93 protein-coding genes and 1 tRNA gene (1 of these 94 running past the window's edge) are annotated in these 115,343 nt (G+C 66.4%); 56 read left to right on the top strand and 38 right to left on the bottom strand.

What is annotated here, in order from left to right; all coding sequences use genetic code 11:
- The 4 genes from RTQ83_RS08595 to RTQ83_RS08580 all read right to left on the bottom strand — a co-directional run.
- Positions 1-1,126: the 5' portion of a DNA topoisomerase IB gene (locus RTQ83_RS08595; protein WP_312513313.1), read on the bottom strand. 89 nt of this gene lie to the left of the window's left edge; the window shows 1,126 of its 1,215 coding nt (coding positions 1-1,126); it begins with the start codon at positions 1,124-1,126; the stop codon falls past the left edge of the window.
- A gap of 128 nt (positions 1,127-1,254) precedes the next feature.
- Positions 1,255-2,913, bottom strand: coding sequence for a Na+/H+ antiporter (locus RTQ83_RS08590; RefSeq protein WP_312513310.1), 1,659 nt, complete (start codon positions 2,911-2,913; stop codon positions 1,255-1,257).
- A gap of 168 nt (positions 2,914-3,081) precedes the next feature.
- Positions 3,082-3,435: a tetratricopeptide repeat protein gene (locus RTQ83_RS08585; protein ID WP_312513308.1), complete on the bottom strand. Its 354-nt coding sequence runs from the start codon at positions 3,433-3,435 to the stop codon at positions 3,082-3,084.
- Between the two features lie 63 nt (positions 3,436-3,498).
- Positions 3,499-3,927, bottom strand: a complete 429-nt coding sequence (locus tag RTQ83_RS08580; RefSeq protein ID WP_312513306.1) for a Rid family hydrolase — start codon at positions 3,925-3,927, stop codon at positions 3,499-3,501.
- A gap of 75 nt (positions 3,928-4,002) precedes the next feature.
- Between RTQ83_RS08580 and soxR the strand changes: the two genes are divergently transcribed.
- Both soxR and RTQ83_RS08570 read left to right on the top strand, forming a co-directional pair.
- The gene (gene soxR, locus RTQ83_RS08575; RefSeq protein ID WP_312513304.1) at positions 4,003-4,494 is read left to right on the top strand and encodes a redox-sensitive transcriptional activator SoxR; all 492 of its coding nucleotides are present in this window, start codon (positions 4,003-4,005) and stop codon (positions 4,492-4,494) included.
- Between the two features lie 94 nt (positions 4,495-4,588).
- A complete protein-coding gene (locus tag RTQ83_RS08570; RefSeq protein WP_312513302.1) occupies positions 4,589-5,011 on the top strand; it encodes a hypothetical protein in 423 nt (140 codons plus the stop codon).
- Between the two features lie 77 nt (positions 5,012-5,088).
- On the opposite strand, the gene RTQ83_RS08565 is transcribed toward RTQ83_RS08570, so the two are convergent.
- The 3 genes from RTQ83_RS08565 to RTQ83_RS08555 all read right to left on the bottom strand — a co-directional run bounded on the left by RTQ83_RS08565 (position 5,089) and on the right by RTQ83_RS08555 (position 11,126).
- The gene (locus tag RTQ83_RS08565; protein WP_312513300.1) at positions 5,089-7,473 is read right to left on the bottom strand and encodes an EAL domain-containing protein; all 2,385 of its coding nucleotides are present in this window, start codon (positions 7,471-7,473) and stop codon (positions 5,089-5,091) included.
- A 174-nt stretch (positions 7,474-7,647) separates the two neighbouring features.
- Complete coding sequence (locus tag RTQ83_RS08560; protein WP_312513298.1) at positions 7,648-9,960, bottom strand: ATP-binding protein; 2,313 nt, start codon at positions 9,958-9,960, stop codon at positions 7,648-7,650.
- Positions 9,957-11,126, bottom strand: a complete 1,170-nt coding sequence (locus RTQ83_RS08555) for a pyridoxal phosphate-dependent aminotransferase (RefSeq protein ID WP_312513295.1) — start codon at positions 11,124-11,126, stop codon at positions 9,957-9,959. Before RTQ83_RS08555 ends, RTQ83_RS08560 begins: the two co-directional genes overlap by 4 nt.
- 255 nt (positions 11,127-11,381) lie before the next feature.
- On the opposite strand from RTQ83_RS08555, the gene RTQ83_RS08550 reads away from it, so the two are divergent.
- Positions 11,382-12,614: an acyl-CoA dehydrogenase family protein gene (locus RTQ83_RS08550; RefSeq protein ID WP_312513293.1), complete on the top strand. Its 1,233-nt coding sequence runs from the start codon at positions 11,382-11,384 to the stop codon at positions 12,612-12,614.
- Positions 12,615-12,742: 128 nt separating this feature from the next.
- On the top strand, positions 12,743-13,081 hold the full coding sequence (locus RTQ83_RS08545; protein WP_312513291.1) for a hypothetical protein: 339 nt from the start codon (positions 12,743-12,745) through the stop codon (positions 13,079-13,081).
- A 56-nt stretch (positions 13,082-13,137) separates the two neighbouring features.
- Here RTQ83_RS08545 and RTQ83_RS08540 read toward each other — a convergent pair whose 3' ends face one another.
- Together RTQ83_RS08540 and RTQ83_RS08535 are read right to left on the bottom strand one after the other, a co-directional pair.
- Positions 13,138-15,369 (bottom strand): xanthine dehydrogenase family protein molybdopterin-binding subunit, encoded by a 2,232-nt coding sequence (locus tag RTQ83_RS08540; protein ID WP_312513289.1) that lies wholly within the window; start codon positions 15,367-15,369, stop codon positions 13,138-13,140.
- Positions 15,366-15,857, bottom strand: coding sequence for a 2Fe-2S iron-sulfur cluster-binding protein (locus tag RTQ83_RS08535; RefSeq protein ID WP_312513287.1), 492 nt, complete (start codon positions 15,855-15,857; stop codon positions 15,366-15,368). Before RTQ83_RS08535 ends, RTQ83_RS08540 begins: the two co-directional genes overlap by 4 nt.
- A 216-nt stretch (positions 15,858-16,073) precedes the next feature.
- Between RTQ83_RS08535 and RTQ83_RS08530 the strand changes: the two genes are divergently transcribed.
- A complete protein-coding gene (locus RTQ83_RS08530) occupies positions 16,074-18,062 on the top strand; it encodes a diguanylate cyclase domain-containing protein (protein WP_312513284.1) in 1,989 nt (662 codons plus the stop codon).
- A 45-nt stretch (positions 18,063-18,107) separates the two neighbouring features.
- On the opposite strand, the gene RTQ83_RS08525 is transcribed toward RTQ83_RS08530, so the two are convergent.
- The 5 genes from RTQ83_RS08525 to RTQ83_RS08505 all read right to left on the bottom strand — a co-directional run bounded on the left by RTQ83_RS08525 (position 18,108) and on the right by RTQ83_RS08505 (position 23,047).
- Complete coding sequence (locus RTQ83_RS08525) at positions 18,108-19,502, bottom strand: erythromycin esterase family protein (protein WP_312513282.1); 1,395 nt, start codon at positions 19,500-19,502, stop codon at positions 18,108-18,110.
- Positions 19,503-19,506: 4 nt separating this feature from the next.
- A complete protein-coding gene (locus RTQ83_RS08520; protein WP_312513278.1) occupies positions 19,507-20,934 on the bottom strand; it encodes an SRPBCC family protein in 1,428 nt (475 codons plus the stop codon).
- Between the two features lie 53 nt (positions 20,935-20,987).
- Entirely contained in the window at positions 20,988-21,671 is a 684-nt protein-coding gene (locus RTQ83_RS08515) for a phosphoribosyltransferase family protein (RefSeq protein ID WP_312513276.1), read from the bottom strand.
- 248 nt (positions 21,672-21,919) lie between these two features.
- The gene (gene fghA, locus RTQ83_RS08510; RefSeq protein WP_312513417.1) at positions 21,920-22,777 is read right to left on the bottom strand and encodes an S-formylglutathione hydrolase; all 858 of its coding nucleotides are present in this window, start codon (positions 22,775-22,777) and stop codon (positions 21,920-21,922) included.
- A gap of 93 nt (positions 22,778-22,870) precedes the next feature.
- Positions 22,871-23,047: a hypothetical protein gene (locus RTQ83_RS08505; protein WP_312513273.1), complete on the bottom strand. Its 177-nt coding sequence runs from the start codon at positions 23,045-23,047 to the stop codon at positions 22,871-22,873.
- Between the two features lie 850 nt (positions 23,048-23,897).
- Between RTQ83_RS08505 and RTQ83_RS08500 the strand changes: the two genes are divergently transcribed.
- A complete protein-coding gene (locus tag RTQ83_RS08500) occupies positions 23,898-25,982 on the top strand; it encodes an ATP-dependent helicase (RefSeq protein ID WP_312513271.1) in 2,085 nt (694 codons plus the stop codon).
- A gap of 577 nt (positions 25,983-26,559) precedes the next feature.
- On the top strand, positions 26,560-28,011 hold the full coding sequence (locus tag RTQ83_RS08495) for a sugar porter family MFS transporter (protein ID WP_312513269.1): 1,452 nt from the start codon (positions 26,560-26,562) through the stop codon (positions 28,009-28,011).
- Between the two features lie 22 nt (positions 28,012-28,033).
- Here RTQ83_RS08495 and RTQ83_RS08490 read toward each other — a convergent pair whose 3' ends face one another.
- Positions 28,034-28,630: a phosphohydrolase gene (locus tag RTQ83_RS08490; RefSeq protein WP_312513414.1), complete on the bottom strand. Its 597-nt coding sequence runs from the start codon at positions 28,628-28,630 to the stop codon at positions 28,034-28,036.
- 197 nt (positions 28,631-28,827) lie between these two features.
- On the opposite strand from RTQ83_RS08490, the gene glpD reads away from it, so the two are divergent.
- A complete protein-coding gene (glpD, locus tag RTQ83_RS08485) occupies positions 28,828-30,435 on the top strand; it encodes a glycerol-3-phosphate dehydrogenase (protein ID WP_312513267.1) in 1,608 nt (535 codons plus the stop codon).
- Positions 30,436-30,545: 110 nt separating this feature from the next.
- On the opposite strand, the gene RTQ83_RS08480 is transcribed toward glpD, so the two are convergent.
- On the bottom strand, positions 30,546-31,418 hold the full coding sequence (locus tag RTQ83_RS08480; RefSeq protein ID WP_312513265.1) for a chemotaxis protein: 873 nt from the start codon (positions 31,416-31,418) through the stop codon (positions 30,546-30,548).
- 19 nt (positions 31,419-31,437) lie between these two features.
- Positions 31,438-36,339: a response regulator gene (locus RTQ83_RS08475; protein ID WP_312513263.1), complete on the bottom strand. Its 4,902-nt coding sequence runs from the start codon at positions 36,337-36,339 to the stop codon at positions 31,438-31,440.
- 262 nt (positions 36,340-36,601) lie between these two features.
- Between RTQ83_RS08475 and RTQ83_RS08470 the strand changes: the two genes are divergently transcribed.
- A complete protein-coding gene (locus RTQ83_RS08470; RefSeq protein ID WP_312513262.1) occupies positions 36,602-37,468 on the top strand; it encodes a LuxR family transcriptional regulator in 867 nt (288 codons plus the stop codon).
- On the opposite strand, the gene RTQ83_RS08465 is transcribed toward RTQ83_RS08470, so the two are convergent.
- Positions 37,443-37,715, bottom strand: a complete 273-nt coding sequence (locus tag RTQ83_RS08465; RefSeq protein WP_312513260.1) for a transcriptional regulator — start codon at positions 37,713-37,715, stop codon at positions 37,443-37,445. The two genes, RTQ83_RS08470 and RTQ83_RS08465, sit on opposite strands and share 26 nt — an antisense overlap.
- Before the next feature lie 204 nt (positions 37,716-37,919).
- Between RTQ83_RS08465 and RTQ83_RS08460 the strand changes: the two genes are divergently transcribed.
- Complete coding sequence (locus RTQ83_RS08460) at positions 37,920-38,504, top strand: acyl-homoserine-lactone synthase (protein WP_312513258.1); 585 nt, start codon at positions 37,920-37,922, stop codon at positions 38,502-38,504.
- Here RTQ83_RS08460 and RTQ83_RS08455 read toward each other — a convergent pair.
- Positions 38,501-40,600: a prolyl oligopeptidase family serine peptidase gene (locus RTQ83_RS08455; RefSeq protein ID WP_312513256.1), complete on the bottom strand. Its 2,100-nt coding sequence runs from the start codon at positions 40,598-40,600 to the stop codon at positions 38,501-38,503. The two genes, RTQ83_RS08460 and RTQ83_RS08455, sit on opposite strands and share 4 nt — an antisense overlap.
- A gap of 95 nt (positions 40,601-40,695) precedes the next feature.
- Here RTQ83_RS08455 and RTQ83_RS08450 point away from each other — a divergent pair, with 95 nt between their 5' ends.
- The 7 genes from RTQ83_RS08450 to RTQ83_RS08420 all read left to right on the top strand — a co-directional run bounded on the left by RTQ83_RS08450 (position 40,696) and on the right by RTQ83_RS08420 (position 55,144).
- On the top strand, positions 40,696-43,764 hold the full coding sequence (locus tag RTQ83_RS08450) for a CHASE domain-containing protein (RefSeq protein ID WP_312513254.1): 3,069 nt from the start codon (positions 40,696-40,698) through the stop codon (positions 43,762-43,764).
- 315 nt (positions 43,765-44,079) lie between these two features.
- Positions 44,080-44,721: a uridine kinase gene (udk, locus tag RTQ83_RS08445; protein ID WP_312513251.1), complete on the top strand. Its 642-nt coding sequence runs from the start codon at positions 44,080-44,082 to the stop codon at positions 44,719-44,721.
- A gap of 56 nt (positions 44,722-44,777) precedes the next feature.
- Positions 44,778-45,392 (top strand): flavin reductase family protein, encoded by a 615-nt coding sequence (locus RTQ83_RS08440; protein WP_312513249.1) that lies wholly within the window; start codon positions 44,778-44,780, stop codon positions 45,390-45,392.
- A 182-nt stretch (positions 45,393-45,574) separates the two neighbouring features.
- On the top strand, positions 45,575-48,961 hold the full coding sequence (recC, locus tag RTQ83_RS08435; protein ID WP_312513247.1) for an exodeoxyribonuclease V subunit gamma: 3,387 nt from the start codon (positions 45,575-45,577) through the stop codon (positions 48,959-48,961).
- Between the two features lie 2 nt (positions 48,962-48,963).
- The gene (recB, locus tag RTQ83_RS08430; protein WP_312513245.1) at positions 48,964-52,626 is read left to right on the top strand and encodes an exodeoxyribonuclease V subunit beta; all 3,663 of its coding nucleotides are present in this window, start codon (positions 48,964-48,966) and stop codon (positions 52,624-52,626) included.
- The gene (gene recD, locus RTQ83_RS08425; protein ID WP_312513243.1) at positions 52,613-54,547 is read left to right on the top strand and encodes an exodeoxyribonuclease V subunit alpha; all 1,935 of its coding nucleotides are present in this window, start codon (positions 52,613-52,615) and stop codon (positions 54,545-54,547) included. The genes recB and recD overlap by 14 nt, the downstream gene beginning before the upstream one ends.
- 9 nt (positions 54,548-54,556) lie before the next feature.
- A complete protein-coding gene (locus RTQ83_RS08420; protein ID WP_312513241.1) occupies positions 54,557-55,144 on the top strand; it encodes a hypothetical protein in 588 nt (195 codons plus the stop codon).
- Between the two features lie 13 nt (positions 55,145-55,157).
- On the opposite strand, the gene RTQ83_RS08415 is transcribed toward RTQ83_RS08420, so the two are convergent.
- Both RTQ83_RS08415 and RTQ83_RS08410 read right to left on the bottom strand, forming a co-directional pair.
- Positions 55,158-56,114, bottom strand: coding sequence for a serine hydrolase (locus RTQ83_RS08415; RefSeq protein WP_312513239.1), 957 nt, complete (start codon positions 56,112-56,114; stop codon positions 55,158-55,160).
- A 338-nt stretch (positions 56,115-56,452) separates the two neighbouring features.
- Positions 56,453-57,469 (bottom strand): sulfate ABC transporter substrate-binding protein, encoded by a 1,017-nt coding sequence (locus RTQ83_RS08410; protein WP_312513237.1) that lies wholly within the window; start codon positions 57,467-57,469, stop codon positions 56,453-56,455.
- A 217-nt stretch (positions 57,470-57,686) separates the two neighbouring features.
- On the opposite strand from RTQ83_RS08410, the gene RTQ83_RS08405 reads away from it, so the two are divergent.
- From RTQ83_RS08405 to RTQ83_RS08390, 4 genes are all read left to right on the top strand, one after another.
- Positions 57,687-58,211 (top strand): GNAT family N-acetyltransferase, encoded by a 525-nt coding sequence (locus tag RTQ83_RS08405; RefSeq protein ID WP_312513235.1) that lies wholly within the window; start codon positions 57,687-57,689, stop codon positions 58,209-58,211.
- Between the two features lie 103 nt (positions 58,212-58,314).
- Positions 58,315-58,932 (top strand): YcbK family protein, encoded by a 618-nt coding sequence (locus RTQ83_RS08400; RefSeq protein ID WP_312513233.1) that lies wholly within the window; start codon positions 58,315-58,317, stop codon positions 58,930-58,932.
- A 116-nt stretch (positions 58,933-59,048) separates the two neighbouring features.
- Entirely contained in the window at positions 59,049-59,339 is a 291-nt protein-coding gene (locus RTQ83_RS08395; RefSeq protein WP_312513229.1) for a DUF378 domain-containing protein, read from the top strand.
- A gap of 16 nt (positions 59,340-59,355) precedes the next feature.
- Complete coding sequence (locus tag RTQ83_RS08390; RefSeq protein WP_312513227.1) at positions 59,356-59,817, top strand: metallophosphoesterase family protein; 462 nt, start codon at positions 59,356-59,358, stop codon at positions 59,815-59,817.
- Position 59,818: 1 nt separating this feature from the next.
- Here the strand turns inward: RTQ83_RS08390 and RTQ83_RS08385 are convergent, their stop codons facing one another.
- The gene (locus RTQ83_RS08385; RefSeq protein ID WP_312513225.1) at positions 59,819-60,727 is read right to left on the bottom strand and encodes an alpha/beta hydrolase-fold protein; all 909 of its coding nucleotides are present in this window, start codon (positions 60,725-60,727) and stop codon (positions 59,819-59,821) included.
- Positions 60,728-60,846: 119 nt separating this feature from the next.
- Here RTQ83_RS08385 and RTQ83_RS08380 point away from each other — a divergent pair, with 119 nt between their 5' ends.
- On the top strand, positions 60,847-61,251 hold the full coding sequence (locus RTQ83_RS08380) for a hypothetical protein (RefSeq protein WP_312513223.1): 405 nt from the start codon (positions 60,847-60,849) through the stop codon (positions 61,249-61,251).
- Between the two features lie 10 nt (positions 61,252-61,261).
- Here the strand turns inward: RTQ83_RS08380 and RTQ83_RS08375 are convergent, their stop codons facing one another.
- Positions 61,262-62,218, bottom strand: a complete 957-nt coding sequence (locus tag RTQ83_RS08375) for an SMP-30/gluconolactonase/LRE family protein (protein WP_312513221.1) — start codon at positions 62,216-62,218, stop codon at positions 61,262-61,264.
- Positions 62,219-62,406: 188 nt separating this feature from the next.
- Here RTQ83_RS08375 and RTQ83_RS08370 point away from each other — a divergent pair, with 188 nt between their 5' ends.
- Both RTQ83_RS08370 and RTQ83_RS08365 read left to right on the top strand, forming a co-directional pair.
- Complete coding sequence (locus tag RTQ83_RS08370; protein WP_312513219.1) at positions 62,407-63,522, top strand: Gfo/Idh/MocA family oxidoreductase; 1,116 nt, start codon at positions 62,407-62,409, stop codon at positions 63,520-63,522.
- Positions 63,523-63,666: 144 nt separating this feature from the next.
- Positions 63,667-65,259: a hybrid sensor histidine kinase/response regulator gene (locus RTQ83_RS08365; RefSeq protein ID WP_312513217.1), complete on the top strand. Its 1,593-nt coding sequence runs from the start codon at positions 63,667-63,669 to the stop codon at positions 65,257-65,259.
- A gap of 93 nt (positions 65,260-65,352) precedes the next feature.
- Here the strand turns inward: RTQ83_RS08365 and RTQ83_RS08360 are convergent, their stop codons facing one another.
- Both RTQ83_RS08360 and RTQ83_RS08355 read right to left on the bottom strand, forming a co-directional pair.
- Positions 65,353-65,802, bottom strand: coding sequence for a hypothetical protein (locus tag RTQ83_RS08360; protein ID WP_312513215.1), 450 nt, complete (start codon positions 65,800-65,802; stop codon positions 65,353-65,355).
- Positions 65,803-65,946: 144 nt separating this feature from the next.
- Positions 65,947-67,623, bottom strand: a complete 1,677-nt coding sequence (locus tag RTQ83_RS08355; RefSeq protein ID WP_312513213.1) for an electron transfer flavoprotein-ubiquinone oxidoreductase — start codon at positions 67,621-67,623, stop codon at positions 65,947-65,949.
- 185 nt (positions 67,624-67,808) lie between these two features.
- On the opposite strand from RTQ83_RS08355, the gene RTQ83_RS08350 reads away from it, so the two are divergent.
- From RTQ83_RS08350 to RTQ83_RS08340, 3 genes are all read left to right on the top strand, one after another.
- The gene (locus RTQ83_RS08350) at positions 67,809-68,585 is read left to right on the top strand and encodes an SDR family oxidoreductase (protein WP_312513211.1); all 777 of its coding nucleotides are present in this window, start codon (positions 67,809-67,811) and stop codon (positions 68,583-68,585) included.
- A gap of 84 nt (positions 68,586-68,669) precedes the next feature.
- A complete protein-coding gene (locus tag RTQ83_RS08345; protein WP_312513208.1) occupies positions 68,670-69,071 on the top strand; it encodes a thioesterase family protein in 402 nt (133 codons plus the stop codon).
- Positions 69,068-70,627, top strand: a complete 1,560-nt coding sequence (locus RTQ83_RS08340; RefSeq protein WP_312513205.1) for an aromatic amino acid ammonia-lyase — start codon at positions 69,068-69,070, stop codon at positions 70,625-70,627. The genes RTQ83_RS08345 and RTQ83_RS08340 overlap by 4 nt, the downstream gene beginning before the upstream one ends.
- A 20-nt stretch (positions 70,628-70,647) precedes the next feature.
- Here the strand turns inward: RTQ83_RS08340 and RTQ83_RS08335 are convergent, their stop codons facing one another.
- On the bottom strand, positions 70,648-70,968 hold the full coding sequence (locus tag RTQ83_RS08335) for a hypothetical protein (protein WP_312513203.1): 321 nt from the start codon (positions 70,966-70,968) through the stop codon (positions 70,648-70,650).
- A 157-nt stretch (positions 70,969-71,125) separates the two neighbouring features.
- Positions 71,126-71,701, bottom strand: coding sequence for a LuxR C-terminal-related transcriptional regulator (locus tag RTQ83_RS08330; protein WP_312513201.1), 576 nt, complete (start codon positions 71,699-71,701; stop codon positions 71,126-71,128).
- A 152-nt stretch (positions 71,702-71,853) separates the two neighbouring features.
- Here RTQ83_RS08330 and RTQ83_RS08325 point away from each other — a divergent pair, with 152 nt between their 5' ends.
- Both RTQ83_RS08325 and RTQ83_RS08320 read left to right on the top strand, forming a co-directional pair.
- Entirely contained in the window at positions 71,854-72,555 is a 702-nt protein-coding gene (locus RTQ83_RS08325) for a CoA transferase subunit A (protein ID WP_312513199.1), read from the top strand.
- Between the two features lie 21 nt (positions 72,556-72,576).
- The gene (locus RTQ83_RS08320; protein ID WP_312513197.1) at positions 72,577-73,227 is read left to right on the top strand and encodes a 3-oxoacid CoA-transferase subunit B; all 651 of its coding nucleotides are present in this window, start codon (positions 72,577-72,579) and stop codon (positions 73,225-73,227) included.
- A gap of 74 nt (positions 73,228-73,301) precedes the next feature.
- Here RTQ83_RS08320 and RTQ83_RS08315 read toward each other — a convergent pair whose 3' ends face one another.
- From RTQ83_RS08315 to RTQ83_RS08295, 5 genes are all read right to left on the bottom strand, one after another.
- Complete coding sequence (locus tag RTQ83_RS08315) at positions 73,302-73,709, bottom strand: energy transducer TonB (protein WP_312513195.1); 408 nt, start codon at positions 73,707-73,709, stop codon at positions 73,302-73,304.
- A 158-nt stretch (positions 73,710-73,867) separates the two neighbouring features.
- A complete protein-coding gene (locus RTQ83_RS08310; RefSeq protein WP_312513193.1) occupies positions 73,868-75,172 on the bottom strand; it encodes a M56 family metallopeptidase in 1,305 nt (434 codons plus the stop codon).
- Positions 75,169-75,552 (bottom strand): BlaI/MecI/CopY family transcriptional regulator, encoded by a 384-nt coding sequence (locus RTQ83_RS08305; RefSeq protein ID WP_312513190.1) that lies wholly within the window; start codon positions 75,550-75,552, stop codon positions 75,169-75,171. The genes RTQ83_RS08310 and RTQ83_RS08305 overlap by 4 nt, the downstream gene beginning before the upstream one ends.
- Before the next feature lie 157 nt (positions 75,553-75,709).
- A complete protein-coding gene (locus RTQ83_RS08300; protein ID WP_312513188.1) occupies positions 75,710-77,011 on the bottom strand; it encodes a dicarboxylate/amino acid:cation symporter in 1,302 nt (433 codons plus the stop codon).
- 168 nt (positions 77,012-77,179) lie between these two features.
- On the bottom strand, positions 77,180-77,983 hold the full coding sequence (locus RTQ83_RS08295) for a 3-hydroxybutyrate dehydrogenase (protein ID WP_312513186.1): 804 nt from the start codon (positions 77,981-77,983) through the stop codon (positions 77,180-77,182).
- A gap of 145 nt (positions 77,984-78,128) precedes the next feature.
- Here RTQ83_RS08295 and RTQ83_RS08290 point away from each other — a divergent pair, with 145 nt between their 5' ends.
- The 6 genes from RTQ83_RS08290 (at position 78,129) to RTQ83_RS08265 (ending at position 84,315) form a co-directional block, all read left to right on the top strand.
- Positions 78,129-79,007 carry an alpha/beta hydrolase gene (locus RTQ83_RS08290; RefSeq protein WP_312513412.1) on the top strand — a complete coding sequence of 293 codons (879 nt, stop codon included), beginning with the start codon at positions 78,129-78,131 and terminating at the stop codon, positions 79,005-79,007.
- A gap of 29 nt (positions 79,008-79,036) precedes the next feature.
- On the top strand, positions 79,037-79,387 hold the full coding sequence (locus RTQ83_RS08285; protein ID WP_312513183.1) for a RidA family protein: 351 nt from the start codon (positions 79,037-79,039) through the stop codon (positions 79,385-79,387).
- Positions 79,388-79,390: 3 nt separating this feature from the next.
- A complete protein-coding gene (locus tag RTQ83_RS08280) occupies positions 79,391-81,631 on the top strand; it encodes a bifunctional (p)ppGpp synthetase/guanosine-3',5'-bis(diphosphate) 3'-pyrophosphohydrolase (protein ID WP_312513181.1) in 2,241 nt (746 codons plus the stop codon).
- Positions 81,632-81,918: 287 nt separating this feature from the next.
- The gene (locus RTQ83_RS08275; protein ID WP_312513179.1) at positions 81,919-82,725 is read left to right on the top strand and encodes an ABC transporter permease; all 807 of its coding nucleotides are present in this window, start codon (positions 81,919-81,921) and stop codon (positions 82,723-82,725) included.
- Between the two features lie 28 nt (positions 82,726-82,753).
- The gene (locus RTQ83_RS08270) at positions 82,754-83,686 is read left to right on the top strand and encodes an MlaD family protein (RefSeq protein ID WP_312513177.1); all 933 of its coding nucleotides are present in this window, start codon (positions 82,754-82,756) and stop codon (positions 83,684-83,686) included.
- Complete coding sequence (locus tag RTQ83_RS08265; RefSeq protein ID WP_312513175.1) at positions 83,683-84,315, top strand: hypothetical protein; 633 nt, start codon at positions 83,683-83,685, stop codon at positions 84,313-84,315. The genes RTQ83_RS08270 and RTQ83_RS08265 overlap by 4 nt, the downstream gene beginning before the upstream one ends.
- Positions 84,316-84,317: 2 nt before the next feature.
- On the opposite strand, the gene RTQ83_RS08260 is transcribed toward RTQ83_RS08265, so the two are convergent.
- The 4 genes from RTQ83_RS08260 to RTQ83_RS08245 all read right to left on the bottom strand — a co-directional run bounded on the left by RTQ83_RS08260 (position 84,318) and on the right by RTQ83_RS08245 (position 88,438).
- The gene (locus tag RTQ83_RS08260; RefSeq protein WP_312513173.1) at positions 84,318-85,187 is read right to left on the bottom strand and encodes a phytanoyl-CoA dioxygenase family protein; all 870 of its coding nucleotides are present in this window, start codon (positions 85,185-85,187) and stop codon (positions 84,318-84,320) included.
- Positions 85,157-86,377 (bottom strand): glycosyltransferase family 4 protein, encoded by a 1,221-nt coding sequence (locus RTQ83_RS08255; protein WP_312513171.1) that lies wholly within the window; start codon positions 86,375-86,377, stop codon positions 85,157-85,159. Before RTQ83_RS08255 ends, RTQ83_RS08260 begins: the two co-directional genes overlap by 31 nt.
- A 105-nt stretch (positions 86,378-86,482) precedes the next feature.
- On the bottom strand, positions 86,483-87,433 hold the full coding sequence (locus RTQ83_RS08250; protein WP_312513168.1) for an NAD(P)/FAD-dependent oxidoreductase: 951 nt from the start codon (positions 87,431-87,433) through the stop codon (positions 86,483-86,485).
- A gap of 81 nt (positions 87,434-87,514) precedes the next feature.
- A complete protein-coding gene (locus RTQ83_RS08245) occupies positions 87,515-88,438 on the bottom strand; it encodes a cation diffusion facilitator family transporter (RefSeq protein WP_312513165.1) in 924 nt (307 codons plus the stop codon).
- A gap of 144 nt (positions 88,439-88,582) precedes the next feature.
- Here RTQ83_RS08245 and RTQ83_RS08240 point away from each other — a divergent pair.
- The 11 genes from RTQ83_RS08240 (at position 88,583) to RTQ83_RS08190 (ending at position 99,361) form a co-directional block, all read left to right on the top strand.
- Positions 88,583-88,659: transfer RNA gene (locus RTQ83_RS08240), tRNA-Val, on the top strand.
- A gap of 209 nt (positions 88,660-88,868) precedes the next feature.
- A complete protein-coding gene (gene thrS / locus RTQ83_RS08235) occupies positions 88,869-90,779 on the top strand; it encodes a threonine--tRNA ligase (protein WP_312513163.1) in 1,911 nt (636 codons plus the stop codon).
- A gap of 29 nt (positions 90,780-90,808) precedes the next feature.
- Complete coding sequence (gene infC / locus RTQ83_RS08230; RefSeq protein WP_409456094.1) at positions 90,809-91,336, top strand: translation initiation factor IF-3; 528 nt, start codon at positions 90,809-90,811, stop codon at positions 91,334-91,336.
- A 289-nt stretch (positions 91,337-91,625) separates the two neighbouring features.
- The gene (gene rpmI, locus RTQ83_RS08225) at positions 91,626-91,823 is read left to right on the top strand and encodes a 50S ribosomal protein L35 (protein ID WP_057262756.1); all 198 of its coding nucleotides are present in this window, start codon (positions 91,626-91,628) and stop codon (positions 91,821-91,823) included.
- Between the two features lie 20 nt (positions 91,824-91,843).
- Positions 91,844-92,203: a 50S ribosomal protein L20 gene (gene rplT, locus RTQ83_RS08220; protein ID WP_123070124.1), complete on the top strand. Its 360-nt coding sequence runs from the start codon at positions 91,844-91,846 to the stop codon at positions 92,201-92,203.
- A 128-nt stretch (positions 92,204-92,331) separates the two neighbouring features.
- On the top strand, positions 92,332-93,348 hold the full coding sequence (pheS, locus tag RTQ83_RS08215) for a phenylalanine--tRNA ligase subunit alpha (RefSeq protein ID WP_312513134.1): 1,017 nt from the start codon (positions 92,332-92,334) through the stop codon (positions 93,346-93,348).
- A gap of 25 nt (positions 93,349-93,373) precedes the next feature.
- Entirely contained in the window at positions 93,374-95,800 is a 2,427-nt protein-coding gene (gene pheT, locus RTQ83_RS08210; RefSeq protein ID WP_312513131.1) for a phenylalanine--tRNA ligase subunit beta, read from the top strand.
- A gap of 144 nt (positions 95,801-95,944) precedes the next feature.
- Positions 95,945-96,313, top strand: coding sequence for an integration host factor subunit alpha (locus tag RTQ83_RS08205; RefSeq protein ID WP_290419819.1), 369 nt, complete (start codon positions 95,945-95,947; stop codon positions 96,311-96,313).
- A gap of 7 nt (positions 96,314-96,320) precedes the next feature.
- Positions 96,321-96,722: a MerR family transcriptional regulator gene (locus RTQ83_RS08200; RefSeq protein WP_312513129.1), complete on the top strand. Its 402-nt coding sequence runs from the start codon at positions 96,321-96,323 to the stop codon at positions 96,720-96,722.
- Between the two features lie 239 nt (positions 96,723-96,961).
- On the top strand, positions 96,962-97,594 hold the full coding sequence (locus tag RTQ83_RS08195) for a response regulator transcription factor (protein ID WP_091873377.1): 633 nt from the start codon (positions 96,962-96,964) through the stop codon (positions 97,592-97,594).
- A 201-nt stretch (positions 97,595-97,795) separates the two neighbouring features.
- Positions 97,796-99,361 carry a CHASE3 domain-containing protein gene (locus RTQ83_RS08190; RefSeq protein WP_312513104.1) on the top strand — a complete coding sequence of 522 codons (1,566 nt, stop codon included), beginning with the start codon at positions 97,796-97,798 and terminating at the stop codon, positions 99,359-99,361.
- Here the strand turns inward: RTQ83_RS08190 and RTQ83_RS08185 are convergent.
- Positions 99,342-100,076, bottom strand: a complete 735-nt coding sequence (locus RTQ83_RS08185) for a Crp/Fnr family transcriptional regulator (protein ID WP_290419816.1) — start codon at positions 100,074-100,076, stop codon at positions 99,342-99,344. The two genes, RTQ83_RS08190 and RTQ83_RS08185, sit on opposite strands and share 20 nt — an antisense overlap.
- A 351-nt stretch (positions 100,077-100,427) precedes the next feature.
- On the opposite strand from RTQ83_RS08185, the gene RTQ83_RS08180 reads away from it, so the two are divergent.
- From RTQ83_RS08180 to RTQ83_RS08140, 9 genes are all read left to right on the top strand, one after another.
- Positions 100,428-101,114 (top strand): response regulator transcription factor, encoded by a 687-nt coding sequence (locus tag RTQ83_RS08180; RefSeq protein ID WP_312513100.1) that lies wholly within the window; start codon positions 100,428-100,430, stop codon positions 101,112-101,114.
- A 7-nt stretch (positions 101,115-101,121) separates the two neighbouring features.
- Entirely contained in the window at positions 101,122-102,441 is a 1,320-nt protein-coding gene (locus RTQ83_RS08175; protein WP_312513098.1) for an ATP-binding protein, read from the top strand.
- Positions 102,442-102,600: 159 nt separating this feature from the next.
- Positions 102,601-103,026 (top strand): type IV pilin protein, encoded by a 426-nt coding sequence (locus RTQ83_RS08170; protein WP_312513095.1) that lies wholly within the window; start codon positions 102,601-102,603, stop codon positions 103,024-103,026.
- A gap of 20 nt (positions 103,027-103,046) precedes the next feature.
- Entirely contained in the window at positions 103,047-103,646 is a 600-nt protein-coding gene (locus RTQ83_RS08165; RefSeq protein WP_312513092.1) for a type II secretion system protein, read from the top strand.
- Positions 103,643-104,086, top strand: a complete 444-nt coding sequence (locus RTQ83_RS08160; protein WP_312513089.1) for a hypothetical protein — start codon at positions 103,643-103,645, stop codon at positions 104,084-104,086. Before RTQ83_RS08165 ends, RTQ83_RS08160 begins: the two co-directional genes overlap by 4 nt.
- Entirely contained in the window at positions 104,083-105,270 is a 1,188-nt protein-coding gene (locus RTQ83_RS08155; RefSeq protein ID WP_312513086.1) for a PilW family protein, read from the top strand. Before RTQ83_RS08160 ends, RTQ83_RS08155 begins: the two co-directional genes overlap by 4 nt.
- A complete protein-coding gene (locus RTQ83_RS08150) occupies positions 105,267-105,860 on the top strand; it encodes a hypothetical protein (protein ID WP_312513084.1) in 594 nt (197 codons plus the stop codon). The genes RTQ83_RS08155 and RTQ83_RS08150 overlap by 4 nt, the downstream gene beginning before the upstream one ends.
- 46 nt (positions 105,861-105,906) lie before the next feature.
- Positions 105,907-110,526, top strand: a complete 4,620-nt coding sequence (locus tag RTQ83_RS08145) for a PilC/PilY family type IV pilus protein (protein WP_312513081.1) — start codon at positions 105,907-105,909, stop codon at positions 110,524-110,526.
- 165 nt (positions 110,527-110,691) lie between these two features.
- On the top strand, positions 110,692-112,326 hold the full coding sequence (locus RTQ83_RS08140; protein ID WP_409456093.1) for a peptide chain release factor 3: 1,635 nt from the start codon (positions 110,692-110,694) through the stop codon (positions 112,324-112,326).
- Between the two features lie 6 nt (positions 112,327-112,332).
- On the opposite strand, the gene RTQ83_RS08135 is transcribed toward RTQ83_RS08140, so the two are convergent.
- Positions 112,333-113,313 (bottom strand): DUF3108 domain-containing protein, encoded by a 981-nt coding sequence (locus RTQ83_RS08135; protein ID WP_312513076.1) that lies wholly within the window; start codon positions 113,311-113,313, stop codon positions 112,333-112,335.
- Between the two features lie 229 nt (positions 113,314-113,542).
- Between RTQ83_RS08135 and RTQ83_RS08130 the strand changes: the two genes are divergently transcribed.
- A complete protein-coding gene (locus tag RTQ83_RS08130; RefSeq protein ID WP_312513073.1) occupies positions 113,543-115,240 on the top strand; it encodes a methyl-accepting chemotaxis protein in 1,698 nt (565 codons plus the stop codon).
- Positions 115,241-115,343: the final 103 nt, after the last annotated feature.

Here is a 115,343-nt window from a genome sequence, read left to right as displayed (position 1 = left end):
CCGCTTTGGCGGGCGCTTTCGGAGGTTTAGCGGCATCGGCTTCCTGCTCCAGCCGCAGGCGCTGCTGCAGCATCGCCAGCACCGCCGCTTCCTCGGGCTGCAGCGCGTGCAGGTCTTCCGACAGCTTCTCTTCGGTGCGCTCGCGCAGCACTTCCAGTGCCGCGCCCTCCAGATAAGCGTCGAGCACCGCCGGGTGCACATAGCACTTGCGGCAGATCGACGGCGTATTGCCGAGCTTCTCGGCCACCGATTCGATGGCGCGCACGATGTTCTTCTTGGCCTGGGCTTCGGAATCGAACTTCTCGAATTCCTGCAGCGCCAGCGCGGCCAGCACGGTGCCCGACCAGGTGCGGAAATCCTTGGCCGTGTAGTCTTCGCCGGTGATGGCGCGCAGGTAGTCGTTGACGTCGCTCGAATCGATGCTGTGGGTGGCACCATCTTCGTCGACGTACTGGAACAGTTCCTGGCCCGGCAGGTCGCGCGAGCGCGCCACGATGCGTGCCAGGCGGCGGTCGTGCACCTTCACCTTGTGATACACGCCACTCTTGCCGCGGAAACTGAACTCGACGTCGCTGCCGTCGACCTTGGCATGGCGGTTGCGCAGCGTGGTCAGCCCGAACGATTTATTGGTGCGCGCGTATTCCTCGTTGCCGACCCGCATCATGGTGGCTTCGAGCAGGTAGACGATGGTGGCCAGCACTTTTTCGCGCGGCAGGCCGGGCAGCTTCAGGGCGCGGTCGACTTCCGTGCGGATGGCGGGCAGGGCCTGGCCGAACTTGAGCATGCGCTCGTACTTGACCTCGTCGCGCGCCTCGCGCCACTTGGCGTGGTAGCGGTACTGCTTGCGCCCGCGCGCGTCGCGTCCGGTGGCTTGCAGGTGGCCGTTGGCCTGGGGGCAGATCCAGACTTCGGTCCAGGCCGGCGGGATGACCAGCGCCTTGATGCGCTTGAGGGTGGTTTCGTCGGCGACCGGGTCGCCGGCGGCGTCGAGAAAACGGAAGCCGTCCTTCAAGGCTTCGCGCCGGATGCCGGGCCGGTCGTCGTGGACATAGCGCAGGCCGGCAGCGCGGGCGGCGGTGGCGGGATCGACGTTGACGCCGTCGGCGTCGGTGGATTCGTTGCTCATGAGGCGGGCACTCGGTGGTGGCTGTTGTCACCGATGCTACCCGCCGTGGTTGGCGCGCACTGTACGCGAAGTAACGCAGGCGCTGCACCCGGGGGAGCAGCGCCCGCGCTTGAGGCCCGGGCAGGAATTTACCGGTAGCGCGCCTCGACCAGGTCGATTTCGCGCAGCAGCTTGCGCGCGATCTCATCCGACAGCTGGTTGTGGCGCGCCATGCGCAGCAGCACCGCGCGTTCGTGCTCGAGCGCGGCCAAACGGTAGTGGCGTTCGGCCGCCTCGGCCGCGCGCACCCGCGCCGGTGCCACGCCCAGGCCGATGCCGCCGGCCACGCCGCTGTCCAGGCGATACTGGTACAGGCTGCGCACCTGGTCCAGTGCGCTGGCTTGCAGCTCGGCATCCTCGCCCGGCTCGGCGCCGCCGGTGGCCGGTGGCGGTGGCGCCTTGGCGATCGCTTCCAAGGCTGCCATTGCGGCCACGTGGCGTGCATTGTCCTCTTCGCTTTCATGGTGGCCCTCGGCCGGCAGTTCCAGCCCGCGCAGCACGCGCGGCAGGCCGACGCTGGCCAGGATCAGGGACACCACGATCACCGCGCTGGCCAGGAAGATCACCAGGTCGCGCCCCGGGAACGGTTCGCCGCCCGGCAGCACCAGCGGCAGCGTCAGGACACCGGCCAGGGTGATCGCGCCGCGCACGCCGGCCAGCGAGGTGGCCAGGATCAGGCGCGGATTCGGCTTGTACACGGCCTGGCCCTGGCGCCGTGCGTTCAGCAGCGTCAGGCGCAGCGAGACCCAGACCCAGACGAAACGCAGCAGCACCAGGCCGAAGCTGATCGCCAGTGCGTTACCGGCCAGCCACCAGACGTCGTGCGCGGCCGGCAGTTCCGGCGCGGCCAGGGCGGCGCGCACGATGTCGGGCAATTGCTCGCCCAGCAGCACGAACATCACGCCGTTCAGGGCGAACTGCACCGTGTCCCACACCGCCGCGCGCCGCACGCGGGTGGTGGCCAGCGCGCGTCCGCTCAATTCGACGTAGCTCATGGTGATGCCGGCCGCCACCGCGGCCAGGATGCCGGACGCTTCCATATGCTCGGCCGCCAGGTAGGCGCCGAACGGCAGCAGCAGGTTGACCAGGATCGGCGAACCGGTTTCCTCGCCGATGCGCGCCGCCAGGATGCGCTGGGCGCCGCTGACGATCACGGTCAGGCCGGCGCCGATGGCGATCCCGGCCAGCGCCACCCACAGGAAGGTGAGGGTGGCGTCACCCAGCGAGAAGGTGCCGGTCAGGGCGGCGGCCACCGCGAAGCGGAAGCACACCAGGCCGCTGGCATCGTTGAGCAGCGATTCGCCCTCCAGGATGTGCATCAGGCGCGGCGGAATCGGCACGCGCGCCGCGATCGCCGATACCGCCACCGGGTCGGTCGGCGCCAGGATCGCGGCCAGCGCGAACGACACCGCCAGCGGCAGCGACGGGATCAGCCAGTGGATCAGGTAGCCGGCACCGATCACGGTGAACAGCACCAGGCCCAGCGACAGCTCGAGGATGGTGGAGCGGTCGCGGAACAGGCCGACCTTGGGGATGCGCCAGCCGTCCAGGAACAAGAGCGGCGGCAGGAACAGCAGGAAGAAGATGTGCGGTTCGAGCCGTACGCCGTGGCCGGTGGTGGACGAGATGATGGCGCCGAGCGCGATCTGTACCAGCGGCAGCGGCACCGCGAACGGCAGTATCCGCACCAGGTATCCGCTTGCCACCACCGCCAGCAGCATGGCCAGTACGATGCCTACCTCACCCATTCGATCACTCCCTTATTGCGAAAGTCGCATCATAAAGGAAATGACAACGTGGCGTTGACAGCGGCTTGCGCGCGGCCGGTATCGCGCGCCGGAGCGATCTGCTCGGAACGGGCAAGCCGGCGGCGCCAGCCCACGGGCAGCGGCCGGCAGCGGGAACTCCGGCGACCCTCATGTCGCACTTGGGGCGGCGCCATGGACAGGGAGAGCCCCGCTTCTTGCCCTGCGCAAGAACACCTTGGCCATATTGACTGTCTGGCGGTCCTTATTGCGTGAGGCGACCAGCATTGCGCGGTCCAGCGTAGTTTCTGCCTCATCGAACCTGCCAAGCGCGTATTGGGCGCGTCCGAGCCAGAACCATGCGCCGGAATGCATCGCATCGTGTAACACGGCGCGTTCAAGGTGAGCGATGGCTCGATCGTACTGCTGCACGTCCGCATAGGCCTTGCCCAGGCCGAAGCGCAGCAGTAAATTGTCGCTGCCTGCCTCCAGCATCGTTTCCAGGCGTAGGATAAGTGGATTCATGCTTTGGGATCCGTTTTCAATAAATTCATGCGGGAACCGGATGTCGGAGCGTCGACCATTGCTCTAGGCGTACGCCGTTCCTTCCAGCTCGAACAGCATGCCGTCCAGCGCCAGCCGCGGTACCGGGATCAAGGTGCATGCCGGCATTGCGCCCGGCTGGAAGACCAGTGCCATCTCTTCGCCGAACACCGTCAGCTTGTCCTCGTCGTGGTCGACCACCAGCGCGGTCAATCGCGCGACGTTCCTGCATGTCATGTCGGCTGCCGTCAAGGCGATCATCAGATTGCGCAGGGCGCGGCGCACTTGAGAACGAAAATCGGGCGCCAGTTCACCATGCGCGTTTTCCCCTCCCTGGCCGGATATCAGCAATACCCGCGTCGAGCCGGTCACCGTCGCCATATGCGAGTAACCGTTCGGAACGGGATCGTACAGGCCGGCAGGGTTATGGTATTCGACCGGGCTGGCCGGGTGGGCTGTCACAGGCTGTGTCATTGAAATTCTCCTCTGGTCGGGATCATGTGGAACTGCCCGCTTATAATAAAATCTCAACTTAACTTAAGGTCAAGCATGGTGAAGAAAGAGATGGAGGATGAGGATCCGGCCCGGTCTGCAGGGTTGAGCGTCGGGGACATGGCCAAGCGTAGCGGCGTCGCCGTCTCGACATTGCATTTCTACGAGGTCAAAGGATTGATCCGCAGTAGCCGCACGCACGGGAATCAACGCCGTTATTCACGCGACATGCTGCGCCGGGTCAGCGTCATCAAGGCGGCGCAGCGCGTCGGCCTGCCTTTGTCCGAGATCGCCAAAGCCCTGGATGCGTTACCGGATGGCCGGACGCCGACACCGCGCGACTGGGACAAGATGGCAAGCAGCTGGCAGGGCGAACTGGACGAGCGTATCGCACGCCTCGGGTTGCTGCGCGATCGCCTGAGCGGGTGCATTGGCTGCGGATGTCTTTCGATGAAGCTTTGCCCGTTGGTCAATCCGCTGGACACCTTATCGGAATGCGGCGACGGCCCGCTCTACCTCGCGCCAGGCTCCCGCTACCCGGAAGAGTGAGGCGGTTACCAAAAGTTGTTTCGTCCCGAGCGGTCGCGTTCTTTTGGTATTACAATTTGTTCAGTTATTTTTTTGTAACTCACCGGAGACTTGCATGAAAATCGCTGGATCGATCCTGGCCGCCTCCATGGCGTTGTCTTCCCCGTCGTTCGCATATATCCAGCAGCAAGCGCCGGCGAGCGTCGCCGCCGAGGCGCCGGATTCCGTGCAGAGCGTGGTCGTCACCACGCGCCGCTTTCATGTCGAGCCGCGCGAGTTCGCCGACTACGAGTATGCCTATACGCTCGACAATGGCGAAACGGTGCGCTTCAGCCGCCGGGTGGGCCGGTTCTATGTTGCGATCAAGGGTTACGAGCCGGTGGAAATCCTCGCTTCCAGTCCGGCCCAGTTCGTGAGCCGGGGCGGTGCCACGCTGGTGTTCACGGAAGGCGGCGATGCGCTGACCATCGACAACTACCAGTTGCTGCAGGGAGAATCCGGCAGCCCGATCGTGTACGCGTTCGGCGGGCCGAAGTAGGCTGATTGTCACGGCCGGCTGCGCTCTGGCGCGTTTCCGGCCTGCCCGGCTGCGCGGTCGTGCGCTTCGGACCGGCCTCAGGCCGGTGCGGGTTCCTGTGGCAGCAGCGCCGGCGTGGCCGCCTGCGCATCCGGCGCCACCGCCGGCAAATGCGCGAACAACGCCAGCACCGATTCCAGCGCCATCGGCCGATGGAACAGGTAGCCCTGCATGCAGGCATTGCTGTGCGCCGCCAGGTACTGGGCCTGGTCCGGCGTCTCGACGCCTTCGGCCACCACGCGCAGGCCGAGGTGGCCGGCCATCGCCAGGATCGACTGCACGATGGCGGTGGCGTCGCGGTCGTGCGGGGTGTTGCGGATGAAGCTCTTGTCGATCTTGAGTTCGTAGAGCGGCATCCGGGTCAGGTAGGCCAGGCTCGAGTAACCGGTACCGAAATCGTCGACCGAGATGCGCAGGCCCAGCGCCGCCAGTTCGCCCATGCGCGCGATGGTCTCTTCCATGCGCTCGACCATCACGCCTTCGGTTACTTCCAGGATCAGCTGGTCGGCCGGGGCCTTGGTGTCTTCCAGGATGGCGGCCACGCGCGCCACAAAATCGGGCTGGCGGAACTGCACCGGGCTGACGTTGACCGACAGCGGCAGCGCATGGCCGGCGGCGGACAAGGTGTGCCAGGCCAGGCAGGCCTGGCGCAGCACCCATTCGCCCAGCGCCACGATCAGGCCGCTCGATTCGGCGACCGGGATGAAGACGTCGGGCGGCACCATGCTCCCGTCCTTGCGGCGCCAGCGCAGCAGCAGCTCGGCGCCGCGCGGGGCGCCGGCGTGATCGAGCTGCAGCTGCAGGTGCAGTGCCAGCTCGCCGTGTTCCAGCGCGTTGGCCAGGTCGCGCTCGAGGGTCAGTTTACGCTCGGCCTCGACCAGCATGCCCGGCTCGAACAGCGCCACGCCGTTGCGGCCCAGCGCTTTGGCGTGGTACATCGCGGTATCGGCTTCGCGCAGCAGGTCGTGCACGGTCTGGGCGCCGCCGGTGGACAGCGCCACGCCGACGCTGGCCGAAGCGTAGTAGCGCTGGCCCTCGATGTCCATGCGTTCGGCCAGCGCGGCGCGGATCCGTTCGGCGGTCGCCAGCGCCTGCGCCGGTGCGTCGTCGCGCGCCGGCTCGTCTGCCCGATTGTCCGCCGCAGCGTCCGCACCCAGGTCGTCCAGCAGTACCACGAATTCGTCGCCGCCCAGGCGCGCCACCACGCCGTCGTTCCCGACCACGGCCGCCAGGCGGCCGGCCGCTTCGCGCAGCAGCACGTCGCCGATGGCGTGGCCACGGGCGTCGTTGATGGTCTTGAAGTCGTCGAGGTCGACGTACAGTACCGCGCCGCGCGCCGCGCCGTCCTGGGCCGCCGTCACCAGGCTGGCCAGGCGGTCCATCAGCAGGCGCCGGTTGGGCAGGCCGGTGAGCACGTCGTAGAAGGCCAGGCGGTGGATCGCCTCGGCCGAGTTGCGGCGCTCGGTGACGTCGCGCCCGACCATCACCCAGTGCGTGATTGAGCCGGTCTCGCCGGCGAACGGCACCATCTCGAGCTGCATCCAGAACGGGGTGCCGGCGCGCGTGTAGTTGATCAGTTCGGCGCTCACCGCTTCCTTGCGCCGCACCGCCTGTACGATGCGGCCGATGGTGGCGCGGTCGGTCTCGGAGCCGGCCAGCATGCGCACGCTGCTGCCCACCACCTCGTCGCGGCGGTAGCCGGTATGGCGCAGGAAGGCGTCGTTGGCGAAGATGATCGGCTGTTCGGCATCCGGGGTATCGACCATGCGCGCGATCAGCACCATGTCATTCAGGCGCGCCACGGCCTCCGAAGTCAGGCGCAGCTCGGCATTCACGCTGCGCAGGCGTTCCTGGCCGTCCTCGAGCGAGGCGGCGGCGGTGCGCGCTTCGCGCAGCGAGTGCGACAGGCCCTTGAGCATGGTGCCGGCGGTGAGCGTGACCAGAGCGCCGACGCAGCTGAAGTTGATGGCGATGACCACCGAGGTAACGAACGGCGTGCCGTCCAGTCCGTGGATATACAGGGCGCCGGAGCCGCTGGCGCCGACCGCCACGATGAACAGCGCGCTCAGCGCCAGGCAAGCCAGGCCCGGACCGGTGCCGAGCAGGATCACCGCCATCAGGGGCGGCGCCATCAGGTAGTTCAGGCCGACCGGCCCCACCGCCAGCATCAGGCCGATGGCGATCAGGAAAAGCACGGCAATGAAATTCAGCACGCGCGGGGTGTAGCGCACGCGCTCCATGCGCCAGATGGCGAAGATCCAGGCCAGGGCGATCACGTCCATCACGGCGACCTGCCATTTGCCGCGATACAGCATCAGGCCGATGCTGGGAATGGCCGCGATCGTGCCGAGGCCGAGCACGATCGGAAGCAGGGTAGAGAACACCCGCACGCGCCATTGCGCGATTTCGTCAACCGGGTCCATAAGTGGGGTCCTGTTCTGCATGTCCACAGAAAGTTTCTCCACGGCGCATAATTTTTCTTAGTAGCAAAATTCTAGGCAGGCGCGCTACCCTTTGTCACGCACTATTTACCGGAATGTTGTGCTGCTGAAACTGGGGATGGTGGCGGCGCCCATCGGCACCGCCACAAACCCGGTTCACGCGGCGGCCTGAGCCAGCAAGTCGTTGAGTTGGACCGTATTGACGGGCTTGACCATGTAATGGTCGAATCCGGCCTGGCTGGCGGCATCGCGGTCCTGCGTGCGGCCGTAGCCGGTGGCGGCGATCAGCAAGGCGTTGCTGGTCTGGGGCAGGCGGCGCAGGCGCCGCGCCAGCTCGTTGCCGTCGATATCGGGCAAGCCGATGTCGAGCAGGCAGACCTGGGGCGCGAAGACCTTGGCGATCTCGATCGCATCGGCCGCGCAGTAGGCGATCTCGACTTCATGGCCGGCCGCGCTCAGGAACAGGTTGAGCGTATGCGCGGCGTCCAGGTTGTCGTCCACCACCAGGATGCGCAGGGCGCTGGCGGCGGGGACAGCGCCGGCCACCAGGCCCGACTGGCCGGCCACGGCGGCGGCGAACGCCTGGGCGCTGCCCGGCGCCGCGCTGTCCGGCGTGTGGCGCGGCAGACGTACGGTGAAGGTGCTGCCGCGTCCCAGGCCGGCGCTGGCGGCCGAGACGCTGCCGCCGTGCAGCTCGACCAGGCTCTTGGCCAGCGCCAGACCCAGGCCGAGGCCGCCCTGCGAGCGGTCGGGCGTGCGTTCGGCCTGGGTGAACAGGTCGAACACGCGCGTCACCAGGCCCGGCTCCATGCCGATGCCGTCGTCGCTCACTTCCAGCAGCCAGTCGCGCCCGTCTTCCTTCAGGCGCAGCGTGATGTGGCCGCCTTCGGGCGTGTACTTGGTGGCGTTGCCGAGCAGGTTGGCGACCACCTGCACCAGGCGCTTGTGATCGCCCCGCACCGGCACCGCTCCGTTCGGCAGATCTAGCACCACCTTGTGGCGGCGCGCCGTGATCAGGGGCCGGATCTGCTCGGCCGCGTCGCCCACCACGTTGCGCAGGTCGAGCACCTGGGTCGACAGCGACACCAGGCCGCGCGTCACGCGCGAGACGTCCAGCAGGTCGTCCACCAGGCTGGTCATGTGCTCGACCTGGCGCGCGATGATGGCGCAGGTCTGGGTGATCTGGGCGTTATCCGAATGCAGCAGCTTGAGCAGGTGGGCGCCGGTGCTGATCGGCGCCAGCGGGTTGCGCAGCTCGTGCGCCAGCATCGCCAGGAATTCGTCCTTGCGCTGGTCGGCCGCGCGCAGTTCGCGCTCGGCCAGGCTGCGCGCGGTTTCCTTGGTCTGCAGGTTTTCCGCCATCTCGTCCAGCGCCACGGCCAGCTGGCCGATTTCCTCGCGCGCGCCGCCGTTCCCGGTCCGGCTGCCGACGTGGTTGCCAGTACGCGCCTGCAGGTCGCCGGCGGCGATGCGGCGCGCCACCGAGGTCAGGTTGCGCACCCGGCGCACGATCAGCTTGTCGCCGGCGAGCCAGGCCGCCAGCAGCGCCAGCAGCGTGGTCGCGCCCAGGCCCAGCAGCGACATCAGCTGGGCGTCGCGCGCGACCTGGGTGATGGTGGCGGTCGGCACGCCGATCGTCACCGTGTACTCGGTCAGCGTCGGCGCGCCGACGCGGGCAAAGGCGTGCAGGCGTTCGACGCCGTCTTCGCCCATCACCACCACCGCGCGCCCGTGCTGGGCATTTTGCGCACCCGGCGCGCCGCTCTGGCTGCGCAGCGCCGCCAGCAGCGCCGGCGAGATGCGCTTGCCGAACCAGCGCTCCGGGTCGGGCCGGCGGGAGATCAGGTTGCCCGAGGCGTCGGCCGTCTCCAGGATCGAGCCGGGCGGCATGCTGATGTCGTTCACGAAGGTGTCGAGGCTGGCCAGGTCCATCGCCGCGAACACCACCGCCGCCACCTGGCCGTTGCGGTCGATCACGGGATAGGTGAGGTTGATGGTGTGCTTGCGGATCACGCGCCCGAACACATAGTCGCTGGCGATGAAGCGGCGCTCGGCGACCGCGCGCTTGAAGTGGCTGCGGTCGCCCAGGTTGACCGGGTGCAGCATCGGCACCGCGCTGCAACTGACTTCGCCGTCGGGCTGGATCAGGCCGAAGTTGACGAAGCCTTCGTTGCGGTCCAAGAAGTCGGCCAGCAGCGCGTTGCAGCCGGCGGTGTCGCCCATCAGGTCGGGCACGCCGACCAGGTCGACCAGGATCTGGCGCGCGCGGTCGATCGATTGCGCCTCGTTGGCCGCGGCCAGCGCGGTCAGGCGTTTCAGGTTGTCTTCCGAGGCGCGGATCGCGGCCTCGCGTTCGCGCAGGCCGCCCAGCACGGTGACCACCGCGATCGGCGTGATCGCCAGCAGCACCAGCAGCATCAGGCGGCTGCGCAGGCTGTTCAGGCGCAGGCGGGACAGGAGCTTGCTCATGGCGTGGCCGCGCGCAGGCGTTCGCCGAAGCCGACGATGCGGCGCACGCCTTCGAGCAGCGTGGCTTGGTCGTCGGCGATGTAGCCGATGCGGATGAAGCCCGGCACCCCCAGCGCATCGCCCGGCATCAGGGCCACCCGTTCCTGTTCGATCAGGCGCTCGGCGAAGCCGACCGTGTCCAGCGTCAGCGCGCGCACGTCGCCCCACAGGTAGGGGCCGGAGGCGGGCGCGCGCAGCGCGATCCACGGCACCTCGGCCAGGTGGCGCAGCACCAGGTCGCGCCGCAGCCGGTAGTCGGCCATCATCGCGTGCGGCGCGCCGCTGGCGAACGCCGCCGCGGCCGCCACCTGCGACAGGTGCGGCGCCGCCGCCGTGATCGGCCCTTGCAGGGTCTGCATCGCGCCGACGATGTTGCGTGGGGCGAGCGCGAAGCCGATGCGCCAGCCCATCATGGCGTAGCTTTGCGACGCCGAGAACAGGGTGACGATGCCGATGTCGCGCCAATCGCGTTGGCCCTGGCACAGCGCGGCCAGGCTGATGTGTTCGCCCTCGAACACCAGGTGCTCGTAGCTTTCGTCGACGATCAGGTGAGTGCCGCCGGCGGCCGCCCAGTCGAGGATATGTTCCAGTTCCTGGCGCGTGAACACCTTGCCGCTCGGGTTGTGCGGATTGTTCAGCACCAGCGCCTTGACCTTGCCGAAAGCCGCCAGCGTGGCCGGGGTCAGGGTCTCGGGCAGGTCGGCCAGCGCCACCTTCAGGCCGAGCAGGCCGGCGGTGGCCAGGTAGGCCGGCCAGTAGGGGCGGAACACGGCAACCGTGTCGCCCGGATCGGTCAGCGCGTACAGCGCTTCGTAATAGGCTTGCTTGCAGCCGTTGGTGACGATGATTTCGTCGCTGGATGCCTCGATGCCGTTCTCCAGGCGCAGCTTGGCGCACAGCGCTTCGCGCACCCGCACGGCGCCGCCGACCTCGGTGTACGGCATGGTCCGTCCGTGCGCCAGCGCCGTACCCACCGCGTCCAGCACCACGCCCGGCGCCGGGAAGTGCGAGATCGCGATCGACAGGTCTATCACGCGCTCGCCGGCATTCCTCAGCGCTTCGGCACGGCCGTGCATGGCGGTGGTGGCAAGGGGACGTGAACTTGCGATCCGGTCGGAAATGTTCATCTGGTCGGTTCCATGACGGTTACGGGCCGGGCTCGACAGCCATCCTGCATCGGTGAGCGCGGGTCAATACGGCAAATACGGCAAAGTTTCTGGATTGTACTAAAAATTTATACATTTACTCGGGTTGAGTACATGTCGTGCGCGCCCCTCACGTTCACCCGATTTTGTGCATGATTACTTGACACTGCGACTGGTTGCGTAGGTAAGATAATTGTGCACGACGACCGCGACCGGGGCGACGGAAGAATCGGGGGAATGATGGAACACGACTATCTGGACTGGCCGTTCTTCGACCCGCACCACGCGGAACTGGCGCGCGCCCTCGATTGCTGGGCTGCTGCCAATCTGGGCGACGCCCACGCCGGCGACCACGGCGACGATGTCGACGCCATTTGCCGCGCACTGGTCAAGCGCCTGGGGCGCGACGACTGGCTGCGCCATGCGGTGGCCGGCGTCACCTACGGCGGCGCCGGCCAGGCGATCGACACCCGCGCCCTGTGCCTGGTGCGCGAGACGCTGGCGCGCCACGCCGCGCTGGCCGACTTCGCGTTCGCGATGCAGGGCCTGGGCAGCGGCGCCATCTCGCTGTTCGGCAGCGAAGCGCAAAAGCGCGCCTGGCTGCCGCAGGTGGCATGCGGCCAGGCGATCGCCGCCTTCGCGCTGTCCGAGCCGCACGCCGGATCCGACGTGGCGGCGCTGCGCTGCGGCGCGCGGCGCGACGGCGACGACTGGGTGCTGGACGGCGACAAGACCTGGGTCTCGAACGGCGGCATCGCCGACTTTTATATCCTGTTCGCGCATAGCGGGGCAGGGGCAGGGGCAGGGGCAGGGGCAGGCGCAGGCACGGGACGCGCGCGGCGCGGCGGCCAAAGGCCGTCCGACGGCATCTCGGCCTTCATCCTCGACGCCGCCACGCCGGGCCTCGAGATCGCCGAGCGCATCCACACCATGGCGCCGCACCCGATGGCGCGCCTGCGCCTCAAGGATTGCCGCGTGCCGGCCGGCTGCCTGCTGGGCGAGGAGGGGCAGGGCTTCAAGGTGGCGATGGCCACGCTCGACGTGTTCCACACCTCGGTTGCCGCCGCCGCGCTGGGCCTCGCACGGCGCGCACTGGCCGAAGCGCTGGCGCATGCGACAGCGCGGCCGATGTTCGGCCGCAAGCTGGCCGACTTCCAGCTGACCCAGGCGAAACTGGCGCAGATGGCGCTCGACATCGACGCCGCCGCGCTGCTCACCTACCGCGCGGCCTGGCTGCGCGACGCCGGCGGCAGGGTGACGCAGGCCGCGGCGATGGCCAAGCTGGCCGCCACCGAAAGCGCACAGCGCGTGATCGACGCCGCGCTGCAGCTGTTCGGCGCGCGCGGGGTGCAGCGCGGATCTACGGTGGAACGGCTGTACCGCGACGTGCGCGCCCTGCGCATCCACGAAGGCGCGAGCGAAGTGCAGCTGATGATCATCGCGCGCGAACTGCTCGCCGCGCCTGTTTGAGGAGGAGGCAGGCAGGGCTTGCGGCCGCCGGACCGGCCGCGTCCGGAGCCAGGCTCGTGTCCGTGCGAGCGCCGCGGGTGTGGCGATTCTGCTACCTTGGCCTCAATGTGAACCAGGGAGAACTCATCATGAATGAACCAATCGTACGCGTGATCCACGACTTCGCCATGGCCGAGCGCCTGCGCACCGAGCTGCTGGCCGCCGGCCTTGGCGCCGACAGTGTCCAGCTGTCGCCGATCGGGGACGAGGCAGGGCCGGGCCAATCCAATTTCACCGTCGGCGACAATCCGAATGCCAAGGGCGGTACCGACTACAACGACGTGTATCGTCCCGAGGGCGACCATCATGGCGCGCTGATCCTCAAGGTGCTGGCGCTCGATGCGAATCAGGCGCAGCAGGCGCTGGCGATCTTGGAGCGCCACGGCGCCAACGACAAGAACATCGTCGGCGGCGTCGGCGCGCATTGACGGGTAACCATGCCAGTTAGTCGTTTGAGGTAGCCACAGCCATAACAGGTTGCGGCTCAGCTCCAGCTCAGATCGGTCTTACTCAGCGGCAGCTCGCGCACGCGCTTGCCCGTCGCCGCGAAGATCGCATTGCACACCGCCGGCGCCAGCGGCGGCAGCGCCGGTTCGCCCAGGCCGGTCACCGGATGATCCGACTTCACGAAGTGCATCTCGATCCGGCCCGGTGCGTCGCCGATGCGCAGCAGCGGGTAATCGTGGAAGTTGCTCTGCACGATGCGCCCGTTCTCGATATTCAGCGCCGGGAACATCAAGGTCGACATGCCGTCGATCACCGAGCCCTCGACCTGGTTCTCGGCGCCGGACAGGTTGACGATCTGCGGTCCGATGTCCGTCGCCACCACCACCCGGTCGACCTTGACCTTGCCGTCCTTCGACACCGTCACCTCGGCCACCTGCGCCACGTAGCCGCGATGGCTGAAGTGGAAGGCGATGCCCTGGCCCTGGCCGCGTGGGAAGGTCTTCTTGCCCCAGCCCGCTTTCTCGGCCGCCGTCTGCAGCACCGCGCGCATGCGCGCCACCGCGTACGGCTGGCCGCGTTCGCCGGTGCCGGGCATCACGTCCTTGTCGCCCAGCAGTTCCAGGCGGAACGCGAGCGGGTCGCGCCCGGCGGCGTGCGCCAGTTCGTCGATGAAGCTGTGGAACACCCAGGAGAACACGCAGCTGCCCGGCGCGCGCCACGGGCCCATCGGCACCCGGCATTCGAGCGCGGTCTGTTCCAGCTTGCAGTTGGCCAGCCAGCGGCCCGGGAATTCGTCACCCGACAGGTTGCCGCCGCTGCCCGGCTGCAGTACCGACTGGCCGTCGCGCTCGACGCGGTTGGCGAAGGTGACGAAGTGGTTGTGCCAGGCCACGGCCTTGCCCTGCGCATCGACGCCGGCGCGCAGGAAGTGGAAGCCGCCGGGGCGGAAGTGGTCGTGCTGCAGGTCGTCCTCGCGGGTCCAGGTCAGCTTCACCGGCGCCTTCACGCGCTGGGCGATGGCGACCGCTTCGACGATGAAGTCCGAGCTCAGGCGCCGGCCGAAGCCGCCGCCGCTGCGGATGATGTGCAGCGTGATGCGCTCCTTCGGGATGCCGAAGGTGCTCGTCACCAGCGCCTGGCCGGCGCCCGGGTTCTGGGTCGGCGCCCACAGTTCCAGCGCACCGTCCGGCTTGAACCAGGCGGTGCAGTTCTGCGGCTCCATGCTGGCGTGCGAGATGAACGGGTAGCTGTAGGCCGCCTCCACCGTCTTGGCGGCGCCTGCCAGCGCCCGGCCGACGTCGCCGTCCTCGCGCATCACGCTGGCGCCGGCTTGCTTCGCCGCGGCTTGCGCCTGCGCCGTGAATCCGGCCCAGCTGTGGCTGGCGCCAATCCCTTCGTCCCATTCCACTTCCAGCGCGCGGCGGGCGCGGATCGCGGCCCAGGTCGAGGTGGCGACGATCGCCACGCCCGGCCGCAGGCCGTTCAGGTTGGCGCTGCCTTCGATGATGAAGGCGTCCTTGACGCCGGGCAGGGCGCGCACCGCGTCCAGATTGGCCTTCAGCGGTTTGCCGCCGAATACCGGGCACTTGGCATACGCGGCATGCAGCATGCCCGGCACCTGCACGTCGATGCCGAACAGCGGCTTGCCGACCACGATAGCGCCGTTGTCGACGCCGCCGATGCGGGTGCCCAGCAGCTTGAAGTCGGCCGGGTCTTTCAGTTTGACGCCGGCGGCGTCCGGCACCGGCAGCCTGGCGGCGCGTTCCACCAACGCACCGTAGCCGATGCGGCGCTTGCTGGCCGCGTGCAGCACGGCGCCGCCTGCGGTCGTGCATTCGCCCGGCGCCACGTTCCAGCCTTGCGCTGCCGCCTGCACCAGCATGGCGCGCGCGGCGGCGCCGAGGCGGCGGAAGTTCTCGTAGTTGTTCGGGGTCGAGGTCGAGCCGCCGGCGCCTTGTCCATCATAGGCGGTCGGATTCAGGTCGCCCTGGACGATGCGTACGCTCTTCCAGTCGACGTCGAGTTCTTCGGCAATCACCATCGGCAGCGAGGTCTTGATGCCCTGGCCGATCTCGGGCTGCTTCGAGGTCAGGGTCACCGAGCCGTCGCGCGCGATGCGGATGAAGGCGTTGGGCGTGAAGTCACCTTGAGCGGCGGTACCGACCGCAGCCAGCGCGCCACCGGCCGACATGCCGATCAGGAGCGCGCCGCCGGTGGCGCTGTTGCGCAGGAAGCGCCGGCGGGCAGGGGAGACGGGTGCGTGCATCATGCCTTGCCTTTCGCGCTGCCGGTGCCGGTGGACGCGATCTCCGCCGCGCGGTGGATGCCCTTGCGGATCCGCATATAGGTCGCACAGCGGCACAGGTTGCCGGCCATGGCTTCGTCGATCTGGGCATCGCTCGGCTTCGGATGCTGCTTGAGCAGGGCGCAGGCACTCATGATCTGGCCCGACTGGCAGTAGCCGCATTGCGGCACGTCGAGTTCCTGCCAGGCTTGCTGCAGCGGATGGCGGCCTTTCGGGTCGAGACCTTCGATGGTGGTGATCTTCTGCTTGCCGATGCTAGAGACCGGCAGCACGCAGGAGCGGGTGGCGACGCCGTCGAGGTGGACGGTGCAGGCGCCGCACTGGCCCAGGCCGCAGCCGTACTTGGTGCCGACCAGGCCCAGCGTATCGCGCAGGGCCCACAGCAGCGGCGTGTCCGGTTCGACGTCGACGGCCTGCGCCTTGCCGTTGACGTTCAGTGTGATTGTGCTCATGGCGGTCCTTGGGCAAACAGAATAAAGGTCCAATCCTAGCGGAAATTTTGCCTTATAGACAGCATGCCGTTGCCTGGTCCAGCTCGGCTTGTTGCGGTGTTGACACTCTCACGTTGGGCGCCGGTGGCGGCCGGTTCGCCCAGCGAACCGTGCGTGCGAGTCGGAACCGTCGAGTATGTAATACTTTGTCGCTTCATGACAGACACCCCGACCCTTATGTCCATCGATGGCCTGCGCCTGCTACCGGCGAATCTGAAAGTGCGCCTGGCGGCGGTGGCGTCGGTGCTGGTGTTCGTGGCCACGCTGCTGGTCACGCTGTCGACGCTGAGCGTGGCCGAGCGCGGCATGGAGCGCGTGATCGGCGACCAGCAATACACGCTGCTGTCGAGCGCCGCGTCGTTCATGGACGACCGCATCGAGGCGCGCCTGCGCGAGCTGGAAGGCCTGGCCGCCGGCCTGCCGCGCGACGCGATGAATGATCCGGAGCAGCTGCGGCGCCATCTCGACCGGCAGGCGCCGCTGTGGCGGCCCGAGTTCCTGAACCTGCTGGTGCTCGACGCGCAGGGGCGCCAGCTGATGTCGATGCGCTCGTTCGGCCAGGAGCGTCCGCTCGACGCGCGCGGCAGCGACTACTTCGAAGAAGTGGTGGCGACCCGGCGCAGCATGATGTCGCAGCCGGTGGTCAGCCGCGTCTCGGGACGCCAGGTGGTGATCGTCAGCACCCCGATCGTGGATGCCGACGCGCGCCTGCTGGGCGTGCTCACGGCCAGCCTCGACCTGCGCGAGACCGGCTTCCTGCGCCAGCTCGGCGCCCTGAAACCTGGCGGCACCGGCTACCTGTTCCTGATGACCGCCGACGGCATCATGATCGACCATCCCGACAAGCGCCGCGTGCTGCGGCCGGCGGGCAGTGCGGGCGGCCAGAACGCCGGCACCGAGCGTGCCCTGAAAGGGTTCGAGGGCTGGGTCGAGACCCGTGCGCGCGACGGCCGCAATGCGATCTTCGCCTACCGCCGGCTGGCCTCGACCGGCTGGATACTGGGCGCGCGCTATCCGTCCGAGGAAGCGTTCGCGCCGCTGGCGCACATGCGCCACAACGCGATCTACAGCGCACTCGGGCTGGCGCTGGCGGCCGGGGTGCTGGCCTGGGTGCTGATGGTGCGCCTGCTGGCGCCGCTGCAGGCGCTGCGCGAGCGGGTGGCGGCGGTGCGCCACGACGGCGCCGGCATCGCGGTGCTGCACGACGACCGCCAGGACGAGATCGGCGAACTGGGACGCGCCTTCCACGCCCTGATGGCCGAACGCGAAAGCGCCGAGGAGTCGCGCGCGGCCAGCGAAAAACGCCTGCGCATGATCACCGATAACCTGCCGGTGCTGATCGCCTATCTCGACGGGGAGCGGCGCTTCCGCTTCGGTAACGCCACCTTCGAGCGCTGGTTCGGCATCTCGCCGCAGCGGCTGGACGGGATGTCGATCGCCGGCCTGCTCGGCGTCGAAGCGGCCGGCCAGACGCGCGACTGCCTGGACCGCGCCTATGCGGGGCACGACGCCACCTGCGAACTGCAGATCCGCATCGACGGCCGCCGCATCCACCTGCAGGGCGTGTTCATTCCCGACCTGCGCGCCGACGGCAGCGTGGCCGGGGTGTACGCGCTCAAGCACGACACCACCCACGTCAAGGAAGTCGAGGAGCAGCTCACGCGCCTGGCGCGGGTGGACACGCTCACCGGACTGGCCAACCGGCGCAGCTTCAACGAGACGCTGGACGAGGCCCTGGGCCGCGCGCACCGCAGTGGCAAGCCGCTGGCGCTGGCCTACCTCGACGTCGACCACTTCAAGCGCATCAACGACAGCCATGGCCACGGCGTGGGCGACGAAGTGCTGCGCGAATTCGCCACGCGCCTGGCCGCCGGCGTGCGCGCCACCGACACCCCGGCGCGGCTGTCGGGTGACGAGTTCGTGGTGATCCTGGAAGAGATCGGCGGGCGCGACGAGGCCGAGCGGGTCGGCGCCAAGATCGTCGACGCGATGCGCGCGCCGTTCGTGACCGGCGCCGGCAAGCTGCAGGTGTCGGCCAGCGTCGGTATCGCGCTGTCGCGCCCGGGGCAGGATCAGGAAGGATTATTGGCGGCGGCCGACAGCGCGCTGTATGCGGCCAAAGGGCGCGGCCGCGACGGTTATGCGGTGTACGAAGAAGCGGCGTGACCGGACGGTGAGCCGGTCATGGCGCGTGTCGTTGACCGAGTAGCGTTACAGCCCTTCCGGATAGGTCTCCGGCGGTTCGCCGGAATGCCATCCGCTGGTCGGATCGAGCGGCTCCACCGCCCGTGTGCGGTCGATGTGGATCACCGCGTCGAACTGGCGCGGCAGCTGAGCGTGGAAGTAGTGGCTCTGGCGCTCGCTGCGCGGCAGGTACAACACGCCGATGGCGCGCTCCAGGCGCTCTTCCATCAGCGCGTCGCGCACCGGGCCCGGTTCGCGCAGCGGCAGGAAGAAGCGTTCGATGCCGGTGTCGTGCAGCAGCCGTTCGTAGCTGCCGGCCAGCGCCGGGCGCACGTGCTTGTGCTCGGCATCGCCGTCCCATGCGGAAGCGGCGGTGACCCGGCCATCGTAGGTGGTGAAGCCGATCAGGCAGGCATCCGCACCGTAGGCCTTGCGTGCCAGCTCGCCTACCGTCCATTCGCCCTGGCGTCCGATCTCGGTGGCGCGCGCGTCGCCGATGTGCGAGTTGTGCTCCCACACCACGATGCGCGCCGGCTTGCCGTCCTGCGACAGGTGGCGCGCCACCGCGTCCAGCGTTTCGGCCATGTGGCTGTCGCGCAGGTTCCAGGACGAGATGCGGCCCTTGAACATGGTGCGGTAATACTGCTCGGCGTTCTTCACCAGGCGCGCGTTCTGCTGGGCGTAGAAGAAGGCATCCGGCGAATTCTCGCCGGACTCGGAAGCACTGAGCTGCATGTAGTCGAGGGCGCGCCCCTGCAGCTCGCGCAGCATGTCGAGCACGCCCTGTTCGCAGGAGGGCGACATGCCGAAGCTGGTGGCGTAGCCGTACTGCTGGCTGTCGCGGTCATAGTGGTCGAAACACGAGTACACCTTGCGTGCCTCTTGCGCGGCGTTGGGATCGACCTCTTCCAGGTAGCGCACCACTTCGTGGATCGAGGTGAACATGCTGTACAGATCGAGGCCATAGAAGCCGGCCCGGTTGGCGCCGGTGCCGGCCGCCGTGGCATTACGTTCGCGTAGCCACTCGACGAACTCCAGCACCGCCGTGTTGCGCCACATCCAGGATGGGAAGCGTTCGAAGCCGCTCAGTGCGGCGCGGCCGTCGGCATCCTGGCTTTCGCCGCGCACGTAGCGGTTCACGCGCCAGGCGTCGGGCCAGTCGGCTTCGACCGCCACCGCGGTGAAGCCTTTCTCTTCGATCAGGCGCTTGGTGATGCGCGCGCGCTCCTCGTAGAACTCGTGGGTGCCGTGGGTGGCTTCGCCCAGCAGCACGAAGCGCGCGTTGCCGACCAGGTCGAGCAGGGCGTCGTAGTCGCCCGGCCCGCCGTCAAGCGGACGCGCCGCCAGGCGCACCGCCTCGAGGGCGGTGTCGCCCTCATTGGCGGCACCCCTGACGGCGTCCCGGTTGCCGAAGATGGCCATGGCGTCAGTGCAGGTAGCTGTGGTCGGGCGCTGGTTGCTGCGCCGCGTACTGCGAGCCGCCGCGCTCGATGAAGGACTTCATGCGCGCCAGGTCGTCGTCCATCTGGCGCTGCGGATCGGCGCCCAGCATGCGCGCGATGCCGTGACCAAGCACACCGGCCGGCGGCGCGTAGCGCATGCGCACGGTCACCAGCGTGCCGCCGCGGGATGGCTCGAAACTGACCGTGCCTTCCTGCTCGATCTCGGAACCCGGCTCGCTGCGCCACGACAGGCGGTCCGGGCGCGATTGCTCGGTCATCACCGCGTTCCACGCGTATTCCAGGCCGCCCGGGCCACGCACGGCCCAGTGCGAACGGCGGTGGCCGAGGTCGCGCACTTCGGTCACGTGCGACATGAAGCGCGGGAAGTTCTCGACGTCGGCCCAGGCGTCGTACACCTCTTTCGGCGAAGCGTCGATGTGGATCGTGTTCTCGACCTCGACCTGGCTGGCGCTGCCGGCGCCGCGCGCGCGCAACGAGTCGACCAGGTGGCGGCCACGATCGCTGCGCAGCAGCACCGCCAGCGCGCCCAGGCCGAGCAGGGCGGCGACCGGCGAGCGGCGCACCAGGCCGACCACGCTCAGTGCGCCAGTGCCCAGCAGGGCCGAATTGGTCAGGGTCGGGCTGCGCGAACCGAACAGGTGCGACAGGTGGCCGCCCCATTCGCGCAACTGGTCGCCGACGGCGTGGGCCTGGCTGCGCGCGGCGCTGTCGGCGCGGTGATAGAGGTCGTTGGCGCTGTCGGCTGCACGGTCGTAGGCATTACCGACGCGCTCGCGTGCGGTCTCGGTAACATTCGCCGCCAGTTCGCTCGCGCGTTCCTGTGCTTCGTGGGCGCGGTAATGGGCCTTGTGCGATGCGCGCGCCGAATGCTCGCGCGCCTTGTCGGCCGCATAGCCGGCGGCGTGGGCGGCGCGCTCGCGCGCTTCGTACGAGGCGTCGGCGACACGGTCACGGGCATGATGGGAAGCGTCGGCCACGCGATCGCGCGCATGATGGGAAGCGTCGGCGAAGCGGTCGCGCGCCTTGTAGGACGCATCGGCGACGCGGTCGCGTGCGTGCTCCAGGCGGTCGCGCGTCTGCGACGAGGCGCTCGAGAGGCGGTCGCCCGCCTTGTGGGCGGCATCGGCCAGGCGTTCGCCGGCGCGCGCATAGGCGTGCGAGGCGCGCACGCGCGCCGTGTCGAAGCGCGCTTCGGCGCCGTGCCAGGCGTGTTCCAGCTGTTCGCCGGTGCGCTGGCCGGCATCGCGCAGCGCGCCGCGTGCGCGGGCACGGCGGGCGGCGCCGCGCGACGGGTCGAACGCGTACATCAGCAGGGCGCCTGCCACTGCCGCGCAGACCCACCCGCCGGCTTGTTTACCCACATTCTTTGCTTGATCGTTCGATTGGTCCATGTCCGCTCCTTATCGTTTGATTGCTGTGATTGGCCGGCATGCACCGGCCGCGATTAGTCTGGGTGCCTGTGGCCGGCCGTTGCGGCGCCGGCCCAGGCCTGTTGCAGCAGATCCTGCACTTGCCCGTCGTCCGTCTGGTCGAACCTGCGGTACCACTGGCCGACGGCGCGAAAGCGCGCCGGCGTGGCCAGGCTGACCACTTCATCCACGTCGTCCCGCAGCGCACGTACCGTGCCCGGTGCCGCCACCGGCGCCGCCACCACCAGCCGCACCGGGCGGCCGGCACGCGCCACCGCGATCGCGACCCGCATGCTGGCGCCGGTCGCGATGCCGTCGTCGACCAGGATCACGCTGCGCCCCTGCAGCTGCAACGGTGCGCGTTCGCCGCGGTAGCGCCGTTCGCGCCGCGCCAGTTCGGCTTCCTCGGCCGCAGTAACGGTGTCGACTTCCTGCTGCGTGACGCCCATCAAACCCGGCACGCCGGGCTGCAGCACGCGCACGCCGCCGCTGCCGATCGCGCCCATCGCGAACTCGGGCTGGTGCGGCAGGCCGAGCTTGCGCACCAGCATCAGGTCGAGTTCGGCATGCAGCGCCTGCGCCACCGGAAACGCCACCGGCACCCCGCCGCGCGGCAGTGCCAGCACCAGCAGGCCCGGTTCACCTGCGTAATGCCGCAGCGCCTGTGCCAGCAGCCTGCCGGCGTGGGGCCGGTCGTCGAACGGTTCGGTCGCTCCCATGTGTTGCCAATGCCCGTTAAAAAATCGACGCGCAGGCCATGGCGCAGCCTCGCGGCAGGCCGTGGCCGTCAAGATCAGCATACACAGGCTGGCGTCGTTCCGGCGTCCGTTTGCCGCGCGGAAATCGCACGCGCGTCGTAGCAATACAGAGGGAGAAACCGGGGAGAGGGATGGGAGAGGTGCGGCGCATCGGCCGCGCAAGGGCCGATGCGTTGAAGAGGGCGGGCGCGCGGCGGGCCGCCGTCGCGTCAGCCGAGCTGGCGGTGGTGGAAGCGCAGGTGGTCTTCGACGAAGGTCGAGATGAAGTAATAACCGTGGTCGTAACCGTCGTGGCGGCGCAGCTCGAGCGGCTGGCCGGCCGACGCGCAGGCGGCTTCGAACGCTTCCGGCAGCAGCTGCTCGGCCAGGAACTTGTCGCCCAGGCCCTGGTCGATCAGGATGCCGCCGGGGAAGGGCGCGCGGTCGTGGCGTGCCATCAGGGCGCTGGCATCATAGGCCTGCCAGGTCGATTCATCCGCGCCGAGGTAACCGCCGAAGGCTTTCTTGCCCCACGGGCACTGGCTGGGTGCGGCGATCGGCGCGAACGCCGACACCGAGCGGAACAGGTCCGGATGGCGCAGCGCCATCACCAGCGCGCCATGGCCGCCCATCGAGTGGCCGAAGATGCCGACCCGCTGCGGATCGGCCGGCAGCGTGGCCAGTACCAGTTCGCGCAGTTCCAGCAGGTAGCTGTGCATGCGGTAGTGGCGCGCCCACGGTTCCTGGGTGGCGTCGAGGTAGAAGCCGGCGCCGACGCCGAAGTCCCAGCTCTCGGCTTCGCCCGGGACGTTGGCGCCGCGCGGGCTGGTGTCGGGTGCAACCAGGATCACGCCCAGTTCGGCGGCCACGCGCTGGGCGCCGGCCTTGATCATGAAGGTCTCTTCGGTGCAGGTCAGGCCGGCCAGGTAGAACAGCACCGGCAGGCGCTGTTCACCCGATTGCTGCTGCTTCGCCTGGGGCGGCAGGTAGACCGAGAAACGCATCGGCAGGCCGATGGCGTTCGAGTCGTGCTGGTAGAAGCGCTGGACGCCGCCGAAGCAGGCGTGCTCGTTCAGGATGTCGGGCATGGTGGTCAGGTCTTGTTGTGAATGACGCAAGTATGACGCCTCGCGGCGCATCCTGCCAGCCGCGGGCGCCGCGCACAGCGGCCCGGTCGCAGATCAGCCGCCGCCGATGCCGCGCATCACGCGGCCGCTGCCGCCGCACATCGGGCAGGATTTGCCGTCGGCCAGCGTGCCGCTGCCGGCGCAGGCGTCGCAGACATCTTCGCCGGCGCCGGGCGTACCGGGTTCGGCTTCGTCGCCGGGATTCAGATCGTGTTCGGGTTGGATGCTCATTGCGCAGTCTCCTCGGTTGGTCTGGAACCGATTGTAGGCAGGTCGGCAGCGGCGTGGCGCAACGCTGGGCCGTGCAGGTGCGGAAACGGTCGAGATGCACAAAATCGTGATCCACGTATTGATATGGGTTTGATATTGACATCGTCGGGCGATCGTCAATACTCCTGGTGCGGCAACGATCAACCCACTGGAGCAGCCAATGAGCCCGTATCGTCCCGAGCAAATCAGCCAGCCGGTTGCCGCGTCGTCGCAGGGAGGCACGGTCGAGCTGCGCTGCGACGCGCATCAGCGCGACATCGTCACCAGCAGCCTGAGTTGCTGGGGGAGAGCGGCATCATGACCGCGCTCGAATACCTGAAGTCGAACGCGATCCGGCCGCAGGTCATCGAGCGCGTGCTGCTGGAGCCGCAGCGGCGGCGCACGATGGGCTGACACCAGCTTCAATTCTTGCCATACGTAAGTAGCCCGCGCTTCCCCTTATGCACAAAGATTGCTCCAAAGTTATTTGCGGTGCATACTAGGCCCAACATCGCGCAGTCAACGTAAACCCTTGATTTTCGAGGCTGCCGAGATTGCCTTCCCATTAGGCATATTGTTGAAACCCGCACGGATGGCCGCATCCAGCGTGTCAAGCCCCCGCTTTTCCACATACTTATTCACAGACTTTGTGGATATCCGGAAAACTTTTTATTTATCCGGGAGTTAGGCTCGAGTGTTCAAGTCATGGCTGATGTCACCGCACACGCGTCCATGACATCCGGCGTCAGTCTCTCCACTTTTTGCTTGCTCGTCCGTACTGGATAAATGTACAGTATGGCATTTCCAGCTCAGTTTCAAGCTTTCTTGCATCATGTCCGCTGTCGCCACCCCGCCCGCCACTGAAGACCCGTTCGCTTCTCTTAATGCCGAGCAGCGTGCGGCGGTCGAGCACGACATCGGCGTCGCCGCGCCGCGTCCGCTGCTGGTGGTGGCCGGTGCCGGTTCCGGCAAGACCAACACGCTGGCGCACCGGGTGGCACGCCTGATCCAGTCCGGCGCCGATCCGCAGCGCATCCTGCTGTTGACCTTTTCGCGCCGCGCCGCCAATGAGATGGGGCACCGCGCCAGCGCCGTGCTGCAGCGCCTGCTGGGGCGCGGAGGCTCGACGGCACCGGTGTCGCTGCCCTGGGCCGGCACCTTCCACAGCATCGGAGCGCGCCTGCTGCGCGAATTCGCCGGCCGTATCGGCCTGGACGAGGCGTTCACCATCCACGACCGTGGCGACTCCGAAGACCTGATGGGCCTGGTGCGACACGAGATCGGGCTGACCGGTACCGAGAAGCGCTTTCCGCTGAAAGGCACCTGCCTGGCGATCTACTCGCGCGTGGTCAACAGCCGCGACCCGCTCGACGCCGTGCTGCAATCGACCTTCCCCTGGTGCAGCGAATGGGAGGCGCAGCTGAAGACCCTGTTCGGCGCCTACGTCGACGCCAAGCAGGAGCAGAACGTGCTCGACTACGACGACCTGCTGCTGTTCTGGGCCGAGATGGCGGCCGACCCGGTGCTCGGGCGCGAGCTGGGCGCGCTGTTCGACCACGTGCTGGTGGACGAATACCAGGACACTAATCGCCTGCAGGCATCGATCCTGACCGGCATGAAGCCCGACGGCCAGGGCGTGATGGTGGTCGGCGACGATGCCCAGTCGATCTACGGTTTTCGCGGCGCCACGGTGCGCAACATCCTCGACTTCCCGAAGCAGTTCTCGCAGCCGGCGCGCCTGGTCACGCTGGAGCGCAACTACCGCTCGACCCAGCCGATCCTGGATGCGTCCAACGCCGTGATCGCGGGGGCGCTGGAGCGCCACGCCAAGACGCTGTGGACCGACAAGGCGTCCAGCATTAAACCGCAGCTGGTGTTGATTCCCGACGAAGCCGAACAGGCGCGCTGGGTCTGCAACCGCATCCTCGAGCAGCGCGAAGCCGGCATGGCGCTCACCAGCCAAGCGGTGCTGTTTCGCGCCGCCAGCCACAGTGCGGCACTGGAGCTGGAGCTCATGCGCCGCAACATCCCGTTCGTGAAATTCGGCGGATTGAAATTCCTGGAGGCCTCGCACATCAAGGACGTGCTGGCGCTGCTGCGTTTCGCCCAGAATCCGAGCGGGCGCATCGCGGGCTTCCGGGTGCTGCAGCTGCTGCCGGGGATCGGCCCGGCCAGCGCCACCCGCCTGCTCGACGCGGTAGGGGAGAGCGTTGATGCGGCAAGCGCACTGGAAGCGGCCGGAGCGAAGCTGCGCGGCGGCGAGGACTGGTCGGCGTTCTGCGCGCTGTACCGGCGCCTGCGCACGCCCGGTCTGCGCTGGCCGATGGACCTGGAGCTGGCGATCGACTGGTATCGGCCGCACCTGGAGCGCAAGCACGATGATGCACAAGTGCGCGCGGCCGACCTGGCGCAATTGCTGGCGCTGTCCGCCGGCCATGGCAGCCGCGAAAGCTTCCTGGCCGAGATCACGCTCGACCCGCCGGAAGCGACGGGCGACCGCGCCGGCGCGCCGCTGCTGGACGAAGATTACGTGATCCTGTCCACCATCCACTCGGCCAAGGGCCAGGAGTGGAAGTCGGTGCATGTGCTGAATGTGGTCGACGGCTGCATCCCGTCAGATATGTCCACCGGCAACCAGGACGACATCGAGGAAGAGCGGCGTCTGCTGTACGTGGCGATGACCCGCGCACGCGACAACCTGCACCTGGTGGTGCCGAACCGCTTCTTCGTGAAGCAGCAGGCGCAGATGGGCGACCGTCACATGTATGCGGCGCGCACGCGCTTCATCACGCCCGCCATGCTCAAGCATTTCGAGGAATGTGCCTGGCTCGATGCCGACCGGCGCGAGAACCGCACCCCGATGCCGGACAGCGTACGCATGCTGGTGCGCGAGCGTGCCAGGAACGCGTGGAAATGACGACAGTTGGCGCCAAGTTGACGACTTATCCCCCGTGCCCCGCTTTTGTAGGAATTTACCGCACATATTCCTGCTGCACTTTTGAAGTGCATGTGCAAGCCATTGATTTATAAGGGAAGATTTTTTGCCCGTCGAACGGGCATTTTGTTGAAACCCGCATCCCTACTGCGCTTGCGGCTTGTCAAGAGCCGCTTGTCCACACAGTTATCCACATTTCTTGTGGATAGACCAAAAGGCTGAACAAAATCAGCCACTTAGTGCCGGGCAATTGATCCAAATCAAGCTTTTTGCATGCCGGTTTCTGGCACCCCAGCACGCTTGTTCGCGCCCATTGAAACGCAATCTTTGGCAACGCTCCGGAGCATGTCACTTTCCGACTGATGAGACGAAACTTACTAATATGTAAGCTATCGAACATTCATCTTTGACCATTTTCGTTATCCTTCGTTAAGTATTTCGAACCGGCTTCGTCGCCGGCGGCAGAACGTATGCCGTCGTGTTTGCAATGGCACGGGGGTGGAGGCGCTTGCCGCGCTGCCATGTCCGCGTCGTCCATTTCAAAGAAAGAGTGGTATCCATGTCTTCAGCAGTCCCCGATCTATCAGACTCATCTACTGTCTCCACGCCACCCGCAGCACCACCCGACACCAAGGAAAGCCGCTTCGTCTTCAAGGTCGCGATTGCCGCCACCATGGGCGCGCTGGCTTTTGGCTACGATACCGGCGTGATCTCCGGCGCACTGCCGTTCATGAGCCTTCCGCAAGCCAGTGGCGGCCTTGGCCTGAACCCGGTCACCGAAGGCATCGTTACCTCGTCGCTGGTATTCGGCGCCGCGCTCGGTTCGCTGATGGCCGGCACCCTGTCCGACCGCTATGGCCGGCGCACCACCTTGCTCGGCCTGTCGCTGGTGTTCCTGGTCGGTGTGCTCGGTTCGGTGTTGGCGCCTTCGGTGGCGGTGATGGTGGCGATGCGCTTCATCCTGGGCATGGCGGTCGGCGGCGCCTCGTCCACGGTGCCGGTGTTCATCGCCGAGATGGCGGGGCCGAGCCGGCGTGCACGCCTGGTCAGCCAGAACGAGCTGATGATCGTCAGCGGACAACTGGCCGCCTACGTGCTTAATGCGCTGCTGGCGTACTTCTCCGATTCGCCCTCGGTGTGGCGCTACATGCTCGCCATTTCGGCGGTGCCGGCGATCCTTCTCGGCATCGGCATGCTGATGGTACCGGCGTCACCGCGCTGGCTGGCCAGCAAGAACCGCATGAAGGAAGCGCGCGCCGTGCTGGAGCAGATCCGATCGAGCGACAAGCAGATCGAGCTCGAGATGGCCGAGATGAACAAGCTCAATGCCATCGAGCACGAGCAGGCCGGCTGGTCGGCCGTGTTCGGTACGCCATGGATCCGCAAGCTGCTGTGGATCGGGATCGGCCTCGGTTTCATGGCCCAGTTCACCGGCATCAACGCCTTCATGTACTTCACGCCAATCATCCTGACTTCGACCGGCCTCGGCACCAACGCGGCGCTGACCGCCACCATCGGCAACGGCGTGGTGTCGGTGATCGCGACCATGATCGGCATCTGGCTGATCGGCCGTCACGGCCGCCGGCCGATGCTGATGACCGGCCTGTCGGGCGTGATCGCCACCCAGGCCGCGCTCGGCGCCGTCCTGCTGTGGATGCCGGAAGGCTTGCTGCGCAGCTACGCCGCGCTGGGCTGCATCCTGTGCTTCCTGCTGTGCATGCAGATGTTGATCGCGCCCGTGTACTGGCTCCTGATGTCGGAACTGTTCCCGATGCACGTGCGCGGCGTCCTGACCGGCACCGCGGTGGCGTGCCAGTGGGTGTTCAATGCGCTGGTGGCGCTGCTGTTCCCGATCGCGCTGTCGCAGCTGGGCAGTGCGACCTTCTTCGTGTTCGCGGCGATCAATATCGCATCGCTGCTGTTCGTGGCGACACTGGTGCCAGAGACCCATGGCAAGTCGCTCGAAGGGCTGGAGCGCCACCTGCAGAAGGAACTGAGCGCACCGGCCTGAATGAGCGGGCGGCGTCTTCGCTTCAGGACGCCGCCACCGCCTGTTTTAGGCGGGTCAGCTCCGCCAGGAACCGTTCGCACGCCACCCCCGGCGGCCACGGTTCCCACGGCGTGCAGCCGTAATGGCGCGCCAGCGGATCCTCGCCCAGCACCTCGGCCCGGATCTTGAGCGTGCGCCGCACTTCCTCGCGCGACCAGCCGGCCACGTGCACGGCTTCGCTGGCGGCTGCCAAGCGGTCGGCGCGCTTGTGCGCCGCGTGCGACTTGGCGTTCCAGGCCGGCAGGCCATAGCGCAGAAAGACCATGTGTTCCAGCCGCTTGGTCAGCGCGCGAAACGCTTCGCCCAGGAAGGGTTTGATCACCGAGATCGCGTCGAAGCCGAGCAGGCCTTCCTCGGCATCGTGCAGCAGTTCGCGCAAATCCTCCAGCGGCGAGATGTGGGGCGCCGCGGCGCGCCGCAGCAGCATCACGCTGATCGAATGCTGGGCCACCGACAGCGGCAGCGGCCACGCCGAGTGGCCGCCCCAGCGGTAAGTGCGGGCCAGGCCGAGCGCCAGGTCGGCGTCGTCCCAGTCGAACGGTGTAGGATCGAGCAGGTCGAGACGGCGCCCGGACGGCATGCGCACCCAGGCGCGGGTACGTGGATCGGGCGCCCCCAATGCAGGAACGGGCGCCGGGTTGGACGGATTGTGCATGTGGCGATTTTACACACCGGGCCGCGCATTCTCCGCATAATTGATGCAGGCAAACCTGGCGCGCGAGACGCCTGCCTACACTGGTCCGGATGGCGGCAAGCCGTGCGCGAGGGGAGGCGATCATGGGCAAGATGGAACCGGGCGACGATGCAGACTGGATCGGCGATGGGCAGGTCGACTGCGACCTGCTGGTGGTCGGCGGCGGCATCAACGGCGCCGGCATCGCGCGCGACGCCGCCGGGCGCGGCCTGCGCGTGGTGTTGTGCGACAAGGACGATCTGGGCAGCCATACCTCGTCCGCCTCCAGCAAGCTGATCCACGGCGGCCTGCGCTATCTGGAGCAGCGCGAATTCGGCCTGGTGCGCAAGGCGCTGGGCGAGCGCGAAATTTTGCTCAAGAGCGCGCCGCACATCATGCGGCCGCTGCGTTTCGTGATGCCGCATGATGCCGGCCAGCGCTCCGCCTGGCTGATCCGCGCCGGTCTGTTCCTGTATGACCGGCTGGCGCCGCGCGCCTTCCTGCCGGCGTCCGAAGCGTTCGATCTGGCCGGGCACCGCGCCGGCCTGCCGCTGCAGCCCGAGTTCACGCGCGCGTTTGCCTATTCCGACGGCTGGGTCGACGACGCCCGGCTGGTGGTGCTCAATGCCGTCGATGCGCGCGAGCGCGGGGCGCTGGTGTTGCCGCGCACGCGTTGCGAGAGCGTGGCGCGGCGTGCGGATCACTGGGAGGCGCACTTGCCCCGTGGCGATGTTACGTCGGCGCAGCTGCAGGTACGGGCGCGGGCACTGGTGAATGCCACCGGACCTTGGGCGGCGCGCTTCGCCCGGCAGGCGAGTGGTGCGGTCAATCCTCCACGCCACACGCTGCGCCTGGTCAAAGGCAGCCACATCGTCGTGCCGCGCCTGTTCGATCATTCGTGCGCCTATCTGTTCCAGCATCCCGACGGGCGCGTGGTATTCGCGATGCCATATGAAGGTTCGTTCACGCTGATCGGCACTACCGATGTCGAGTTCGAGGGTGACCCGGATGCGCCCACCATCGCGGATGGCGAGACCGATTACCTGTGCGCGCTGGCGAACCGCTACTTCCGGCGCCAGATCACATCGCGCGACGTGGTGTGGAGTTATTCCGGCGTGCGGCCGCTGCTGGAAGATGCCGTGGCCAAGGGGACGCGGGGCAGGGCGGCGGATGCGTCGCGCGATTATTTTCTTGAACGAGATACCGCAGGGCCGCCACTGCTGTCGGTGTTCGGGGGCAAGATCACGACCTACCGCAAGCTGGCCGAGGAAGCCGTGAACTGGCTGGCGCCTTTATTAGGGCGATCGTCGCCTGCCTGGACCGCGAACGCCGTGCTGCCCGGTGGCGACTTGTTCGGCCCCACGCCAGATGCGCGTGGGGTGCTGCAGTTCGATCGCTGGGTGACGGCGCTGCGGCGGCGGCATGAGTGGCTGCCGGCGCCGTTGGCGTTGCGTTATGCGCGGGCGTACGGCACCCGGGTCGAACGGGTATTGGAAGGGTGTTCATCGCTCGACGATCTGGGCGCGGAGGTGACGCCGGGCTTGTACGAGGCCGAGCTGCGCTATCTGGTGGAGCAGGAGTGGGCGGTCAGCAGCGCCGATGTGTTGTGGCGCCGGACCAAATTAGGGCTGCATCTGCGGCCGGGCGTGGCGCGCGAGATCGATGACTGGATGGCGCGGCAACTGACAGCATCAAGCAGCGTCGCTTCGTAGGGTTGGCGGCTCCGCCGCCGACGCGTTCAACCTACGTTGGCAGGCCGCGCGGCAAATCGAAAGCCGGTTGAACGCGTCGGCGGCAAAGCGCGGGGCCGCCCAGGCCAACCCTACCGGATGCGCTTGTACCAGGCGCCGTCGTCGAACAGCGGCTGATAATCACTCGCAGCCGCATCGGTACCGTCCAGCTCACGATCCAGCCCGATCACGCCAAACAAGGCCAGGCTGTCACGGAACAGCCGCAGCACCCGCTGGCGCAGCACCGGCCCGAAATCCGGTAGCGCGCGGCAGCACAGGATCGCATGGAACTCGTTGAACGACCCATCCGTCACCAGGCAATACTGCAGCCAGGTGATCCGCTCGCGCAAGCGCGGCAGCAAACGGGCACGCCCATCGCTGACCTCGAAGTAATCGGCCAGCCGTCCGCCGCCGCCGCTGGCCTCGTAATCCTGCTGCGCTTCCTGCAACTGCGCCGCCGGCAGCGTGGCCTCGCGCACCTCGGCCAGCAGTTCATCGCTGGCCAGTGTCGCGAACACCTCGGTGCGCCCATACAGCTTTTCCTCGGCCAGCAGGATCGCCAGCGTCCACGCCTCGCCCACGCCGGCCGCCTCGGGCAGCCAGACCTTGGGCAGTGCGGTCGGCCGCAGCGAATCACTCAATGCCGTGCGCTGACGGCGCGCCCATTCGGGGCGGTCGAACAGCCTGGCCGCCGGCACCGCCAGCGCGCGCGTCACGTCGAGCGCGGCGCCGGGCTGGTGCAGCACCTGCTCCTGCAAGCGCGACAGGGTGGCCAGCTCGCGCCGTGCCACCACCTCCTGCAGCCGGCGGCGCAGCAGGGCGCGGTCGTGGCTGCGGTAATCCAGCCCGTAGCGCCCGTACAGGGCTTCGAGCAGCAGATCGATCTCGAGCTCTTCCAGCGCCGGGTCGGGGCGAAATCCGGCGGCCGGAGCTCCGGCCGGCAGCGCTCCAGTGAATGCGTTCATCGGACCGTCACCGCTTCCCTCAGTGCAGCCAGACGCGCATCATCGACAGCAGCTGCGCCACGTCGACCGGCTTGGTGATGTAGTCCGAGGCGCCGGCGGCGATGCACTTGTCGCGGTCGCCCTTCATCGCTTTCGCGGTCAGGGTGATGATCGGCAGCGAGCGGAATTTCGGGATGCGGCGGATCGCGCGCATGGTGTCGTAGCCATCCATCTCCGGCATCATGATGTCCATCAGGACGATCTCGATGGTCGGATCCTTTTCCAGCACCTCGATGCCGTCGCGGCCGTTCTCGGCGAACAGCACCTGCATCTGCTGGCGTTCCAGCAGCGTGGACAAGGCGAAGATGTTGCGCAGGTCGTCGTCGACGATGAGCACTTTACGCCCGGCCAGGCCGCCGTCGAGCGCGTGAATCTCCTCCAGCATCCTGCGCTGGGTTTCCGGCAGGCTGGCCTGCGAGCGGTGCAGGAACAGCGCCGTTTCGTCCAGCAGGCGCTCGGGCGAGCGCGCATCCTTGATCACGATGGTCTTGGCGTAGCGCTTGAGCTTCGTGACTTCCTTGCGATTGAGTTCCTGCGCCGTGTAGATCACGATCGGCAGGTCGCGCAGGCGCTCGTTGGCGCCGATCTGGTCCAGGAGGTCGAAGCCCGAGATGTCCGGCAGCGTCAGGTCCAGCACCATGCAGTCGAAGTGCGACGAGTTCAGTGCTTCGAGCGCGCTGTTGCCGTCTTCGACGGTGACGATATGGATGTCGTTATTGCCGATCAGGGACACGATCGACTCGCGCTGAGCCAGGTCGTCGTCGACCACCAGCAGGCTGCGCTTGCCGCCCATCAGGAACTTCTGGATGCGCTTGAACTCTTCCTGCAGCTGTTCGCGCGCCACCGGCTTGTTAATGTACGAGATCGCGCCCTGGCGCAGCGCGCGTTCGCGCTCGCGCAGTGACGACATCACGTGCACCGGGATGTGCCGGGTGCTCGGGTCGCGCTTGAGGCGATCGAGCACCGTGAAGCCGTCGATGTCCGGCAGGTCGATGTCGAGCAGGATCGCCGACGGCAGGTAATCGCGCGCCAGCGACAAGGTCGAGTCGCCGCGCTGGGTCACGATCGCCTTGAAGTTTTTCTCGCGCGCGAAGTCGAGCAGCACCTTGGCGAAGCGCTCGTCGTCCTCGACGATCAGCACCGACGGGTCGCCCGGCGTCACCAGGCCGCGGTCGTCCAGCACGCTGGCATATTCGACCACCGCGCCGCTGGCGTCGGTGAGTTCGAAGGTAGCCACTTCGCGCTGCTCCTGCAGCACCGGCACCAGCGGGGCAGGGGCGTTCTGCGGCGGCGCCAGGCGCGCCGGTTGCGGCTGGCGTGCCTGCTCGTAGTTGATGAAACCGGCGCGGTTATACGGCAGGTACAGGGTGAAGATGGAACCGACATTCACGGTCGATTCGACGCGGATCTCTCCACCCAGCAGGCGCGCCAGTTCGCGCGAGATCGACAGGCCCAGGCCCGTGCCGCCATATTTGCGCGCGGTCGAGCCGTCGGCCTGCTGGAAGGCCTCGAAGATCAGCTGCAGCTTGTCGGCCGGGATGCCGACGCCGGTGTCGTGCACCGAGAACGCCAGCACCGCGTCCGCATGCACCAGGTTCGGGTGGTCGGCGGTCCAGCCGCTGTTCACCAGGCTGATGGAGAGCGACACCTGGCCGTGACTGGTGAACTTGAAGGCGTTCGACAGCAGGTTTTTCAGCACTTGCTGCAAGCGCGTGGTGTCGGTCATCACAGCAGTAGGAAGGTTCTCGGCCAGGTCAACCTGGAAGCCCAGATGCTTGGCTTCGGCCATGTGGCGGAAGGTGCGGTCGACGTAGTTGCGCAGGTTCGAGAAGCGGTATTCCGACACGTCCAGCGTGACGGTGCCCGACTCGATCTTCGACAGGTCGAGAATGTCGTTAATGAGCGTGAGCAGGTCGGAACCGGAGCCGTGGATGGTCTTGGCGAATTCGACCTGCTTGCCCGACAGGTTGCCCTCGGGGTTATCCGACAGCTGCTGCGCCAGGATCAGCAGCGAATTCAATGGCGTCCTCAGTTCGTGCGACATATTCGCCAGGAACTCGGACTTGTACTTGGACGACAGCGCCAGCTGGGTCGCCTTTTCTTCCAGCGCCAGCTTGGCCTGCTCCACCTCGCGGTTCTTGCGCTCCACCTCGATGTTTTGTTCGGACAGCAGGCGCGCCTTCTCGCCCAGCTCCTGGTTGGTCTGCTGCAGTTCCTGCGCCAGCGATTGCGACTGGGTCAGCAGCGACTCGGTACGGCTGTTCGCTTCAATCGTGTTCAGCACCACGCCGATCGATTCCATCAGCTGGTCAAGGAAGGAGAGGTGGGTTTCGGTGAAGCGGTCGAGCGAGGCGATCTCGATGACGGCCTTGACCTGCTGCTCGAACAGGATCGGCAGCACCACGATATTGTTCGGCGGCGCCGAGCCCAGGCCCGACGACACCACGATGTAGTCGCGCGGTACGTCGGTCAGCCAGATGCGGGTCTTCTCCAGCGCGCACTGTCCCACCAGGCCTTCACCCGGCAGGAACGAGGTCGGCAGCTTGCGGCTGGAGCGGTAGCCGTACGAAGCGATCATGCGCAGGCGCGCGTCGGACTCCTGCGAATCCATCATGTAGAACACGCCGTGGTGGGCCGACACCAGCGGCGCCAGCTCGGACAGAATCAGTTTGGTCACCGCCTGCAGGTCGCGCTGGCCCTGCAGCAGTCGCGTGAAGCGGGCAAGGTTGGTCTTGAGCCAGTCCTGCTGCGCGTTCTTCTGCGTGGTTTCCTTCAGGTTGCGGATCATCTCGTTGATGTTGTCCTTCAGGTAGGACACCTCGCCGCGCGCTTCCACCTGGATCGAACGCGAGAGGTCACCACGCGTCACCGCGGTCGCCACTTCACCGATCGCGCGCATCTGGTTGGTCAGGTTCGCCGCCAGCTGGTTCACGTTCTCGGTCAAGTCCTTCCAGGTGCCGGCCACGCCGGACACGTTGGCCTGGCCACCCAGCTTGCCCTCGGTGCCCACTTCGCGCGCCACGCGCGTGACTTCGGATGCGAACGAGGACAGCTGGTCCACCATCACGTTGATGGTGTCCTTCAGTTCCAGGATCTCGCCCTTCACGTCCACGGTGATCTTCTTCGACAGGTCGCCGCGCGCCACGGCGGTGGTCACCGCCGCGATGTTACGCACCTGGCCGGTCAGGTTGGATGCCATGAAGTTGACGTTGTCGGTCAAGTCCTTCCAGGTGCCGCCGACGCCCGGCACGTAAGCCTGGCCGCCGAGTTTACCTTCGGTACCGACCTCGCGTGCCACGCGCGTGACTTCCGACGCGAACGAGGACAGCTGGTCGACCATCACGTTGATCGTGTTCTTCAGTTCCTGGATCTCGCCCTTGACGTCCACCGTGATTTTCTTCGACAGGTCGCCGTTCGCAACTGCGGTGGTCACTTCCGCGATGTTACGCACCTGCGCAGTCAGGTTGCCCGCCATCGAGTTCACGCCGTCGGTCAGGTCTTTCCAGGTGCCGGCCACGCCCGGCACGTTGGCCTGGCCACCGAGTTTACCTTCGGTACCGACTTCGCGCGCCACGCGCGTGACTTCCGACGCGAAGGAGTTCAGCTGGTCGACCATCACGTTGATGGTGTTTTTCAGTTCCAGGATCTCGCCCTTCACGTCGACCGTGATCTTCTTGGAGAGGTCGCCGTTCGCCACCGCGGTGGTCACGTCCGCGATGTTTCGCACCTGGCCCGTGAGGTTACCCGCCATCGAGTTCACCGAGTCGGTCAAGTCCTTCCAGGTGCCGGCCACGCCTTTCACCATCGCCTGGCCACCGAGCTTGCCCTCGGTCCCCACCTCGCGCGCCACACGGGTCACTTCGGATGCGAACGAGGACAGCTGGTCCACCATCACGTTGATGGTGTTCTTCAGTTCCAGGATCTCGCCCTTCACGTCCACCGTGATCTTCTTGGACAGGTCGCCGTTCGCCACCGCGGTGGTCACCGCCGCGATGTTACGCACCTGACCCGTCAGATTGGATGCCATGAAGTTGACGTTGTCGGTCAAGTCCTTCCAGGTGCCGGCAACACCCGGCACGTAGGCCTGGCCGCCGAGCTTACCTTCGGTACCCACCTCGCGCGCCACGCGCGTCACTTCCGATGCGAAGGAGCGCAGCTGGTCCACCATCACGTTGATGGTGTCCTTCAGTTGCAGGATCTCGCCGCGCACGTCGACCGTGATCTTCTTCGACAAGTCGCCGTTCGCCACCGCCGTGGTCACTTCCGCGATGTTACGCACCTGCGAGGTCAGGTTGCCCGCCATCGAGTTCACCGAGTCGGTCAAGTCCTTCCAGGTGCCGGCAACGCCCTTCACCTGCGCCTGGCCACCGAGTTTACCCTCGGTGCCGACCTCGCGCGCCACGCGCGTGACTTCGGACGAGAACGAAGACAGCTGCTCCACCATCGTGTTCGCGGTCATCGCCGCGCGCAAGTATTGACCTTTGAGCGGATGGCCGTCGACTTCGAGCGCCATGGTCTGCGACAGGTCGCCTTTCGCCACCGCGCCGATCACGCGCGCCATCTCGGTGGTCGGGCGCACCAGGTCGTCGATCAGGGTGTTGACGGAACTGATCATGGTGCTCCAGCCGCCCACCACGCCCGGCAGGTCGGCGCGCTGGGTCAGGTGGCCTTCGCGGCCCACCACGCGCGACACTTCGGTCACCGTCTCCACCATCTTCTGCTTGGTCTCGATGATGTCGTTCAGGGTGTCGGCGATCTTGCCCGACACGCCGGTCCAGTCGGATGGCATGCGCACCGAGAAATCGCCTTTTTTCAATGCCATCAATGTGGTGAGCAGCAATTTGACGTCCAACTGTTCGCCCATGTCGGTCATGGTGTTCATCGACTGTGATCCTTGTTTCGGTGGGGTGGTGAAGTGAAGAGCGAGGCTACTCTCGGTTACAAATAATTGCAAATATGAAATTTATTCGTGCGCAGGGTAGTAGAAATTACCTGGTCACGGCGCACGATTGCGATTTGGCTTGTTGTTTATGCACGACAACATGCAAAACGGGTGCAATTTTCGTGGCCGATTGTTAATTTCCGTGAATTTTGGAGGGGGTCGAAGCAACTAGCATACAGGTGTTGACCAAAATTCCGCCCCCATGATTGATACCGCTCTATTACTCGAGCTGATGCAGGCCAAGGACACTTCCGAATGGAGTGACTCCTTGTACACGCTCGCGCGCGGTCTGGGTTTCGATCGGGTGCTGTACGGGGTGGTGGCGTCGCGCAATGCGCCGTTCGAATCGGCTTTCTTGCGCAGCAATTATTCGGAAAGCTGGCGCAACCGCTACGACCGCAACGGCTTCGCCTATGTCGACCCGACCGTGTCGCACGCGCTGTCGAGCAGCCTGCCGCTGGTATGGGAGCCGGGCACTTTCGCCTCCGAAGACCAGCAGGCGCTGTACGAAGAAGCGCGCATGCATGGCCTGCGCAGCGGAGTGACGCTGCCGGTGCACGGCCCGCAGGGCGAGTTCGGGGTGCTCAGTTTCGCCTCGGATGCCCGTCCCGATGCCGAGGCGCGCCGCGCCGCCGCCGCCGCGCTGCCTACTCTGACGCTGGTGCGCGATTATGCGCTGGCGTCCTCGGCCCGTTTCCGCGAAGAGCTGTTGCGCCACGAAACGCCGCAACCGCTCCAGAAACACCAGCAACATCAACAGTACCAGCAGACACAGCACGCCCAGCACACTCAGCACCAGGAACACCATCGGCCCCACGTGCCGCAACACCAGATCGACGCTCAGCGCGCCGGCCTGCCGCGCCTGACCAAGCGCGAGCTCGAAGTGCTGCAATGGGTCATGGCCGGCAAGTCGTCATGGGAGATCGCCCGGATTACCAGCTGTTCCGAGGCCACCGTCAATTTTCACCTGGCGAATGTCCGTCAAAAATTTGACGTGAACACCCGCCAGCAGGCGGTGGTCAAGGCGATCGCCCTGGGGATGCTTATCCCTGAAGATCACCATCGTTGAGCTTGCCGTTCATGTACATGCGCAACAGGATCGACACGGGAGCAGGGATGGCAAGGCCGGTTTCGAAGCGGCTGCCGCTCGATTGGGTGACGCCGAAGCGGCCCCAGAATTTTTCCTGGCTTTCGCGTTTGCCGATGCGCAGGCGGCGCAGCTCGTGCGGGGCCAGGCGGATCGGACCGGCGCCCGGGATGCCCTGGTGGGCTTGCAGTTCGGCAGCCAGTGCGTCGCACATCAGATCGTTTGCCATGGTAGTTCCTTTCGTGGTGAACAAGCGGGGCGGAAAGTTAAATCGGGTTGATGGACAAAAGTATTGCACCGCCGACATGACTCAACACCTATCAGACCTGATAGTTACCGTTCTACCCAACTTGCATAAAAAATTGATGCGCACTGCATTTTCTCTTCACCTGACGGTTCATCACATTGCGATAGCACACGAGGGGGCTGACAAATGAGCATGCAAATCCGGATCGCGCCGCGTGGCGCCTTCAAATCGAACGAACTGTGCGAAATGCATACCCTGCGCGCCAAGGTGTTCCGTGGGCGCCTGGGGTGGGAAGTGCCGGTGCTGTCCGGCATGGAGATCGACGGCTACGACGCGCTCGAGCCGCGCTACATGCAGATGCGCGAGGGCGAGACCCTGCGCGGCTGCTGGAGATTGCTGCCGACCGAAGGGCCGTACATGCTGAAGGATTCGTTCCCGCAGCTGCTCGACGGCCAGGAAGCGCCAAGCGATCCGCAGATATGGGAACTGTCGCGCTTTGCGCTGGAAACCGAAGGCGCGGCCGGCTTCGGCTTTTCGGACATGACGATGGAATCGATCGAGGCGGTGATCCGCCACGCTCATGAGCAGGGGCTGCAGCGCTACGTCACCGTGACCACGGTGGCGATCGAGCGCATGCTGCGCCGTGCCGGGGTGGTGATCACCCGTATCGGCGCGCCGCAGCAGGTCGGCATCGAGCGCGCGGTGGCGCTGTATGTCGAGATTGAACCGACCTGGGACGCGTTGTATGCGCCGCGATTACTGGCCTCTTAGTTGACCTTTTGAACCGGAGAACGATCCGTTTGCGCGCCCAGTTGCTCGATCAGGAAGGTATAGGTCAGCGCCCACATGCGCGCGGTCTGCTCGTTGTCGGCCGCGCCGGCGTGGCCGCCTTCGGTGTTTTCCCAGTACAGCACGTCGTGGCCCTGGTCCAGCATGCGCGCCGCCATCTTGCGCGCGTGGCCCGGATGCACTCGGTCGTCGCGGGTCGAGGTGGTGAACAACACGAGCGGATACCGTTCGCCCGGGCGCACGTTGTGGTACGGCGAATAGCGCGCCAGGTATTCCCAGTCGGCCGGATCATCCGGGTCGCCGTACTCTCCCATCCAGGACGCGCCGGCCAGCAGCTCGTGGTAGCGCCGCATGTCGAGCAGCGGTACCTGGCACACCACGGCGCCGAACAGGTCGGGACGCTGGGTCAGCGCCGCGCCCACCAGCAGGCCGCCATTGCTGCCGCCCATGATGCCGAGCTTGTCCGGCGTGGTGACGCCGCGCCTGACCAGGTCTTCGCCCACCGCGATGAAGTCATCGAACGCGCGCTGGCGATGCTGGCGCAGCGCGGCCTGGTGCCAGCGCGGGCCGAACTCGCCGCCGCCGCGGATGTTGGCCAATACATAGGTGCCGCCCTGGTCGAGCCAGGCGGCGCCGGTCATGCCGCTGTAGAAGGGCTTCAGCGAGACCTCGAAGCCGCCGTAGCCGTACAGCAGGGTGGGATTCGGTTCCCCCGGACCCTGGCCGCGGCGCGTGACCACGAAGTAGGGCACCGGCGTGCCGTCGCCCGAGACGGCGGTGTGCTGGGCCACGTCGTACGGCGCCGCGTCGAAAAAGGCCGGCATCGACTTCAGTGGCGTGCGGGTGTCGCCGCCGGCCGTCATCAGGTACAGCGTGGTCGGATGCAGGAAGTCGGTGACGGTCAGGAAATAGTCGTCCGAATTGTCGGAGTCGAGCGCCGCCACGCCCAGCGCACCGAAGGCCGGCACGTCGACGTCGCGCCGTTGCCACGCCTGGCCGTTGGTGCGTTGCAGCTCCACCACGCGGTTCTTGACGTTGTCGAGCACCGTCAGCAGCAGAGCGGTCTTGGTGACCGAGACGCCGTCGAGCGAGGTGGCAGCGGTCGGCGCGAACAGCACCTCAAAGTCGCGCCCGCCATCCAGGAAGGCATCGAAGCCGGTGGCCAGCAGCGCGGCTTGCGGATAGGTGCGGCCGCCAATGTCCCAGTCGGAGCGCAGTTCGATCACGATCTGGTCGCGCAAGGCGAACGCGTTGGCGTCCTGCGGCTTGTCGATCTTGATCAGTTGCTCGCCGCGGCGCAGGAACAGTTCGCTGGTATAGAAGTCGATCTGGCGCTGGATGAAGGCGCGTTCCCAGCCGGGCGTGTTGTCCTGATGGCCGGAGGCGGCCAGGTCATCAGGCGCCGCTTCGTACACGGTGATGGCCTGCTCCAGCGGCGTGCCGCGGCGCCACTCCTTGACGATGCGCGGGTAGCCCGATTCGGTCAGGCTGCCGGGGCCGAAGTCGGTGCCGACGTACAGGGTGTCGCGGTCGATCCAGGACACGTCGCTTTTCGCTTCCGGCAGCGTGAAACCGTCGGCCACGAAGGCGCACGCGGACAGGTCGAATTCGCGCACCACGTGCGCGTCGCCGCCTCCGCGCGACAGCGACACCAGGCAGCGTGCGCCGTGCGGCTCGAGCCAGGCGACGCCGGCCCAGACCCAGTTCTCGTCCTCGTCGCGCGCCAGCGCATCGAGATCGAGCACCGTTTCCCATTGCGGCGCCGGCTGACGGTACTGCTCGAGCGTGGTGCGGCGCCAGATGCCGCGCGCATGGTTGGCATCGCGCCAGAAGTTGTAGCACAGGCCATCGTGCACGCCGACGTAGGGAATCTTTTCGCTCGAGTCGAGGATCGCCTTCAGGCGCGTGCGCAGCGGCGCGAAGCCCGGGCGGCCTTCCAGCTCGGCCTCGGCAGCGGCATTGCGCTCGGCCACCCAGGCACGCGCGCGTTCGCCGTCGACCTCTTCCAGCCACAGGTAGGGATCGTCATGGTCGTGCGGCTGGTGCTGCGCGGGTTGCGGCTGGGTGTCCTGTTGCATGCTGTCCTCGTCAATATGTTCAATCATTGCGCGCCCGTATGGCGCGCCGCCATACTAACAATTTTAGGAAGCGGGCATCGTCCGCGAGGGACAGCATGAAGCGAACCACTGCGCTCATCGGCGGCCGGCTCCGATCCGGTCTCCAGCGTCTCGGACGTACTGTTGTGATACTGGCCGGCGGCGTGCTGCTGTCGCTGGCGGTCGGGCTGCTGCTGTTCGCGGTCAGCGCGCGCAGCATCGAGGACGATGCCCGGCTGCGCTTCGACAACGAAGCGCGCAGCATCCAGGAACGGCTCGACAGCGCGATCGCTTCGTACGGTCGCGCGGTGCGCGGCGTGGTGGCGCTGCACGCGGCCGGTCGCGCCGATGGCCCGCCGGATCGCGAGGCCTTCCAGCGTTATGTGGCCGCGCTCGACATCGCCCGCGATTACCCGGCGATCGAGGGCGTCAACTTCGCCAGCCATGTGCCGGAGCACGCACTGGAAGGCTTCGTGGCCGCCATGCGCGCCAGCGAAAGCCCCGATTTCGCGGTCAAGCCGCCAGGACGGCGCGCCTATTACGAAGTGGTCAGCTTCGAGTTCCCGCGCGACCCGCCCAACCGGCGCCTGGGGATCGACATGGCCGCCAACCCGGCGGTGGCCACCACGCTGGCACGTGCGCGCGACAGCGGCGGCATGAGCGCCTCGGGCCAGCCGATGTACCTGCAGCACCCGACGCCGCACATCGCGATTGGCATGCGCCTGCCGGTGTACCGCGGCGGCGGCCTGCCGCCGAGCGTCGAAGCGCGCCGTGCGGCCTACGTGGGCACGGTCGGCGTCGCGTTCTCGGTGCAGGAACTGGTGCGCGGCGCGCTCGGCTCCCCTGACGGCCGGCCGCTGCGTCTGAGCCTGTATGGCTCCAACCTGCCGCATGCGCCGGGGCCGGGTGCGGCGCCGGTTGCCGGCGACCGCCTGCTGGACGGCGCCGACGTGCGCGGCGCCGGGCCCGATCCGGACACCCACTTCATCACGGTACTGGGCGTGAACTTCGCCGGCAGCCAGTGGAAGGCGCACATCTCGGCGCCGAAGCAGGCGATGCTGACCGGGTTCTCGCGCTACCTGCCATGGGGCGCGTTCGTCGCCGGCGGCGGCGCGACGCTGCTGGTGTACGTGCTGTTCTTCGCCCAGTACCGCTCGCGCCGTGCCGCCGACCAGCAACGCCTGCTGCTCGACACGGTGCTCGACAACCTGGACGCCGAGGTCTATCTGAAGGACGACGCGCGCCGCATCCGCTACCTGAACGCCAAGGGCGCGGCGGCGATCGGACGCCCGGCGGCCGAAGTGACCGGGCTGCACGACCATGACGTGGTGGCGCCGGCGCTGGCCGACGCGGCCTGGGAGCACGACCGCGCGGTGCTGGAAGGCGGCGGACGCAGCGCGGTGCAGTTCGAGCAGGGCCAGCGCCCCGGCGACCACGGCACGCGTCAGCTGTGGAGCGTGCGCGTGCCGCTGCAGATTGGCGAAGATCCGGCGGTGCTGTGCGTCTCGACCGACATCACCGAGCTGCACCGGCTGAAAGCGCGCGCCGACGCCGCCAGCAAGGCCAAGAGCGACTTCCTGTCCAACATGAGTCACGAGATCCGCACGCCGATGAACAGCATCATCGGCATGACCCACCTGGCGCTCAATGCCGCCCCCGATCCGCGCCAGCGCGATTATCTGGAAAAGATCTATCACTCGGGCCAGCACCTGCTGGGCATCATCAACGACATCCTCGATTTTTCCAAGATCGAGGCCGGCATGCTGGAATTGCGCCGCGAGACCTTCATGCTCGACGCCCTGATGCGCAACGTCGAAGTCCAGCTGGGCGCGGCGGCGGCGGCCAAGGGCCTGGGCTTCGACGTCGAGATCGCGCCCGAACTGATGCGGCCCCTGTGCGGCGACGTGCTGCGCCTGGAGCAGGTCTTGATCAACTTCGCCGGCAACGCCGTCAAGTTCTCGGAGCGCGGCCGCATCAAGCTGCGCGCCAACCTGGCACGCGCCTTCGGTCCCGAGGTGCTGGTGCGCTTCGAGGTGCAGGACCGCGGCATCGGCATCGCTCCCGACGCGCTGCCGCAGCTGTTTACCCCGTTCCAGCAGGCCGACCCCTCGGCCACGCGCCGCCACGGCGGCACCGGCCTGGGGCTGGCGATCAGCCGCCAGCTGGCCGAGTTGATGGGCGGCGAGGTCGGCGTCACCAGCGATCCGGGCACCGGCAGCACCTTCTGGTTCACCGCGCGCCTGTCGCTGGAAGACCGCGCCGCGATGGTCGGCCTGGGTGCGGCGCCGGCGCCGGCGATCGCGCGGCTGGACGAATGCGCGGTGCTGCTGGTCGAGGACAATCCGTTCAACCAGCAGGTGGCGCGCGAGCTGCTGGAGCAGGCCGGCGCTAAAGTGACGGTGGCCGGCGACGGCGCCCAGGCACTGGCGGCGATGGAGCGGGCGCGCTTCGACTGCGTGCTGATGGATGTGCAGATGCCGGTGATGGACGGGCTGGAAGCGACGCGCCGCATCCGCGCCGATCCGGCGCTGAAGGACACGCTGGTGGTGGCGATGACGGCCAACGCCGGCGTCGTCGACCGCGCGCGCTGCCTGGCGGCGGGGATGAACGAATTTTTGGCCAAGCCGGTGGTGCCGGAGTTGCTGGCGGCGACCATCGCGCGTTGCCTAGGGCGGACCACGGCGCCGGTGCCGGATGTGGCGATGGCGCCCGTTGCTGGTTCGAGTGCCGGCGCGGCCCCGGTGGTGACCGGAGGCAGCGATGTGCTCGATCTGGCGCGGCTGGCGGCGACCGCCAACGGCGACACCGACCGCATGCGCAAGTACGCCTACCTGTTCCTGGAAACGGCGCGCGAGAACCTGGCCGGGATCGAGAACGCGCTGGCGGGCGGCGACCTGACCCACACGGCCAGCCTGGCGCACCAGCTCAAATCCGCGGCGCGCGCGGTCGGGGCGTTGACGTTCGGTGAGGTGTGTGAAGACCTGGAAGCGCAGCCGGGGCGCATGGCGTCAAGCGGCGGCGCGGCTGTCGCTGTCGCCGGCACGGCGCAGGCACGTGCCCTGGTGGCACGATTGCGTGCGCTGCTGCTGCGCATCGAGCGCGAGGTGTCGGCACAGTTCGGGTGCCGTGCCAGCGACGGCCGCTAGCGAGAAAATCCAGGGCAACTAACAACTAACGGGGTCAGATCCGAAAAGTTGACACGGACTCGACGTTAGAGCCAGGAGGGTAGAACGGTGGGGAACTGGCGAGTCTCTGTGTGAGCGCCTTGCCCCGGTTCACAACGTTTTCGCCTGACAGCTGTTCAGCTCGTGTCTACTTTTCGGGTCTGACCCCGACGAGAGAATGAGCTGTGCTGCTACAGTTGCCAATAGCTATTATTGGTGCAAATTTGATAATATTGGCAGACTCTTCACGTTCAACGGCCCCTGTCAGGTTGCCCGCCACTCCGGTATCATTCGGGGATGAATCAGATTTCCTCCCCTCCATTTGTCATTGGTGTCGCCGGCGGCAGCGGCAGCGGCAAGTCAACGGTTTCCCAGCAAGTGCTTGCGTCGTTCGGCTCCGATGTGGTCTCGGTCGTCATGCAGGACGACTACTACCGCGATCAGACCGATCTGACCCCGGAAATGCGCCGCAAGCAGAACTACGATCACCCGAACGCGTTCGACTGGCCGCTGCTGGTGCAGCACGTCCAGGCGCTGCGCAACGGCGAGACGATCGAGATGCCGGTGTACGACTTCACGATCAGCAACCGTTCCAGCGAAACCATCACCGTCAAGCCGGCCCCGGTGATCGTGATCGAAGGCCTGTTCGCCCTGCACGATCCGGACCTGCGCAACATGATGTCGCTGAAGATCTTCGTCGACACCGCGCCGGACGTGCGCTTCATCCGCCGCCTGCAGCGCGATCTGGCCGAGCGCGCGCGCTCGGTCGACAGCATCGTCAAACAGTACATGGACACGGTGCGCCCGATGCACAAGCAGTTCATCGAGCCGACCAGGCGCCATGCCGACGTCATCCTGCCGCACGGCGCCAACGGTCCGGCGGTCGACGTCATTACCACCAAGGTGGCGAGCGTCATCGACAAATTGAACCGGTCCTGACTGTCGCCCCATCGTCCCGCGGCGTCCGCCGCGGCCATGCCACGCACATCCATCCCATGTCGATCCATTTCTACGAACCCCGCAACGGCCATGGGCTGCCCCATGATCCCTTCAATGCGATCGTCGGTCCGCGCCCGATCGGCTGGATCTCGTCGTTGAGCCAGGACGGCGTGCGCAACCTGGCGCCGTACAGCTTCTTCAACGCCTTCAACTACATCCCGCCGATCGTCGGCTTCGCCAGCATCGGCGCCAAGGACACGCTGCGCAACGTCCAGGATACCGGTGAATTCGTCTGGAACCTGGCGACCCGGCCGCTGGCGGAGGCGATGAACGCCAGCTGTGCGGCGGTGGCGCCGGAGGTGGACGAGTTCGCGCTGGCCGGACTGACCGCCGTGCCGAGCCGCCTGGTCAAAGCGCCGCGCGTGGCCGAAAGCCCGGTGGCGTTCGAGTGCAAGGTCACCCAGATCGTCCAGCTGCAGCGCACCGACGGTGAAACGGTGCCGACCTGGCTGGTGCTGGGCGAAGTGGTCGGTGTGCACATCGCGCAGGAGACATTGAAGGACGGCGTCTACGACACCGCGGCCGCCGGTCACATCCTGCGCGGCGGTGGCCCGGCCGACTATTTCTCGATCGGGCCGGAACAGCTGTTCCAGATGCACCGGCCGCGCTGATCGATCCTGTCGCCGGCTTGCCTGCGAATCATTGGAGATCTCCGCGCCAGCCTGACCGCGAAAGGGTAGCGTAAACCCATCCCGAACGGATGGGCTACGCTATCGCCGCGCCCCCAAACGCGGTATCCTGTGCCCCCGGTTCGACGGCAACCTTTCCGCATCCACTCCGCACTTCCATTCGCATGTCTTCCTCTATCTCCCCCGGCCTGCTGATCCTCCACGGTAACCAGATGGAGCTGCTGCGCAGCGCCGTGTTCGACTGGCTGCGCAACCATCCGCTGGCGCCGCTGGAAGAAGAAGTGTTCCTGGTCCAGTCTAACGGCGTGGCCGAGTGGCTCAAGATCGCGCTGGCCGAGGAACTCGGCGTCTGCGCCGCCACCCGCGTGGCGCTGCCGGCGCGCTTCATGTGGGAAGCCTATCGCGGCATGCTGGGACGCGAACGGGTGCCGACGCGCGCGCCGTTCGACAAGGATCCGCTGACCTGGCGCCTGATGCGCCTGTTGCCGACCCTGCTGCAGCAGGACGGCTACGAGCCGCTGGCGCGCTTCCTGGCCGGTGGCGACGCCGAGCGCCGCCTGCAGCTGGCCGAGCGCGTGGCCGATCTGTACGACCAGTACCAGGTCTACCGCGCCGACTGGCTCCAGGACTGGGCCGAAGGCCGCGACCAGCTGCGCCGCGCCGGCGGCGACGCGGTGCCGCTGGCGCCCGAGCAGCGCTGGCAGGCCTGCCTGTGGCGCGCGATCCACGAGAGCCTGCCGCCGGAGCAGCGCTGGAGCGGGCGCGCCACCATCCACGCCCAGTTCCTGTCGGCGGTCGAGCAGGACTTTCCGCCCGCCAGCCGCCTGCCGCGGCGCGTGGTGCTGTTCGGGATGTCGACCCTGCCATACCAGACCTTGCAGGCGATCGCCGCGCTGGCGCGCCACACCCAGGTGCTGTTCGCGGTACCGAACCCGTGCCGCTTCTACTGGGGCGACATCATCGAGGGCCGCGAACTGCTGAAAGCCGCACGCCGCCGCCAGCCGCTGCGCGAGGGCGCCGACCTGGGTGCGATCCCGATCGAAGAACTGCACGCGCACAGCCACCCGCTGCTGGCGAGCTGGGGACGCCAGGGCCGCGACTTCGTGCGCATGCTGGACGAATTCGACAACCAGGACGCAAGCGAAGCCGGCGACGGTCCGCACCTGCGGGTCGACCTGTTCGCGGACGATGACGGCGCCACCTTGCTGGCCCAGGCCCAGGCCGCGGTGCGCGACCTGGTGCCGCTGTCCGAGCACCCGCACGTGCCGCCGATGCCGGATGACCGCTCGATCGAATTCCACGTGACGCACAGCGTGCAGCGCGAAGTCGAGGTGCTGCACGACCAGCTGCTGTCCTGGTTCGCGGGCGACCCCACGCTGCGTCCGCGCGACGTGGTGGTGATGGTGCCCGACATCGACACCTTCTCGCCGGCGATTCACGCGGTATTCGACCAGCACCGGCGCGGCGACGATCGGCACATCCCGTTCGAGATCGGCGACGTGCGCGACCGCAGCGTCAATCCGCTGCTGGTGTCGCTCGAATGGCTGCTGCGCCTGCCGCAGCAGCGCTGCCGCCAGAGCGAGGTGCGCGACCTGCTGGATGTGCCGGCGGTGGCGCAGCGTTTCGGCCTCTCTGACGAAGACCTGCCGATCCTGGGCCGCTGGATCGAAGGCGCCGGCGTGCGCTGGGGCCTGGACCGCGAGCACCGCGCCGGCCTGGGACTCGGCATGGCGGGCGAGCAGAATGCCTGGATCTTCGGCGTGCGCCGCATGCTGCTCGGCTACGCCAGCGGCGCCGGCGCCAGCTTCGGCGAGATCGAGCCGTACGCGGAAGTCGGCGGCCTGGATGCGGCGCTGGCGGGATCACTGGCGCAGCTGGTCGACTGCCTGCTCAACTGGCGCGCCGCGCTGGACCAGCCGCGCCGTCCCGCCGAATGGGGCGAAGCGGCGCGCGAGATGCTGTCGTGCTTCTACGCCGCCAGCGATGAAGCCGACCGCCTGACCCTGGCCAGCCTGAGCGAAGGCCTGCAGTGCTGGCTCGAGACCTGTGACGCGGCCGGCTTCGACGAGCCGATGCCGCTCGCGGTGCTGCGCGAAGCCTGGCTGAATGAGCTCGACCAGCCGACCCTGAACCACCAGTTCGTGTCCGGCGGCGTGACCTTCTGCACCCTGATGCCGATGCGCGCGGTGCCGTTCCGCGTGGTGTGCCTGCTGGGCATGAACGACGGCGACTTCCCGCGCCGCGCGCGCCACTCCGACTTCGACCTGCTGGCGCTGCCCGGCATGGCACGTCCGGGCGACCGCTCGCGCCGCGACGACGACCGCTACCTGATGCTGGAAGCGCTGCTGGCCGCGCGCGACAAGTTCTACGTCAGCTGGGTGGGACGCAATGTGCGCGACAACAGCGAGCAGCCGCCGTCGGTACTGGTGGCGCAGCTGCGCGACTATCTGGCGGCCGGCTGGGATCTCGATCTGGACGAGCGCACGACCGAGCACGCGCTGCAGCCGTTCAGCCGCCGCTACTTCCAGCGCGGCGGCCTGCTGACCTATGCCGGCGAATGGCGCTTGGCCCACGGCGCCGAGGAAGACGCGGCCGCCGACGACCTGCCGCGGCACGAGCTGGAGCCGGACTTTGTGCTGAAGCTGGGCGAACTGGCCAGCTTCCTGCGTCAGCCGGCGCGCTACTTCTTCCGCCGCCGCCTGGGCGTGGTGTTTGCTGATGCAGTGCAGGTGGGCGAGGACGAAGAGCCGTTCGCGCTCAACGCGCTGGAACGCTACCAGATCGAAGACCACCTGCTGGATGATAGCGGCGAGCCGGAACCGATCGAGGAAGTGCGCACCACGCTGGCCGAACGGGCAGGGCGCCTGGCGCGCGAAGGCGTGCTGCCGATCGGCCTGGTGGGCCGCATGTGGCAGGAACAGCTGGTCAATGCGCTGGCGCCGGTGCGCACCGAGTGGCTGCGCCTGGGCGCGCGCTTCCCGCAGCCGGCGGCCAAGCTGTCGGTGGCGCTGGAGCTGGATGGCCTGCCGCTCGACGACTGGATCGATCGATTGCGCAGCAGCGAAGAAGGACAGACCGCGTGGCTGATGCAGCTGTCCTCGCGCGTGCTGGATCGCGGCGGCAAGCCGCGCGGCGACAAGTTGATCGGTCCCTGGCTGCGCCAATTGGCGAGCAGCGCCGCCGGCACGCCGGTGACCGGCTACCTGGTGGCGCGCGACGCGGTGGTGGAGATGAAACCGCTGGAGCAAGCCGATTCGCTGGCGGTGCTGCGCGACCTGGCCCGCCTGTGGCGCGCGAACCTGGACAGCCCGCTGCCGGTGGCTTGCCGCACCGCGCTGGCGCAGCTGGCGGAAGGCGATCCACGTGCGGTGTATGACGGCGGCTTTGAAATGTCGGGCGAGGTCGAGGACTTGTGCCTGGCACGCCTGTGGCCCGACTTCGACGCCCTGCGCGCCGCCGGCGGCTGGCCCGAACTGGCCGACGAACTGTATGGACCGCTGGCGCGCTGGATGGACGGCGCGCTGACGGTCACGCCTCTTTCGGAAGTGTAAGCATGAGCCAGAAGCTCGACCCACTCGTTCTTCCCCTGCACGGCTCGCGCCTGATCGAAGCCTCGGCCGGCACCGGCAAGACCTGGACCATCGCCGCGCTGTACGTGCGCCTGGTGCTGGGCCATGGCGGCGATGACGCTTTCGTGCGCCCGCTGCTGCCGTCCGAGATCCTGGTGATGACCTTCACCCGCGCCGCCACGCGCGAACTGGCCAACCGCGTGCGCGAGCGGTTGGTGCAGGCTGCCGCCTACTTCCGCGGCGAGCTGGAACTGGACGACGCCTACCTGGAGAAATTGGCCGAATCCTACGCCGAAGGAAGCGAAAGAAGCATCGCCGCGCACCGCCTGATGCTGGCCGCCGAAACGATGGACGAAGCGGCGATCTTCACCATCGACGCCTGGTGCCAGCGCATGCTGCGCGAGCACGCGTTCGATAGCGGCAGCCTGTTCGACGAGGAGCTGGTCAGCGACGAGCGATTGCTGTTCGAGGACGCGGCGCACGACTACTGGCGCCAGCACGTGTACCCGCTCGGCGCCGATGCACTGGACGCGGTGCTGGGCACCTGGAGCGACGTCGAGGCGATGAAGCGCGGCGTGCGCGACCTGGTGCATCGCGCTCCGTTGCTTGGCGAGGTGCCGCACGAGCCGCTGGGGCAGCTGGTGGCGCGCATGACGCGCGCCCAGCGCGAAGAGCTGGGCCGCCTGAAGCAGGGCTGGAGCGAACGCGCCGATGCGATGGAGCGCTGGATCGCCGAGCATCGCGGGCGCGACCCGAAGTGCTTCAACGGCACCAAGATGCGGCCCGATTCGCTGGTCAAGTGGTTCGACGCGCTGCGCGCCTGGGCCGCTAACCCGGACCTGCACATGCCGGACCTGAACGACACCGCCTGGCGCCGCCTGACCCCGGGCGGCATCGAGGACGCATTCAGCAAGAATTTCTCGACCGAGGTGCCGGAGCATTTCGATGCCACCGCCGCACTGCAGGAAGCCTTGGGGGCAATCGATCCGATCGCGCACGCGCTGCTGCGTCATGCCGCCGGCCATATCGGCGCGCGCATGCAGGAACTGAAGCGCCGCAACCGCCAGTTCGGCTTCGCCGACATGCTCGAGCGCCTGAAAGCTGCGCTGGAAGGCGAGAACGGCGCCGCGCTGCGCCAGCGCATCGTCGAACAGTACCCAGTGGCGATGGTCGATGAATTCCAGGACACCTCGCCCGACCAGTACCGCATCTTCGACCTGCTGTACCGTGTGGCCGACAACGATCCGCAACAAGGCCTGTTCCTGATCGGCGACCCCAAGCAGTCGATCTACGGCTTCCGCGGTGCCGACATCCACAGCTATTTGTCGGCACGCCGCGCCACCACCGGCCGCCACTACCAGCTCGGCACCAACTACCGCTCGACGGCGGCGCTGGTGGAAGCGGTCAACCAGCTGTTCCTGCACGCCGAGACGGAGGCCAACGGCAGCGGCTACAGCGCCGGCGCATTCCGTTTCCGCCGCGGTGACGATAATCCCTTGCCGTTCGACGCGGTCGATGCCAAGGGCCACAGCAAGCAATTGGTCGGCGTCGACGGCGAGCTGCAGGCGCTGGCGGTCTGCACCACCTGCCGCGACGACTTGAAGGCCGACGATTACCGCGACTTCTTCGCCCAGCACTGCGCCGAGCACATTGTGCAGATGCTGAACGACGAGCGCGTGGGCTTCAAGGAAGAGGACGACGACGGGCAGGAGCGGTTCACGCGCCTGATGCCGGCCGATATCGCGGTCCTGGTGCGCGACCGGCGCGAAGCCGCCGCCATCCGCCGCGCGCTGGCGCGGCGCAAGGTCCCGAGCGTCTACCTGTCGGACAAGGATTCGGTGGTCGAAAGCGAAGAAGCGGCCGACGTGCTGCGCTGGCTGTACGCGGTCGCCAATCCGCTCGACGGCGCGCTGGCACGCGCGGCCTTCGCCACCCGCACCGCAGGCCTGGGCCTGGCCGAACTGGCGCGCTTTTCGCACGACGAGCTGGCATGGGAAGCGCGCGTCGAGATGCTCAAAACGCTGCACGGCATCTGGCAGCGGCGCGGCGTGCTGGCCATGCTGCGCAGCTTCATCCACCAGCTCGGCCTGCCCGCGCGCCTGCTGCGCGAGCCGGGCGGCGAGCGGCGCCTGACCAATCTGCTGCACCTGGCCGAACTGCTGCAGGAAGCCAGCGCCCAGCTGGAAGGCGAGCAGGCGCTGACGCGCTGGTTCGCTGAACAGATCGAGGGCCTCGGCTCGGGCGGCGACGAGCGCGTGCTGCGCCTGGAGAGCGACGCCGAACTGGTGAAGGTGGTCACGGTGCACAAGTCGAAAGGCCTGGAGTATCCGCTGGTGTACCTGCCGTTCGCGGTCACCGCGCGCCGCACCGACCGCCGCAACCGCGCCTTCTTCGAGTATGTGGACCTGGAGGGCGAACGCCACCTGGATCTGGCGCTGTCCGACGACGCACTCGACGCGGTCGATCGCGCCCGCATCGAGGAAGACCTGCGCCTGCTGTACGTGGCGCTGACGCGCGCGCGCCACTTTCTGTGGCTGGGCGCGGCGGCGGTGGCGGCCGGGCGCAAGGGAGAAAACCGGCTGCACGAGTCGGCGCTCGGCTATCTGCTGGGCGGGGGCGGCGCCATCGCCGCCGACGCGCTGCGCGACCACTTCGAGCGCCTGCGTGGCGGTGTCGAAGGGATCGCGCTGCATGAACTCGATCCGCCCGAAGGCGTCACATTACTGGCACGCCACGATGCGCGTCCCGACCTGCTGGATGCGCCGAGCTATCATGCCGACTTCGAGCGCGACTGGGCGGTGGGCTCGTTCACGTCGCTGACCCGCCATGCGGTGGCGCCGCCGGCGCCGATGCGGGCGCAGGAGCAGACGCTGATGGAGGAAGCCCCGCAGGTGGTGACACCGCCGCGCATCGAGGACGCGCCATGGCACCGCTTCCCGCGCGGTTCGGTGCCGGGCAACTTCCTGCACGAGCAGCTCGAATGGCTGGCGCGCGAAGGCTTCGACTGCCTGCAGGATCCGACCTGCGAACCTCGCCTGGCACAGCGCATCGAGCGCGCCGGCTGGGGCCATCGCATGGACGATGCGCTGGCCTGGCTGCACGCGATCGTCGAGACGCCGCTGCCGCCGCTCGGCCTGGCCCTGAACGGCCTGCGCGGCGTGCTGCCCGAGATGGAATTCTGGTTCCCAAGCGAGCGCCTCAAGCTGCCCAAGCTCGATGAATTATGCCGCACCCACCTGCTGGGCGCGATCGAGCGGCCGACGCTGCCCGAGAAGACGCTGCACGGCATGCTGAAGGGCTTCGCCGACTTGGTGTTCGAGGTCGACGGCCGCTACTGGGTGCTGGACTACAAGTCGAATGCGCTGGGCACCGGCGACGACGCTTACACGCGCCTGGCGATGGACGCCGGCATGGCCGGCCACCGCTACGACATCCAGGGCACGATCTACATGCTGGCGCTGCACCGCCTGCTGCGCGCGCGCCTGGGCGACGCCTACGAACCCGAGTACCAGCTGGGCGGGGCGCTGTTCCTGTTCCTGCGCGGGATCGCGAACACCGAGACGCACGGCTGCTGCGTGCTGGCGCCGGACATGGAACTGCTGGATCAACTGGAACGACTGCTGGACAACGACGATGGCCAAGACTAGTGCGAACATTGCCGCTTTGTGGGACGAAATCGGCGCCCTGACCGAGGCCGGCGAACTGCGCCGCCTGTCGAATGCGTTCGCGCGCTTCATCGCCTCATTGGGCAGCGCGCCGCCGCCGCTGGTGCTGGCCGCGGCCGTGCTGTCCGAGCTGGAAGGCCATGGCCACAGCTGCATCCAGCTGGCCGACCTGGCCGATCCCGGCCCGGGCCTGGCACCCTTGCTGGGCTGGAGCGACGAGCAGTGGCGCGCGCTGGCCGCCACCGCCGCACCGCTGCCGAAAGGCGTCAAGGGCTGGCAGACGTTGCTGGCCGGCTGCGAGCAGGTGTGGGACCGCGAATCGTTTGACTACGACCAGCCGCTGGTGCTGGACGGCGAGCGCCTGTACCTGCGCCGCTACTGGCGCGACGAGACGCAGGTGGCGCGCGCCGTGCGCGAACGTGCCGAAGCCGCGCTGCCGGTGGATGTGGCGGCGGTGCGCGGCTGGCTCGATACCCTCTTCCCACCGCAAGCAGATATGCAAGCACCGGACTGGCAAAAGCTGGCCTGCGCCATCGCTTTGCGCGGCGCGGTGGCGATCATCACCGGCGGCCCCGGCACCGGCAAGACCTACACCGTGGCGCGCCTGCTGGCGCTGCTGTTCGCGACCGCACCGGAAGCTGGGCGCCAGCGCGTGGCACTGGCCGCGCCCACCGGCAAGGCGGCCGCGCGCCTGAAGCAGTCGATCGACAAGGCGCTGGGCGACCTGGCCGAGCGCGTCGGTGACCGGCTGCCGCTGCGCGAGTTGACCGGCCGCATGGGCGCGGCGCGCACGCTTCACAGCCTGCTGGGCGCGCGGCCCGACAGCCGCGCTTTCGCCCACCACCGCGGCAATCCGCTCGACGTCGACGTGCTGATCGTCGATGAAGCCTCGATGGTGCACCTGGAAATGATGGCCAGCCTGCTCGATGCGCTGCCGCCCGGTGCGACGCTGATCCTGCTGGGCGACAAGGACCAGCTGGCGTCGGTGGAGGCGGGCGCGGTGCTGGGTGACCTGTGCCACGACGCGCACGACGGCAACTACGACGCCGACACGCTGGCCTATGTGGCGGCGGCTAGCGGCGAAACGATTCCGGAAAGATATGGCGGCGCCGGCGGTCCGCTGGCGCAGCAGACCGTGATGCTGCGCCACAGCCGCCGCTTCGGGGGGCCTATAGGGCAGCTGGCGCTGGCCGTGAACGATGGCGATGCCGAGCGCTCCGAGGCGGTGCTGCGCGCGGGCGAGGACAGCGTGCGCTGGATCGAGCATGCGCAGCAGGCCCAGTTGCTGCAGCTGGCGCAGAACGGCTACGCGCCGTATCTCGAGCATCTGCACGCAGGCGAGCAGGGCGACCACGAGGAGTGGGTGCGCGGTGTGCTGCAGCGCTTCGAAGCCTTCCGCATCCTGTGCGCGGTGCGCGACGGCGAGTGGGGCGTGGCGGGGCTGAACGAGGCGATCGAAAAGCGCCTGGAGTCGGTGCGCCTGCTGCGCCGCAGCGGCGAGTGGTACGTGGGGCGGCCGGTGATGGTGACCCGCAACGACTACGCCACCTCGGTGTTCAACGGCGACATCGGCGTCACGCTGCCCGATCCGGCGCGTGCCGGTGCGCTGCGCGTCTACTTCCTGGAAGGCGACAAGGTGCGCAGCGTGCTGGCCACGCGCCTGCGCAATGTGGAGACGGCGTTCGCGATGACCGTGCACAAGTCGCAGGGTTCGGAGTTCCGCCACACCGTGCTGGCGCTGCCGCGCGAGCGCAATGCGATCCTGACGCGCGAGCTGGTCTACACCGGCATCACGCGCGCCAGCCAGATGTTCACGCTGGTGACGCCGGCCGGCGACGTGCTGTTCGACGCAATCGCGCGCCGCACACACCGCACCAGTGGATTGCGGGAACTGATCGGATAGGAGAATGCCATGAAGACGGTGCAATGGCTGGTCGGCGGTCTGCTCGGTGTCGGGTTCGTCCACGCGGCAAGCGCCAGCTGGCCGGAGCCGCCCGTGCCCGATGCGGCGCGAGTTACGCGTGTGACGGTGCTGCTGACACCGCCCGGATTGCGCTTCTCGATGCCGCTGACCTACGCCAGGCTGGAGACGTTCGCATGCCGCTTCGGTACGTCGTTCCGCCCCGACCGCCAGGCCGCGCTGGTGGATATCATGGAGCGCCATCTGCTCCACAGTTCATCGAGCGGCTTCTCCCGCGCCTCCCTGCGCAACGCCGTCGAGCTGCACATGGACGATGGCTCCATACTGCGCTATACCTTCGACGACGATTCCGCTACCGATGGTGCCATCGACGGCTGGCGTGATCGCAAGGGCGCCACGGGCGGCAGGCGATATGGATCATCGATGCCGGTGATCGGAACCCGCGGCTTCTTGCGCGAGCTGCGCACCTGGGCCGCGGGCGACGTCGGCCGCGTGAATTTCGATCCCAAATGCTTGCGCGAGCCGCAATCGTCGGACGCCCACAAAACAAAAAGGGCCCTGACAGGCCCCTCGCGTTGAAACGCGGTGTGCTTTAGTCGCGGCGCTTGCGCGTCGTCTTGACCTTCGCCTGCTTGCGCTTGCTGACCGCCTTGGCCTTGGCTCCCGCCTTGGCGCGTGCACTGGCCTTGGACTTCGAACGGCCGGCACTGGCCTTGATCAGCGAGCCACCGGTGGCGGCGCGCGCCACGCGGGCGACCGGTTCGTCACCGGCGATGAAGCGGCGGATATTGAGCGCATCCATGATGCGCGCCGACGAGGCGCCGGCGTTGAGCAGCACCAGGGTCGCGTTCTTGCCGGCGGCCTTGATGTTCATGATCAGGCAGCGGCCCGCTTCGTTGGTGAAACCGGTCTTCGACAGGCCGACGTCCCAGCCCTTGGCGCCGACCAGGCGGTTGGTGTTGCGGTATTCGACGCCGCGGCCGTTGATGTCGATGATGTCGCGGGTTTCGGTGGTCATGCGCACGATCTCGGGATACTTGGTCGAGGCGGTGGCCATCTTGACCAGGTCGACCGCGGTCGAGCGGTTGTGCGGCGACAGGCCGGTCGGTTCTTCGATCGAGGTCTGGGTCATGCCCAGCGCGTGGATCTTGCGGCGCACGGCGGCCTTGAAGCCTTCCTTGCCGCCCGGGTAGGTGCGGGCCAGCGCGGCAGCGGCGCGGTTGTCCGAAGACATCAGGGCCAGGTGCAGCACGTCGCGGCGCGCGATGCTGGCGCCGACCGGCACGCGCGAGCTGCTGAACTTGACGGTGTCGACGTCGCTGCGGTCGATCTCGATCTGCTCGTCCATGTCGAGCTTGGCGTCGAGCACGACCATTGCCGTCATCAGCTTGGTCAGCGAGGCGATCGGCACCACGGTGTCGGCATTCTTTTCGATGAGTACCTTGCCGGTCTCATCGTCTACTACGAGCACCGACTGGGAGCCGAACGGCACTGCGAATGCAGCGGCCGAGAACGACATCAGCGCGGTGGCGAACAATTTCTTGATCATTTGGCGGTCTGGAATTCGGTGGAGGTTGAGCGTCACGGGCGCCGGGCGGCGCTTTCAACATCTATCTGTAGAGCAACTACAGAGAATTGGAAGATAGCATCTATAAGCTGTGCATGTCTATGGCGCACAAGAAAATTACCTAAAAGCAGAAGAATTTTTTACGGGAATGTGACAGCTTGGCGGAATGAATTTATCGAATGAAATAATTAATGAGTAAGCCCAATGGTTTCGGCTCCGCGATAATGGATGAGCTACCCCATGAATAAAAACAGCCCCGCAGATGGCGGGGCTGTTTATATATACAGTGCTTATCGATCAAGCATTTAGCTGTTCAACATTTATTTGGCCTGATAGATCTTGTCGAATTCGCCGCCATCGTCGAAGTGGCGTTTCTGTGCCGCGCGCCAGCCGCCGAATACCTCGTCCACGGTGAACAGGCTGATCGGTTTGTAATTGGCCGCGTACTTCTTCATCACGGTTTCATTACGCACGCGCATGAAATGCTTGGCGCCGAATTCCTGGCCGGCCGGCGAATACAGATAATTCAGATATGCGGTGGCAGGCTTGCGCAGATTGCGGCGATCGACCACCTTATCCACCACGGCAAGCGGCGATTCGGCCAGGATCGACGTGGCCGGATACACGACTTCGAAATCGTTGCCGAATTCGGCACGCACCATGCTCACTTCGTTTTCAAAGGTCACCAGCACGTCGCCGATCTGGCGCTGGGTGAAGGTGGTGGTAGCCGCGCGGCCGCCGCCGTCCAGGATCGGCACGTTCTTGAAGATCTTGCCGACCAGCTCGCGCGCCTGCGCTTCGTTGCCGCCTTTCTTGATCACCGAGCCCCAGGCGGCCAGGTAGGTGTAGCGGCCATTGCCGGCGGTCTTCGGATTCGGAATGATCACCTGCACGCCCTGGCGCGCCAGGTCTTGCCAGTCGCGTACCTGCTTCGGATTACCCTTGCGCACCAGGAACACCATGGTCGAGTAGTAGGGCGCCGCATTGTTCGGGAACTTCTTGGCCCAGTCCTTTGCCACCAGGCCGCGGTCGGCCAGCATGTCGATGTCGTTGGCCTGGTTCATGGTTACCACCGACGCTTCCAGGCCGTCGGCCACCGCGCGCGCCTGCTTGCTCGAGCCGCCGTGCGACTGCTTGACGGTCACGGTCTGGCCGGTTTGCGCTTTATAGGCGGCGATAAAGGCGGGGTTCACGTCCTTGTACAGCTCGCGCGCCACGTCGTACGACACGTTCAGCAGTTCGGTCTGGGCCGCGGCCTGCACCGACAGGGTGCTGCCGGCGGCCATGGCCAGGACCAGCAGCGCGCGGCGCAGGGAGCTGTGAGGGGAGTTGCGCATGGTGTTCTCGCTTATCTCGAAGAGTGATGACAGTTTGCATGTTCCTAAATTTCAGAAATAAACGGAACAATACTTTCGTCATATCCTTATTCAGAGCACGCGCTTGGGGCGCTGCCGAGCGGGCCGGGGCGCTTTCGGTGTATAGTCGAGGCCATGCGACACCCCCTAAAAAATGTCGACACCGTTGTCCACCCTGTATTGTTCGAGTAGAGATGTAATGTCCACGCGTATTGAGATCCGCAGGGCGCTTCCCGACGACGCGCCGGCTGCCTGCGCCTTGCTGCGGCGCTCCATCGAGGAAGGTTGCCGCGACGAGCATCGCGATCAGCCTGCCGTGCTTGATGCCTGGCTCGGCAACAAGACCCCGGCCACGGTGCTGGCCTGGTTTTCGTCCCCGATCAACTACGCCCTGGTCGCCGAAAGCGAAGGGCGGATGGTCGGCATGGCCCTGCTGACCCAGGCCGGCAAGGTGGCGCTGTGCTACGTGCTGCCGGAAGCGCTGCGCTGCGGCGTCGGCCGAGCATTGCTCAGCGCGCTGGAAGAACAGGCGCGCGCCTGGAATATCGGCAAGCTCAGCCTGCACAGCCCGTCCGGCGCCAGCACCTTCTTCGAGCGCCACGGTTTCATGAATGCGGGCAAGGACAAGGCCTGCTTCGGCCTCGAATGCGACCTGTTGTGGAAACGCCTCGACGGCGTATGCGATCCCAAGGCCAGCAAGCGTTTCTGCAACTGCGGTGACTGAGGTTGTCGCGGTGCACACACACCGGCTGTCGTGTGTCGTTCCGATAAGCTATAGTAAGCGCCATCGCAATGATGAGCATCGCATAAACCGGACCCGCAACCCCATGGCTTCACGCAGAGATTTCCTTCATCAGGGCGCCCGCCTGGCCGCCCTCGGCGCACTCGGCACGCCCCTGATCGGCGCCGCCACCGAGCTGCAGCCGCCACCCGACCTGTTCGATTCGCAAGCGCTGGATCTGGACTTCTGGATCAAGCCGCGCACGCTGACCGTCACCCGGCCGCAAAGCAACGAAAAAGCGACCCTGCTGTACTGGAAGGACGGCGAAGTGATCGAGTCGGCCTACCAGCAACTGTGCCACCTGCTGCGCGACGTCAACGGCCGCGAGACCGCGCCGATCGATCCCAAGCTGCTCGAGATGCTGTGGAGCACCCAGGCCTTCATCGCGCGCTACGGCCTGAACCAGCCGGTCGAGATCCTGTCCGGCTACCGCACCCCGGCCTCGAACAAGCGCCTGCAGGAAGCCGGCATCCCGGCCGCGCGCAAGTCGCTGCACATGGTCGGCAAGGCGGCCGATATTCGCCTGGCCAACCTGAACGAGGAAGTGCTTGGCGGCCTGATCCGCAGCTTCCGCGGCGGCGGCGTCGGCTACTATTACCGCTCGGGTCCGCGCGGCGGCTGGATCCATGCGGATACGGGCCTGGAGCGTACCTGGAAGGGTTGATAGCTTGACAGGCGTTCGCACAATCCGTGCGAGCGTGTCGGATTACTTTTGCTAGTATTGTTGCAAGGGCCGGGGCGCCGCGTCCCGGCGATCCAACTCTTACCAAGGAGGCTGTGATGGCAACAATCAACGCACCAACCATGGACCGCCGCACCATGCCCGATCGCCGGGTGGCCGTCCGTTCGCACCAACGCTCCGCCATGTCCGCCATGGACTATATTGCGATGGCGCTCCTGATCATCGGTGGCCTCAACTGGGGCATGGTCGGCCTGTTCAACGTCGACATGGTCGCCACGCTGTTCGGCCCGGGCAGCGCGCTGACGCGCGTGGTCTACGTGCTGGTCGGTATCGCGGCGCTGTACTCGGTGTACACCACGGCCAAGATGGCCAGCAGCAAGCGCACCTGAAGCGAGCAAATAAGGAATGCGGGTCGGCTTGATTTCCGACACCCACGGGCTGCTGCGGCCGCAGGCGTTCGACTACCTGCGCGGCAGCGCCCACATCATCCACGCCGGCGACATCGTCGACCCGGCCACGCTCGAACAACTGGCCACGCTGGCGCCGCTCACGGCCGTGCGCGGCAATAATGACCACGGCCACTGGGCGCAGGCCCTGCCCGAAGCCGTTACCCTGACGCTCGACGGCGTCGCCATCCACATCATCCACGACCTCAAGGAACTGGCGATCGACCCGGCTGCCGAAGGCGTGCGCGTGGTGATCGCCGGCCATTCGCACAAGCCTTCCTGCAGCGAGCGCGACGGCGTGCTGTACGTGAATCCGGGCAGCGCCGGACGGCGCCGCTTCAAGCTGCCGATATCGGTGGGCGAACTCCTGATCGAAGACGGCCAGGTCGAAGTGCGCCTGCTGAACCTCGACCTGCCTTGAATCATCGTTTCGTCGCCAGATAGGCGCGCAAGCCGTGCGTGACCACGAACGGCAGCACGCTGGCATGGTCTTCATCGGCGAACACTTTCAGGCGCGTGCGCAGCTGCGGGTAGCGGTGGCTCTTCAAGGCGGCATCGAATTCGCGCAGGTCGGCCACCATGTCGGCGTCTTCCTCGGCGCGCGAGCGCTTCTTGCCGGGTAGCAGGGTTTCCAGGCCGCCGATGCCGAAGAACACACTGGCCGGCAAGTCCTTGTGCCTGCTGCCGTAGGCGCGCTCGCGCTCGAACATGACGCCGGCGTCGAACCACAGCGACGGGCTGCCGAGGATATAGTGCTCGAAGCTGCGCGGCGCATCCAGCATCATCTGCAGGCCGAGCAGGCTGCCGTAGGAGTGGCCGACGAAGATCTTGCGCCGCATGTCGGCGCGGTAGTGTTTGGCGATCAGCGGAAAGACTTCATTCGACACGAAACGGCCGTAGCCCGCAGCCTCGCCGAACGCGAGCGGACGGCCCGGCATGTCGCTGCGGTAGTCGTGCTTGTGCGGCGTCGTCGGCGTGTAGTCGCGCCGGCGGCTGTAGACGCCGGTGTCGCCCTTGGCGTACGACAGGCCGACCACGATCGCTTCTTCCATGCCGGCGTGGCGATGCAGGCGCTGGGCGATGTTGCGCACCACCGGGAACGCGTAGCTGGCGTCGGACACGAACACCACCGGGTAGGAACGCTTGCCGTCGCGGTAAGAGTCGGGCAGGGCGACGTAGACCTGGTAGTCACGCCTGAGTTCGGTGGCGCGGATATCGCGTACTTCGGTGTTGTCGAGGACGTAGGCCTGCGCGGCAAGCGCAGCGTTGGGCACGGCGGCGTTGGCGGCGCCGGCCAGCGCCAGCAGCGCCGCAGCAAGGATGATCTTCACATCGGGCTCCGTTGTTATTGTCGTCGAGCATTCTGACACAGGCAAGCAGCCGGAAATAGCGCCGCCGCATCGGCGCAAAATCCCGTAAGATACTGCCCGTCTACTCACACATGCAGCACATGAATCCATCGCCCGACCAGCCACCTCGCTTCAAACCCCGCCCCTGGACCCCGCTCGAGACGCCGCAGGACGTCGAACTCTGGATCGACGAACACAACGCCGCGATGGTGGATGCGTTCAAGCCGCAGGAAACCGGTGTCGGCATCTGCTTCACCCTGAGCGAGGGCGGCAACATCCACATGCAGACGACGCAGGACGCCGTGATCCTCGACGTCGATCAGGACGCGGCCTGGATCGCGCCACTGATCATGGCCGCCACCGGCGCCGAACAGCCGCGCGGCCAGATCTGGGTGCTGCCGGACGACCGGCTGGTGCAACTGATCCTGGGCCTGTCGACGCTGGTGCAGAGCACCACCCTGGTCAGCGGCCACAACTTCGGCAGCCACGGCCGCCGCGCCTGGTAAGCAGCCCTTTCTAGTAGGGCAGGCCGCTCACGTCCAGCCGCGTCTGCCACACGGCGCCGGCGCCCGTGATGTACAGCGTCTTGCCATCCTTGCCGCCGAAGGCGACGTTGGTGACATTCGCATCGACCCGGATCGTCGCCAGCTCGCGTCCCTGCGGCGAGAACACGCGCACCCGTTTGGCGCCGTGCTCGGTCTGGTACAGGTTGCCGTGGCAATCGAGGGTCATGCCGTCGCCGTTCTCGATACCCTTGACCAGCTCGCGTCCGGCCTGCGGCATCTTGCCCTTGACGTCATAGCTGCGGATCGCGCCGTCGCCGGCGACCACGTACAGCTGCGCACCGTCGAGCGACAGCGCGATCCCGTTCGGGTTGCGGCGGCTGCCGTCGACCAGCGTCACGCTGCCGTCCGTACCCACCCGATAGATACCGGTCACCGGCTGGCCGCCGGGTGCGGCCGCTTTCTGGAAATCCGGGTCGGTGAAATAGATCGTGCCATCTTGCGCGATGGCGATATCGTTCGGCGAATTGAACACATTGTCGCGGTAACGTTCGGCAACGGCGGTGCGCCCTCCGGCCAGGTCATAGCGCGACAGCGCTTTGTATTTGTGGGTGGCGGCGATCAGCTTGCCATCCTTGTCTACCGCCAGGCCGTTGCTGCCGGCATCCTCGATCGCGGTCGTCACCGTGCCGTCGAGCGCCAGCTTGCGCACGCGCGACGGGAATCCCTGGCTGAAGCTGAAGTCCGAGAAGTACAGCGCATCCTTGATCCATACCGGGCCTTCGTACAGGCCGGGCTCGCTGCGGCTGGGCGTCACGGCGGCGATGCGCTGGGCGGTCGACTCGCCCGACGGCGCCTTGCCGCAGGCTGGCGGCAACGGCGTGGCAGCGACGGCGGTGCCATGGCCGAGCGTGGCCATCACGGCCGCTGCAAACAGGCTGCGGGCGGATGGGAGAGGGAAGCGGTTCATGAAAACGGTCATCGGCTGGTTCTTTCAGGGTGAAGTCGCGCGGGACGAAGGTGGAGCATACGTGATGTTATCGCTACCATTTCAATCGGAACAATTGTATCCTTATCAAGGACCCCATTGCGCATTGCTGCGTTCGCAGCCGGGCAGGGCGAGTACCGACAACGAATACCGACAACAAGGAGATGGTGATGATCGATCTGAATCGGCGCGGCCTGATGCTGGCCGCGGGAGGCGCGCTGGCAACCGGCGCGATGGGCATGCCGGCCTGGGCCCAGCAGCCGGGACGCAAGCTGGGCTATGCCATCGTCGGCCTCGGCGGCTACGGCCTGGGTGTGATCATCCCGCAGTTCAAGAACTGCCAGCACAGCAAACTGGTGGCGCTGGTCAGCGGCGATCCCGCCAAGGCGAAAAAGGTGGCGGCGGAATATGGCGTGCCGGAACGCGGCATCTATAACTACCAGAACTTCGACAGCATCCGCGACAACCCGGACGTCGACATCGTCTACATCTGCCTGCCGGTCTCGATGCACCTGGAGTACACCGAGCGTTCGGCCGCTGCCGGCAAGCACGTGCTGTGCGAAAAGCCGATGGCGCTGACCTCGAAGGAATGCGAGCAGATGATCGCCGCCTGCCGCAAGGCCGGCAAGAAACTGATGATTGGCTACCGCAGCCACTTCGAGCCGCACAACCTGGAAGCGATGCGCCGCGCGCGCTCGGGCGAGATCGGCAAGCTGCGCTATTTCCGCTCCGAGCACGGCTTCACCGCGGGTGGCGGTCCGGACAACTGGCGCCTCAAGAAGGCGATGTCGGGCGGCGGCTCGATGATGGACATCGGCATCTATGCACTGCAGGCGGCGCGCTACATGGTGGGCGAGGAGCCGATTGCCGTGTATGCCAAGGAAACCACCGACAAGAACGATCCGCGCTTCCGCGAAGTGGAAGACATGATCGAGTTCCAGCTCGAATTCCCGTCCGGCGTGATCGGCTCGTGCATGTCGATGTACAGCGCCAACCAGAACCACCTGCTGCTGATGGGCGACAAGGGCCGCATCGAAATGGAACCGGCCACCGGCTACAGCGGCCACAAGCTATGGGTCGGCAAGAACCGCAGCGACGAGACCCTGGTCACGCCGAAGCCGGGCCCGGACGCGACTCAATGGGCGGGCCAGCTCGACCACATGTCGCAGTGCGTGCTGCAGAACCGCGAACCGATCGTGGCCGGCGAAGAGGGCTTGCGCGACATCCGCATCATCGAGGCCGTATACCGTTCGGCGCGCGAACAGAAACGCATCGCGCTGCGCTGAACCGGTATTGACGCCGGCGCCGGCGTTGTGAAATAGCAATCGTGTTATCAGGCAAGTACTTTTAGTGTAGAGTCGCGGATTGACCGGCAATCTGAACGCCTTTTCTCTCCGTCCACGGTCTCCACACTCACTCTTTCCTGCTCCATGAAGCTTTCTTCCCTGCGCGACGCCTGGCGTCAGGCCGCCGCGCGCCAGCCTGTCCGGTACGTCACCGCCATCGCCTTGTTCGCCATCGCGCTGGCGGCGCGTTTCCTGCTGGTGGACGTGCTGCCGGCGCGCGGCTTTCCCTTTCTCTCGTTCTTCCCGGCAGTCCTGATCACCACCTGGCTGGTCGGCCTGGGGCCGGGGCTGGTGGTGGCGGTGCTGAGCACGGGGGCGGCCTGGGCCTTCTTCATGGGGCCGCCGGTGGCCTTGAGCGCCATGCCGCGCAGCGACCTGATCGCGCTGGTGTTCTTCGCCGGGATCCTGGTGGTGGACTGCATCGTCATCGAGCTGATGAATTCGGCACTGAGCCGGCTGCGCATCACCAGCGAAAAGCTGCGCCGCAGCGAACAGGATTTGCTGGCGCGCGAAGCCGAGCTGCGCGAAGCCGACCGCCAGAAGGACGTGTTCCTGGCCATGCTGGCGCACGAACTGCGCAACCCGCTGGCGCCGATCCGTTCGGCGGCGCAATTGATCGCCGCCGTCGAACCGGAAGACGACAAGGTGCGGCGCGCCGCCGCCATCATCGCGCGCCAGAGCGGACAACTGACGCGCCTGGTGGACGACCTGCTCGACGTGTCGCGCATCCAGTCGAGCAAACTGACCCTGCGCCTGGCCCATGTCGACCTGCGCCAGGTGATCGACGGCGCGCTGGAAACCTGCCAGCCGCTGATCGAGGCCGCCGGCCACGCGTTCAGCGCCAGCCTGCCGGCCACGCCGGTGCCGGTGTGCGTGGACGCGGTGCGCATCGCGCAGTGCGTCTCGAACCTGCTCAATAACGCCATCAAGTTCACGCCGGACGGCGGCCGCATCGAGCTGACGGTGACGCTGCCGGACGCCAAGACGGTGGTGGTCACCGTCAGCGACAGCGGGCGCGGCATCGCGCCGGCGATGCTGCCCAAGCTGTTCGGCATGTTCGCCCAGGAACATGCCAGCGGCATGAACGGCAACAGCGGCCTGGGCATCGGCCTGGCGCTGACGCGCCACCTGGTGACCCAGCACGGCGGACGCATCGACGCCCACAGCGATGGTCCCGGCACCGGCGCGCGCTTCCAGATCGTGCTGCCCCTGGCGCAGGATCTGCCGGTGAACGAGCCGGCAGCCGAGGAGCCGGGCGGCGCGCCGCTGGCGGCGGCGACCGTGCTGGTGGTCGACGACAACGTCGATTCGGTGCAGATGATGCAGGCGCTGCTCGACATGGAGGGCTACCGCGTCCTGACCGCCTATGACGGTGCCGGCGCCCTGCGCGCGATCGCGGCCGGGCGGCCGGACGTGGTGCTGCTCGACGTCGGCCTGCCGGACATGTCGGGCTACGACGTGGCGCAGCGTGCGCGCGCCGCCGGCACACTCGGCGCGCAGACGCTGCTGGTGGCGCTGACCGGCTGGAGCGACGAAGCGTCGCGCGCGGCATCGAAGGCGGCGGGCATCGCGCATCACCTCAACAAGCCGGTCCAGCTGGCGCACGTGCTGGAACTGATCGCGTCCCATGCAGCGCCGGCGCCGGATCGCGAGACAGCGCAAGCATTGACTGCCTGAGGGGTCTGGCTGCAGCTGCGGACCTGAAAATGAAAACGGCGCGGCCTCGTAAGAGGACCGCGCCCTGGATCGTGCTGCCGTGACCGTGCTGCGTCAGCGGTGCTTGTCCTGCAGATTGTCCCAGTCGGTCTGTTGTGCATCCTGGCCGGACTGGCGGCTGCCTTGCTTGCTGTTCAGGTTGTCCAACGCCGGAGTGCCTCCGGATGCGTGCTGGCCGCCGTGCTGCTGGTTCTGCTGTTGTCCCTGCTTCTGGCCTTGCTGCTGGCCGCCTTGCAGGCCCTGTTGCTGGTTGCCGATGTTCTGCTGGCTACCAATGTCTGCTTGCTTACCACCTTGCTGCTTGCTGCCTTGCTGCAGATTGCCTTGCTGCTTGCTGCTTTGATTACTGCCTTGAAGTTTTCCGCTCTGCTGGTTTCCAATGTCCTGCTGCCCAGCGTTTTGCAGATTGCCGGCATTATCTCCGGCGCGGCTGGCTGCAGAACCCATGTCGTCCAACTCGGGGTAGCTCGGATTTTTGTCGCTATGGCCCTTGTTTTCACTCATGCTGGTCTCCTTGCACTGAATGTCGAGGAGACCCATGCTACGCCTGTCAGCGGCTATGCCAATCGGATAATTGGAGGATGCGCTGTAGGAGGTTTCGGACAAAGCCAACAGTAAAAACGCCGGCGAGTTCGCCGGCGTTCAGCCTTACATATTCGGGTAATTCGGCCCGCCGCCGCCTTCCGGCGTCACCCAGACGATGTTCTGGGTCGGGTCCTTGATGTCGCAGGTCTTGCAGTGCACGCAGTTCTGGGCGTTGATCTGCAGGCGGTCGCGACCCTCGTCGGTCTTCACGTACTCATACACCCCGGCCGGACAGTAGCGCTGCTCGGGACCGGCGAACTTGGCCAGGTTGACCTCAACCGGCACGCTCGGGTTCTTCAAGGTCAGGTGCACCGGTTGGTCTTCACTGTGGTTCGTGTTCGAGATGAACACCGACGACAGCTTGTCGAAGGTCAGTTTGCCGTCCGGCTTCGGATACACGATCGGCTTGAAGTGCGACGCCGGCTTCAGACATTCGTGGTCGGCGTGCTTGTGGTGCAGCGTCCATGGCGCCTTGCCGCGGAAAACGATCTGGTCGATGCCGGTCATGATCGTGCCGAGTACGAGACCCTTGCTCATCCACGGCTTGAAGTTGCGCGCGATGTACAGCTCTTCGTGCAGCCACGAGTTCTTGAAAGCTTCTGGATACGCCGTCAGTTCGTCGCCCTGGCGGCCGGCGCCCAGCGCAGCGAACGCCGCTTCGGCCGCCAGCATGCCGGTCTTGATCGCACCATGGCTGCCCTTGATGCGGGACGTATTCAGGAAGCCGGCATCGCAGCCGATCAGGCAGCCGCCCGGGAATACGGTCTTCGGCAGCGATTGCAGGCCGCCCGAAGCAATCGCGCGGGCACCGTACGAGATGCGCTTGCCGCCTTCGAAGAAGCCGCGGATCGCCGGGTGGGTTTTGTAGCGCTGGAATTCTTCGTATGGCGACAGATAGGGGTTCTGGTACGACAGGCCGACCACGTAACCGACCGCGACCTGGTTGTTTTCCAGGTGGTACAGGAACGAGCCGCCGTACACGTCGTTGTCGAGCGGCCAGCCGGCGGTGTGGATCACCAGGCCCGGCTGGTGCTTGGCCGGATCGATTTCCCACAGTTCCTTGATGCCGATGCCGTAGGTCTGCGGATCGCAATCTTTTTGCAGATCGTATTTCGCCATCAGCTGGCGGCCCAGGTGGCCGCGCGCGCCTTCGGCGAAGAAGGTGTACTTGGCGTGCAGCTCCATGCCGAGCTGGAAGTCCGGACCCGGTTCGCCGTCGCGCTTGACGCCCATATTGCCGGTGGCGACGCCTTTGACGGAACCATCTTCGTTGTACAGCACCTCGGCGGCCGGGAAGCCGGGGAAGATCTCGACGCCCAGCGCCTCGGCCTGCTGGCCGAGCCAGCGCACTACGTTCGCCAGCGACACGATGTAGTTGCCGTGGTTGGTCAGCGCCTTCGGCACCGCGAAGTTCGGGGTCGCATACGACTTGGTCTCGGTCAGGAACAGCACACGGTCTTCAGTGACGGGCGTGTTCAGCGGTGCGCCTTTTTCCTTCCAGTCCGGGAACAGCTCGGTGATCGCGCGCGGGTCCATCACGGCGCCAGACAGGATGTGCGCGCCCAGCTCGCCGCCTTTTTCCAGCACGCAGACCGACACTTCGCGGTTTTGCTCGGCCGCCAGCTGCTTCAGCCGGATCGCGGCCGACAGGCCGGCAGGACCGCCGCCAACGACGACGACGTCATACTCCATCGCCTCGCGCGGGCCATATTGTTCTAGAAGATTCGTGGTCTCGGTCATGGTGTTTTTCTGACGTAAATAGAGGGCTGAAAAAAATTAGCACGAGTGTGCGGGTTTTTGCTGCCGAATGCAACTTTCGCGCCATTGTAAGTGCAATATTAGATGCGGCAATCTAATGCCCGACATTTGTGGGATCATTATGCTTTCGCAAATGCGTGACGCACACAGGCGTCGGGGAGCCGGACGTGGGGATTGAAGTCAATTTCGAAGGAAAGATTGCAATGGTCACCGGCGCATCGAGCGGCCTCGGCGCACGTTTCGCCAAGGCCCTGGCCGGCGCCGGCGCCCAGGTGGTGCTGGCCTCGCGCCGCACCGAGCGCCTCAAGGAACTGCGCGCCGAGATCGAAGCCGATGGCGGCGCGGCGCACGTGGTGCGCCTCGACGTCACCGACCTGAGCAGCATCAAGGCGGCGATCGCGCACGCCGAGACCGAGGCCGGACCGATCGACATCCTGGTCAACAATTCCGGCGTGTCGACCACCCAGCGCCTGCTCGACGTCGGCGAGGACGACTACAGCTATATCATGGACACCAATCTGCGCGGCGCATTCTTCATGGCGCAGCAGACCGCCAAGCGCATGATCGCGCGCGCCAAGGGCGACCCGCGCAAGCAGCACCGCATCGTCAACATCGCCTCGGTGGCGGGCCTGCGCGTGCTGCCCCAGATCGGCGTGTACTGCATGAGCAAGGCCGGCGTGGTGCAGATGACCAAGGCGATGGCGGTGGAGTGGGGCAAGTACGGCATCAACGTGAACGCCATCTGCCCCGGCTACATCGCCACCGATTCCAACGAGGATTATTTCGACACCGAACCGGGCCGCAAGCTGATCGAGATGTTGCCGAGGAAGCGCCCCGGCAAGCCGGAAGACCTCGACGGGCTGCTCCTGCTGCTGGCGGCGGAAGAAGCCCATTTCATCAACGGCGCCATCATCACCGCCGACGACGGCATGACGGCGCAATAATTTCAAGAACAGAGACAAGCAATGAGCAGTGAGCAGTCCGCAGCAAACGCAGCACCGAACCAGGTTCCACAACTCGTGCACACCATGCGCATGTCGATCCGCTGGGGCGACATGGACGCCATGGGCCACGTCAACAACACCAATTATTTCCGCTACATCGAGTCGGCCCGCATCGCCTGGCTGGAGCAGGTCGGCGGCCTGCTCAACCCGGACGGGCAGGGGCCGGTGATCGTCAGTGCCTCGATGAACTTCATCCGGCAGCTGACCTATCCGGGCGACATCGAGGTGCGCACCTTCGTCTCGCCGCCGGGCCGCTCGAGCGTCGAGGTGTCGCACGAGATCCGCCTGGTCGGCGCCGATGGCGAAGCGGGCGCGGTGCACGCCGAAGGCACGGCCAAGGTGGTGTGGGTCGACTTCAAGATCGGCAAGTCGGCGCCGCTGCCGGATTCGCTGCGCGCGGCGCTGCCGGCGGCAGCGGCGCAATGAGTGCGGCCGCCGGCACGCACAACCTCCGCACCGTCCGTTTCGACCGCGAACGCCTGAGCCTGGACGACGTCGTCGCCATCGCGCGCGGCGTCGCGCGGCCGGCGTTATCGAGCGACCTGGCGTTTCGCGTCGCCATCGCGCGCGGCGCCGACTTCCTCGACCGCCTGCTGCGCGAGGATGGCGTCATCTATGGCGTGACCACCGGCTACGGCGACTCATGCACCGTGGCCGTGCCGCCCGAGCTGATGCCCGAACTGCCGCGCCAGCTGTATACCTACCACGGCTGCGGCCTCGGCGCGTTTCTAGCCCCGGAGCAGACGCGCGCGGTGATGGCGGCGCGCCTGGCCTCGCTGTGCAAGGGTTACTCGGGCGTCAGCGTCGGCTTGCTGGAGCAGATCGTGCGCCTGTTCGACGCCGGCCTGCTGCCGCTGATCCCGAGCGAAGGTTCGGTCGGCGCCAGCGGTGACCTGACGCCGCTGTCGTATCTGGCGGCGGTGCTGTGCGGCGAGCGCGAGGTGTGGCGCGACGGCGCGCACTTGCCCGCAGCCCAGGCCCTGGCCGAGGCCGGCATCGCGCCACTGCGCCTGCGTCCAAAGGAAGGGCTGGCGATCATGAACGGTACCGCCGTGATGACCGGGCTGGCCTGCCTTGCGTGGGACCGCGCCGAGTACCTGGCGCGCCTGGCCACCCGCATCACGGCGCTGGCCTCGTTCGCGCTGGACGGCAACGCCCACCATTTCGACGCCACGCTGTTCGCGGTCAAGCCGCACGCCGGCATGCAGGACGTGGCGGCCTGGTTGCGCCACGACCTGGGCAGCACGGAACAGGTCGAACGCAACGGCCGGCGTCTGCAGGACCGCTATTCGATCCGCTGCGCGCCGCACGTGATCGGCGTGCTGGCCGATGCGCTGCCGTTTTTCCGCACCCAGATCGAGAATGAGCTCAACAGCGCCAACGACAACCCGATCATCGATGCCGACGGCGAGCGCGTGCTGCACGGCGGCCATTTCTACGGCGGCCACATTGCGTTCGCGATGGACGGCATGAAGAACGCGGTGGCCAACCTGGCCGACCTGCTGGACCGCCAGCTGGCGCTGCTGGTCGACACCCGCTACAGCAACGGCTTGCCGCCCAACCTGTCCGCCATGCAAGGCGAGCGCGCCGCGATCAGCCACGGCCTGAAGGCGCTGCAGATCAGCGTGTCGGCGTGGACGGCGGAAGCGCTCAAGCTGACCATGCCGGCCTCGGTGTTCTCGCGCTCGACCGAGTGCCACAACCAGGACAAGGTCAGCATGGGCACCATCGCCGCGCGCGACTGCCTGCGCGTGCTCGAACTCACGGAGCAGGTGGCGGCGGCGCTCTTGATCGCGGTGCGTCAGGGTGCATGGCTGCGTTGCCGCGTCGATCCGCAGCGCGCCTTGCCGCCGGCACTGGCCGTGATGATGGCGGTGCTGGAAGACGACATCGCACCGGTGCTCGACGACCGGCGGCTCGACCTCGACCTGCAGCGCTTGCTGGAACGGATGCGCGACCAGGCCTGGCCGCTCTACCGCTGACGGTGCCAGTTCAGGCCGATTCAGGCCGGTACGGCCGACAGCACGTCCCAGTGAAATTGCTGCAGCGTCGGACCCGGGATCGGGCAGCCCATGAGCACGTCGTTCGGATCGACCACGTGCGGATGGGCGTGCAGGTTCGGCGCCAGCGTGACCGTCTTGCGCGGCTCGCGCGCGACCCGGCCTTCGTACAGCCACCAGTTGTCGATCGTGATCGTCAGGGTCACGCTCGGGTGCGTGTTGCGGTAATAGAGCAGGCGCGAGCCGTGCGGGCCGCATACCGCGCCCCGGACCGGCTTGATGTAGGCGAGATAGGAAACGTCGACTGCGTCCATCTGATCCATGGCGTCCTCTGTCGGGTGCGTTGAAGTCAGGCGTAGCCGATCTTTGCACAAACCGCTGATTGTGACAATGGGTATTGCATGAAATGCGATTTCTGGTATCGCCGCATGCGCAAGAACGTGCGGACACGATCCTGTCCGCATGAACAGCGCTGCCTGATCAGCGGTTTCCGACCAGCTTGTTGACCAGCTCCGACGAGGTCGATGCCGAGAACTTGCGCATCAGGCTGGCCCGATGCATCTCCACCGTGCGCGGACTCAGGCCCGCATCGCGCGCGATCACCTTGCTGGTCTTGCCCTCGACCAGCAGCGCCGCGATCTCGCGCTCGCGCGGCGTCAGTTCCGCCGTCACCGGGCGCTTTTCGCTCACATCCTCGAAGGTCCACACGCCTGCACCGAGCGGCTCGTTCGGGTCGAGCGCGCGTCCGGTCACGTGGCACCAGAACAGCTCGCTGTTGGCGCGGCGCATGATGCGCTCGTCCGAGTAGCGGCCTTTGGCGTTCATGATCGGGATGATGCGGTCGCCCGTGCGCAGGAACTCATCCATGGTGGGGTACAGTACGCTGAACGACTGCCCGTGCAGCCGTGCCGGCGGGTAGCCGAACATGGCCGCCAGCGCGCCGTTGCAGGTCTGGATTACGCGGTCGCGCGAGACGCACATGCCGACCGGCGCGTGCTGGAAAATCATTTCGTAGTCGATGTCGGCGCCGTTGGCGATATCGCGCGGTAAATTCATCTGAGGCAGATCGACAGCTGTGTTCATGGAGGGCGCGCCCGTTGGGACGGGCCGTAGTTCTACGGTATTGTGCTCGGGTTGTTCGTATTCTATGCTGAGAGTTTACTCGGTATTGCAGAAGAGCTAACGCTTCATTTATAAAAGGGACGGGTATGAATAAAGTATATCCAGACGCGCAATCGGCCCTGGCCGGTATCGTGCAGGACGGCCAGACCATCGCCGTGGGCGGCTTCGGCCTGTGCGGCATCCCCGAGGCCCTGATCGCTGCGCTGCGCGATTCGGGCGTCAAGAACCTGACCGCCATTTCCAACAACGCCGGCGTGGACGGCTTCGGCCTTGGCCAGCTGCTGGAAACGCGCCAGATCAAGAAGATGATCTCGTCCTACGTGGGTGAGAACAAGGAGTTCGCGCGCCAGTTCCTGGCCGGCGAGCTGGAACTCGAATTCACGCCGCAGGGCACGCTGGCCGAGAAGCTGCGCGCCGGCGGCGCCGGCATCCCGGCCTTCTTCACCAAGACCGGCTACGGCACGGTGGTCGCCGAAGGCAAGGAAACGCGCGAGTTCGACGGCGAGCACTACGTGATGGAGCGCGCGCTGACCCCCGACGTGTCGCTGGTCAAGGCGTACATGGCCGACCGCGCCGGCAACCTGGTGTTCCGCAAGACCGCACGCAACTTCAATCCGAACGTGGCCATGGCCGGCAAGGTCTGCATCGTCGAAGTCGAGAAGCTGGTCGAGATCGGCGAGATCGATCCCGACCAGGTGCACACGCCCAGCATCTTCGTGCACCGCATCGTGCACAACCCGACGCCGGAAAAACGCATCGAGCAGCGTACGGTCCGTACTGCTAACTGAGAACACATTCGGAGACAAGACATGGCATGGACTCGTGATGAAATGGCCGCGCGCGCGGCCAGGGAGCTGCAGGACGGCTTCTACGTGAACCTGGGGATCGGCCTGCCGACCCTGGTGGCGAACTACGTCCCCAACGACGTCGAGGTGTTCCTGCAATCCGAGAACGGGCTGCTCGGCATCGGCCCGTTCCCGACCGAAGAAGAGATCGACGCCGACCTGATCAACGCCGGCAAGCAGACCGTTACCGCGCTGCCGGGCTCGGCCTATTTCAGCTCGGCCGATTCCTTCGGCATGATCCGCGGCGGCAAGATCAACCTCGCCATCCTGGGCGCGATGCAGGTGTCGGAACAAGGCGACCTGGCCAACTGGATGATCCCCGGCAAGATGGTAAAGGGCATGGGCGGCGCGATGGACCTGGTCGCCGGCGTCAAGCGTGTGGTGGTGGTGATGGAGCACGTGGCCACGGCCAAGGACGGTTCGACCAGCCACAAGATCCTCAAGAAGTGCGACCTGCCGCTGACCGGCGTCGGCGTGGTCGATCGCATCATTACCGACCTGGGCGTGATCGACGTCGTCGAAGGCGGCCTGAAGCTGGTGGAGCTGGCGCCGGGCGTGACGCGCGAACAGGTCGTGGCTGCAACCGGCTGCGAGCTGGATACGTCAGCGGTCTGATCGACGCAAATCCGCATGAAAAAGCGCCGGCGATCCGGCGCTTTTTTTATGGCCGTGCCTGCTTCGACGTGCGCTCAGTCGGCTTTCCAGACGTATTCCAGGGAAGTCCAGGCCTGGACCGGTTCGCCCTGGTGCATCGGCGGCGTGAACCGGCACGCCGACATGGCGCTGCGCACCGCCTCGTCCAGCGAGGCGTCGCCGCTCGACTTCTGCACCCGCGATTCGAGCACCTTGCCTTGCGCGCTGAGCAGGAACTGGATGATGGACGTGCCTTCGATCTTGCGCGCCAGCGCCTGCGGCGGATAGACCGGCTTGCTGCAGCTGGCGGGAATGAGCGCGGTGCGCAGGACCGGGGGCGCAACCGTGCTGGCCGAGTGGGGCGTCTGCGCGCAGCCGCTGACCGTGATCGCGCAGATGGAAAGAGCGGCCGTCCAGCCGCGCGCAGCGGCGCGCGACAAAGCCAGGGTGATGAAGCGTGACATCGATTCTCCAGCGGTGATCGCCGCTGGGAGCGGCGAAGTTCATTCGACACCGGCGAGCGCCGGGGCCGACGCGATGGTAGCGTCCGCATAGGATACCGCATCGAACTATCTGACGGCGGCGCCGGCGAAAACGCCGGCGCCGCCATTCCCGTGTGCCATCAGTGCGCTGCCCACACGTATTTGACGTCGGTCCAGCGGTCGATCGGCGTGCCGTTCACGGTCGCCGGCTTGAAGCTGCACTTGGCCAGGGCGATGCGCGCCGCCTGGTCGAGCGAAGCGTCGCCGCTCGACTCGCGCAGCGTGGTATCGAGCACGCGGCCGTTGGCGCCGATCAGGAAGCCGAGCGACACCGTGCCTTCGACCTTGTTTTGCAGGGCCACCGCCGGGTACACCGGCCGCGGGCAGGAATTGAAGTCGGCCACCGCGTCGGTCTCGATGACCTTGGCGTGGATCTTCATCGGCCCCATGTTCATGGCGGTGGCGTCTTGCTGGACTTTGGCCGGCTGCTGCTGGGCGCAGCCGGCCAGGGCGGCCAGGGCGAAGCCGATGACCGGAAGCGCCGCCTTCCAGTTGAGCGATTGCGACTCGGGACGTACCAGTTGCTTAATGCGTGACATCAGATCTCCTCCATTGGCCGCCTGGGCCAGTCGGGTGGTTGAAAACTGGAGTTTTTCCAGTTCAGAAAGGGCCAGGGCCAGGCGCCGCGGTTCGCCCAGTTGTCCGGCCGCGAGTTGGTCGGCGATCAGTTCGCGCTCGGCGCGGATGCGGCGCGAGAGCCACCAGACTGCCGGGTGGTAGAACAGCAGCGCCTCGATCGCGTTCTGGATCAGGTTGACCAGGTAGTCATGGCGCCGGATGTGGGCCAGCTCATGCGCCAGCAGCGCTTCCAGCAGGTGTGCGGGCATGGTCGTGACCAGCGATGCCGGCACCAGCACCACCGGGCGCCACCAGCCGGCCGTCACCGGGCTGGAGAGGTTGGCGACGATGCGCAGGCGTACTTGCCGCCTGAGCCCGAACTGGGCCGCCAGGCGGTCGAGACGCACCTGCCAGGCCGGATCGCGCGCTTCATGTGCCGCCGCCCGTTTCACCCACAGCAGACCCGCGACCATGCGCAGTGCCAGCAACAGCGCGCACAGCGCCCAGGCGCCGACGATCCACGCCAGGTTCATGCCGAGCACGCCGCTCCAGCCGAGGTCGGCAGGCGAGCCGGCGCCGGCACCGACCAGCATCAGCGCGACGCCGCCATCCGCGGCGCTGCCGCCGCTCAGGCGCATCCACAGCGAGGCGAGCGGCCACAGCAGGCACAGCAGCAGGCCGGTACAGGCGACTGCATAACGTGATTGCGGGCTGGCGTTACGCAGCAGCACCAGGTGGAGCGCGGTCTCACAGGCGATCAGCGCCCCTTGCCAGGTGAAATTGAGCAGCGTCCAGCCGACCGCTTCGACGAAGCCGGCGCCGGTCACTCCTTGTCCTCGCGCAGCAGCTGTTCGATCTCGGCGCGTTCCTTCTTGGAGATGCCGCTTTTCAAGGCCGCCAGCACCAGCGCCTTGGCCGAGCCGGAGAAGGCGCGCTGCATCAGGTCCTGCAGCAGGTTGCTTTGCAGGGCGTCGCGCTCGTAGGCCGGCGTGTAGACGTGCGACCGCTCGCTTTCGTCGCGCAGCAGCAAGCCCTTGCCGTGCATGACCTGCATCAGGCGCAGCACGGTGGCGTAGGTGACGTCGGGCCGCGTTTCCAGCATCGCTTCGTGCACCTGCTTGGCGGTGGCCGAGCTCAGTGGCCACAACACTTGCAGCAGGTCGAGTTCGGCCGGGGTCGGCTTGGGAGAGTCGGGGGAGCGCGGCATGACGGGCCTCGTATAGTCTGGATAGACCTAGAGTATCTTGTCTAGATCAACTTGTCTACAAAAGTCCTGCACTTCATGCGCTGCGCATAAGCCGCGTCAGGGCGAAAAAAAACCGTGCCACGCGGGCACGGTTTTTTGAGGAAAGTGCTGGAAGCGATCAAGCCGCTTCTTTCACCGGCACCAGGCCTTTGTCATCGGTCACTTCGATGCGGCCATTCAGGACGTCGTCCATGCGCTGGCTGTCGAGTTCCTTTTCCCACTTCGACACGACCACGGTGGCGACACCGTTGCCGACGAAGTTGGTCAGGGCGCGCGCTTCGCTCATGAAGCGGTCGATGCCCAGGATCAGCGCCATGCCGGCCACCGGAATCGTCGGCACCACGGCCAGGGTCGCGGCCAGGGTGATGAAGCCGGCGCCGGTGATGCCCGATGCGCCCTTCGAGGTCAGCATCGCCACCAGCAGGATGGTCAGTTCCTGGGTCAGGGTCAGGTCGGTGTTGGTTGCCTGCGCAACGAACAGCGCCGCCATCGTCATGTAGATGTTGGTGCCGTCCAGGTTGAACGAGTAGCCGGTCGGGACCACCAGGCCGACGACTGGCTTGGAGCAGCCCAGGCGTTCCAGCTTGCGCATCAGGTTCGGCAGGGCGCTTTCCGACGACGAGGTGCCCAGCACGATCAGCAGTTCTTCCTTGATGTACTTGATGAACTTGAAGATCGAGAAGCCGGTGAACTTGGCGATCAGGCCCAGCACGACGAACACGAACAGCGCGCAGGTCAGGTAGAACGAACCCATCAGCTTGGCCAGCGGCAGCAGCGAAGCGATGCCGTATTTGCCGATGGTGAAGGCCATGGCGCCGAACGCGCCCAGCGGAGCGACCTTCATGATGATGTTGACGATGCCGAAGATCACGTGCGAGATGTCGTCGATGAACTTGGTCACCGGACGGCCGCGTTCGCCCATCATCGACAGCGCGAAGCCGAACAGGATGGCGACCAGCAGCACCTGCAGGATGTTACCGGTGGCGAAGGCATCCACGAAGGTGTTCGGGATGATGTGCATCAGGAAGTCGACCGTGCTCTGGCCGTGCGCCTGCTTGGTGTACTGGGCGATCGCGCTGGTGTCGAGGTGGGCCGGATCGACGTTGAAGCCGGCGCCCGGCTTGGCCAGGTTGGCCACGACCAGGCCGATGGCCAGGGCGAAGGTCGAGACGACTTCGAAATACAGCAGCGCCTTGCCGCCGACGCGGCCGATCTTCTTCATGTCCTGCATCCCGGCGATGCCGGCGACGACGGTACAGAAGATCACGGGGGCGATGATCATCTTGATCAGTTTGATGAAGCCGTCTCCCAATGGCTTCATCGCGGTGCCCAGTTCGGGGTAGAACACCCCGAGCAGTACGCCGAGAACGATGGCGAACAGCACCTGGACATACAGGATTTTATAGAAAGGCTTTTTCATGACAACTCTTCAACGAGGTTGGTGGTAGTGTCATGGTGGCCCAATCGCTGCAAGCGGGCTATTGTGGATTTCCGCATGCTGCAGTGCAGTATGGGATTGTGGAAAACCACCAGTGCGCACGCGGTCCCGCAGCCGTGCCGGGCGCGGCGGGACCGGGTACAAGCATGCTTATTGTGCGGCCCAGCCTCCATCCATATTCCACGCCACACCGCGCACCTGGTCCGCCGCCGGGCTGCAGAAGAACACCGCCAGCGCCCCCAGTTCATCGGGCGTGACGAACTCGCCCGACGGCTGCTTTTCCATCAGCAGCGCCTTGCGCGCCGCGTCATTATCCAGCCCTTCACGCGCCGCGCGGTCGTCGACCTGCTTCTGCACCAGTGGCGTGAGCACCCAGCCCGGGCAGATCGCGTTGCAGGTGATCCCGGTCTGGGCCGTTTCCAGCGCCGTGACCTTGGTGAAGCCGACCAGCCCGTGCTTGGCCGCGACGTAGGCCGACTTCTGCGCCGACCCGACCAGCCCATGCACCGAGGCCAGGTTGATGATGCGGCCCCAACCCTTCTGCTTCATGCCCGGCAGCGCCAGGCGCGTGGTGTGGAAGGCCGAGCTGAGGTTGATGGCGATGATCGCGTCCCAGCGCTCGGGCGGGAAGTCCTCGACCGCCGCTACGTGCTGGATGCCGGCGTTGTTGACCAGGATGTCGACGCCGCCGAACTTCTCGGCCGCGTACGCCATCATGGCGGCGATCTCGTCCGGCTTGGACATGTCGGCGTTGTGGTAGGCGGTCTGTACGCCGAACTCGCTGCCGGTGTCGGTGTACAGCTTTTCGATCTGCTGGGCGTCGCCGAAGCCGTTGAACACGATGTTGGCGCCTTGCCCGGCCAGCGCGCGCGCCATGCCAAGGCCGATGCCCGAGGTGGAACCGGTGACGAGTGCCGTTTTACCGCTAAGAAGTCGTGCGTTGCTCGATTGCATGGTGTCCTCTAGTGTGTTGGTGGTCGGGGAACTGCCTCAGTCTTGGTAGAATTCTAATCGACACGCCCGCGCCGTGGTGCATATGGACGGGCAGCCCGAGGTCATCCTGGCCTCGGGTTGACATGATTCGCATGACGGAGCCATGATGGTTGAACCCAGATACCACAGCGTCCAGTGCAGCTCGCCTGCCGGCCTGCACCGCGTCGCCTACAAGGAATGGGGCGATCCGGGCAATCCGAAGGTGCTGGTGTGCGTGCATGGCGTGACCCGCGTCGGTGATGATTTCGACCATCTGGCGCGCGCTTTGTGCCAGGACTATCGCGTGGTATGCCCGGACGTGGTCGGGCGCGGCCGCTCGGGCCGGCTGCGCGACCCGGCCTATTACACGGTGCCGCAATACGTGAACGACATGGTGACCCTGGTCGCGCGCGTCACGGCGCCGGGCGAGACCGAGACCGTGCACTGGTTCGGCACCTCGATGGGCGGCCTGATCGGCATGGTGCTGGCATCTCTGGACGACAGCCCGATCAGCAAGCTGGTGCTCAACGATATCGGTCCGGTGCTGGATCGCGCGGCGATGGCGCGCATCGGCGAATACATCGGCCAGGACGTGCGCTTTCCCAGCTTCGAGGCCGGGGCCGCCTACGTGAAGGCGGTGTCGGCCTCGTTCGGGCCGCACAGCGACGACGAATGGACCAAGCTGGCCGGCGACGTGCTGCGCAAAGGCGACGATGGCCAGTGGGTACGCCACTACGACCTCGGCCTGGCGCAGCCGTTCCAGGCCACCACGCCCGAGCGCGCCGACCAGGACGAAAGCGCGCTGTGGGCGGCCTACGATGCGATCCGCTGCCCGACGCTGCTGGTGCGCGGAGAATTCTCCGACCTGCTGTCGCGCGAGACCGCCCAGCAAATGGCGGCGCGCGGGCCGCATCCGCATCTGGTCGAGATCGCGGGCGTCGGTCACGCGCCGACCTTCGTGCACGAACGGCAGATCGCCGTCGCGCGCGAATTCTTATTGAATTGAACTGAACTGACAAGAAAGAAGAAGAGAACATGGAAATCAAACGTCTGCACGTCGGCAAGCGCATGTCCGAAGTCGCCATCCACAACGGCACCATCTACCTGGCCGGCCAGATCGCCGAAGACGCGAGCCAGGACATCGAAGGCCAGATGCGCGAAGTGCTGGGCCACGTCGACCGCCTGCTGACCGAGGCCGGCAGCGACAAGACCTGCATCCTGATGTGCCAGATCTTCCTTTCCGACCTGTCCAACTTCGCCGGCATGAATGCGGTATGGGACGAGTGGGTCGCCCAGGGCCACACCCCGCCGCGCGCCACCGTCGAAGCCAGACTGGCCAATCCCGACTGGCTGGTGGAAGTGTGCGTCACCGCGGCGCTGCGTTAAGCGATGGTATCGACCGCGCTGCTGGGCGACGCCAAGACACAGCTGGTGCAGGGCCTCAGCCCGGAGGATTGCGCCCGCATCCACGAGGCGCTCGACTACGCCGGTGAGGCGTATGGCGAGCGCATCGCCGGCTCGGGCCAGAGCGCGTTCGAGTTCTCGCTCGGCGTGGCCGGCACCCTGTCGTACCTGAACACCGATGCCGAGACCCGCATCGCGGGCCTGCTGTTCGAGCTGGCGATCATGGAGCCGGGCGCGCTGGCGCGCGTCGAGGAGCGCTTCGGGCCGGAAGTGGCGACACTGGTGCAGGGCGTGCTGCAGCTGATCCGGCTGCGTGACCTGACCGCGGCCCAGGCCCCGGTGGGCAGCGGTAAAAACGCCGCCCAGCAGGCCGCGGCCCAGAACGAAACGCTGCGCAAGATGCTGCTGGCGATGGCGTCCGACATGCGCGTGGTGCTGATGCGTCTGGCCTCGTGCGCGGCCGGCCTGCGCTACTTCGCCGAGCAGAAGCGCTTCGACGACGTCACGCGCGCCTATGGACGCGAGGTGCTCGACTTCTATGCGCCGCTGGCGAACCGGCTCGGGATCTGGCAATTGAAGTGGGAGCTGGAAGACCTGGCGTTCCGCTTCATCGAGCCGGACACCTACAAGCGCATCGCCAAGATGCTGGAAGAAAAGCGCATGCTGCGCGAAAGCTTCGTGGCTTCGTCGATCGAGCGCCTGCAAAGCGAACTGTCGGCGGCCGGCATCCGCGCCGAGGTGTCGGGGCGGCCGAAGCACATCTACAGCATCTGGAACAAGATGCGCGGCAAGGAGCTCGATTTCAGTTCGCTGTACGACGTGCGCGCCTTCCGCGTGATCGTGGCGGACGTGAAGACCTGCTACACGGTGCTGGGTGTGGTGCACAACATCTGGACCCCGATTCCAAAGGAGTTCGACGACTACATCTCGCGTCCCAAGCCGAACGGCTACCAGTCGCTGCACACGGTGGTGACGGCCGAGGACGGGCGGCCGCTGGAAGTGCAGATCCGCACCCAGGAGATGCACAACTTCGCCGAGTACGGCATTGCGGCGCACTGGCGCTACAAGGAAGAGGGCGGGTCCAACTTCAAGAGCCAGAAGTACGACGAGCGCATCGCCTGGCTGCGCCAGCTGCTGGCGTGGAAGAGCGACGTGGCCGACGTGGTGGCGGGCCAGGAGGACCTGCAGCGCGAATGGGTCGAGAAGCTCAAGGCAGCGACGCTGGACGACCGCATCTTCGTGCTGACGCCGCAGGCGCGGGTGCTGGAGCTGCCGGTGGGCGCGACGCCGATCGACTTCGCCTACCACCTGCATAGCGAAGTGGGACACCGCTGCCGCGGCGCCAAGATCGACGGCACCATGGTGCCGCTGAACACCCAGCTCAAAAATGGCCAGACCTGCGAGATCATCACCGCCAAGGGCGGCGCTGGCAGCCAGGGACCGTCGCGCGACTGGCTCAGTCCCGGTTATACGGTGTCGAGCCGCACGCGCTCCAAGATCCGCGCGTGGTTCCATGCGCTGGAGACGGCCGAGACCCTGGCCCAGGGCCGGGCGCTGGTCGAAAAGTCGCTCCAGCGCGAAGGCAAGACCTCGGTCAACCTGGAAGCGCTGGCGCACAAGCTGGGCTTCGCCAAGGTCGACGAGCTGTTCATCGAAGTCGGCAAGGACAAGTTCAGCCTGCGCCACGTGGAAGCGGCGCTGCACGAGCCGGGCGAAGCACCGCCGATCGAAGACACGGCGGTGGTCAACAAGAGCCGCGCGTCGAGCGTGGAGCAGGGCGCCAAGTCGGGCGTGCTGGTGCTCGGTACCGAAGGCCTGATGACGGTGCTGGCCAAGTGCTGCAAGCCGGCGCCGCCGGACCCGATCATCGGTTTCGTCACGCGCGGCAAGGGGGTATCGATCCACCGCCTCAGCTGCAAGAACTTCGCCGAGATGCAGACCAAGTCGCCCGAGCGCGTGATCCAGACCGAATGGGGCACGGCCGGCTCCGAGACCGTGTATCCGGTCGACCTGTTCATCCTGTCGCAGGACCGGCAAGGGCTGCTGCGCGATATCTCCGACGTGTTCATGCGCGAGAAGATCAATGTGATCGGGGTGAATACCCAGAGCGCGAAAGGACAGGCGAAAATGGTGTTCACGGCGGAGATCGGGGCCACTGCGCAGGTACAGAAGGCGCTGGCGGGGATCATGGAGGTGTCCGGGGTGATGGAGGCGCGAAGGCAGTAGGTGGGCGGATGCGTTATTGGTGCACGGTGACGGTAGTGGTCCGCGACGGACTTGGGTCCCCGCCAAGGGGGGCGCCTAGCCCGGGGATGACGTTGGTCTGTAGTGGTGGAACTGCCAGCTTCGTCAACTTCGACCATCTCCCTAAAGACCGTCATCCCCGCGAAGGCGGGGACCGAAGTTCGCACCGCCGCCAACAACGCCTGCTCTCACCCGCAACTAAACCCCCAGAACGTAATCATTTGTCACGAACGCGCCAACTCATCCGTCGACAAAGTATCATTCACCCCATGCCCCGCACGACCACCCCCATCGCCGATCCCGACCTGTGGCTCGCCACCCTGACGCGTTACGTGCGCAGCTGGTGGTACATGATCCATCTTGGGGCGATCGCGGTAGTGACCGCGCTGTCGCCCTCCACCTGGCGCCGCGACAGCTTCCGCGCCACGGCGCATCACATCCACACCAGCACCTGGCAGGTGCTGCCCTGGTTCGCACTGGCTTCGAGCCTGGTCAGCCTGGTGATCATCCGCATCGTGCTGGTGACGGCCAAGAGCTATGGCCTGTCGCAGTTCGCGCTGGAGATGGTGGTGCGGGTGCTGGTGCTGGAACTGATTCCCCTGTCGGCGGCGCTGTTCGTGGCGCTGCGCGCCGGCATGGCCTTCGATGCTTCGGCGCTGGGCCTGGCACGCGCCGGGTTGTCCCCTATCGCGGCGAGCAATGAAGCACTGCGCCGGCTGCGGCGCGACCTGGTGCCGCAGCTGATCGCCAACGCCATCGCGGTCCTGAGCCTGGCGATGGTGACCTCGATCGTGGTGCTGGTGTTGGCCTACGTGAACGTGTACGGGCTGTCGATCTGGGGCCTGCAAGACTATACCCGCACCGTCGGCCGCGTGTTCGCGCCCACCGTGACGGCCGGCTTCGTGATCAAGACCGTGTTGTTCGGCCTGGCCGTGGCCCTGATCCCGACCGCCGCCATCCTCGAATTGCAGCGCTACCCGCGCCGCCTCGCGTCGACCGTGCAGCCCGGCGCGCTGCGCCTGCTGTTCGTGCTGATCGTGATCGAAGCCGCTTCGCTGACCCTGAAATACATCTGACCGCATGGACGACAAAATCAACAACCCCATGACCGAACCGCTGCCTGAAGAACCGAAGCACGTGGAAGTAAAAGCCGCGATCCTGCTGGTGCTGATCGGCGTGCTGGTGGCTGCCTTCGTGCTGTACGTGATGTACGCGCGCGGCGTGTTCGAGCCGACCCAGCGCCTGACCTTGGTGGCCGACGATTCCTCGGGGGTGATCCCGGGCATGGACATGACCTTCGCCGGCTTTCCGATCGGGCGCGTGGCCCAGGTCGAGCTGGGCGACGACGCCAAGGTGAACATCGCGGTCGACGTCCAGAGCAAGGATGCCAAGTGGCTGCGCACCTCGAGCGTGTTCACGCTGGAGTCGAGCATCGTCGGCGAGACCCGGCTGCGCGCCTATACCGGCGTGCTGACCGATCCGCCGCTGCCGCCGAACTCCACCCGCACCGTGCTGCGCGGCGACGCCACCGCCGAGATTCCGCGCATCGTCGCCACCGCGCGCGCACTGCTGGAGAACCTGGAGACCATGACTGCGTCCGAATCCGACATCAACGCCAGCCTGGCCAACCTGTCGGCGGTCACTGGCCGCATGTCGGGCCGCTATGGGGTGCTGGGCGGGGCACTGGGCGGCGACGCCGAGGCGCAGAAGCTGATGGAGGCGCTGGACCGGGTCAATGCCCTGCTGGGCAAGGCCGACCAGCGCGTGTTCGGCAAGGCCGGCGTGATGGACGACACGCAAGCCGCGATCCGCCAGCTGGACGTGGTGCTGAAGGACGCCAGCAACACGCTGAAAAAGGTCGATGCGGTGCTGGTCGAGGCCCAGGCGGTCGGTGCCAACACGCGCGAAGCCACCGAAGACCTGAGCGCGCTGCGCGGCGAAGTCGACGCCAGCCTGCGCAAGGTGAACCGGCTGGTCGAGGAAATCAACCGCAAGTGGCCGTTTGCACGCACGCCGCAGGAGATCAAGCTGCCATGAGAATGCTTCCTTTCCTCGGCGTGGCGCTGCTCGCCGCCTGCGCTTCGAAGCCATTGCCGCCCGACTGGCAGGCCAATGCCAAGGGCGCGCTCGATGCTGCCACCGACGATTATCTGAAGGGCCATTCGGCGGCCGCCGAAGCGGAGTTTCGCGAAGCGCGTAGCGAAACCTCGGCGACGGGGCGCGCCGACCGGGTGATCCAGATCGAGCTGGTGCGCTGCGCGGCGCAGGCGGCCAGCCTGGTGTTCGAGGATTGCCCAGCGTATGCGGCGCTGGCGCCGGATGCGACGCCGGCGCAGCGCGCCTATGCCGCCTACCTGGCCGGACGCTGGGAAGGGCTGGATGCGACGCTGCTGCCCGAGCAGCACCGCGCGGTGGTCGGCAGCGGCGCGTTCAGGGAGATTGCCGATCCGCTCTCGCGCCTGGTCGCGGCGGGGGCGCTGTTCAAGGCCGGGCGCATGACGCCCGAGGGCATCGTGGTGGCGTCGGATACGGCGTCCGATCAGGGCTGGCGCCGGCCCTTGCTGGCCTGGCTCGGGGTGCAGGCGCAGCGCCTGGAAGCGAGCGGCGATACGGCCGCGCTGGAACAGGTGCGGCGGCGTATCGCGCTGGCGTCGGGCCAGCGCTGACGTCAGGCACGCGGCGGCAGGCTGTCCACCGGCAGCACGCGGTGCACGAAGCGCTCGCACAGTTGCCGCAGGCGTGTGCCGCGCGTCTCCGGCGCCAGCCGGTCGAGCCGCCGGTTGAAGTGGCCGACCCCCGGCTGCGCCACGTTGAACAGCTGCTCGCGCTGCGCATTGCCCCGGTAGCAGGCCGCATTCGCCGGCATCGCGCTCGGGTAGGCTTTCATCCAGAAGTGCCCGTAGGTATAGATCAGCGATTTGCGCACCCGTTGCGTCAGGTTCGCTTCGGCCATGTGCAGCACGTGGGTGTTGAACAGGATCGCGTCGCCCGCGCGCGGCACCACCCGCGTCACCGCGCTGGATGCGGCCAGCGTCGGCCGGTGCGCGTCGACATGCAGCGCCGGCAGGTGCTGGCTGCCCGGGATGAACGACAGGCAGCCCTGGTCCGGCGCCAGGTCTTCCAGGTAGAAGTGGACCTTGGCCAGGAAACCCGGGCAGTGCGCCGGATCGATCCCGGCCAGGGGCGCGATGTCCGAGTGATAGGGACTGGTGAAGGTCGGCCCGGGAAAGAACAGCCGCGCATTGGTGTCGTTCAGCGCCAGGTCTTCGCCGACCGTGGCGCGCAGCAGCGCCAGCAGCGGCGGCTGGTCGACCAGGTCGACGAATACCGGATCGGCGTCGAGGATCGCCGGCAGGTCGTGGAAGCGCGCGCCCTTGGCCCGGGCCGCGCGCAGCGCCGCATCGTGGCGCCCGGCCTTGGCGTCGAACGCCTGGCGCGCCCGCTCCAGCACCGGAGCGGACAGCAGGCCGTGCAGATGCACGAAGCCTTGCGTGTTGTAGCGCAGGGTCAGGTCGAGCAGTTGGTCTTGAGAGTACATGGCGCGGCGCAGGAAGAAGGGAGCCCGGCGATGCGGGCGAACAGGTCGAATCTGGCACGCACGGTGTCGAGCCAGGCGTGGCGTTCGGCGTGGGCGCGGGTGGCGCCGCGTGGCGGCGGATCGGCGCGCAATGCCGCCACCGCGCGCACGATGCCGGAGGCCGAATTTTCGGGCAGCAGCAGGCCGGCGGCGCGGCAGGTGAGCACTTCGGCCGTGCCGCCGACGTCGCTGGCCAGCGCCGGCGTGCCGCAGGCCATGGCTTCGAGCAGCACGTTGGCCCAGCCTTCGCGGCTCGACGCCAGCACCAGCGCGTCCGCCGCCGAATACCAGCTACGCAGCTGATCCTGGCGCAGCACGCCGGCGAAGCGTACCCGCTGTGCCACTCCCAAGGTGCGCGCCAGTGCTTCCAGCCGCCCCCGTTCCGGTCCGCCCCCGACGACCAGCAGGCGCGCATCGGGCAGCGCCGCCAGTGCGCGGATCGCCTTGTCGTGGCCCTTGTTCTCGACCAGGTGGCCGACCGAGATCAGGGTGTAGCCGTCCAGGCCCAGCGCGGCGCGGGCTGGCGCGCGCGGCTCGGGATAGAACAGCGCGAGGTCGACGCCGTTGCGCAGCGCATGGATGCGTTCGCCCGGCAGGCCGAGCCGCACCATCTCGGCGCGCAGCGCCTGGCACACGCTGATCATGGCCGGGCTGCGGCTCGCGGCCCAGCGGATCTGCCGGCGCGGCCAGCGGTAGCGCGGCAGGAGGTTGATGTCGCTGCCCAGGGCGGTGATCACCACCGGCTTGCCGAGCGCGCGGCCGAGCAGGGCGGCGGCCACGCCGTCGGGATAGAAGTAATGGGCGTCGATCAGGTCGAAATCGAAGCCGCCTGCGCGCAGGCGCGCGATGGCAGGCCGCGCGGCGCGTGCCAGCGCCAGGGGCGCCAGGTGCATGCCGACCTGCGGCAGGTTCACGTAGCGCGGATGCAGCACCTCGACGCCCGCGCGCAGTTCCGCGCGCGGCACCGCGGCGTAGTGCGCATAGCGTCCGAACACGGCGGCGCGCGACGGAAACCAGGGCACCGGCGCCACCACCCGCGCCTGCACCGGAAACGAGCGCAACTGCTGCAGCAGGCCGGTCTCGGTGAAGATGCCGTGATGCGGCGCGACAGCGTTGGGGTACAGAGTCGAAAACGTCAGGATCTTCAGCATGGGCACGGTGGCGGGAAGCGGGTCAGGCGCATCCGTCACCGTAGCACTGGCTTGCTGAAGTTCCTTTGTGTTTAAGCAATACGCGTCTAAGCAATACCAACGGTATCAGGCTGGTGCCGTCGCGCCGGTCCGCAACGCCCACGGCAGGGTGTTGTGGATGGTGGTGGCCGCGATCGCCGCCTGGCCGGTGGCCACCGCGATCTGGTTCAGCCCGCGCGTGACGTCGCCGATCGCATACAGGCCCGGCACCGAGGTGCGGCAATGGTCGTCCACCACCAGGGTGTCGCATTCGGCGGTCTCGGCGCCCAGCAGCGCCGCCAGGTTCGAGCGCGCCGTCTGGCCCAGCATCGGATAGAACACGTCGCACTGGTAGTCTTCGCCGTCGCGCGTGTGCAGCACCGGTTTCAGGTCGTCGGTGAGCGTGACCCCGGCCAGCGGCGAGGAAATATGACGCACGTTGGCAGCGGCCAGCTGGCGCGCTTCATCCTCGTTGACCGCCGATTCGTCGGCGCGCTCGAACAGCAGCACGTCGGTGCTGAAGGTGCGCATGAACAGGGCATGCCCGACCGGATTGACTTCGGAGGTGGCCACCGCGATGCGCTTGTCGATCACGTCGAAGCCGTCGCATACCGGGCACAGGCGCACCGCGCCGCTGGCCACCGCTTCGTCCCAGCGCTCGACCGGCATGCCGGCGTCGGCCACGCCGGTGGCCAGCAGCACGGTGTGGGCGCGCATCGTGGTCAGGTCGCCCTCGGGGCTGACGCAGTCGCCCACGAACAGGCCGTCCTCGATGCGGAGGTTGGTGATTTCGCCCGGGATCACGTGCCCGCCATAGCGCCCCAGCTGGCAGCGTAGCTGGTCGAGCAGCAGCTTGCCGTTGATCCCGTCCGGGAAGCCGGGGTAGTTGTGCGAGACCGGGATCCAGCCCAGGCGGCTGTTGCCTTTGTCGACCAGGGCCACGTTGCGGGTGAAGCGGCGTAGGTAGATCGCCGCGCTCAGGCCGCCGGGGCCGCCGCCGACGATCAGGGTATCGAATACAGTGTGGTGGGTGTCCATGGCCCGATTATCGCGAGCCGCGGACGAGCAGCCTATCGGCGTGCGCGCAGGCGCCGGGTAAGAGCGAACTTACAAAGCAACTTACAGCGACTTGCCGCCGGCAGCTTCCGGCTGCAGGGTGACGTGGTCGATGCCGTGGCGCGCGCGCAGCATGGCGCGCAGGTCGTCCAGCACCGCCGGCCACTGCTCCAGGCTGCGGATCTCGACGTGGCCGATCAGTGCCGGGTGACCGGGCGACATGTCCCACACGTGCAGGTCGTGCACCGCCAGTACATTATCGACCGCGGCCATGTCGGCGCCCACCTGCACGTAGTCGATGGCGTGCGGCACGCCTTCCATCAGGAAGTGGTACGACTCGCGCAGGATGCCGATCGTGGCGCGCAGGATCAGCAGCGAGACGAAGATGGACAGGATCGGATCGGCGCGCAGCCAGCCGGTGAAATAGATGATGGCGCCGGCGGCGATCGCGGCGACCGATCCCAGCAAATCGCCCATGACGTTGACCAGGGCGGCGCGGGTATTGATGCTGTCATTGTTGCGCGACAGGATCCAGGCCACCAGCAGGTTGATGCTCGCGCCCAGCGCCGCCACCACCAGCACGATGCCGCCTTGCACCGGTTCCGGATGCAGCAGGCGCTGCACCGCCTCGTAAGCGATCCAGCCGACCAGGCCCAGCATCGCCAGGCTGTTGACGAACGCCGCCAGCGCCTCGGCGCGGACAAAGCCGAACGAGTGACGTGCCGACGGCGGGCGCTTGGCGATGAGTTGCGCCAGCAGCGCCAGGCCGAGGGCTGCGGCGTCGGTGACCATGTGGCCGGCGTCCGAGATCAGGGCCAGCGAATTCGAGATGAAACCGGTGACCACTTCGACCACCGCGAACAGCAGCGTCAGCACCAGCGCCGTGGCCAGCGCCGACTGGCTGCGCGCCTCGATCGAGTGCGCGTGACTGGCGTCGCCGTCCAGGTGGGCGTGCAGGTGGGAGGGGTCGATCGGCTGTGAAGTCATTACTGTCGCGCTAGTAACTATGTGAAGATCGAAGTGTAAAGCATCCGGCTGCGACGGGCATCCGGGTGTCCGGTAGCGCCTGCCGGCAACTATTTTCGTGCGAGGGTTGCGGTATCGTCATGCGCTCCTTATAATGGCGGCATCGGGCGGTTAGTTCAGCTGGTTAGAATACTTGGTCGACATCCAAGGGGTCGCAGATTCGAATTCTGCACCGCCCACCAGAATTTAGTTTTACAAGCAAGAGCGAGAAAGGCATCTACGGTTATGACACCGCGAACTACAACCTGGTTGTGGGGGAATCGCTAGACGCGATGGGGTGTGCTTTTGCTCGACACAACTGAAAACGCGGCTAGTGCCGCGTTTTTTTTCGTCCTTTGTTTTTTCATTATCATTTTATTCAGTGCGCGATGCGCCACGATTGGAGAGCAGTATGTTGAACGTCCGACTTCCAGATGGTTCCAGCCGCCAGTTTGACGGCCCCGTGACGGTGGCTCAGGTGGCTCAGAGCATCGCCCCGAGCCTGGCGAAAGCCGCCCTGGCCGGCAAGGTCAATGGCAAGGTGGTCGACACCTCGTTCCTGATCGACAGCGATGCCGACCTGGCAATCGTCACCGACAAGGATCCCGAAGGCCTGGACGTGATCCGCCATTCGACTGCCCACCTGCTGGCGTACGCGGTCAAGGAACTGTTCCCGGAAGCCCAGGTCACCATCGGCCCGGTGATCGAAAACGGTTTCTACTACGACTTCTCGTACAAGCGTCCGTTCACCCCGGACGACCTGAAGGCGATCGAAAAGAAAATGGTCGAGCTGGCCAAGAAGGACGAGCCGGTCACCCGCAAGGTGCTGCCGCGCGACGAAGCCGTGGCCTATTTCAAGTCGATCGGCGAAGACTACAAGGCCGAGATCATCGCCTCGATTCCCGCCAATGAAGACGTGTCGCTGTACAGCGAAGGCGGCTTCACCGACCTGTGCCGCGGCCCGCACGTGCCGTCGACCGGCAAGATCAAGGTCTTCAAGCTGATGAAGCTGGCCGGCGCCTACTGGCGCGGCGACAGCAAGAACGAAATGCTGCAGCGTGTGTATGGCACCGCCTGGACCAGGAAGGAAGACCAGGAACAGTACCTGCACATGCTGGAAGAAGCCGAGAAGCGCGACCACCGCAAATTGGGCAAGGCACTCGACCTGTTCCACTTCCAGGAAGAAGCGCCGGGCCTGATCTTCTGGCATCCGAAGGGCTGGACTGTCTGGCAACAGGTCGAGCAGTACATGCGCAAGACCTACCAGGACACCGGCTACAACGAAGTCAAGGCGCCGCAGATCCTGGACGTCACCCTGTGGCAGAAGACCGGTCACTGGGATAATTATCGCGACAATATGTTCACGACCGATTCCGAGAATCGTTCGTACGCACTGAAGCCGATGAACTGCCCGGGCCACGTGCAGATCTATAACGCCGGCATGAAGTCGTACCGCGACCTGCCGCTGCGCTACGGCGAATTCGGCCAGTGCCACCGCAACGAATCGTCGGGCGCGCTGCACGGCCTGATGCGCGTGCGCGGCTTCACCCAGGACGATGGTCACGTGTTCTGCACCGAAGAGCAGATTGCGCCGGAAGTGGTGGCCTTCCACGCCCAGGCGATGAAGGTGTACGACGATTTCGGCTTTGGCAACATCGACGTCAAGATCGCGCTGCGTCCGGACAACCGCATCGGTTCCGACGAAGTCTGGGACCAGGCCGAAGACGCGCTGCGTTCGGCGCTGCGCGGCTGCGGCGTGGAATGGACCGAGCTGCCGGGCGAGGGCGCCTTCTATGGTCCGAAGATCGAGTACCACCTGAAGGACAGCCTGGGCCGTCCATGGCAGGTCGGCACCATGCAGGTCGACTTCTCGATGCCGGGCCGCCTCGGCGCCGAATATGTCGCAGAAGACAATACCCGCAAAGTGCCGGTGATGCTGCACCGCGCGATCGTCGGTTCGATGGAGCGCTTCATCGGTATCCTGATCGAGAACTACGCCGGCGCGCTGCCGCTGTGGCTGGCTCCGGTGCAGGTCGCGGTCTTGAATATTTCGGATGCGCAAGCAGATTATGTGAAGCAGGTCGAAGCCAAGCTGCGCGCGGCAGGCCTGCGCGTTCACGCTGATTTGCGGAACGAGAAGATCACCTATAAAATACGTGAACATTCCGTCCAAAAACTGCCGTACATCCTCGTTGTTGGGGATAAAGAACGGGATGCCAATACTGTGGCCGTGCGTGCCCGCGGCAATGTCGACCTGGGCGTGATGCCAGTCGACGAGCTCGTGGAGCGTCTGGTGGGTGAAGTTGCCGCCAAGACGAAATAATCCCGGCCGAACTCAATACTCTCAAAGGAATAGACATAGCTACTGACAAGCAGAACCGCATCAATGGCGAAATCACCCACCCGGAAATGCGTTTGAACGGTGTGGACAACGAGCCGCTGGGCATTGTGACCCTGGCCGAAGCGTTTCGTCTGGCTGAAGAAAAGAACGTCGACCTGGTCGAGATCGCGCCCAACGCGGTCCCGCCGGTCTGCCGCCTGATGGACTACGGCAAGTTCAAGTATTCGGAGCAGAAGAAGGCGCACGAAGCCAAGCTCAAGCAGAAGATCATCCAGGTCAAGGAGATCAAGTTCCGTCCGGGTACCGATGAAGGCGACTACAGCATCAAGCTGCGCAACCTCATCAAGTTCCTGGAAGAGGGCGACAAGACCAAGATCACGCTGCGCTTCCGCGGCCGCGAAATGGCGCACCAGGACATCGGCATGCGCATGCTCGAGCGGCTGCGCGGCGATCTGGAGCCATATGGCCAGATCGAGCAATTCCCGAAACTCGAAGGTCGCCAGATGATCATGGTGGTCGCGCCGAAGAAGAAGAAGTAATTCTTCGCGTCGTCAGATTGCAGAGGCCGGGTCCGTTGCGCATGCGAAAGCGTGCGCGGCGGCCCGGCCTTCGCTCGTCTGTGCGGCGCCTGTGGGTGGCTGTTGCGGCGCGGTGCCTGCGACATCCATTTCCTCCAAACCTGTGCTACAATCCGCGATTCCTGTTTGCATGAACAGGTTGTAGCAGACTAGCTTCTGCTGCAAGACAAGTGAAAGTAGGCATTTAAGAGCAGCGTCGCTGCCACCTGCAATCCTGTCCCATAGAGGCTGTCCGCGAGGACAGATGACTATGCCAAAAATGAAAACCAAAAGCAGCGCGAAGAAACGTTTTCGCGTGCGTCCGGGCGGTACCGTCAAATCGGGTATGGCGTTCAAGCGTCACATCCTGACCAAGAAGACCACCAAGAACAAGCGCCAGCTGCGCGGCACCCGTAACATCAATGCGTCGGACGTGACCAGCGTCCTGCGTATGATGCCATCTGCTTAATCTCACACTAAGGAGCGAATATGCCTCGAGTAAAACGTGGGGTTACTGCACGTGCCCGTCACAAGAAAGTCCTTGACCTTGCAAAAGGTTACCGTGGTCGCCGCAGCAAGGTATACCGTATTGCCAAGCAAGCAGTCATGCGCGCTGGCCAGTACGCCTACCGCGATCGCCGCAACAAGAAGCGCGTCTTCCGCGCACTGTGGATCACCCGTATCAACGCGGCTTCGCGTTCGCACGGCATGACCTACAGCGCCTTCATGAACGGCCTGAAGAAGTCCGCGATTGAACTGGACCGTAAAGTCCTGGCCGACATGGCTGTGCATGACAAGCCGGCATTCGCCGCTATCGTCAGCGCCGTCAAGGCAAAGCTGGCTGCTTAATTACTAGCAGTTTGCTGGCAAGATAGTGCCGCAGCAATGCGGCGCAAAAGAAACGGGGCAAGGGTCATACCTGTGCCCCGTTTTTGATTCTGGCGCTCCCGCCAACGAAAAACAGGAAAACAACAAGCATGAACTCGCTGGAAGAACTCGTCGTCGCGGCCCAGGCTGACTTCGTCGCCGCCGTGGATGCCGCCGCGCTCGAAAATGCGAAAGCCAAATACCTGGGCAAGACCGGCCAGGTGACCGACCTGATGAAGGGCCTGGGCAAGCTCGACCCGGATGCGCGCAAGGCGCAGGGCGCCCTGATCAATGCCGCCAAAGAAAAAATCGAACAGGCCTTGACCGCGCGCCGCGATGCGCTGGCCGACGCCCAGCTGCAGGCACGCCTGAACAGCGAAGCGATCGACGTCACCCTCCCGGGCCGTGGCCGCTCGAAGGGCGGCATCCACCCGGTGATGCGCACCTGGGAACGCGTCGAGCAGATCTTCCGTTCGATCGGCTTCGACGTGGCCGACGGCCCCGAGATCGAAACCGACTGGACCAACTTCACTGCACTGAACAGCCCCGAGAACCACCCGGCGCGTTCGATGCAGGACACCTTCTATATCGAGGGCAACGACAGCCAGGGCAAGCCCTTGCTGCTGCGTACCCACACCAGCCCGATGCAGGTGCGCTACGCGCGCACCCACACGCCGCCGATCAAGGTGATCGCGCCGGGCCGCACCTACCGCGTCGACAGCGACGCCACCCACTCGCCGATGTTCCACCAGGTCGAAGGCCTGTGGATCGGCGAAAACATCAGCTTCGCCGACCTCAAGGGCGTGTACCTGAACTTCGTCAAGGCCTTCTTCGAGACCGACGACCTGCAGGTACGCTTCCGTCCCTCGTACTTCCCGTTCACCGAACCGTCGGCCGAGATCGACATCGCCTTCGGCAGCGGCCCTCTGAAAGGCCGCTGGCTGGAAGTGTCGGGCGCCGGCCAGGTGCACCCGACGGTCGTACGTAACTTCGGGCTGGACCCGGAAAAGTTCATCGGCTTCGCGTTTGGCTCCGGCCTCGAGCGCCTGACGATGCTGCGTTATGGAATCAACGACCTGCGCCTGTTCTACGAAGGCGATCTGCGCTTCCTGAAGCAGTTCAACTAAATACCCGAAGCTGAGGCAAACGAATATGCAATTCTCCGAAAACTGGCTCCGTTCCATGGTCGATCCGAAGATGAATTCGGACGAGCTGTCGCACCTCCTGACGATGTCGGGCCTGGAAGTGGAAGAAGTGGAAGCGGTCGCTCCGCCGTTCTCGAACGTGGTGGTGGCCGAAGTCAAGGAAGTGGCGAAACACCCGAACGCCGACCGCCTGAACGTGTGCCAGGTCGACGTCGGCACCGGCACTTTATTGAACATCGTGTGCGGCGCGCCGAACGTGCGCGCCGGCATGAAGGCGATCTGCGCCAAGGCCGGCGCGGTGCTGCCGCCGGGCGCGGACGGCAAACCCTTCGAAATCAAGGTCGGCAAGCTGCGCGGCGTCGAGTCGCAGGGCATGATGTGCTCCGCCAAGGAGCTGAAGATCTCGGAAGAGAGCAACGGCCTGATGGAACTGCCGGAAGACGCGCCGGTCGGTCAGAACATCCGCGACTACCTGGCCCTGAACGACCTGAAGTTCACCATCAAGCTGACCCCGAACAAGGCGGACTGCCTGTCGGTGCTGGGCGTGGCGCGCGAAGTGTCGGCCCTGACCGGCTCGCCCCTGAATCTGGCGCCGTCGCGCGTGGTTCCGGTGACCAGCGACGAAATCCTGCCGGCCAAGGTGTCGGCACCGGACCTGTGCGGCCGTTTCGCCGGCCGCGTGATCCGCGGCCTGAACGCGCGCGCCGCGACGCCTGAGTGGATGAAGCGCCGCCTGGAGCGCAGCGGCCAGCGCTCGGTGTCGGCCCTGGTCGACATCTCGAACTATGTGATGCTGGAGGTTGGCCGTCCGTCGCACGTGTTCGATCTCAGCAAGATCCACGGCAGCCTGGATGTGCGCTGGGGCAAGAAGGGCGAATCGCTCAAGCTCCTCAACGGCAATACCGTCGACGTCGACGAGTGGGTTGGCGTGATCGCCGACGAAGCACAAATCGAATCGCTGGCCGGCATCATGGGTGGCGACTCGACCGCGGTGACGCTGGATACCACCGACATCTACCTGGAAGCGGCGTTCTGGTGGCCGAACGCGATCCAGGGCCGTGCCCGCCGCTACAACTTCTCGACCGATGCGGCGCACCGCTTCGAGCGTGGCGTCGACTACGCGACCATTCCCGACCATATCGAGCGCATCACCGCGCTGATCGTCGAGATCTGCGGCACTGTCGATACCAAAGTCGGTCCGGTCGACGACCAGATCGTCAATCTGCCGCAGCGCGCTCCGGTGGCGCTGCGCACCGCGCGCGCCGCAAAAGTGATCGGTGTGCCGATCGACGACGCCGTGGTGGCCGACATCTTCACCCGCCTGGGCCTGGAATTCACCCAGGAAGAGGGCAGGTTCCTGGTGACGGCGCCGTCGTACCGCTTCGATATCGAGATCGAGGAAGACCTGATCGAAGAAGTGGCACGCGTGTATGGCTTCGAGAACATTCCAGCCAACCCGCCGGTCGCGCCGAGCGCGATGCTGATCGAGCCGGAAAACACCCGCTCGCTGTTCGCGATCCGCCATCAGCTGGCCGACCTGGGTTACCAGGAAGTGGTCAACATGAGCTTCGTGGAAAGCGTCTGGGAGCAGGACTTCGCGGCGAATGCCGAACCGATCCGCCTGCAGAACCCGATCGCCAGCCAGCTGAGCGTGATGCGCTCGTCGCTGATCGGCAGCCTGGTCGCCAACGTGCGCTACAACCTCAACCGCAAGGCGGGCCGCGTGCGCGCCTTCGAGATCGGCGCCGTGTTCAAGCGCAATGCCGAGGTCCAGGACGGCGCGCTGAGCGTGGCCGGCTACGAGCAGCCGAAGCGCGTGGCCGCGATCGCCTACGGCCCGGCGTTCGACGAGCAGTGGGACCTGCCGACCCGCGCGGTCGACTTCTTCGACGTCAAGGCCGACCTGGAAGCACTGTTCGCACCGCGCCAGCTGCGCTTTGCCAAGGCCGAGCACCCGGCGCTGCATCCGGGCCGCTGCGCCACCGTCGAGCTGGACGGCGTCCAGATCGGCGTGGTCGGCGAACTGCATCCGCGCTGGCTGCAGAAGTACGACCTGCCGCAGGCGCCGGTGCTGTTCGAGGTCGATGCCGAAGCGCTGCGCCAGCGCGGCGTGCCAGCGTACACCGAGATTTCCAAGTTCCCGGGCGCTACGCGCGACCTGGCGCTGGTGGTCAAGCAGGACGTGCCGGCCCAGTCCGTGATCGATGCATTCCAGGCTGAACTCGCGAACAATCCGCAAGGAAAGATCGTGCAAGCCGTTGTTTTGTTTGATGAATATCGCGGCAAGGGCCTGGAGACGGATGAAAAAAGCCTTGCTTTCCGCTTTAGCTTGCAAGATACTCAATCGACGCTGCAGGACGATGCGGTCGATGCCATCATGGCAGCGCTCGCCGGTGCTGCACAGACGAAGCTGAACGCAAAGCTGCGCGCATAAGAAAGAAGGGCGAGGGAGCACCATGCTTGTTCGCCAATTCATCCAAAACCTCGTTTGACTTGAAGGCAGGGCTTCAAAATTAACAACAACGACGTCGATTCGGCCGTTTTCCAGGAGGCGCTGGTCGCCGACCTGGACCGCGCGATGCAGGTGGCGCGGGTGCGGAAAGAAGCGGAACAGGCATTGCCGACCTTGACCAAAGCCGAGCTGGCCGAGCTGCTGTTCGAGCAGGTCGGCCTGAACAAGCGCGAAGCCAAGGACATGGTCGAAACCTTTTTCGACGAGATCCGCAATGCGCTCGAACGGGGCGAAGCGGTCAAGCTGTCCGGTTTCGGCAACTTCCAGTTGCGCGACAAGCCGCAGCGGCCGGGTCGCAATCCAAAAACCGGGGAAGAGATTCCCATCACGGCGCGCCGCGTCGTGACCTTCCACGCCAGCCAGAAGCTCAAGGGCATGGTGGAGGAGGCCAATCCGGCAGCGTCGACGCCGGACCCGCTGGCGCACGCAGCCTGACTAAGCGATGAATGACCGACCAAACAAGAACGAACTGACCACGCTGCCGCCGATTCCGGCCAAGCGTTATTTCACCATCGGGGAAGTGAGTGAATTGTGCGGCGTCAAGCCTCATGTGCTGCGCTATTGGGAGCAGGAATTTACCCAGCTTAAGCCGGTCAAACGTCGTGGTAACCGCCGCTATTACCAGCACCACGAAGTATTGCTGATCCGGCGCATCCGCGAGCTGTTGTACGAGCAGGGCTTCACCATCAGCGGCGCCCGCAACCGCCTCGACGGCCGCGCCAATGCGGTCGATGCCGAGGCGCCCGAGCTGCCCGAACCGGCCCCGGCAATTGACAGCGACAAGCTGCGCGCCGAACTGCTCGACATCCTCGACCTGCTCAAGAACGGTCCGCGGCCAGGCTGAGATACTCGGCGTCGGCGCCGGTAGGCATCGGCGCCGGATGGTCTTGCAGGCAGCGCCGCCATGGGCGCGGCCAGAGAAGTGAACGCTTTTGACCCGTGGTTCTGCTCAAGCATTCGTGCTGCTGTTGAAGGCTGGCCCGGTAATGTTAGAATGTCACCCGCGCTTGTGCTGAAATCAACGCCAAGCCGGGCAGATCGGACCCGGCACTTTCCTGCGCAAGGAAAATTTAAGGGAAGACAATGATACGCGTTGCCATTTGTGACGATCACCAGATAGTTCGAGCAGGATTCAAGCAGATTTTCTCGTCGTCGGGCGACTTTGAAGTCGTGGCCGAAGGCGCCACCGGCCGCGAGGCCCTCGACATCGCGCGCCGCGAAATCTGCGACGTGCTGCTGCTCGACATTGCGATGCCCGACCAGAGCGGCATCGACATCCTGCGCACCATCCGCCAGGGCCAGCCGAATCTGCCGGTGCTGATCCTGTCGGGCTACCCGGCGCAGCAGTATGCGCTCAACCTGTTCAAGATGGGCGCCAACGGCTACCTGAACAAGGAATGCGAAGCGGACGAGCTCAAGACCGCCGTGCGCACTGTGTTCCAGGGCCGCCGCTATGTCTCGTCGACCGTCGGCGAACTGCTGGCGCAAAGCTTCGACCGCGATCCGAACACGGCGCTGCACACCGAGCTGTCCGACCGCGAGTTCCAGGTGTTCCTGCGCCTGGCCAAGGGCGCCACCGTGTCCGATATCGGCAACGCCTTGTCGCTGTCGATCAAGACCGTTTCGACCTACCGCACCCGCATCATGGAAAAAATGGGTCTGCAGTCGAACTCCGATCTGACCTATTACGCGATGAAGAACAATCTGCTGGATTGATCCGGCGATTCGCTGCATGCAACGCGCGCTCCGGCGCGCGTTTTCTTTTGTGCATGCCGCTTCCACACGACATCAACAGCTTTCCCATCCGACTTGCAGCCCAATTGCAACAGTTAGTTACATGAGGGAATTTCGCGGTGCAACAATTCGTCCATACATCTATAATGAAGGACGGCGTACGTTGCGCGAAAGGAAGTTCGGATGTACTTTTCAACCGCCCCGGCCGACAAGCCGGTCCGCAATCTCCCCCTCCATAAGTCCCTGTTGTGCCTGGCCTGTGCGATCCTGCTGGTCGTGAATGGCGTATTCCTGCTGCGTAACCTCGACGACCTGCGCTCGGCCAATGCGCTGCAGACCCGTACCGCCCAGGTGTCGGATGAGCTGCAATACCTGAACCTGCTGGTCACCGATGCCGAGAGCAGCCTGCGCGGCTATTTCTTGTCGAATTCCGAAGTTTATCTGGGGCCCCTGCGCGAAGCGCCGCAGCAGTTCGACAACCAGCTGCGCCAGCTTGGCGTGCTGCTGGCCGATAATCCCTCGCAGACCAAAAACCTGACGCAATTGCGTGCCCTGATCGAGAAGAAGCTGAGCCTGATGCACCAGCAGCTCGAGGTGTTCCGTGAGGGCGGCCTGTCGGACATCGTGGCGATTGCTGCCTCGCCGGACGACCGCGCTCAGATGGACGAGATCCGTCTGCAGGTGGTGATCATGACGCGCGAACAGAACGAACTGCTGGCTGCCCGCACTGCCGCGTTTTACCAGCAATACCGCCATGCGGTGCTGTTCGGCCTGAGCATCAATGCTGCTGCCATTGCCGTACTGCTGCTGTTCTATAACCTGGTCAAGCGTGCCTTCGGCGCGCGCCTGCAGGCCCAGCGCGCTCTGCAGCAGAGCAATGACGACCTGGAATGCATCGTTGCCGAGCGCACCGCGCAGCTGTCGGTGCTGTCGCGCCATCTGATCCGGGTGCAGGAAGACGAAAAATCGCGCTTGGCACGCGAGCTGCACGACGAGATGGGCGCCAACCTGACCGCGATCGGCATGGACATGACCACGGTGAGCGAACAATTGCGCGCAACCCATCCCGAACTGGCCGCGGTGCTGGGCCGCGCCCGTCGCACCCTGGTCGATACGGTGCAGCTGAAACGCCGCATCATCGAGAACCTGCGTCCGAGCCTGCTCGATAATATGGGCCTGTCGGCTGCGCTGCAAAGCTATTGCGCGGATTACGCGCGCGTGACCGCGCTCGATGTCGACCCGCTGATCGCGGCTGGAGCCGACGACGCCGGCCCGATGCAGGCGATCGCACTGTTCCGCATCACACAGGAAGCGCTGAACAATATCGCCAAGTATGCCAAGGCGCGCACCGTGATCGTCAATCTGACGCGCGAGCCGGAGGGCTGGGGCCTGGAAATCACCGACGACGGCATCGGCATCGCGCCGGACGCGATGAAGACATCCAAATCGCACGGTTTATTGGGCATGCGCGAACGCGCCTTGCTGCTTGGTGGCACTCTGGTAGTCGAGCCGGGCGTGAATGGAGTGGGAACTTGCGTGCGCGCCACGTTGCCGTTGACAGCGCCTGGTGGAAATGAAGAGGCGGGGCTCAACCCCGCCGTGCCTGCCGCTTTGCTGAGGGATTCGCCCGTCATTGCGTCCCCATCCGCGCCGGCACTGTCCCTGAATGAAAAAGCCGATTCAGGTGAATCGGCTTTTCAGGAAACTCGGTCGGACACTCAGTCAGCGATCAACGCGCCACATCCATGAGCAGGCGGTCGTATTCCGACTTGGCGACCTTGTAGCATTCGCCTGCGTACTCTTCCAAACCAGCACGGTCCAGCACGGTGATGTTGCCGCGGCGGTACTGGATCAGGCCTTCGTCTTGCAGCTTGCCGGCGGCGGCGGTGATGCTTTCGCGGCGCACACCCAGCATGATCGAGATCAGTTCCTGGGTCACTTTCAGCTCGTTGCTTGCCGAGCGGTCCAGGCGGTCCAGCAGCCAGCGGCACAGTTTCTGTTCGATCGAACTGTGGCGGCCGCCGACGGCGTTCTGGGCCATCTGGGCGAACAGGGCGTTGGTGTAACGCATCAGCAGTTGCGGCAGGGCGCCGCCGCGGTTGAAGGCGTCACGCAGGTATTGGGTTTTCAGGCGGTAGCCGTAACCGGCGCTCTGCACGACGGCGCTGCAGGTGGCGCGTTCGCCCATGAACAGCGACACGCCGACTGCGCCTTCGTGGCCGACCACGGCGATCTCGGTGGTGGCGCCATCTTCCATCACATACAGCAGCGACACGATTGCGGTGGTTGGAAAATACACGTATTCCAATTTGCTGCCATACTCGAACAACTCTTTACCGAACGGCATCGGGACCAGTTCCAGGTGGTCGAACATGTCTTCCAGGTCCAGACGGGGAAGCGCGGCCAGCAGTTCGTTCTGCTGGGTACCACTGTAGCTGACAACCGGACGCGACGTGGACTTCATTGCCTCACTCGTGGCAGGGATCTGGTTTTTTGCTTTTTGGGTCATGCCGCCAAATTGAGTGTTGTTCATCTTATGTCCTCTTATGTCTGTCGTTCGATATATTGCGGGGCGATCTGTGAGGTCTTTTGTTGCCTCATCGCGATGTGTGTACTTTAAAGCTACCGTCTGTTGGCGCACATAAGATTAGCGGTTGCACCCGTGTAGGCTCGTTGCATGATGTTTTGTCAGTCCAGTCCTACTGGACAAAACTCCGTTTTTGGCCCTGTCAGGCATCGTATTTGTTAGGTTTGACAACAAAAATGCCCCATAATTCGCCGTCGTGTAGGAATGAAACGAAGGGCGAACTACAACATGGCCTTGCAACTCCTCTTGGTTGAAGACGATCCGGTACTGGCCGATGGCCTGTCGCGCGCGTTGCAGGCGCAGGGCATGCACGTCATCCTGGTACGCGACGGCCTGACCGCGGACAGCGCCCTGCAGGGAAGTGGCCCCGAGGTCGCCGTGCTCGACATCGGGCTGCCCGGCATCGACGGCTTCGAGGTGGTGCGCCGCCTGCGCGCCCGTGGCAGCGCCACCCCGGTGCTGCTGTTGACCGCGCGCGACGCCGTCGAAGACCGGGTGCGCGGCCTGGAAACCGGTGCCGACGATTACCTGGTCAAGCCCTTCGCCACCGCCGAACTGGTGGCGCGCATCCGCGCCCTCGCGCGCCGTCATGCGCCGCCTTCGACCGTCCTTGCACTCGGCGGCGTCAGTCTGGATAGCGCTACCCGCCGTGCCCGTGTCGGAGAACGCCCGCTGGAGCTGTCGGTGCGCGAGTGGGGCGTGCTCGAATACTTGCTGCAGCACGCTGGCCGGGTGGTGTCCAAACAGCAGATCATCGACGCCATCCTGCCCTGGGGCGACGACGTCACGCCAAACGCGGTGGAAGTCTACGTGTCGCGCCTGCGCCTCAAGATCGACGGCGCCGGGGTGGCAATCCGCACCATCCGCGGCTTTGGCTACCTGCTGGAAGCCGAAGCGGGTCCCGCCGGCGGATGAGCAGCGAATGAGCAGCATCAGGCTGCAACTGCTCAAGTGGCTGCTGGGGCCGATCCTGCTGGTCAACCTGGTGCTGGCCGCGCTGGTGGTCGGGCTGGCCTGGACGCCGGCCCAGGTCGCATTCGACCAGGGGCTGTTCGACAGCGCTGACACATTGGCCGCACGGCTGGCCGGCGGTGCCGCGCCGCAACTGCCCATACCCGCCGCCGACACTGGCGCCAGGGACCCCATCTGGTTCGCGCTGCGCGATGCGCAAGGTGCCCATCTGGCCGGCGCCGCCGGTTTCCCACCGCTGCATCCGGGACGTGCCGCGTATGACGCCGAGATCGATGGCGAACCGGTGCGGGTCGTCGCACGCGAGATAGCGACACCCGACGGCCCGCGCCGGTTGGGCGTGGCGCGCCCGCTGCGCCAGCGGCTCGAAGTGCGTGCCGCCATCGTGCGTTCGCTTACCGTGCTGGTTGCACTGGTCACGATCACGCTGGTCGGCGTGGTCTGGCTGTCGGTCAGTAACGGCCTGAGACCGCTGGCCCGCATCCGCGCCGAGCTGGCCGCGCGCGGCCCGAACGACCTGGCGCCGCTGCCGGCCGAGCAGGTGCCGTACGAGATCGCGCCGGTGGTCACCGGCTTCAACGAGCTGCTCGACAAAGTCGAGGCCGGCAGCCGCGCCCAGCGCGATTTCCTGGCTGATATGGCGCATCAGCTCCGTACCCCATTGGCCGGGATGCAGCTGCAGCTCGAATGGCTGGGCCAGCGCCACGCCGCCGACCCCGACACCCGGCGCGCGCTGGAGATGATGGGCCTGTCCAACGAGCGCATGATCCGCCAGGTCAACCAGCTGCTGGCGCTGGCGCGCGCACGGGAAGGGCAGCCGACCGCCGCCCCGGCACCCCTCGACCTGGCGGTGCTGGTGGGCGAATCGGTGCAGTTCTTCGTCGAGAAGGCGGCGCGCAAGGACATCGACATCGGCTTCGAGCTGGACCCGGCGCCAGTGTCCGGCGACGCCTTCGGGCTGCGCGACCTGATCGACAACCTGGTCGACAACGCGATCCGCTACACACCGACGGGCGGCCGGGTCACCGTCGGCTGTGGGCGGGAAGGGCAGCAGACCCGGTTCACGGTCGAGGATTCCGGCCCCGGCATTCCGGCCGCGCGCCGCGCCGCCGTGTTCGAGCGCTTCGTAAGGCTGAACGACAAGACGGACGGCAGCGGCCTCGGGCTGGCGATCGTCAGGGATATCGCATCAGCACACGGCGCAAAAGTAGTGGTGGGCGACGCCGACGACGGTGGCGCCAGGATATACGTAACCTTTCCGCCAACTGTCTAGCCATTTCGCCAAGACATGATATCTGCCTGTAACCAAACAATGTCGTATATCTGCTGCAGTCAGGAATTTGTCAGGATTTCTTCAGGGAATTGACAGCTTCCTCGATTATTATGCCTGGTGGAAACATTTATCGGCAATATCGCCCTCCAGGAGAATCCCATGCAGCAGCGTCAGTCCGGTTTCACACTCATCGAACTCATGCTCGCGGTGGCGATCGTCGGCATCCTGACCGCCGTCGCCTTGCCTTCCTACAGCAGCTACGTGCTGCGCACCCGCCTGGCCGAAGCGCACAGCGCGCTCGCCGCGACCCAGCCACAGCTGGAGCAATACTGGTCCAGCGGCTCGACCGGCCATACCTACGCCGGTTTCGACAAGGTGCCGGCTTCGACCACCAATTTCACTTATGAGCTCAAGGACGCCGACGAAACCGGCTACACCCTGGTCGCCACCGGCCGCGCGGCCGCCGCCAGCTTCGTCTACACCCTCGACGAAGCCGGCCGCCGCGCCACCACCGGCGCCCCGGACGGCTGGACCAAGCGTTCCGACTGCTGGGTCGACCGCAAGGCGGGCACGTGCACCCAGTAAGGATAAACGCAGGCCGCGCGATGGCCGGCTTCACCATCGTCGAAGCGATGGTGGCGCTGGTCATCATGGCGCTCCTGCTGTCGTTCGGCATGCCGCGCATGACCGATTGGCTCAGCGCTACCAAGGCTGCCGGCGCCGCCGGTTTCTACGCCGAAGGCTTCACCACCGCGCGCCTGCAGGCATTGTCCAACAACAGCCAGAGCCGCCTGGTGTTCATCGCCAACGCCGGCGGCCAGCCCGACTGGCGCGTCGACATCTGCCTGCGCACCACCGACACTCCCTGCCTCAACGATGGCGACTGGTCGACCGAGACCGCCGGTCCCAAGGACGCCGCAGGCGTACCGGCGGCGTTCCGCTCGATCCGGCGCAGCGGCGCCACCCTGCCGCCAGCGACCAGGCTGGCGGTGACGCTCGGCCCCGGCGCCGGCAATAGCGTCTACTTCACGCCGCTGGGCTGGGTCGATACCACCCGCGCCCAGCGCATCACCCGCGTCGGCCTGGCCGCGCCGACCGGGCAAAGCGGCGCCTTCAGACCGTCGAGGGTGGTGCTGACCCTGGCCGGCGTGGCCGTGACCTGCGATCCGAATGCCGTTGCCGGCTCCAACCGGTGCCCGGAATGAACCTGAGCGCGATCGCTAAACTCCGCCGGCGCACCCAGCGCGGTGTGGCCCTGCTCGAAGCGCTGCTGGCCGTGGTCCTGCTCGGGATCGGCCTGGTCGGCACCCTGGCGCTGCAGGCGCGTTCGGTGGCGGCGCTGTCCGAAGCCGGCCTACGCGCCGAAGCCACCATCGCCGCCAACGAGCTGCTGGGCGTGATGAATACCGACCTGGCCCACCTGGGCGACTATGCGGTGGCCGAAAACGCGCGCCCGGGCACGCGCCTGGCGCCGTGGTACGAAGCGGTCGAAGACCGTCTGCCCGGCTCCATCATCGTGGTCACCGTGACGCCGGCGCCCGGCACCACCCGTACCGAAGTCGCGATCTCGATCCGCTGGAAGCGCACGAATAGCGGCGCGCGCAACCGCCACGACATCACGTCCTACCTGTCGCAATCGGAATGAAGAACCTGATCTCTCATCGCCGCCGCCATGCCGGCTTCTCGCTGGTCGAGCTGATGGTCAGCGTCGTGATCGGCCTGCTGGCGGTGCTGTTCGCGACCCGCATCATGACCGACAACCAGCGCAACAAGGACGCGGCCCTGGGCGGCTCGGACTCGATGCAGAACGGGATGCTGGCCATGTTCTCGATCAGCGGCGACATCGAACAGGCCGGCTATGGCCTCAACGACAACCTGCTGGTCGGCTGCAACACGCGCTTCACCGACACCGGCGGCTACCAGCTGGCGACGGTCAAGCGCGGCGCGGCCAACGTGCAACCGCTGGCCCCGGCCGTGATCGAGCCGGGCGGTGCCAACGCCTCGGACCGCATCACCCTGTACGCCGGCAGCGCCGCCGGCGGCACCGCCACCCTGCGCCTGACCGGCAACTACGTCGGCGGCACCACGCTCAATGTCGACCGCCGTCCGTACGGCTTTCGTCTCGGTGACGTGATCGTGGTCGCGCCCGAGCAGCGTGGCGGCGACTGCGCGCTGGCCCAGCTGGCGACCGACCCCGAAACCCATCCGGGCGGCGCGGCCGCGCAGTACGTGCGCATCGGCGGCAGCGGCCTGCGCTTCAACAGCGGCGCGCTGGGCGTCCTGTACCAGGGCAATACGGCGCGCATCTTCAACCTGGGCCAGGGCGCGCGCCTGGCCTTCCACACCTGGTCGAGCGACGGCAGCTACCTGCGCCTGCGCTCGACCGACATGGACGGCGCCGGCGCCAATCCGCAGCCGGTGGCCGACAACATCGTCCTGCTCAAGGCGCAGTACGGCTTCGACACCCGCGCCGGCCAGGCCTTCCTGCCGGGGCAGGGTACCGAAGTGGGTGAATGGTCGTCGACCATGATCGACGCCGACGGCGACGGCGTGACCGGCAGTGCCGGCGACTACGGCCGTGTGGTGGCGCTGCGCGTAGCGCTGGTGGCGCGCTCGCGTCATCCCGAGCGTCCCGGCGCCGACGGCAATTGCAGCGCCACCGCGGAAATAGCGCCGCTGTTCGCCAAGGAACAGCCCGACGGCGTCGAGCCGCAAGAAGTCGAGGTCAAGCTGGGTACGCAGGCCGATCCGGACGGCTGGAAGTGCTACCGCTACCGCGTGTTCGAATCCATCGTCCCGCTGCGCAACGCCGGCTGGAGGCCTGAATGAAGCAGCACGCCGTTCCTTCGCGCCAGGCCGGCATCGCGCTGCCGGTGATGCTGATCATGCTGCTGGTGATGCTGGTGACCAGCATCTACCTGCTGCGCTCGACCAATTCGACCACGCTGGCGGTGTCGAACATGGCCTATGACGCCTCGCTCAGCCGCGCCGCCGACCTTGGCCTGCACACTGGCTTCCAGTGGCTCAAGGCCAAGGCGCTGGATGACAAGGCGGCCCTGATCGACGACGACGACGCGGCCGGCTACACCGCCATCATGAATCCCGGCGCCAGCCCGCGCGACGCGACCTTCTGGCAAAACAAGGTCGTGATCCCGGGGCCGGGCGGTACCAGCGTCGAGTACGTGATCCACCGCATGTGCACCCAGCGCCTGCGCTACGACGACGGCGACAACCAGTGCGTCCAGACTGCGGAGGTCAGCGCCGACCTGGGCAACCCGGTGCCGGTCGGCCAGAGCCTGGCGTCGGACGCGCCAAGCTTCGCCGGCAGCCCGCAACTGCATTACGTGATCACTGCCCGCATCGCCGGCGCGCGCGGCGGCAACGTGGTCAACCAGATGGTGGTCATGCTCGGCGTCTGACGCCAGCCGACCACCAACGCTACAGACGAACGAACCTGGAATGCGCATGCATCGCTTTTCGACACAACGCCTGATTCCCTTCCTCGCGACCGTGCTGTCGCTGCTGGCAGCCATGGTTGCCACACCGGCCAAGGCCGATCCGACCGCCATCTCGACCCTGCCGCTGCTGAACATCAGCGGCAGCGGGGCGGTCAAGCCGAACCTGATGCTGCTGTACGATAACTCGGGGTCGATGAACTTCACCTACACCCCCGACTACGTCGCCAATCCCGACACCTGCCGCGCCGGCACTACCATCGGCGACGGCACCCGCGGCTGCACCATCGGCGACCCGCCGTTCGCCAGCAGCGACTTCAACCGCCAGTACTACAACCCGAAGACGCGCTACCGCCCGCCGGTGCGCGCCAACGGCACCTCGTACAACGAGATGACGAGCGCGAACACGCGCCAGTGGAGCCAGGTGCCGAACGACGGCTTCGGCGTCAACAACGAAGACCTGCTGGGCAGCAGCAAGTACAGCACCACCAACCTGGTCACGGGTTTTCCCGACCTGGCCTGGTGCGACCGCAACACCGAGAACTGCCAGCTCAACACCACCGGCTACACCTATCCGACCAACAGCCGCTACAAACCGGCCTGGACCGACGGCGCGCCCTACTATTACAGTATCAACGTCGCCGAGTACTGCACCGACAACACCATGACCAACTGCACCGCCACCGCCGTCAACGGCGACGCGCCGGACGGTTATCCGGTGCCGGCGCGGGTGCGCTTCTGCGATTCCAACAAGCTGACCAAGTGCCAGGCCAAGTTCGTCGGCAACTACAAATACCCACGCTTCTCGGGCGAGAACCAGAACGCGCCGTGGTGGGGCACCATCACCATCGGCGCCTCCAGCGGCGACAACGCGCTGCGCATCAACAGCGTGACCGCGGTCGGCCTGTCCGGCACCCAGGTCATCACCAGGAATGCGGTGGACGCCGCCAATGGCAGCGACAGCAGCGACAAGCGCGCCGTGCTGGCCAGCGCGCTGGCGGCATCGATCGTGGCACAGACCGGCCTGGCCAATCCCTTCACCGCCTGCGTCACCACGCCGCGCCATACCAGCGTGCCGGCTTGCTCGAGCTACGGCATCACCCTTGGCGGTACCAACCAGCTGGCGGTGATCCCGATCGCCTGTCCGGAGGGCGCTGGCGACAAGTCGATCAGCACCTGCTCGCCGGTCACCGACAACAGCCGCGCCGGCGACAACCTGATGGTGTCGTCCGGCACCGGCGCCACTGCGCTGCTCACCATCAATGGCACCACCAATTCGGGCAGCAACCAGATCCTGAAAGGCGTGACCCTGGGCGGCGTCCAGCTCCTGACCCGCCAGCTGACCCTCGGCAAGGGCATTTCCTCGAGCAACGTGGTGACCGCGATCCGCGACGCGATCGGCACCCGCGGCACCATCACCGCGTATTCCGGCGGCACCCGCAATTCGTCGCCGCTGTGCGAGGCCCAGGGCAACAACACCCTGTGCCTGATCGACACCGCTTCCAACGCGGCCGGGCGCGACATCGCGCTGGGCGACCTGACCAACAACGGTTCGGGTCGCAACGTGCGCCTGAGCTGGACCGTGAAGGAAGCGGTCAGCGACGTGGTGCCGACCGCCACCAGCGGCCTGGGCGCCTCGATTTTCGTGCGCACCAATATCGTGTCCTCGCGCCGCGCCTATCCGCGCGACCCGGCGCGCACCGACTGCCGCGGCGAGACCTGCACCTACGACGAAGAGATGACCAACTTCGCCAACTGGTACGCCTACTACAAAAGCCGCAACCAGATGATGAAGACCGCCGTCGGCCAGGCATTCGAGCCGGTCACCGACAAGTACAACGTCGGCCTGGTGTCGCTGTCCGAGGCGGCCAAGAAGCAGGGCACCATCAACAAGCCGCTGCCGTTCAGCGGCCAGGACCGCACTGACTGGTACACGTCGCTGTACGACATGACCACCAGCGGCGCCACGCCGGTGCGCCTTGCCCTGGACGCGATCGGCAAGATGTACGCCAACCGCGAGCCCTACGACAAGCCCAAGGGCCAGGAAGCGGTGAAGTACCCGTGCCAGCAGAACTTCACCTTCATCACCACCGACGGCTACTGGAACGGCGATGCGCCGACCGGCGTGGGCAACAACGACCAGCGCGAGGACGCGGCGCGCTTCTGCCTGCGCTCCAAGGGCTGCGTCGATCCGCGCGGGCAAAGCGTGCCGTCGCTGGCCGACATCGCGCTGTACTGGTACAACGGCGGCTCGAGCGAGATCGTCTCGCGCCAGAATTCGCTGCGTCCGACCCTGGAAAACTGGGACAAGCCGGGCGTGGTGCCGGCTGCCGACGGCGAGAACACGCGCCTGCACATGAAGACCTACGCCCTCGGCCTGGGCGTGGACGGCATCATGACCTACGAGCCGAACTACGACACCGCGCCCAGGCAGGGCGGCGACTTCTACAAGGTGATCACCGGCGCCACCTCGGGCTGCCCGTGGAGCAGCGACGGGCGCTGGACCTGGCCCGATCCGTCCACCGGCCAGAACAGCGGTTCGCTGGCGCTGCAGTCGCGCGTCGACGACCTGTGGCACGCCGCCATCAACGGCCACGGCAAGTACTTCTCGGCCTCCGACCCGCTGCAGGTGATCGAGGGCCTGCGCTCGGCCCTGAGCAATATCGAAGTGCAGGTCGGCGCCGCCGCCGCCGCCGCGACCTCGACCCCGAACATCTCGGCGGTCGACAACGACATCTTCGCCGCCACCTTCACCACGGTGCGCTGGAACGGGCGCCTGTCCAAGCGCAAGATCGACCTGAGCACCGGCGCGGTCAGCGACGACGAAGTCTGGAACACCTCCAGCCTGCTCGGCGCGCGCGTCGATGCCAGCAGCGACGACCGCCGCATCCTGATGATGGACCCGGGCACGCGCGCGCTGGAAGCCTTCACCTTCGCCAACTTCACCGGCACGGTGGAAAAGAGCTGGTTCGAAAACAAGTGCGGCGCGCTGCCGCAGTGCGCCAACCTGTCGGACGCCAACCGCGCCATCGTCAATCGCGGCGCCACCATCGTCAACTGGCTGCGCGGCCAGCAGCAGTACGCCGACGACACGCTGCTGCGCGCCTACAGCTTTACCGATGCCGCCGACAGCGGCGCCGACGGCGCGCTGCCGATCGTGCTGGGCGATATCGCTTCGTCCAAGCCGGCCTATGTGCGCGACCCGCGCAAGAACTACGACCGCGACGGCTATGCCGACTACCGCGCCGCCAACACCGGGCGCGAGCCGACCGTGTACATCGGCGCCAACGACGGCATGCTGCATGCCTTCCACGCCACCACCGGCGCGGAACTGTGGGCCTACGTGCCGCGCATGACGATGAAGAAGCTGCATCTGCAGGCCAGCACCACCTACGGCGGCAGCCACCAGTACACGGTGGACGGCTCGCCCGAGGTGGCCGACGTGAAGATCGGCGACAATTGGCGTTCGGTGCTGGTGGGCGGCCTGAATCGCGGCGGGCGCGGCTACTACGCGCTGGACGTGACCGATCCCGACGCGCCCAGGGCGCTGTGGGAACTGTGCGCCGACCCGGCCGTGTGCAGCGGCGACAACCTGGAGCCGGAACTCGGCTACACCTTCGGCAATCCGCAGTTCGGCACCATCGAGGAAGCCGGCGGCAAGGAGAGCTGGGTGGTGTTCCTGACCTCGGGCTACAACAACATTCCGGGCAGCGATGGCGTCAACAGCGGCACCGGCGCCGGCTGGCTGCTGGTGGTCGATGTCGCCACCGGCAAGGTCAAGTACCGCATCTCGACCGGCGTCGGCAGCACCGCCACACCGTCCGGCCTGGCCAAGATCACCGCCATCACGCCGGATCCGCGCAACGATCCGAAAGTCACCTATGTGTATGGCGGCGACAATACCGGCAAGATGTGGCGCTTCGACTTCACGACCCCCGGCAGCCCGCGCGTCAAGCTGATGGCCGATGCCGGCACCGGCCAGCCGATCACGACCCGCCCCGAAGTGACGACCTGCCGCGTCGGCGCGTCGGAAGGCATCACCGAACCGGCCGCCAAGCGCATGGTGGTATTCGGCAGCGGGCGCCTGCTCGACCTGGAAGACGTGCCCAATCCGGCGCTGCAGAGCATCTACGTGCTGAAGGACACCGGCGACACCATCGCCTCCGGCGCCTGGCGCAAGGAGCCGGCGATGCTGCAGAAAACGCTGGCGCGCGAAGACGCCAACGACGCCGACTCGGCCTTCGTCCTGTCGGGCGACACGCTGGACTGGGCCAAGCATAATGGCTGGTTCGTCGACTTCAGCCTCAACAAGGGCGAGCGCGTCAACATCGATCCGAAGGTGGTGGCCGGTACGCTGAGCGTGGTGACCAACTTGCCGACCTCGTCGACCGAGTGCTCGGTGGGCGGCACCAGCAACATCTACCAGTTCAACGTCTGCGCGGCGCTCAACGGCATCGTCGGCGAACCGCTGTCGGGCAACGCGGCGGTGGGTACCTCCGAGGTGCGCACCCCGGACGGCGAACTGAAGGTGATCGTCACCGACGCCAAGGGCAAGATGATCCCGAAAGACCTGGCGCCGTCGATCAGCAGCGGTGCGCACCGCGCCGGCTGGCGCCGCGTTCGTGATTGAGCGACTAATTTACACGGGGCGGTGCGGAAACGTTAAAATCCCGGGTTTCCTTTCACGGGCCGTGACGCGGCCCGACTACTGGGCTCGAACATGGCCAACGACACCGATATCTTGAACGCCGACGGCGCGGACAACGCCGAGAACGGCGTGGACGCCGCCGAAGCGATGACTGACGCAACCACCGACGCAAGCGCGTCGCGCCAGACCGGCGCAATCGCGCGCGAAGTGGGGCGCCGCCGCACCTTCGGCATCATCTCCCACCCCGACGCGGGTAAAACCACGCTGACCGAAAAGCTGCTGCTGTTCTCGGGCGCGATCCAGCTGGCCGGTACCGTCAAGGGCCGCAAGAGCGGCCGCCATGCGACCTCGGACTGGATGGACATCGAGAAGCAGCGCGGCATCTCGGTCGCGTCCTCGGTGATGCAGTTCGAGTTCCGCGAGCACGTGATCAACCTGCTCGACACCCCGGGCCACCAGGACTTCTCGGAAGACACCTACCGCGTGCTGACCGCGGTCGACTCGGCGCTGATGGTGATCGACGCCGCCAAGGGCGTCGAGGAACAGACCATCAAGCTGCTCGACGTGTGCCGCATGCGCGATACGCCGATCGTCACCTTCATGAACAAGATGGACCGCGAAACCCGCGATCCGCTCGAACTGCTGGACGAAGTCGAATCGGTGCTCAAGATCGAATGCGCGCCGGTGACCTGGCCGATCGGCATGGGCAAGAACTTCCGCGGGGTGTACCACCTGCTGAAGGACGAGATCATGCTGTTCAAGGCCGGCGAGGAAAAGGCGGACGGCGCCTTCGAGATCGTCAAGGGCATCGACAACCCGAAGCTGGCCGAGATGTTCCCGCTCGAGATCGAACAGCTGAAGATGGAAGTGGAACTGGTGCACGGCGCCTCGCACGTGTTCGACATCGAGCGCTTCCTGTCGGGCGTGCAGACCCCGGTGTTCTTCGGCTCGGCGATCAACAACTTCGGCGTGCGCGAGATCCTGTCGGCGCTGGTCGACTGGGCCCCGGCGCCGCGCGAACGCGACGCCACCGTGCGCGCGGTCGAACCGGTGGAACCGAAGTTCTCGGGCTTCGTCTTTAAAATCCAGGCCAATATGGACCCGGCCCACCGCGACCGTATCGCCTTCCTGCGCGTGTGCTCGGGACGCTTCGAGAAGGGCATGAAGGTCAAGCACCTGCGTCTGGGGCGCGACGTGAAGCTCTCCTCGGTGGTGACCTTCATGGCCTCGAGCCGCGAACAGGTCGAGGAAGCGTACGCCGGCGACATCATCGGCCTGCCGAACCACGGCAATATGCAGATCGGCGACAGCTTCTCGGAAGGCGAGATGCTGACCTTCACCGGCATCCCGTACTTCGCGCCCGACCTGTTCCGCACGGTGCGCATCCGTAACCCGCTCAAGGTCAAGCAGTTGCACAAGGGCCTGCAGCAGCTGGGCGAAGAGGGCGCGGTGCAGGTGTTCAAGCCGGTGCTGGGTTCGGACCTGATCCTGGGCGCGGTCGGCGTGCTGCAGTTCGAGGTCGTGGCCAGCCGCCTGCTCAATGAGTACGGCGTGGACGCGGTGTTCGAGAGCAGCAGCATCAGCAGCGCGCGCTGGATCTCGAGCGAGGACAAGAAGTCGCTGGTCGACTTCGAGAACCAGCTCGGCCACCAGGTCGCCATTGACGCGGCCGGGAACATGGCCTTCCTGGCCACCTCGGGCGTCAACCTGCGCCTGACCCAGGAACGCTGGCCGAAGCTGACCTTCCACGCGACCCGCGAGCACGCGGCCAAGCTGGGGTAAGCCCGTCTACGGCGCTGGCTCGATCCGGGCCAGCGTCTGCGTGCGCGCCGTACCATCCGGTTCGGTGACGCGCAGCTGCACCGGCATCCAGTCGTGGCCGGGCGCCAGCCAGATCTCCAGCCGGCGCTCGCCGCTGTCACTCATTCGTACCAGACGCACCGCCTCCATCTCGCCGGCGCCGGTCGCGATCCGTTCCGGTCCCAGCACCCGATAGCGCTCGATGCGCGCGCCGCCCGGACCGGCGACCCAGAATTCCAGCACCTCGCGCATCTGGCTCGGATCGGCCAGGCCCATGCCGGCCAGCTGCGCCAGCAGCGACGCGCCGTCCTGGCTGCCCTCGGCCAGCCGGTCGGCCTGCGCATCGAGTCCGGCCTGCACGGTGCCGGCGCTGCGGTCGAAGCGGGTGGTGACCGAGCCGGCGCCGAAGGCCTCGACCGCCTGCTCGGGGGCGACGCCGGCATCGTCGATGGCGCCGGTGCTGCTGCGTTGTCCCAAAATCCCATCCATCTGTAACTGGTAGCGGTTGCCGTCGCTGCGCCAGGTCAGTTCTGCATTCCCCTCATTCGCCGCGCCGCGCGTGACGGTATAAGTCAGGCGTACCGGCGGGGGCGGCATCACGCGGTAGCGCGCCGGCATGCGAAAGCGGAAACTGACACCTCCCTGGCCGGGCAGGGCGTCGGGCGCCACGTCGGGCAGGATTTCCTGTGGCGCGGCCGGCGCTGCGCTGGCCTGCGCCGGGGCCGGGGCAACCGGCAGTGCTTCCTCGGGCGGTGTGGCCGGCGGCGCCGGCGCCGGGTCGGCTGGCGCCGGTGCTGTCGGTGCGGCCACCGGCGCCAGCCGCACGGCCAGCGCCGCGCCGCCGGCGGTCGGCGGCGGCAGGGCCAGGCGGCGCTCGATCCAGGCGAGCGCCAGCAGGTGCAGCAGCAGCGACAGCAGGCCGATCGCCAGCAGGCGCCGGTGCCGCGCCAGGAGGGCGGGAAAGCTCATGGCGCTAGTGTAGCCGCTGCCCGACAGTCGGGTCGAGCGGACGGTGCCGGGACGGGACGATTTGCGCCTGAGCAAATAATTCCCATGATCAATGCGGTAACGTCGTCAGGTGCATGGCAACCGCTTCCATGCACCCCTACCGGAGAACGACATGCCCAGATCCCCCTTCTCCCGCGGACGCCGCTCCGCTTCCTCGGCCCGCCACATGCCTGATCGTGTGAGCTGAGCCATGCTGGCCCGCCTCCGTATCGGTCCCAAATTGCTGCTCGCCCCGGGCGCCGTCCTGCTGCTGCTGGTGGTGCTGTCGTGCGCCGCCTATTACGCCATGCTGCGCCAGAACGCCTCGCTGGAAACCATCGTCGGCCAACGCGCCGCCAGCATGCGCGCGGCCAGCAGCCTGGCGGCGCAATCGCAGAAGGCGCACGCCGATATCTACCGTCTGCTGAGCTGGATGGGTGGCAGCTTCCCGGTGGCGCGCACCGAGCCGCTGCGCCAGGACATCCTGGCCCAGCACAAGCGCATCGCCGCCGGCCTCGACGCGCTGGCGCAGGCCACCGCCAGCGCGGCCGAAGATCGTCACGTCGAGCAGGCCGCGGTGGCGCACCGGCGCTATGCGCGCGCCGTGCGCGAAGTGATCGAGATGGCGCCGCTGGACGGCTCGATCGGCGCCAACGCCATGCTCAAGGCCGAAGGCGCGTTCTCGCTGGTGGCGCAGCGCCTGAACGACCTGGCAGCGCTCGAAGAGTCGCTCTCGCGTGACGCGTCAAGCAGCGCCAAATCCGACTTTCGCATGATCTCGGTGCTGATGCCGGCGGTGCTGCTGCTGGCGATCGGCCTGTCGCTGGCGATCACCTTCGCCGTGCGGCGCTACCTGCTGGACGAGATCCGCGGCATCACCAGCGCTGCCAGCGACCTGGCCAGCGGCGACCTGACGGTGCGCGAACGCGACTACGGCGGCGACGAGATCGCCGACTCGTCGCGCCTGCTCGACGCCAGCATCCGCAACCTGAACGGCACCCTGCGCACCATCGTCGAAGCGGCGCGCCAGATCGGCGCCGCCTCGCGCGACATCAAGCTCGGCAGCCTGAGCCTGGGCAGCCGCGCCGTGTACCGCGCCGGATCGCTGGCCGGCGCCGCCGGCTCGATGCAGGTGCTGTCCGCCACCGTGAGTCTTACCGAGGGCGACGCGCGCGCTGCCAACCGGCTGGCGGTGAGCGCCGCCGACGTCGCGCACCAGGGCGGCGACGTGGTCGAGCGCTTGGTCGCGACGCTGGAATCGGGCAAGCGCAGCGCGCAGCGGGTGGCCGACATCGTCGACCAGCTCGACGCGGTGGCCAGCGAGACCGGCACGCTGGCCTTGAACGCGGCGCTCGACGCATCGCGCGCGCGCACCGAAGCGGATGACGGCGCGGGCATCGCCGCGGTAGCGGCCGAAGTGCGCGCGCTGGCGCGGCGCGTGGCGGCATCGGCGCGAGAGATCCGCACGCTGGTGGCGCAGTCGGTAGCCGAGATGGACGGCGGCGCGGCGTGGGCGGTGCAGGCCGGCAGCAGCATGGAACGCATCGCCAGTTCGGTGCGCGAAGTGGAGGACATCGTTAGCCGCATCGGCTCCACCAGCCAGGGCCAGGCTTCGAACCTGCAGGAGGTGAGCGGGGCGATCGTCCGGATGGATCAGGTGACGCGGCAGAACTGCACGCTGGTGGAAGAAGCGGCCAATGCGGCGCGCACGCTGCAGATGCAGGCGTTGACCCTGTCGCGCACGATGGCGGGGTTCAGGCTGGAAGAGGGGACGCCGCAGCTGCAGCCGATGCGGCGCAGCGGCGACGATAAAGGGACGGTGGACGACGCGGCGCGCGAACGCCAGCCGACACGCGAACGGCGGCGGCATCCGGCGTCGCACCTGCGGCTGGCGTCGAGCCGCAAGTAGCTCGATCTATTTAGTTAGCCATAAAACGTCATCCCCGCGAAGGCGGGGACCCAAGTTCGTTCCGCAGCCACATACAATGAATTTTGTGGTGTGCGTGAAAACT

Origin of the sequence: Massilia sp., from assembly GCF_031995545.1 — a bacterium.
Classification (GTDB): domain Bacteria; phylum Pseudomonadota; class Gammaproteobacteria; order Burkholderiales; family Burkholderiaceae_D; genus Telluria.
This window is presented reverse-complemented; position numbering and strand designations above follow the sequence as displayed.

Coding starts and splice junctions, on each gene's coding strand:
- RTQ83_RS08590 (WP_312513310.1), bottom strand. CDS start 2,913: ATGGGTGAGGTAGGCATCGTACTGGCCATGCTGCTGGCGGTGGTGGCA.
- RTQ83_RS08585 (WP_312513308.1), bottom strand. CDS start 3,435: ATGAATCCACTTATCCTACGCCTGGAAACGATGCTGGAGGCAGGCAGC.
- RTQ83_RS08580 (WP_312513306.1), bottom strand. CDS start 3,927: ATGACACAGCCTGTGACAGCCCACCCGGCCAGCCCGGTCGAATACCAT.
- soxR (WP_312513304.1), top strand. CDS start 4,003: ATGGTGAAGAAAGAGATGGAGGATGAGGATCCGGCCCGGTCTGCAGGG.
- RTQ83_RS08570 (WP_312513302.1), top strand. CDS start 4,589: ATGAAAATCGCTGGATCGATCCTGGCCGCCTCCATGGCGTTGTCTTCC.
- RTQ83_RS08565 (WP_312513300.1), bottom strand. CDS start 7,473: ATGGACCCGGTTGACGAAATCGCGCAATGGCGCGTGCGGGTGTTCTCT.
- RTQ83_RS08560 (WP_312513298.1), bottom strand. CDS start 9,960: ATGAGCAAGCTCCTGTCCCGCCTGCGCCTGAACAGCCTGCGCAGCCGC.
- RTQ83_RS08555 (WP_312513295.1), bottom strand. CDS start 11,126: ATGAACATTTCCGACCGGATCGCAAGTTCACGTCCCCTTGCCACCACC.
- RTQ83_RS08550 (WP_312513293.1), top strand. CDS start 11,382: ATGATGGAACACGACTATCTGGACTGGCCGTTCTTCGACCCGCACCAC.
- RTQ83_RS08545 (WP_312513291.1), top strand. CDS start 12,743: ATGAATGAACCAATCGTACGCGTGATCCACGACTTCGCCATGGCCGAG.
- RTQ83_RS08540 (WP_312513289.1), bottom strand. CDS start 15,369: ATGATGCACGCACCCGTCTCCCCTGCCCGCCGGCGCTTCCTGCGCAAC.
- RTQ83_RS08535 (WP_312513287.1), bottom strand. CDS start 15,857: ATGAGCACAATCACACTGAACGTCAACGGCAAGGCGCAGGCCGTCGAC.
- RTQ83_RS08530 (WP_312513284.1), top strand. CDS start 16,074: ATGTCCATCGATGGCCTGCGCCTGCTACCGGCGAATCTGAAAGTGCGC.
- RTQ83_RS08525 (WP_312513282.1), bottom strand. CDS start 19,502: ATGGCCATCTTCGGCAACCGGGACGCCGTCAGGGGTGCCGCCAATGAG.
- RTQ83_RS08520 (WP_312513278.1), bottom strand. CDS start 20,934: ATGGACCAATCGAACGATCAAGCAAAGAATGTGGGTAAACAAGCCGGC.
- RTQ83_RS08515 (WP_312513276.1), bottom strand. CDS start 21,671: ATGGGAGCGACCGAACCGTTCGACGACCGGCCCCACGCCGGCAGGCTG.
- fghA (WP_312513417.1), bottom strand. CDS start 22,777: ATGCCCGACATCCTGAACGAGCACGCCTGCTTCGGCGGCGTCCAGCGC.
- RTQ83_RS08505 (WP_312513273.1), bottom strand. CDS start 23,047: ATGAGCATCCAACCCGAACACGATCTGAATCCCGGCGACGAAGCCGAA.
- RTQ83_RS08500 (WP_312513271.1), top strand. CDS start 23,898: ATGTCCGCTGTCGCCACCCCGCCCGCCACTGAAGACCCGTTCGCTTCT.
- RTQ83_RS08495 (WP_312513269.1), top strand. CDS start 26,560: ATGTCTTCAGCAGTCCCCGATCTATCAGACTCATCTACTGTCTCCACG.
- RTQ83_RS08490 (WP_312513414.1), bottom strand. CDS start 28,630: ATGCCGTCCGGGCGCCGTCTCGACCTGCTCGATCCTACACCGTTCGAC.
- glpD (WP_312513267.1), top strand. CDS start 28,828: ATGGGCAAGATGGAACCGGGCGACGATGCAGACTGGATCGGCGATGGG.
- RTQ83_RS08480 (WP_312513265.1), bottom strand. CDS start 31,418: ATGAACGCATTCACTGGAGCGCTGCCGGCCGGAGCTCCGGCCGCCGGA.
- RTQ83_RS08475 (WP_312513263.1), bottom strand. CDS start 36,339: ATGAACACCATGACCGACATGGGCGAACAGTTGGACGTCAAATTGCTG.
- RTQ83_RS08470 (WP_312513262.1), top strand. CDS start 36,602: ATGATTGATACCGCTCTATTACTCGAGCTGATGCAGGCCAAGGACACT.
- RTQ83_RS08465 (WP_312513260.1), bottom strand. CDS start 37,715: ATGGCAAACGATCTGATGTGCGACGCACTGGCTGCCGAACTGCAAGCC.
- RTQ83_RS08460 (WP_312513258.1), top strand. CDS start 37,920: ATGAGCATGCAAATCCGGATCGCGCCGCGTGGCGCCTTCAAATCGAAC.
- RTQ83_RS08455 (WP_312513256.1), bottom strand. CDS start 40,600: ATGCAACAGGACACCCAGCCGCAACCCGCGCAGCACCAGCCGCACGAC.
- RTQ83_RS08450 (WP_312513254.1), top strand. CDS start 40,696: ATGAAGCGAACCACTGCGCTCATCGGCGGCCGGCTCCGATCCGGTCTC.
- udk (WP_312513251.1), top strand. CDS start 44,080: ATGAATCAGATTTCCTCCCCTCCATTTGTCATTGGTGTCGCCGGCGGC.
- RTQ83_RS08440 (WP_312513249.1), top strand. CDS start 44,778: ATGTCGATCCATTTCTACGAACCCCGCAACGGCCATGGGCTGCCCCAT.
- recC (WP_312513247.1), top strand. CDS start 45,575: ATGTCTTCCTCTATCTCCCCCGGCCTGCTGATCCTCCACGGTAACCAG.
- recB (WP_312513245.1), top strand. CDS start 48,964: ATGAGCCAGAAGCTCGACCCACTCGTTCTTCCCCTGCACGGCTCGCGC.
- recD (WP_312513243.1), top strand. CDS start 52,613: ATGGCCAAGACTAGTGCGAACATTGCCGCTTTGTGGGACGAAATCGGC.
- RTQ83_RS08420 (WP_312513241.1), top strand. CDS start 54,557: ATGAAGACGGTGCAATGGCTGGTCGGCGGTCTGCTCGGTGTCGGGTTC.
- RTQ83_RS08415 (WP_312513239.1), bottom strand. CDS start 56,114: ATGATCAAGAAATTGTTCGCCACCGCGCTGATGTCGTTCTCGGCCGCT.
- RTQ83_RS08410 (WP_312513237.1), bottom strand. CDS start 57,469: ATGCGCAACTCCCCTCACAGCTCCCTGCGCCGCGCGCTGCTGGTCCTG.
- RTQ83_RS08405 (WP_312513235.1), top strand. CDS start 57,687: ATGTCCACGCGTATTGAGATCCGCAGGGCGCTTCCCGACGACGCGCCG.
- RTQ83_RS08400 (WP_312513233.1), top strand. CDS start 58,315: ATGGCTTCACGCAGAGATTTCCTTCATCAGGGCGCCCGCCTGGCCGCC.
- RTQ83_RS08395 (WP_312513229.1), top strand. CDS start 59,049: ATGGCAACAATCAACGCACCAACCATGGACCGCCGCACCATGCCCGAT.
- RTQ83_RS08390 (WP_312513227.1), top strand. CDS start 59,356: ATGCGGGTCGGCTTGATTTCCGACACCCACGGGCTGCTGCGGCCGCAG.
- RTQ83_RS08380 (WP_312513223.1), top strand. CDS start 60,847: ATGAATCCATCGCCCGACCAGCCACCTCGCTTCAAACCCCGCCCCTGG.
- RTQ83_RS08375 (WP_312513221.1), bottom strand. CDS start 62,218: ATGAACCGCTTCCCTCTCCCATCCGCCCGCAGCCTGTTTGCAGCGGCC.
- RTQ83_RS08370 (WP_312513219.1), top strand. CDS start 62,407: ATGATCGATCTGAATCGGCGCGGCCTGATGCTGGCCGCGGGAGGCGCG.
- RTQ83_RS08365 (WP_312513217.1), top strand. CDS start 63,667: ATGAAGCTTTCTTCCCTGCGCGACGCCTGGCGTCAGGCCGCCGCGCGC.
- RTQ83_RS08360 (WP_312513215.1), bottom strand. CDS start 65,802: ATGAGTGAAAACAAGGGCCATAGCGACAAAAATCCGAGCTACCCCGAG.
- RTQ83_RS08355 (WP_312513213.1), bottom strand. CDS start 67,623: ATGACCGAGACCACGAATCTTCTAGAACAATATGGCCCGCGCGAGGCG.
- RTQ83_RS08345 (WP_312513208.1), top strand. CDS start 68,670: ATGCGCATGTCGATCCGCTGGGGCGACATGGACGCCATGGGCCACGTC.
- RTQ83_RS08340 (WP_312513205.1), top strand. CDS start 69,068: ATGAGTGCGGCCGCCGGCACGCACAACCTCCGCACCGTCCGTTTCGAC.
- RTQ83_RS08335 (WP_312513203.1), bottom strand. CDS start 70,968: ATGGATCAGATGGACGCAGTCGACGTTTCCTATCTCGCCTACATCAAG.
- RTQ83_RS08330 (WP_312513201.1), bottom strand. CDS start 71,701: ATGAATTTACCGCGCGATATCGCCAACGGCGCCGACATCGACTACGAA.
- RTQ83_RS08325 (WP_312513199.1), top strand. CDS start 71,854: ATGAATAAAGTATATCCAGACGCGCAATCGGCCCTGGCCGGTATCGTG.
- RTQ83_RS08320 (WP_312513197.1), top strand. CDS start 72,577: ATGGCATGGACTCGTGATGAAATGGCCGCGCGCGCGGCCAGGGAGCTG.
- RTQ83_RS08315 (WP_312513195.1), bottom strand. CDS start 73,709: ATGTCACGCTTCATCACCCTGGCTTTGTCGCGCGCCGCTGCGCGCGGC.
- RTQ83_RS08305 (WP_312513190.1), bottom strand. CDS start 75,552: ATGCCGCGCTCCCCCGACTCTCCCAAGCCGACCCCGGCCGAACTCGAC.
- RTQ83_RS08300 (WP_312513188.1), bottom strand. CDS start 77,011: ATGAAAAAGCCTTTCTATAAAATCCTGTATGTCCAGGTGCTGTTCGCC.
- RTQ83_RS08295 (WP_312513186.1), bottom strand. CDS start 77,983: ATGCAATCGAGCAACGCACGACTTCTTAGCGGTAAAACGGCACTCGTC.
- RTQ83_RS08290 (WP_312513412.1), top strand. CDS start 78,129: ATGGTTGAACCCAGATACCACAGCGTCCAGTGCAGCTCGCCTGCCGGC.
- RTQ83_RS08285 (WP_312513183.1), top strand. CDS start 79,037: ATGGAAATCAAACGTCTGCACGTCGGCAAGCGCATGTCCGAAGTCGCC.
- RTQ83_RS08280 (WP_312513181.1), top strand. CDS start 79,391: ATGGTATCGACCGCGCTGCTGGGCGACGCCAAGACACAGCTGGTGCAG.
- RTQ83_RS08275 (WP_312513179.1), top strand. CDS start 81,919: ATGCCCCGCACGACCACCCCCATCGCCGATCCCGACCTGTGGCTCGCC.
- RTQ83_RS08270 (WP_312513177.1), top strand. CDS start 82,754: ATGACCGAACCGCTGCCTGAAGAACCGAAGCACGTGGAAGTAAAAGCC.
- RTQ83_RS08265 (WP_312513175.1), top strand. CDS start 83,683: ATGAGAATGCTTCCTTTCCTCGGCGTGGCGCTGCTCGCCGCCTGCGCT.
- RTQ83_RS08260 (WP_312513173.1), bottom strand. CDS start 85,187: ATGTACTCTCAAGACCAACTGCTCGACCTGACCCTGCGCTACAACACG.
- RTQ83_RS08255 (WP_312513171.1), bottom strand. CDS start 86,377: ATGCTGAAGATCCTGACGTTTTCGACTCTGTACCCCAACGCTGTCGCG.
- RTQ83_RS08250 (WP_312513168.1), bottom strand. CDS start 87,433: ATGGACACCCACCACACTGTATTCGATACCCTGATCGTCGGCGGCGGC.
- RTQ83_RS08245 (WP_312513165.1), bottom strand. CDS start 88,438: ATGACTTCACAGCCGATCGACCCCTCCCACCTGCACGCCCACCTGGAC.
- thrS (WP_312513163.1), top strand. CDS start 88,869: ATGTTGAACGTCCGACTTCCAGATGGTTCCAGCCGCCAGTTTGACGGC.
- rpmI (WP_057262756.1), top strand. CDS start 91,626: ATGCCAAAAATGAAAACCAAAAGCAGCGCGAAGAAACGTTTTCGCGTG.
- rplT (WP_123070124.1), top strand. CDS start 91,844: ATGCCTCGAGTAAAACGTGGGGTTACTGCACGTGCCCGTCACAAGAAA.
- pheS (WP_312513134.1), top strand. CDS start 92,332: ATGAACTCGCTGGAAGAACTCGTCGTCGCGGCCCAGGCTGACTTCGTC.
- pheT (WP_312513131.1), top strand. CDS start 93,374: ATGCAATTCTCCGAAAACTGGCTCCGTTCCATGGTCGATCCGAAGATG.
- RTQ83_RS08205 (WP_290419819.1), top strand. CDS start 95,945: ATGCAGGTGGCGCGGGTGCGGAAAGAAGCGGAACAGGCATTGCCGACC.
- RTQ83_RS08200 (WP_312513129.1), top strand. CDS start 96,321: ATGAATGACCGACCAAACAAGAACGAACTGACCACGCTGCCGCCGATT.
- RTQ83_RS08195 (WP_091873377.1), top strand. CDS start 96,962: ATGATACGCGTTGCCATTTGTGACGATCACCAGATAGTTCGAGCAGGA.
- RTQ83_RS08190 (WP_312513104.1), top strand. CDS start 97,796: ATGTACTTTTCAACCGCCCCGGCCGACAAGCCGGTCCGCAATCTCCCC.
- RTQ83_RS08185 (WP_290419816.1), bottom strand. CDS start 100,076: ATGAAGTCCACGTCGCGTCCGGTTGTCAGCTACAGTGGTACCCAGCAG.
- RTQ83_RS08180 (WP_312513100.1), top strand. CDS start 100,428: ATGGCCTTGCAACTCCTCTTGGTTGAAGACGATCCGGTACTGGCCGAT.
- RTQ83_RS08175 (WP_312513098.1), top strand. CDS start 101,122: ATGAGCAGCATCAGGCTGCAACTGCTCAAGTGGCTGCTGGGGCCGATC.
- RTQ83_RS08170 (WP_312513095.1), top strand. CDS start 102,601: ATGCAGCAGCGTCAGTCCGGTTTCACACTCATCGAACTCATGCTCGCG.
- RTQ83_RS08165 (WP_312513092.1), top strand. CDS start 103,047: ATGGCCGGCTTCACCATCGTCGAAGCGATGGTGGCGCTGGTCATCATG.
- RTQ83_RS08160 (WP_312513089.1), top strand. CDS start 103,643: ATGAACCTGAGCGCGATCGCTAAACTCCGCCGGCGCACCCAGCGCGGT.
- RTQ83_RS08155 (WP_312513086.1), top strand. CDS start 104,083: ATGAAGAACCTGATCTCTCATCGCCGCCGCCATGCCGGCTTCTCGCTG.
- RTQ83_RS08150 (WP_312513084.1), top strand. CDS start 105,267: ATGAAGCAGCACGCCGTTCCTTCGCGCCAGGCCGGCATCGCGCTGCCG.
- RTQ83_RS08145 (WP_312513081.1), top strand. CDS start 105,907: ATGCATCGCTTTTCGACACAACGCCTGATTCCCTTCCTCGCGACCGTG.
- RTQ83_RS08140 (WP_409456093.1), top strand. CDS start 110,692: ATGACTGACGCAACCACCGACGCAAGCGCGTCGCGCCAGACCGGCGCA.
- RTQ83_RS08135 (WP_312513076.1), bottom strand. CDS start 113,313: ATGAGCTTTCCCGCCCTCCTGGCGCGGCACCGGCGCCTGCTGGCGATC.
- RTQ83_RS08130 (WP_312513073.1), top strand. CDS start 113,543: ATGCTGGCCCGCCTCCGTATCGGTCCCAAATTGCTGCTCGCCCCGGGC.